We start from the raw sequence: 115,343 nt of genomic DNA, 5'->3' as shown, positions 1-115,343 counted from the left end.
AAGGTGCGTTCCCGATTCGTTGTGCGTGCTGGCGTATTGCAGCGCGCTGCTTCCGTCAGCACAGCAGTCGGCAATTCCGGCCAGGCATCCGAGCGCGTCGCTTGCACGGCGAAACACCCGGAGCGTTGACCGTTCGCGACGATGCGCGCGCGCCAGCCGGCGGCGTCGAACTGGTGCATCACGGCGGCGGGCGACAGCCCGGCCTGCGTTGGTTCATTGGTTTCGATGCCCGACCACAAGTGCTCGGCCGCCTGTACGTCTGCATGGACGAGCCGCAGCGGTATGCCCTCGATCGAGGCGCCGATGGCGGGATACTGCAGGGCTTCTTCGATAAGTGCTTGGGCGGCATCGCCGTCACCGGCTGCATCCGCATGAAAGACTTGCGCGTCGTGCAGCAGCGATTCGTCGCGCGCGGTGAGTATTACGTCATAGCGAAAGCGCGTCATTTCCGTAGGTGCCTGGGTGCATTTGGGCAGGATCAGCGCGCGCATCGCCCCGCCCCGCTGCTGCGCCCAGCGCAGGAAAAACGTCGGCGCGGCGAGCAGTTCATTTTCGCGTGCCAACGCGGTTTCAGCTGCGCTGCGACGTTCGGCAGCTGTGCTGCCGGGCTTGGACGCAGCCGTCGCGACGGCTGCATGGAAAGCCCGTGCCAGGGTCAGGTCGCGCACATCGCCGATGAATAAATGGCCGTCCGCTTGCAGATGATCAGCCAAGTGCGTCAGCACAGACGCGAAGTACCCCTCATCGGGAAAATACTGGCTGACGGAGTTCATCACGACCGTATCCCACGGGCCGTTGACACCGAGCGGCGCGGCGTCGGCCGCGGCCCGGGTCAGCGAGACCTTGCCTTCCGCGTCAGCGCCGAGTTCATTGCGAATACCGGTGATGGCCTGTTGCGCGATATCGCAACCGTCGTAGCGCGCAACAGCCGGCAACAGCCGATGCAGCAGAATGCCGGTGCCGACGCCAACTTCATACACTCGGCGCGGATCGAGCGCCGCGATGCGCGCCGTCGTCTCGCTGGCCCATTCCTCCATATGCGAAGCTGCAATCGGTCTGCCGTCGAAGCTGCTGAGCCAACCAACGAAATTGGCGCCCTTGACCGCTTCAGTCGAACGCGAATAGGTTGCGTCATAGAGAGCCGACCAGTCGGCAACGAAGGCGCCGTCTGTCGTGGTGCCTTCGCGCATGACGCAATAGGCCGACAGACAGTCGTCACGGCTTTCGTGCTTGACCACCGCGACCGCCTCGACGTCCGGATGCGCTGCAATGCGGCGTTCAATCTCGACCGGTTCGATGCGGATGCCGCGAATCTTCACCTGCGCATCCGTGCGCGCAACGAAGCGCAGCTGGCCGTCGGCGCGGACCTGTACCAGATCGCCAGAACGGTAGCGCCGCGCGCCTGGCCCGGCTGCAGGATCGGGAACAAAAGCCAGCGCGGTTTCGCGAGGGTTATTCAGATAGCCGCGTGCAAGGCAAGCACCGCCCAGATACAGCTCGCCGACCGTGCCCGGCGGAACCGGATCACCGCGCGAATCGGCGACGGTCGTGGTGACCGGACCAATGGCCATTCCGATGGCCGGACTCTCCTCGCCGGGCGCCACCGGGCTGCTCGTGGAGACCACAGTGACTTCACTGGGCCCATAGTGGTTGTACAGCCGGAATGGCGCGGATTCGTCCGGACCGGACCGAAGTACGTCGCCACCGGTAAGCAATACTTTCAGCGAACGCCCCCAGGACGGCCCGGACTGCAGCACGGCCTCGGCCAGTGGCGTGGGCAGGAAACAATGTGTGATCTGCTCGCGATCCATCCACTGCCCTAGCGCACGCGGATCGAGCCTTGCGTTCTCGTCTGGTATGTGGACGCTGGCGCCGGTACACAGGTATGGAAACAGCTCCCAGATGTGGGCGTCGAACGCGATGCCGGCCAGATGCGATGCACGCACGTCGGAAGCATCGACAAGGTATTCCCCGCAATGCCACGCGACCAGGGACGCCAGCGCGCGATGATCGATCATCACACCCTTGGGTGTGCCAGTGCTGCCCGATGTATATACAACATAGGCCAACTGGTTTGGCAGGATTTCCGCGGCCAGCCTCGGCGCACCGCTGCTGGTAAGGTCGTCGATCGTCAGCGCCGCTACCGGTGCATCGAGTGCCGTCATCGCGTCGAGCACCGCAGGTGCCGCGATCAGCAGCTGAATATCCCCGGCGCGGGCCAGCTGGGCCAGGCGTTCCACCGGCCACGCATCGTCCAGTGCTGCGTAGGTCGCACCGCATTTAAGAATGCCCAGCAGGCACACGATACGGTCGACGCCGCGCGGCAGGCACAGGCCGATACGCGTTTCGCGGGTCGCCCCATGCTGGGCCAGGGCGCCGGCCACGGCATCGCTGCGCTGGCCCAATTCGGCGTAACTCAGTGTTCGGCTCGCATCGGCAATGGCAATCGAATCTGGACGATCGGCAGCGACGCGGTCGATCGCAGCCACGATGTTGTCGCCGATCGTCGCGTGGCTGCGCAAGCTGGCCAGGATTTCTGCCTTGCGCGCACGCAGGCTTGCGACGTCGTCAGGCAGCAGCGTGCCGGGCGGAGCCTCGATACGCAGCTCGCCGTTGGCTTCGCTCAGGCGAATCCGGCGCAGACGCAGGCCGTGCAGGAAATCAGCGAGGGGAAGAGAAGAATGCATCACGGCTCCAACGGCAGGGCTCAGGCCCGTTCGGGTGTTCACAGGGAGATACTTTCAACGGCTTCGGGCGCCGATTCCGCGGGCAGGCACAACAGACCGACCGGCGTGTCTGCGGTTACGGCGATGCGATCGATCAGCCGGCAGAACTGCGCAACCAGGGCCGTCATGTCACGTCGGTCGTATACATCACGGTTGTAGCGCAGATACCCTTCCAGAGCACCGTCGCGCAGGTCGAGCCCGAGGTCGAGATCGTATTCCGAATGGGCGTAGTGGGGCGCCAGCGTCTGGACCTGCCAGGGCGAAGCGGGACGTGCTTTTGGCGTGTTGTGGAACACAATAAAATTTTGCACGACTGGTGCGAACGCGGCGGAAGGCTGCACGCCCAGTTGCTGCACGACATCGGCGAACGGATACTCCTGATGGTCCAATGCGGCCAGCACGGTATCCGCCGCCCGTTCGACCAGGGCACGGAATGGAGCCTGCGGATCAACGGCCAGGCGTAACGCCAGGACGTTGGAAAACTGCCCGACGATGTCCTCGGTACCCGCAAGGCGACGATTGGCAGCAGCCGTACCGATCAGCACATCGTGCCGACCGCTGCCGGCGTGGAGCAGCACGGCGTAAACCGCCGTCAGCACCGTGAACAGGCTGGTGGTCTGTTCGTTGGCCAGTTTCTGCAAGGCGCGCGTCGCACGCGCGTCCAGCGCCACGTCGATCGCCTCGCCGCGGAACTGCCGGCGCGCCGGCCGCGGCCGTGCCGACACCAGCTCGAGCAGCGGCGGACTGCCCTGCAGAGTGTCACGCCAGAACTGCGCCTGCCGGGTGAACCATGGCGCCGTTCGTTCATCGTGCAGCAGCGCCGCATAGTCGATATAGCTCGCCCTGGCACTGAGCGTATCGGCCGCCTCGGGACGCGCCGGCGCGTCGGCGGCGAGGTAATGGGCCTGCAGCCGGTCCAGCACGATGCGCCAGGACCATTCATCCGCGATCAGATGGTGCAGCACGAGGCTCAGCACGTGCACATCGGTCGCGCGCCGGATCAGCCCGAATCGGCAATAGCCGGGATACGCAAGATCGAAGCGTTGCGCGCGCCATTCGCGCAACAGCGCAGTTTCATCCACGGGCGCCGCGGTTGCATCGACGTCGATCAGCTCCAGGCGTACCTCGGCCGAGGCGTACTGCAGCAGCCCACCCTGCTCTTCCGCAATGACACACCGCAGTTGGTCCTGCTCATTGCACAGCGCAGTCAGGGCGCTGCGCAGGCGTTGCCTGTCGAGCGGCCCGTGCAGCACCACGGTTGTGGAAATGTGGTAAGTAGATCCCATGTCGCCGCGCCGTTGACCCGCCCAGATACCTGCCTGGTACGGCGACAGCGGGCCGCGGTCACGCCGGGACGGTACAAGTACGGGCAAAGCAACAGCCGGCACACCGGCGCGCTGCAGCCGCCAGGCGATGCCGCGCACGGTGGCATCGCGGAAAATCTCGCGCAGCGGCAGTGTCACTCCGGTGCGCTGACCGAGCTGGGCTACGAGACGCGCTGCCAGCAGCGATGTGCCGCCGAGCGCGAAGAAATCGTCATCGCTGCTTGCCGGCTGCTGACCGAGCAGCGCGGCAAACGCCTCGGCTACCTGTGCCTGGACTGGCGTCAATGGCGTGCTGCAAGGCGGATCGTCCTGCCTCGACACTGGTTGCGGCAGGCGTCGGCGGTCCAGTTTTCCCGAGGACGACGTCGGCAATGCATCGATGCTGTTGATCTGCGAGGGGACCATGTATGCAGGCAACCGCGTCGCAAGCGTGGCTCGTAGCTGATCACCCCATTGCGGCATGTCGCATGCAGCGCCAGCGGAGGGCACGACCGCGGCGAACAGGCGATCGTCGATGACGTACGCCGCAGCGGCGGCGACGCCGTCCGCGGCGCGCAGCCCAGCTTCGATTTCAGCGAATTCGATGCGATAGCCGCGCAATTTCACCATGCCGTCGCGACGTCCGAGGAAACGCATTCGTCCGTCCGCCAGGCGCACGACGCGATCGCCGCTCAGGAACTGACGACTGCCGGCTTCGTCCGGAACGAAACGCTCCGCCGTCATTCGTGGCAAGCCGTGGTATCCCGCTCCGATCAACGAGCCGGCGAGCACAAGTTCGCCGGGCATTCCGACCGGACAAGGCTGTCCATCGTCGTCGCGCACCGACCAGCGCGTTCCCGGCAAAGGCGCAGCAATATCCACGGTGCCACCAGCGCCACGGGGCGCAGTTGCGCTGACAACGGCCGCCGCGACCCATATCGTAGCTTCGGTCGGTCCGTACATGTTCCACACCGCATCGGCGCTGGCGTAGAGCGCTGTTGCCAGATCACGCGGGACTGCTTCGCCGCCGACCAGGGCCATGCGCAGCGTGATGCGGTCCAGATACCCAAGCAGCATCTGCCAGGCGGACGGCGTTGCCTGCATCACAGTCGCATCGGTGAGTGCCGCAACGAGATAGTCCGGGTCTTGCCATGGATTGGCGCGTGCAATGTGGACAATACCGCCGCAGGCCAGCGGCAGCACCAGTTCCAGCAGCGAGATATCGAAGCTGATGCTCGATGTTGCGAACAGCGTATCAGCCGGGGTCAGCGCCAGCCGCGTCGACATTTCTGCAACGAATGCCTCAAACGCGGACCACGGCACCGCCACGCCCTTGGGACGTCCCGTGCTTCCCGAGGTATAGATCAGATAGGCCGGCTGCAGTGGTGAGGGTTGCGGCCACGCGAAAACCGGCGCTGTTTCGCCAGCGTTCTCCAACTGGCGGACCATGGCGCACGGCACGCCGGCAAATGCTGTGTCCGCGATGGCGCCAGCGTCTGCGTCCACGAACAGTAGCGAGGGCCGCGCGTCGATGATGATCGCTTCCTGCCGGGACTGCGGCAACGACGGATCGACCGGCACATACACCATTCCTGCGCGCCACACGGCCAACAGGGCCACTACCAGATCTACGCCACGCGACAGGCGTACCGCAATGGAATCGCCTGTTCCATATCTCGTAAGCAGGGCGGCGGCGAGCCGATCCACGCGCTGGGCCAACGCCCGCCGTGTCAACGCGTCTGTTTCGGCACGCAGAGCCGGGGCGTGCGGATCGTCCGCAACCCAGGCAGCCAGCTGTTCGAACAGCGTGGGGTGCGCATTGCTCTTCGCCAACGTCACCGCAGCCGGCAGCGTTCCGAGGATCTGCGAACGAAGCGGTGTCGCGGGATGCTTCGCCATCTCGGTCAGCAGGGCAATCAGCCATTCGATCAGCCGGGATGCCGCCGCCGCGCTCACACGGTCGCGCCGGTACTCCAGTACGCAGACGGCCTTTGTGGCGCTAGTCTCGACGGCGCAGAACACATCGTAGTGGCCAACGCTGTGCTGCGGACGCTCGATGCGTGCTTCGAGTTTTGCCGTCCCCGACGTCGCTGCATGATCGAGCGCAGCCTCGCGCTGGGTGAAGACCACGTTGAACCACGGCTGCAGGCGATCGTCGCTGCGAGGATTCGCAAGCGCCAGTACATCGAACGGAACGTCGCGCATCGACCAGAGGCGGGCCAGCTCGCCGTGGACCTGGCGCCACAGGTCCGCCACCGACGCGTCGGCGTGCAGTTGTAGACGCATCGGCAGCACCTGGAAGAACAACCCGATCAGGCCTTCGAGTTCGGGTGCCGGCCGGTCGGCGATCGGCGTGCCGACGACCAGGTCGCTGTCACCCGTCAGCTTCCGCAGCACGGCGCAGAAGCCGCCCATCAGCACGGCGAAGAGACTGACGCCGGCGACCGCGGCCTGTGATCGCAGCGCGTCGAGAACGTCCGCCGGCAATTCCCCACGCACGACGGCGCTGCCGTGAACCGCCGCAGCGGTTTCAAAAGTCGGATCGAGTGTTATCCGCGGCGAACTATCGGCCAGATAGTGTTGCCAGCGGTCTCGAAGCGCCGCGCCCTGCGCGCCCGCCAGCAGGCTTCGTTGCCAGGCCGTGAAGTCGGCGTACTGCACCGACAAGGCATCGAGACGGGCGCCGTCGAGCAACGCCACGAACTCCCTCAGGAACAGCTCCAGCGACCACGCATCGACGGCAATGTGGTGGAACGACAGCAGCAGCTGCCAGTGCCCCTCTCCCTGCGCGATCAGGCGTGCGCGCAGCGGCGCTTCGGTCGCCAGATCGAATGCGCGCGTCAGGAATTCGCTGTCCGAACCATCGGAACTCTGGTCGGAACGTTCAACAACCTGCGCTGGCAGCGCCACCGTTCGCGCCAGTGGCACGCCATCGCGATTGACTATACGTGTCTGCAGGATTTCATGCCGCTGCATGACCGCCCGCAATGCGGCATCGATGGCGGTTGGATCAACGGCGCCGGCAAGGTGTATGCGCAGCGGAATCGTCAAGGCACCCGGCTCCAGCAACTGGGCTGCGATCCACAGCTGTTCCTGCGCCGGCGACAGTGGCATCCATTCGGTTCGTTCGACGCGCACGATCGGTGGCGCGGAAGGCGTCCACTGTTCAATCGCCTCGGCAAGACCCGCGCAGGTCGGGTGCTCGAAGATCGCCTCGGCCCGCAGGCGGCAGCCAAACTCGCGATTGAGCGCGCCGATGGCACGGATCGCCAGTATCGAATTGCCGCCGACCGCAAAAAAGTCTTCCTGCGGCCCCACTGCACTTCGGCCCAGCACCGCGGCGAGTACCCCGCCGACGCGACGTTGCATGAGACTCCAACCATAATCCGGCTCGACCATCGCGACCTGAGCTGCGCGCGATTCCAGTCCGCTGCGATCGAGCTTCGCGTTGGTCAGTCGCGGCAACTGCGCCAGCGCTTCGACAGTCGCCGGTATCATTGCCGCCGGCAGCAGGGATTTGCAGTGGGCCAGCAACTGCTCACTATCGACCACTGAGGGCGCCACGAATCCATGCAGGCGAATGACCGAACCCTGCAGGCTGCGCACTGCGACGACGCAAGCGTCCTGCACAGCGGGATGGCTGCGCAGACACTGTTCGATTTCTGCCAGCTCGATGCGAAAGCCGTTGAACTTGATCTGCCGGTCGATGCGCCCAAGGAATTCCAGACGTCCGTCCGGCAGCCATCGACCCAGGTCGCCGGTGCGATAGCAACGTGCACCCGGCACATCGCTCCAGGCATCCGGTACGAAACTCAGCGCGGTTTTCGCAGGTGCATTGCGGTAGCCGTCGGCGATGCTGAGACCATGGACTACGATCTCGCCCGACTGGCCAATACCCATCATCCGGTCGCGCGCGTCAACCACGCGGATGCCCGCGTGCGGCAACGGTCGGCCGATCACGGATGCACCGACACCGCGCCGCCGTGGATCAGCAGCCGCAGAATTGATGACGACGCCGATCGTCGTCTCGGTCGGGCCGTAGTGATTGATGACGTGGCAGGCCGGTGCTACGGATACGATGGCATCAGTCAGTCCCGGCGGTAGCGCTTCACCGCCCATCAGAAGATGCCGGCGGGGCAGGAAGCGTCCGCTCGGCTCCAGTTCGAGCAGGCTGGCGATCAGGCTAGGCACGGTCTTGAGCACATCGGGCGGACGTGATACCAGCGACTCCAGCAGGCGCTGCGTGTCACGGAGCAGCGCCTGATCGATCAGGCGCAGTTCGCCGCCGGTCGCGAGCGCGCCGAACAGTGCGGTGTAGGTCAGGTCCGCGGCAAACGTGCCGATCCCGACCCACACCAGCGGGCCATTCGCGGCCAGCGCCGACGAGATGCTGGCAACGTATCGCGCCAGCTGGCCACGGCCAACCATGACCCCCTTTGGCGTGCCGGTCGAGCCGGATGTGTAAACGAGATAGGCCGGCAGGTGCGCGGCGTTTTCGGCAGCAATGCGTTCAACGGCGTCGGCATGCGCGTCTGGCGCAATGGCTTCGTCGATGCAGACGCCGACCTCGGCGTCGCTGAGCAGCGCATCCACACGCGGCGTGGGCCACGCCGGGTCGATCGGCACAAACGCGGCCCCGCATTCGAACGCAGCGAGCATGGCGACGACCTGCACCATCGGGTCGGTCGCGCGAATCGCGATCCTGCAACCGCGACGAATGCCCTGCGCCGACAGGTATTGCGCCATCTGGCGGACGTGCTGCGCGAGCTCCACGTAACTGAGTGACCGCGTCGCGTCACTTAAGGCCGTGCGCTCGGGACAGGCCGTGACCGTGCGCTGAAAGAGCGCCAGCACATCAGTCACATCAGCGGCGCTCCTTGACGGTCGCACCCACTGGGCGAGCCGCGCGAGTTCCTCGCTGCCCAATGCATCGGCTAGCGCATCACACTGCTGCGGAAGCGCAGCGGCCATGACCCGCGCAACAAAGCGATCGACCAGCACGGCGACCGCATCGGCGTCGAAGCGCGCAGCGTCGAAGCGCCACTCGAAGGCGATTTCACCATCAGGCTGCGCGTTGGCGTGCAGGTGCAGCACGCCATCGAGCGATTCATCGGCGCAAGAATGTGCATGTACTGATGTTTCTTCTGCGACGTTCTGCACCGCCAGTGTGAAAGGGGGCGGTCGCGCCCCGCCTTCGGTCAGGCGTAGCGGCAGATCGAAACGCAAGGCCCATTCCGCGGCCTGGCCGAGCTGACGATCCATCGCAACGATCTGTTGCCGCAGGGTAGGCTGGTGTTCCGCAGACAGCCAGACGGGGTACGTCCAGGCGAATCGTCCGGGACAGGCGTTCAGATCGGCCAGCGGACGGCCGTCCAGGATCACGCCCAGATGCACGCTGCCATCAGTGGAAAAGTCCCGCAGTACCGTTATCCATAGTGCAGCAATAACCGCGCAGAGGCTGCTCTGCGTCGCCTGTGCCGTACGACGGACTGCCAGGCCCAGGCCGGTGCGCTGTACCGTTGCGCGCCAGCCAGGCGATGAGGCATCGGCAATCATCACGATATCCAGTGACTCGCCACGACCTTGCGCAGCCATCGGCAGTGCTATCGAGAGCGGTTCTGCCGCCGCATCGGTCATCCAGGCGGCGACGTCCGCATAGTGCATGGGCGAATCGGCCGGCGCACCATCCAGCGAACGGGCCAGCGCGTCGGCCAGGATCGCCATGCTAGGCGCATCGAACGATGCCGCAGTCACGGCAATGAGCAGCAGGTGGCCGCCGTTCCACGGCATCAGCCCGGCACGCACGCCGGCCGTGCAGTCCGTCAGCTGCGACCAGACGCACTCCATCTCGGCGAGCGCGGCCATCGCCGGCAGCAGGGCCGGTGGGATGGCAGCGGCGTCTGCCACGGTCTGGAACGTCTGGCCGAACTGTTCGACATAACACGTGCGCAGCACTTCCCAGTCGGCGATGACCTGTGCGAACGCCGCGCGAATCCCCGCGGCCGTATGACGTGCATCGATCCGCAGGATGCCGCGCACGCGCCGTTCCATGGCGCCGGCCGCTACAAGCGCCTTCTGCAAGGGCGACAGCTCGCACAGCGGCGAACCAGCGCTATCGGAGGGAATTTCGTGCAGCGATGCGTTCATGCGGGAATCGTCATTCAATCGTGGGGCCGCCGGATCAGTCCGACTCTGACCAGCACGCGCCACGCATAGACGCCCACCCGCGCAACGCGAATGCTGCGCAGGTGCCGGCGGGCTTCTTGCTGCCAATGCAGTCGGGCCGGTTCGACGAGTTGGGACTCGACGCGCTGCCACAGCGACGACTGGAGCGTCTGCACGGCGCGGCCGACCCACCAGCGGGACGGAAACTGATCCAACGTGTTGGCCAGAATGAGATGCAGCAGATTGCGGTAGTCGCGCTCGTCGAGAGTCTCCGCAGTAACACCGTGGAACTCGATGGCTGCGCGGCCCTGCGCGTCAAACAGCGAGCGATGGCGGACGCGGCAGAACAGATACACCAGCCGTTCCGCTTCCGCGCCGACGGCGGCGCGTACCCGGCAACGATCCACCTCTTTGGCAGGACCGGCGAACGTCGCAGTGCCATAGATGTTGTGACACAGCGCCGCAGCGCACACCGTCTCTTCGAGCCCCCATGCGACCAACAGGTTTCGCGTTCCGATCACGTGATCGCGCACGGTGCGATCCGAATGCGCCTCGTCGGCGTCGCCGAGATCGCACATGAGCGCGAGTGCCGATTCCTCCAGCGGCGTCATGCCACCTCCTGTGCCGGACCCGTCATGCCGACCAGCACCCGCCGTTCGCCGACGTAGCTGCGTCGCCCGTGGCTGTACAAGGCGTTGTCGAGCACCAACAGATCGTTGTACCGCCAGGGAAACACGATGGCATGAGCGGCGTAGGCGTCGCGGATCGCTGCCAGATCGACGGTTCCGATCGGGCTGCCGTCGCCGAAACAGGCGTTGCGCGGCAGCGACTGCTCGTCGAACAGGCCGCGCAGGTCGCGTTCCATGGCAGCGCCCATCGACGACACATGGAAAAGGTGCGCCTGGTTGAACCACACTTCCGCGCCGGTAGGCGCGTGGGTGCGCACGGCCGGCAAGACCTGCCAGGTGCGCAACACGTCGCCCGGCAGCCATCGCCACTGCATACCGTGGGTGAGGCAGTAGGACTCGACTTCATCGCGCGAGGCAGTCTGGAATGTTTCCTGCCACGACAAGCCGATACCGCGGTGGTAGTTGCGCAGATACATCACGCCGCGTGAGGCAAACCGATCGCGTGTGGCGGCGGGAATCGCCGCGAGAACGCGCCGGTTGTCCGCCACAGGCGTCTCACCGCCGCGCTCAGCCACCTGGCGTGACCAGAACATGATGCGTGCCGGCCATCGGGCGGAATAGGCATTCTCGCTGTGCAGCGGAATCTCCGCGTCAGCCGCGTATTCGGTCGACGTATAGACGTGGTTGTGCACTCGCGTGCGCGGCGTCGACCGGTTTTCATAGGCGATCATCGCCCCCTGCCCCAGCAAGCCGACACAGGCTTCAAACCCTTCGATCGACATGTCCGCGAAATCGCGGAACAGCACGGCTCCCTGCTCCGCCAGCAAGTGCTGTATCGCCGGGCCCTGCGCGCTTAGCCATTGTGGCAAGGCAGTGGCCGTTGAAGCCTGCACCAGATGGATGCCGGCCAGTGCCGCCGGCCGACTCTGCGCCACCTCACCGATTGCGCTCGCGCTGCGGCGCCCAGCGCCACGTAGCCGCCCCGCCAGTGACAGCGCACGTTCCTCAAGCGCAGTCTGACGTTTGCCGTCGAAGTCGTGACAAACGCCGGCCGCCTGCCGGGTCGCATCCTGGGCGATGGCCGCAAGCATGGCGTAACACAGCTGTGCCCATCGCCCGACGGCACTTTCATCGTAGATACCGATATCGGCATCCAGGTGAACGGTAAGCCCGTCCCCCCCCGCCTGCGCAGCGATCAGTAGCGGAAACTTCGCACCTGCCCGCTCAACCGGTACATATTCCACCGTGCAGCTGTCGAATTCAGGCAGGCGAACTGCTTCGCTGTAGACGAACCGCACGTGTGCGTGGGCGCCGCTCGCCATCGGCGCATTGCCGGAAACAACCTGCTCATACGGCAGATCCTTGTTCTCCAGCACGCCGATTGCGCGAAAGCCCGTCGCCTTGATGGCATCGGCCAGCGAACTCACCGCGTCGACGGGAACGGAATACAGCACGCTATTGAGGAAATAGCCGCAAACACCATGCAGGGTTTCGTCATCGCGCACAGCCATGGGCACAGCGATCCGCACCACAGGCAGGTCAGCCGCCTGCCCAAGGGCAAGGCCCACGGCCGTCAATACCAGTGTGTGCATCGATACCTGCTGCGCTGCGGCCACTGCACGCAGCGACGCCGTCTGCGCCGAATCGAGCGTGGCGCTGCGCCGGAGTACGCGCGTTGCGCCACGCTGGGCGCGGCCCGGCAGCTCCGGAAGTCCAGCGGCATCGGCGAGCGCGTTGGCCCAGTAGCTCTGCTGCGATGCCAGCCGTTCCGTTGTGGCCGCGTGCTGACGCCGGCTGAATGCCGCATAGGCATCGCGCGGCGGGGCGGCGGGCAACGCCTCGATGCCGTTGTAGGCCCGCGAAAGCTCGTCAATCAGCTGCGCGGTAGACCACTCGTCAATGAACAGGTGGTGCAAGCGGAGCAGCACGACTGTCTCGTCCGTACCAGCCGGCAGAACATGAACGGCGGCGACCGGCCCCGTCTCCAGGTCGAGCGGCGATGTCGCCAGTAGCCGAAGCCGCAATGCAATGTCGGCTGGTGCTTCGACCTGCCATTCCCACAACGGTGTTTCGCCGATCCGCTGCCGCGCTGACTCGCCGTTCCACGTAATCCGCGTATAGAAGACGCCGTGTCGCGCAATGACACGCCCAAAAGCGTTGCGCAAGCGCGCCAGGTCGAGCGCGCCATGCACGCGCAACGCCACGGGCACCAGGTAGGGATCCGGCAGACCGCGGCGACGCGCATCGAGCGCCGCAACCCATAGCGGCTGCTGGAACAGTGACAAGGGCGCATCAGCGCTATCGCCCGACGGCGGCGATGCCGGTACGGTCGCGGCTGCCGACGTAGCCAAGCCATTGCCGGCTGCTGCGTCGATCGCGCCGGCAATGCGTCGCGGCGTCGACAGAGTGACCAGCACAGCCAGGGGCACGGACACGCCAAACTGCTTGCGTATCTGGCCGCGCAGACGAATCGCCAGCAGCGAATGCCCGCCGACGGCATGGAAATCATCATCCGGCCCGAACGCCTCGTGCTGCAGCAGATCGGACCACAGTGCCATCACCGTTGCCGTCGTCGCGTCGTGCGCCTCGAGGACGGGCGGTGTCTCGCCGACCATGGTCGGCAGCGCCGACTTGTCGAGCTTGCCGTTCTCCGTCAGCGGCATCTGTGCAACGCTGTACCAGTGCGAAGGCCACAGGAATTCCGGCAGTGCCTGTTGCGCCGCGGTGCGGACGATGGCCAGCGTCGTGGCAGATTTCAGCCGGACGTAGGCACGCAGTTCGCGGTCACCATCGGGCAGCGAGGATGCTTCAATAGCTACCTCGGCGACGCCGGGCAACGCCTGCAAGCGTTCGCGCACCTCGCCCAGCTCCACGCGATGACCACGGATCTTGACCTGCTCGTCGCGCCGTCCGGTGTATCGCAGGTGTCCGTCGGCGTCGATATAGCCGAAGTCGCCGCTGCGGTACGCACGCGCGCCTGAAAAGCCACCGGCCGGGTCGGGAACAAAGGCCTCGGCCGTCAGGCGGGCCAGGCCGCGATAGCCGCGTGCCACGCCGGCGCCACCAATGAGGATTTCACCGGTCTCCCCGTGCGGCACCGGACGAAGCGCAGCATCGACGACACGGATCGACGTCGCGTCGATCGGTGCGCCGATCGGCAGCGAGCCGTCGTCGTACAATCGCGCCGCCGTATAGATGGTGCAGCCGACAACAGTTTCGGTTGGGCCGTATTCGTTGTGGATCGTGTAGCCGGGAAACAGGGCTGCGGCGGCACACTGGGTGGCGCCATGAAGCGCCTCCCCACCGAAAATCAGTTCGCCGGCGGAGGCGAATCCGCCCGCGCCATCACGCTCGATCGTCATCGGCGTGATCTGACTCGGCGTCAACTTCACCAGCCAACGCCCCTGCAACCGGTCCAGGGATTCGATCAGGCCAGTGATCTCGCGCCCCTGCGGCACGATATGCACGCAGCGGCCGCACACGATGGGCAGCAGCAGTTGCGTGATCGCCGCATCGAAGGCAGGATTCAGGTGCGCGACCGCGCCGCGCAGCGCATCCATGCCATAGTGCCGCGCTGCCCAAGCCAGGTAATTCGACAGCCCGCTGCGACGCAGCTCGACCGCTTTGGGCGCTCCTGTCGAGCCGGACGTGTAGAGCAGATAAGCGAGGTCCGCATCGTCATCCGCAACCGGCCGGCAGCCAGCGAGCGTTGTGTCCAGTGACTCGACAACCAGCGCCATCGACGCAGGCTCTGCGGCGGCACGCACGATAGCCTTCGCGCCGATCGCCCGTGCGCGCCGCAGGGCCTGTGCGCCAGTCACGATCACGAACGTGCGTCCGGCGTGCAGGCATGCGCACAGCGCCAGCACCAGTTCCAGACTGCGAACGATGTCCAGTGCAATGATCGCTTCGACTGAATAGCCGCTACGCAGCTCCGCAGCCAGGCGATTCATCCGCTCGGCAAATGTGGCGTAGTCCATTTGTCGCTCGCACTCCTCGACGGCGATTGCCGTGCCGAAGGAAGCGAGCTGCGCCAGCGCCTGCGTAAGATGCCAGTCGGCACGCGGGCCACCGTTCAATTCAGAAACACGATTCATCGCCTTGCCTCACTACGCATTGCGTAGGAACCCATGGCCACGTGCAGTTCGCGCGGGCCTGCATATGGGTTGCGTCCATGCGCGAGCAATACATTATCGACGACCAGCACGTCGCCCGCCTCCAGCGCAACACTCCATTCCAGCCACTCGTATACCGCTTTGATATGCGCCATTGCCGCGTCATCAATGCGGCTGCCATCGCCGAAACAGCAATCGCGCGGCAAGGATTCGGCGCCGAAGGCATCTACGAGTTCCTGCCGCACGTCTTCGCCGAGAAACCAGGGATGCCAGTGTTGCGCCTGGTTGAACCAGCAGTCCTCACCGGTGACGGCGTGCTTCTCCACTGCCGGACGCGTGCAACGGGTCTGCAGCGTGTCCTCGTCAATCCAGCGCCACGCCATGCCGTGCGACTGGCAATGGTTTTCGGCCTGTTGCCGCGTGTGTACGCGCAATACCTGCCGCCAGTCCAACCCCACGCCGAGGCCCATGGTCCGCACATAGCACACGCCTTTTGCACGGAACTCTGCTACCAATGTCGCATCAAGCTCAGCAATGACCTCGCGACTGTCGGCCAGCAGCGTCTCGCCACCGCGAGTGGCAGGACGTACGCTGCGGAACGCGATGATGTCCGGCCAGTCGGCGTTGAATGAGTTTTCGTTGTGCCAGATCAGCTTCTGTTCCGGTGCGTGCAATACCGGCGTGTAGACATGCTGGTCGGCCGTTCCCAGCGCAACATGCTCGCCATTTTCCTGCATGAGCGAAGGAGCGAAATGACGCACGAGCTGCGCGAACGCTTCGGGCGTATCGCACCCTGCAGACTGGAACAGCAGCGCGCCGCTGCGATGCAATTGCTGGCGCAACCGTGTCGCGTTTTCCGCCAGATAGGCGGGCAGCGCATCCGTCGGACGCGTAATGACGGTATGTCGAAGCATCAGCCGGTCACCTCTGCCTGCCGGCATGGGGATGCCGCTTGCGGGCTTTCGAGACAGGCATTGCGCCAGCGCGCAGCCAGTACGGTTGCCAGCGCGCGGCTGGTTCTCGCCGGGGTGAACTGGAGCGTTCCGGAGAGTGCGTCTCCGTCCACGGCAAGCTGGAGGTTGATCGCGCACTTGGCGTCGACGGACTGGGCGCGCATCCGCGTCACCGTGAGATCGCCCCAGTCGCCCGCGTCGATGCCAAATCCGACATACGTGAAATTGATGGCGACTGCCGCATCGGTGCCCTGCCGGGCCAACAGTCGCCGCACGCGACTGTAAGGGACGTCCTGGCGTGTCAGCGCGCCACGTAGACGTTCACGCGTCACCGTCAGCGTCGCGGAAGGCTGGTCTGCACGGCACGCCGAGACGCGGATCGGCAACATGTTCACGAAATAGCCGACGGTGGCGGCATATTCTGGCCGCGTGCGACCGCTGCAGGTCGTCGTGATGACCAGATCATCAGCACCTAGCACAGCGCCGCAGGCGCGGAACCATGTGGCCAGCAGCCACTCGAAGCGACTGCATGCCTGTAGCGTGCAGACCTCGTCGATACGCGCGAGCTCATCTGCTGCGTAGCTCACGGCGACGCCTGCCAGCGACGCGCCTGCAGACGAATCATCTGGCGTGCCCAGATTCATCACGTTTGCATAGGAGTGAAGTTCTTCGCGCCACGCCGCCAGGGACGCGGCAAAGTCGTCGCTCTCAGCAAAGGCACTCTGAAGCTGGGCGTAAACGAAATACGCGCTGTCGGGAACCACCGGCGGCAGTTCGTTGCCACTGCGGATTGCAAGGTAGTCTCGCCGCAGATCGTCCATGAGCACCGGCAGCGACAGCGCGTCGCAGGCGATATGGTGGACCACGAGCTGGACGATGTGCCCGTCGCCGTATTGGAGTACCCGCACCCGTAACGGACTTTCGTTTTCGAGGTCGAAAGGCCGGCTCGTTCCCTGCCGTTCCCACACATCGCGCGTCCTATCGGCGCGCGCTGCGTCGAAAGTCACAGGCACTGCTACGGCACCGGGCCGCTGAGTGAAAACGCCGTCTTCCTCGGCATAGGTGCAACGCAGCGCCAAATGCTTTTCCGCCAGGCGTTGACAGGCAGCGTGGAGCGCATTGCGCTGCAGTGGGCCATCGACGTCCGCAATCAGACTGATGTTGTAGGCGCTGCTGTCTGGCGCGAGCAGCGCTTCGTAGAACAGATCCTGCTGTAGCGGCGACATCGGCCATGCGCCGTGCACACAGGGTGCCGGTGGCGGCGTTTCTGGCGCTTTCGGCGACATCGGCAGTGGCGACTGGACGATGCGTGCCGTCGCCGCCACGGTCGGCTCCGCGAAGAAGGCTTTCAGCGACAGCTGTACACCGCAGCGCGACTGGATCGCATGCCAGACCGCCATGGCACGCAGGGAATCGCCGCCGGCAACGAAGAAGTCGCTGTCCGGCGAATCCGCGTGCACACTGGCCACCTCACGCCATAGCACAGCGATGTCGCGCTCCGCCGCCGTCCACGCGCGCGTATCGGCAACAGTGACAGGGGCCTGCGCCGGGTCCGGCAGCAGGCTCACATCGACCTTGCCGTTCCGATTGAGCGGCAGCTCCGCGACGATCCACAGGTGATGCGGCCGCATATAGGACGGCAGCTTCGCGGCAGCCTGCGCACGCAGGACAGCGCTGTCCGACGTCGCTGCTGGCACTTGCACCACATAGCAGCAAATACATTTGTTGCCGGCCGCATCGGCGCGCACGGCAATGTGACACTGGGCCACCTCGTCGCATGCCGCCATTGCCGCGGCAATCTCCTCCAGCTCGATGCGATAGCCGTTGACCTTGACCTGCGCGTCGCGCCGGCCGACGAACTCCATCACCTCGCCGTCGAGCCGGCGCACGATGTCCCCTGTGCGATACAGACGCGCACCGGACGGTCCGTCGGAATCTGGCACGAAGGCGGCCGCGGTTCGCGCGCCACCGCCGAGATAGCCCAGGGCCAGGCCCGCTCCGCCGAGATGGAGCTCGCCGGTCGCGCCGATCGGCACCGGGTTGCCATGCACGTCGAGGATTCGGCCGATATCGCAGCGCATGACGCGTCCGATCGGGATGGGACGCACTGCGCTCGCCTCCGTGAGTTGTACCGGATACCCGCTACTGAAAGTGGTGTTCTCCGTCGGTCCGTAGACATGGACGAACTGCGTCGTCGGACATGCCTGCAGCGCCGCTGCGACCGTGGTATTGGTCACCGCTTCACCGCCGAACAGGACAGTGCGCATGCCGGCGAAGAGCGTGGGAGAAGTCACGGCGAGCCGATTGAACAGCGCCGTGGTAAAGAAGGCCGCCTGTATCCGCTCGCTTCGCACCAGCCCGGCGAGTGCGTCGGGCGACAAGAGCAGGTCGCGATCCGCCACGACCACGCAGGCACCCTGCAGCCAGGCGCTCCACAACTCGTAGGTCGCCGCGTCGAACGCCAGCGTAGCCGATTGCAGACACGACTGGCCCGGCTCGAAACGCAGCCATGGCTCAGCCGCGGCCAGGCGGGCGACACTGGCATGACTGACGACGACGCCCTTGGGCTGTCCCGTCGACCCCGACGTGAAGATTGCGTAGGCCGGATGAAGATGTGGCGCGATGTCCACTGCGGCAAACGGAGCAGCGTAGCTCGCCACATGCGCGCCGCGCACTGCGTCTTCGGTCGCGACGACTGGCATCGTCGTGTTGCGCAGCGCCAACAGCAGTGCTTCGTCGGCCAGCACGAGTCTGGGGCCGGCATCGTGCAACATGCTGGCCATCCGATCCGCAGGAATGGCCGGATCCAGCGGCACGTAAGCAGCCCCCGCCAGTATCACCGCCAGCAGGCAGACATAGTTGTCCACGATGGGCGTTGTGGAAATGCCGACGAAGCATCCGGGCCCGACACCCTTGGTTTGCAACCATCGCGCGAGCACCGCTGCGCGCTGTTCGAGTTGCGCAAAACTCAAGCGAAGATCGCCAACCACGAGCGCCGGCAACGCCGGATGTTCCGCAGCAACGGCGGCGAATCGCAGGCCGAGCGACCTGCAATCCGCGCTCGCAACCGCTGCGTCGGGCAGATCGGAAGAGCGCGTGCCCCACACCTCGGCCAGCGCACGCGTCGGCGCCACGATCACCGCCGCGAGCACTGCGTCGAACTGCTCCGCGAGACGCTCCACCGTCTGTCGTTCAAACAGGCCGCCATCGAACTCCCAGCGCAGGCGCGACACCTCGGTGCCGCGCGTGATGTCCAGCCCCAGGTCGAACTGCGATGCAGCGCGATCCAGCTCCCACAACCGGCCGCTCGCGTTGCCGAGCGTCAACCGGGTGGCGTCCGGCTGGAGCCCCAAGGTCAACTGGAACAGCGGATGATGGCTGGCATTGCGCGCGACGCCAAGCCGTTCAATCAGCCACTCCAACGGCGTGGCCTGATACTCATGCACGGCGCGGTTGAACTGCCGCACCTTGTCCAGCACGCTGCGGAAAGTATCGGAGTGAACAACGTCCACGCGCAGCGGCAGTACATTGACGAAAGTTCCGACAATCCGCTCGCTGCAGGCCACCGTGCGATTGGCGAACGGCACGCCGATCACGACGGCGTCGTCGTCCGCGTAGCGCCGCAGCAGCGCGCAGTAAACGGCGTGCAAGGCCATGAAGAGGGTAGCGCCACATTGGCCCGCAAGACGCTCGAGCGCGGCCACCTGCGCTTCGGGCAGGTACCGGATGACGCGGCCTGACTGCTGGCTGCGCGTCGCTCCGCGTGTGCGGTCGGTCGGCAAGGTGTTCAACGGTGGGATCGCACCGAGCAATTCGACGTAGGCATCGACGTCGCGCCGATTCTTCGGGGCCGTGCGTTGGCGCTGCTGCCAGACCGCGAAATCGGCATAGTCGACGCAATCGTCCCGTTCGGCGTCATCCCTACCGTCGTAGGCTGCGGCCAGGTCGTCGAGCAGGACACCGACAGCCACCGCGTCAGCCGCCGTGTGATGCACAACCACGCAGAGCACGGCATCGACATCTCCCAGCACCAGTCGGGCCCGCAGCGGCGGCTTGACGAGCAGATCGAATGGCTCATCGACGAAGGCGCGCAGCGCCTGCGCCAGTGCCGCATCATCGCGCGTGAGCACGCCGCCGCGACGGACACAGTGCAGCGAAAACGCCTCTGCGGGCAGCGATTGCCGCATCCAGCCCGACGCCGACTCGACGAAGACGGAACGCAATTCCGCGTGCCGCTGCACGACGTGGTGCATCGCCGCTTCCAGTCGCGCGACATCGGGCGCGCGATCGAAGTGGACCAGCAGAGGCAGGTGCAGCGCGCGGCAGCCGTTCTGCGCGCGCTCGGCAACCCAGAGTGTTTCCTGCTGCCAGGTCAGCGGGCGCGGCGCGTGGCGATCGATGCGCACGGCGAGGACGTCGGGAGCGTCTGCAGCGACGCTCTCGGCAAGCAGTGACAGAAGCGCCGGTTTGTGGGCCTTGAGCGCGGTCAGGAGATTGGCGTCGACCACCCCCGGCGGCGCTTCGTAGCGCAGCTTGTCGCCATCGGCGATCAACCGCACGCGACGGTTTCCCAACTCGCTCAGTAGCGCATTCACGTCCATCAGAGTTCTCCGTGCTCCATCGCCATCGCCTCGGAAGCGTCGACTGCATCCGACGGGTTCTGCACGGATCTGAGCAACCACCTGCGCTCTACGAGCGCGCTCAGATCGGCCAGATGTTCATGCCGGTAGAACTCACCGATGCTGAGCGCGATGCCGTAGTGCTGATTGATGCGGTTGAGCACCGACATGGCCGACAGCGAGCTTCCCCCACCGAGGAAAAAGCCGAGCCGAGGGGTCAGCATCGCCGTGTCCGGAAGCACTTCTTTCCACATTGCCGCAATTTCACGGACGAACGGATTGGCGTCGGACAGTGCCGCCCCGCCGTCGCCCTGCTGCGGCACCTGTGTGCCCGGAGCCAGCAGCACCAGCCGCCCGCGGTCGATCTTGCCGTTGGCCGACAACGGCAATGCCCCTATCACGAAGACTTCGCGCGGCACCATGTACGCAGGAAGATGTTCGGCCAGCACGTCGCGCAGTGCGCGGATGTCTTCACCTTGCAACGGCCGCGGTGGCGTGTCGTGCGGCGTCGCCTCATCGACGACGAAGGCGCAAATATGGCGCGCACCGCCCTCACCGCGTACGACGGCGACGGCCGACTCGAAACCGCCGAAACGGCGCAGCGTGGATTCGATCTCGCCCAGTTCGATGCGATGACCGGCGATCTTTACCTGGTGGTCCCGGCGGCCGACGAGTTCCACGCGCCCTTGCGCATCGATGCGTCCGAGATCGCCGGTGCGATAGCGCCGCTGCGAGGTGCCCGGATACACGACAAAACTCTGCGCGGTCCGTGCGGGGTCGCCGCAATATTCCCGAGCGAGCCCGGCGCCTCCGATATGGATTTCCCCCAGCACCAGCGGCGGACAGGGCGAGCCGTCGTCGCGCAGGACCTCGATGGTCTGGTTCGGCAGCGGCAGGCCATAGGGAATGCTGCGCCACCGTGGATCGACCTGGTCGATGCGATGGTAGATCGACCAGATGGCCGCCTCGGTCGCGCCGCCGAGGCTTACGGCCAGCACCCCCGGTTGCGCGACCAGGCGTTGCGCCAGCGGCAACGCAATCCAGTCGCCCGACAGCATCACGAGGCGCAACGCCGCCGTCCCCTCGCCGGATGCGTCGCACAGACCCTCGATCAGGATCTGATACAAGGCCGGCACCGAATTCCACACACTGACAGCGTGCGTCCGCACCAGCGCCGGCCAGACACCCGGACGCTGCACTTCATCCTGCGTCGGCAATACCAGCGTTGCGCCGGCTGCCAGCGTGCCGAAGATATCGTAGACGGACAGGTCGAATCCCAGCGCCGAAATACCGAACACGCGATCATCCTGGGTGACGGCGAAAAGGTCGTTGATCGCAACCAGCGTATTGGAAACGGCCGAATGCACCATGACGACGCCTTTGGGTGTGCCGGTCGAACCCGACGTGAAAATGACGTAGGCGGGATCGGACGCATCCGTCGCGAAGGCCGTCTGCGGCAGTGCCACGGAATCCGCGAAGTCGGCAACGCGTACGTGCTGCACGCCGTCGGGCAGCGGCGGCGCGCTCGTCGATGTCACGGCGATGCGCACCGCCGCTTGTTCGAGCATCGACGCAATTCGCGCGGCCGGCAATCCAGGATCCACCGGTACATAGGTGCCGCCGGCAAGCAGGACGCCGATTGTTGCAACGATCTGATCGCTGCATTTGGGCAGGAGAATCGCCACGGGTTCTCCGCGCGCGAGTGCGGCGTCGCGCAGACCTCGGGCCATGCGGGCGCTGCGCCACAAAAGGTCACCGTAGCTGATGCGCTCGTCGCCGCAGACCAGCGCGAGACGCTGCGGCTGCGCAAGCGCGCGGCGCACGAAGGCTGCCTCGATACGCTGCGTCGGCGCCCATGCCGGCACGGCGGGCGTTTCCACAGGCGCGATTCCGAAGCGCTTCTGCCAGGACTGCTTTGGTTCGAGCAGTTGCGCAACCAGCGCCGAGTAGGCATCGAACATCGTTTCCACCAATCCGGGCGCGAATGCTCCGTCGACGCTGTTCCAGTGCAGCTGCACGCCATCCTGGCTACGCGAGGTTGTGTGATCGATGAATACCTGCGACGTCTGCGAGTGACGGAATCGTTCATGCAGCACCGCATCGTCGGAGGCCGATTCGTGATCGAGCGTGTCGGTGAAGACGAACGGCACGAACACCGGCGCGCCGCCGCCGCGCCGCCGCCCCATCTCGCGCAGCAGCGACACCGCGCCATAGGCACGGTGTTGCAGGTCAGACGCAAGACGGCGCTGCACGTAGCGAACGCGGTCAGCGAAGCTCGCCGCAGGCAGTTCCAGCTCCAGCAGCAGCAGCGACGTGAAATCACCGACGGTACGTGCGGCGTCCGGTGGCAATTCGGACCGGTCGTACAACGTCACCACGATGGAAAAGCGCGGCTCCTCCGCCCAGTGCGCCAGCGTCTGGGCGTAGATCGTCAACAACACGGCGGCTTTGGTGACTCCCAGCGCGCGAGCCCGTTCCTCCAGCCGCGTCCACGCTTCGTGACCCAGTGCCAGCGTTCGCCGACGGTACTGCGGCGAGCGCGGCGCTGCTGCTGCCGCCGGCAGTACCGGCCCCAGGCGCAAGTCATCGGCGCGTTCATGCCAGTACGCCTGCGCTGCCTGGTGGGCCGGGCTGGCGCGGCGTTCGCGCAGAAACTTCACATAGTGCGCAAAATGGAATCCAGAGGGCGCAGTCAGTGCTTGACCCAGCAGCAGGCTGCGAAACTCTTGCGCGAGGATACGACCGCTCCAGAAATCGACAATCAGCATGTCGACCGCAATATGTACCGTCGCACCCTGGGACCGGCGCGACAGACGGACGTTGAACAGCGGCCAGCACTCCGGATCGAAGGTGTGCGAACACATCTGCTGGCGCCAGTGGTCGATGTGCTGATCGCAGACAGCCGCGTCGGCGCCGCGCAGATCGCATTCGACGACGGAATAGCCCGGCGTCGCCGGCAATATCCGCTGCCGGCCGTCGGGCTCCACGACGGCGCGCAGCATCGGATGGCGCGCAATCAGCGTCGCTACTGCCGATGCCACGCGATCGGCCGCCTCGCTGGCGATATCCAGTTCGACATAGGCCGCGGTCGCGAGCCCGCCGCCGGTCAGGCTCGCGGAGCGCCCGATCCAGTACGCCTGCTGCACTTCGGTCAATCCGAACGCGGCATCGGGATCGACTGGCGATAGCGCGGTCAGCGCCGGCGCGGCCGACACCGCGTTTTCCGTCACGACGCCACGGCTGCGCAGGCGTGCGGCGCAACCGCGAAGCGACGGGTCGTCGAACAGTTCCAGCACCGGGCACGGGACGCTGAAGACATGGCTCATCCGCTCGCAGAGGCGTAGCGCCGACAGGGACGATCCGCCGAGCGCAAAAAAGGTCTGGTTCGGATCGTTCACCGCCACACCGAGTACATCGGACCACAGCGCGGCGACCGCGGCATCAAGCGGTAGCAGCGTGCCCGCAGGTTCCGCAATTGCCTGTGGTCGAACCAGGCGGCTCGCGTCAATCTTTCCGGCAGCATTCAGCGGCATTTCCGGCAAACGCACGAGCTGCGCCGGAACCATCGCAGCCGGCAGCGATTGCGTCAGGCGGCGGCGCAATTCGCTGGACTGCAGCACCGTGTCGGATCCCGCGAGGAACGTTGCCGTCCAGAACAGGGTCAGTTCGGTTTCGCCGGCCGTATTGGTACCAACCGCGCAACGGCATTGCGCGACATCAGGCCAGCGCGCGACACAGGCTTCGATCTCGGCCGGTGCAAACCGCATAGCACCGATATTGACCTGCTGATCCGCGCGACCGAGATACTCGATGCTGCCGTCGGGCAGATACCGCCCGCGATCACCGCTGCGGACTGCGCGCCGCCCGTCCTCTGCGGGCAGGAAGCGCGCCGCCGACGATGCTGCCGCACCCAGGTAGCCCAAGGCCAGATCCTTGCTTTCGATAAAAATCTCGCCCGCTTCCGCATACCCGCTACGCTCGCCGCCGGCATTGCGCACCACTACCGCCGTACCGGCGCCGGATGTTCCGAGCGGAACGACGCCTTCGCTTCGCACGGTCCAGGGCGCGCCAGCTTCGACGCACACGTACTCGCTCAGCGCCCGCTGGGATTCGGTCATGCCGTACAGGTTGACGACGCCGCAGCGCGGTGCCAGCGCTCGCAACGTTGTGACGTCGCTCCAGCGCAGCAGGTCGCCGCACAGGAATGCCCAGCGCAGCGTCGGTATCGACAGTCCGGATGGATTGTCCGTTGCCGCAAAGCGCGACATGCCTGGCGTCAGATTGACAATGGTGACTTCCTGCGCAGCCAGCCAGGGGCCAAGACGCCCCGGTGCCAGCACCGCGTCGCCGGGAATCACGAGGCAGGCGCCGATGCACAGCGGCGTAAAGACATCGCGCTGTAGCGGATCGGACATAAGGCCACCGAGCATCGCGAAACGGTCGGCTGCGTCGATGCCGAATCGCGCCGCGAGGTGCGGCAGATGCGAGGTCAGCGACGCGTGTCGACCGAGCACGCCGCGCGGACGCCCACTGCTTCCCGAGGTGAAGGTCAGACAGGCGGGCTGGTCATGCTGCAACGGCGGCCATGCGCAAGCCGGCGCATTCGACGTTGTACCTGCCACGAGGCAGGGAATCGTCGAAGCCTCCGGCAGCTGGCTGCACAGCGACTGCTCCGTGCAGATCCAGGCAGCGAGCGGCAGGTCTGCAACGCGCCGGAACCCGCGACCCGAGGCCTCCTCGGCATCGACTACCGTGTAAACAAGGCCACTTTGCAGACAGGCCAGCATCACCGCCGGCAGATGCTGGTCACGTCGCGCGAGAATGGCGACGATGGCAGACGGCGCAGCGCGCAGCGCCAGCAACTGTGCGGCGAGCGCGTCGACCCTGGCTTGCAGTTCGGCGTAGCTGACCGGGCCGTCCGCCGCGAGCAGCGCCGTGGCCGCAGGCTGGCGTGCCGCAACCGCGCGGAACAGCTCGGGTATGCAAGCCGGCACTGCACTTGCCGGCAGGCCGGCCAACGGCTCGGCAGGAGGCAGCGCCAGGGTGGCGATGGAGCGGAAAGGATCCGCGCAGGCGGCGCCGAGCACGGCCAGGAAATTGGCATGCACGCAGGCCACGGCCGGCCTGCTGAAACGATCGCTGCGCGCGTGATAGCGGATCGCAAGCCCGGCCGGTTCGCGCTCAATGTAAACATTCAGTGCATATTTCGCATCGAGCGGCCCGACGGGTATATCGCTGACCGCGAGCCCTGGCAGGAGCAAAGGTTCCTGGGCAAAATCGATGAAGTTCAGCGCAACCTGCTGCAGCGGATGCACCGTTCCCTGGGCCGGGAACGGGGCTGCGTCAAGGATCTGCGCGAGGGAAAAGCCGGCATGCGTGGAAGTGGCGACGACGTCGTCGGCCACGCGTCGGCACAGCTGCGCAAAATCCGGCACATCGGCAGTACGCACGCGCAGCGGCAGAGCGTCCAGAAACAGGCCGACCATGGCCTCGTCGCCAACCTGCACGCGATTGTTCTGGGGGCGGCAGATGATGCTGTCGCCCTGAGCGTTGAAACGAAAAAGCACGCAGCCCAATGCTGCCAGCATCAACTGGTAGACGCTGACCCCCAAACCGCCCGCACAGGTGCTGACGGCGGCTTCGAGCGTCGCCGTCAGATCAAATAGGGACTCGTGAACAACAGCTACGCCCGGATCTGGCGCGTAAGCGATCGGTACAGGCGTGAACCCGTCGAAATAGCGCGCCCAGAAAGCCGCGTCGGCGGTTTCGTGGTGCTGGCGTTGCCGCTCGACCCGCAGTGCCACATCGATGAATCGCGATACGGGCGGTGACGCAGGCATGCCGTGCGCCAGGCGCGCGCCGTAAGCGCTCGCCAGGTCGCGCTTGAGGATCTGCGCCGACCATCCGTCCGCAGCAATGTGGTGGACGACGCAGACCAGCACATGATCGTCCGGTGCACTGCGCAGCAGCCGCGCGTGGAAAACATCGCCGGCTTGCAGGTTGAAAGGCTCGGCAACGACGCGCGCGATGGCCTGGTCGATTGCTTGTGCATCCGCTGATCCGATCACTTCGATCGCCAGTACTGCGCAGTCACCTTGCCGTTCCCACTGCGCAAACTGGTCATCGCGCATGCCGTAACACGTGCGCAGCGTTTCGTGGCGCCTTATCAGATCCGCTATCGATTCACGCAGCGCCGCGATGCGCAGTTCGCCGCGCAAACGCACGGCTAAAGGCATGTGATAGGCCGTAGATCCCGGCGTCGCCAGTTCACTGCGCAAGATGCCCGCCTGATTGGGCGTGAGCGGAGCGTAGACCGGACGCGCCTCGTCTTCGTCCGGGGCCGGCGCACGCACGCCGAGCATCGCGATAAGCTCTGGTTTGTGCGCGAGCAGCGCTTCACGCAAGGGCGCATCAATGCAAGCGGTGTCGCCCAGCACGCGCAGCCGACCATTGCCATGATCCAGCCGCAGGTTGCGTTCGGCAAGTGCGTGCAGCAGTTCATCCAAAGTCATAGCTCAAGCATTCCTTGCGGGGCCACGTCCGTGGCCTTGCCTCTCAACCGCTCTACGGCGAGAAACCGATCGATCGCTCCCGCCTGCGCGGCCAGCGTCCTTGCGCTGAACAGACGCGCGATGTCCAGCTGCACGCCGCATTCCCGGCCGATAGCGCGCGCAAGCTCCAGCACAAGCAGCGAATGGCCGCCGACGGCGAAGAATTCGGACGCCGTATCGAAATCACGATGACCAAGCAGTTGTTCCCATAGCCCGGCAACCAGCCGCTCGGTAGGCGACAGCGTATCGTCCGCCGCCGGCTTAGGGCCGTGCACCTGCAGGGCGGCCAGTGCATTCCGGTCGACCTTGCCGTTGGGACCCAGCGGCAAAAGCGCAAGGACCGTGATCGTCTGCGGCACCATGTGGCCGGGCAGCGACAGCGCCAGCTGGCGCCGCAAGTCAGACCCGCAGACGACTTGCGACTGTACAAATGCGGCAATATGCGCAGTGCTGCCGCCATCGCCGAGGTGGTGGATGACAGCGGCTGCCTCCACCCCCGCCAGACGCTGCAGCGCGCTGACGATCTCGCCGAGCTCGATGCGGAAACCACGCAGCTTGATCTGCTGGTCGTTGCGGCCACGCAGGTCGAGGCGTCCGTCGGGCAGCAGGCGCGCAAGATCACCAGTGCGATAGAGCCGCTCGCCGCTTTGCCTGGCGAACGGATGCGGCAGGAATCGCTCCGCGGTGCGGGCGGGCGCCGCGAGATAGCCGCGTGCCAGTCCGCAGCCCGCAAGGTACAACTCACCGCTGCCGCCGACGGGAACCGGGCGCAGCGAGGTATCCAGAATCCAGGCTTCGCTGCCGGGGAGTACATGGCCGATGGTCGGCGCGCCGGCAGCGCCGTCGATGCGGGCAACGGTCGAATACGTCGTATCTTCCGTGGGGCCGTAGAGGTTGAACAACTGCGTGGTGGGATGCGAGGCGCGCAGCATCGGTGCCAGCTGCTCCGGGAGCGGCTCTCCGGCCACGTTCACCACTTCAACGCTGGCAGGCAGGTTTCCGGACAGCAGTAGCTCGCGCAGAGCCGAAGGCACTGTATTGATGAACCGCAGGTGCGACGCATCCGACGCGATAGTCAACGCGTTCACGTGCAGGTGCAGGCTGCCGCCACAGAACAGTGTGCCGAAAATTTCAAAGATGGATAAATCAAAACAAATCGACGTGGTGGCGGCCAGACCTTGCCACAGGTGCGGCGCATAGAACTCGCGCGCCCATTGCAGCAGTGCCTCGACTGCGCCGTGCCGGATGCACACACCCTTGGGAACCCCGGTGGAACCCGAGGTATAGATGACATACGCGACCTGCTCTGCCGCAACAGGCCCAGGTGCAACCAGGGCTGGCGATACTGCCGCGTCTGCGTCAATGGCGCAGCTCGGCAATGACCGCAAGACCTGTGGCAGCTCCGTATCGGCATCGGTCAGGACCAGCACGGGCCGCGCGTCGGCGACGACTTGCGCGATGTACTCCGCCGGGTAGGACGGATCGATCGGGACGTAGGCCGCGTCGGCCAGCAGCACCGCGAGCAGTCCTGCCACCAGCGCCGGCGAACGTCGCATCATCACGCCGACGCGCTGTTCGCGCCTGACGCCGCAGCGTTTCAACTGGGTGGCAATCGACATCGCCCAGCCGTAGAGCGTCGCGTAGTCGATGCTCACGCCATCGCAGACGAGTGCCGTCGCCGTGGGCTGCCGTTCGACCTGCCGCCACAGCGCCCCTATCCAGCCGACGCCGTCCCGCGCGGCAACGGGCGGACCCGGCCGCTGCACGCTCCACATCTGCTCGGGAACGACCACGTCGTCGCGAACATCGGCGGCATCGGCGGACGGATTGGCCAACAGTTCGCAGAGGCTGTCGGTCATCGCCCGCGCTATCGCTTCAGACATGACGTCTGCGCGGTAGTCAACCGCCATCGTCAGGCTGTCACCGGATGTCATCATGGTGACCGCGTAATGGTGGCGGCGCTGGGCGAACGCGGGTTCACGGACCCTGACGGTCCAGGGCTGCATCTGGTAGGTATCGCGTCCGAGACTGACGATTCCAGTGGGCAGCGACGGCAGGAAATTGACCAGGATCTGCAGCGGATCTGCCGCAGCGGAAATCCGCGGCGACGCGGCAGCGTAACTGTGCACCAGCGCGCTGGCGCATTGGGCGCGCACGTCGGCGACGAGCACGTCGAACGACACGCAGCGCGACACGTCGACAATGACGGGTACCGGTTCGACGCAATACCCCTGGGTGCCGGCAAAACGCGCAGGACGGCCCGCCAACGGCACGCAGATCGCCACACGCGGCTGACCCGTCCAGCGGCACACAACTGCACCCACCGCCGCAACGAGGACGGCCAGCGCCGCATCGGCGTGGCGCAAGCGATGCGCCAGCCGGCGGATCGCCGCTACCCCGTGCACCGACGGCGCCAGGCGCCGCGCAGTTCCCGCAGCGGCGGCCGGATGCGCGGCACCGGGCCATTCCACGCGCGCCGGAAAGTCGGCGAGGCGGTCGCGCCAGTAGCGCTGCGCCTTCTCGCCCTCGTGCGATGCCAGCCGATCGCTTTGCCAGGTTTCATAGTTGGCGAACGATGCGCTGGCCGGCACATCACGTGCTGCATAGCGCAGCATCAGTTCGCGCACCGCATGGATCAGCGACGTCGCATCGGCGACCAGGTGGTGCGCCTGCACGATTACATGGTCGCCGCCGTCGTCGGCAAGATAGTGCAGCCGGAACAGCGCATCAGCGGACGGGTCCAGCGCCGCATTGGCCAGACTCGATATCAGCGAGCAGGCATCAACACCGGTGTGAACGAAAAACGCCGGCGCCGGTTGCGGCGGCAGCTGCCACTCGGGGCGGCCGGTTGCGGCAGGTATCGTCATCCGAAGCAAGGGATGGGCCTTGAGGAAGGCTGCAAACGCCTGCTCGATCCGTTCGCAGGAAAGCGAGCCCGCCCATTGCAGTGGAAGGCACAGAGTCGACTCGGCCGATTGCGGCCGTTGCAGGTGATCGAGCCACAGCGCGCGCTGATTGGCAGACATCGCGCAGGCGACGAACGGCGTGACGCGCGCATCAGCGGCGGCCTCGAACGGCATCACATTGGCCGCCGCCTCCGCCAACGTGGCCGCACTGATGAGCACTGCCGCATCCAGGCACAGCCCGCGCCGCTCCAGCAGCCAGGACTGCACGCGATGGACGCCCAGCGAATCCAATCCACATTCTGCAGCAGATGCCGCAAAATCCACTATCTCATGAGGCACGCCCTGCGCTTCGATGGCGGCGGCCAGTGCGTTTTCCGACGACGTTTGCGGCATCTGGCGCTGCCGGGCGGGCAAGTGCCGCACGTTATCGCCTGTCCACTCAACGGCAATCTGTCCCCGCTGCAGCTTGCCGCTGGTGGTGCGCGGCAGGCTACCGGGTCGGACCAGCCGCACAATGGGCACCGCGACGTCGAAAGCCGCGCCGATTGCCGCGCGAATCGCCTGCGTCGCCTGGACCTCGTCCCGCTCTGCGCCGCGCTTCCATTCGGCGACGAGCCCGATGCATTCCTGGCCGTCGCGATGGGCAGCGACGGCGGCGCACGCCGTCGGTTCCAGTGCCGGGACAGCCAGGCAACTCAGCTGTTCAATATCGTGTGGATAGAAATTGCGGCCGCGCACGATCACGAGTTCCTTGCGCCGGCCGCAGACGAACAGTTCGCCGTGCTCGTCGAGGTAGCCCAGGTCGCCCGTCGCCAACCAATCGCCGCGGCCATCGGCGGTGGTCCGTCCGAAGCCGGTATCGCCGGCAGGCTGTCCGACGTAGCCGGCGGCGACGGAAGGGCCGCGTACCCATATCTCGCCAACCCGGCGCGCGCCCAGCGGCACACCGCTCGCGGCCTCCACAATGGCGACAGCATCGTCGCCGACGACATGGCCGCATCCGACGAGAGCAGTCCCCTGCCCCGCTTCCACTTTTTGCGCACGGCCCTGCGCGAGCGCGTCAGTATCGACCGATTCCAGCGTAAACCTGCGGCGCGGCGGGCCCCCGCTGACGAACAGTGTTGCTTCGGCCAGACCGTAGCAGGGAACGAATGCTTCGGCTGACAGGCCATTGTCCGCAAATCGCTCGACGAACGCCTGCGCGACACTGGCGTCGATGCGTTCGGCGCCGCAGAAGGCGACAGACCATGTGGATAAATCCAATTCACTGCATCGATCGAATCGTTCCACGCACAGCCGATACGCAAAGCTGGGCGCCCCACTGACCGTCGCGCGGAATCGTGCTATCGCTCTCAGCCAGCATTCCGGCTGGCGCAGAAACGCCGCCGGGGCCAGCAAGGCCATGTGGAAGCCGGCGTAGATCGGATTGAGCACCGTGCCGATCAGGCCCATGTCATGGAACATCGGCAGCCAACTCACGCCGACACTGTGCGCATGCGTGGCGAAGGCTGCCGTTATCCGGCGCTGGTTGGCCAGGATATTCGCGTGGCTGACCCGCACGCCGCGCGGTTGGGCCGTAGAGCCCGACGTGTACTGGAGGAACGCCAGCGCATCGGCGCCCGGCAATGGCCAGTCGATCTGGGTGTCATCTTGCGCGGGCAGGATCAGGTCTACGTCGAACAGCGGCAACTCCGCCAGCGGCGAGTGCAAAAAAGCGGCGCGGTCGCGGCCGGCCACAAGTACCGCATCAAGTCGCCCGCTGGTCTGCATGGCGGCGAGCCGCTGCCACTGTGCCGGCTTGCGCGGCACCGGCATCGGCACGGCGACCGCTCCGGCCATGAGACAGCCGACGAACGCGACGATGAACTCCAGTCCTGCCGGGAACGCAAGAAGCACGTTGGTATCGGCGAAACCCTGCGCACGCAAGAGGCGCGCCAACGCTGCGCTGCAATCCCACAGGTTGCGCCAGGAGAGCACGGCATCCACTTCCAGACCGTCGCGCAGAAACGTGAACGCAGGGCCGTCCGGGGAGCGCCGCACGTGCTCGCGCAGGCGATCGATGAGGGTGGCGCCAAGCGATGCCGCCGCAGCGGTGACCTCAGTCATGCAAGCAGATCAACCCTTCTTGTCCGGCACGGCCCACATTGATCACACCGTCCGTGAGCGCGCGTGGCTTCATGCGCACTGTGCCGCCGGCGGGCGTTCCGCCGACGATGAACGCGCCCCACACGACGTCGTGCTCGGAAAAGCCGGTCTGCGGATGGTGGAACACATAGGGCTTTGACGATGCACATTGCTGCAACAGCCATTTGTGATCACCCAGGGTCGCGTCGATATGCGCCTGCCAGCTGGCGGCATCCGAATAGCGTCCCAGCACCACGCCACGGCCGCCGTAGTCACGTGCCGGCTTGAGCACGAAGCGCTCGCGCTCGCGCAGCGCGAGTTCGCGCAGATCGTGCTCCTGCCCTTCGAAGCGAACAGGGCCCGGAAGCATCAGACTGGTCCAGGGAACCAACGCATCGGCCGCGACGATCTCGTCAGCGGTGAACCAGGCATCGTCACGCAGGGATGTCAGCAGCGCGAAGGCGCGTTTGTCGCCCGAGAAGAAGCTGGTCGGTCCGTCGAAAGCGACCAAGTGTCCAGCGGCACAGGCCGCGAACGCCTTCTGCGACACGCCATGTCCATCATTGCGGACGAGTACGTGTATCGGCACACCGTTGCAGCTCACGCCGTCTGGTTCGTAGCTCAGTTCGGACTCGTCCACAATCGTGCAGGTCACGCCGTCGATGCCCAGTGCCTGCGCCGCTTCGGCAAACCAGCGAGCGACATAAGTATCGGCAAACTCCCGATACTGCCGATTGACCAGCATGGCCAGGCCCGCACGGCCGCCGCCAGCCACTTCGTGCTGGCGCAGACAGATACGCGCGACATGATCGAACAGGTAACGCACGGTGTCCTTGCAGCGCAGCGTCAAGCCATTGCGCTGGATGAATTCTGCCGTCACTGGCGTGTTGAGGTAGATCGGCAGCCATGCCTGTGCATAGAAACCGCTGGCACCGGCGCCCATGTTCGCCTCCAGCACCTTGAAACCGTCGTCGCCGTACATGAGATCCAGGCGATAGACCTCGTCCTCATAGCGCGCCGGCACGTCCAGCACTTTCATGGCCGTCGCGACATCGGTCAGTCCCCAGAACTTCACCGCCAGCTCCGGCGACGCACGCACCAGGCGCAGCGGCATCTCGATGATCAGGCGGCCGGCAATGCGCGTGGCCTCTTCCAGGCGGTCCAGAAAGGGCGTGCCGACCAGCAGGGGGACCGGCTGATCCACCTTCCAGTCATGCAGATGCGGCATGGTTCGACCGGGCACCAGCGGACCTGGGGTGAACGGCTGCTCACGCAGGAAACGCGCGAAATCCTCCGACTCGCGCGACAGTTCGCGGTGGCTGTCGAAAGCAATGGTCATGGCGAAGTTCCTGTCGATCGGCGGAAACCCGTCGCGACCGAGTCGACGAGCAGTACACGATCAGGCAAATGGGACGAAACGAAACCGCGCGGTCGAGACGCTGGGTCGTCGGTCAGTGACTCGACGGTGACAAACACGTCTTCCGGCAGAGCGGCGGCACCAGCGAATTCGAGCGTCATGGCGCGACGCATATCGAGACCGTCGCGGAGCACGAACAGCTGATAGGCGCCAGCCTTCAGCAATGCGCCAGCGTCCAGACGCTGGCCATCGTCGAGCACGATGGCACGAAGTTGGGCCAGGACCGGTACGGCGACGGTCACGGAATGGGTTCCGGTGTGCGCGTCCAGCGTAAGCCGCATCGTCCTGCCGCTGATGTCGACCTGGCCCAGCGGCTGCGCCGCTGCGCAACACGCCTCGCCACGAACGATCTGCGGTGCTTCGGCCGCCCAGGGAAACAGCGCTGCGGCCCGCCTTTCGAATCCGGCCGGAATCGGCAGGTCATCGCCACGCAGTGTTACGAAAGCCTTCTGGATGTCGTGGCGCAGAATGCGATCGCTATTGAACGCACGTGTTCCGTCGACGTCCAGCTGCCTCACGGACGAAAGTTGTATGGCTACCGCGAGGATCAGGGCCAGGGCGAGTGCAAAGCGTCTGACCAGCGGTGAAACCAGACCCGCCAGCCCGACCCACGGCAGCCAGATCAAAATCCATAATGCGGCGCCCAGACCCGGAGCCGGCAGGCGCGAGACGCCACTCGCCAACGCGATGGCATCGTGCAGCAACAGCCAGCTCGCGACGAATGCCACTACCGGCGCCAGCAGCGGATACTGCGGCCGCAAGCACCAGGCGGCCGCAAAGGCCACCGCTGCGGCTACGAATGGCAATGCCAGGCCCGGTGCAATCCACAACAGCAGCCCAGCACACACGCACAGCGCAATCGCGACACCCGGCACCGTATACGAGGTATGTGGGCCAAAGCCGCCGAAACAGAGCAAGACCAAGGCAGGCACCACCGGCCAGAGCGCACGCGTGCCGACCTCCCCAACACCGGCCAGGCTCGCGCAAAACTCCACGGCCGCGCCCGCTGACAGCGCAACCAGGACGGCGCCAAGGACCCAGGCTGCACGAAGGCCGAGTGCGGCCAGTTGGCCCGGTTGCCAGCGACGAACTGTCGCAGCGATCAGACCGATTGCCAGCACCGCGAGGGTCCACGCAAGCCACGCTGGAATACTGAAGTCCCAGCGGCCGATACGCGTACCGATGATCGTCCTGGACGGAGTAGTCGCCGGCGAGTTCCACCAGGTCTGCGCGGCGTGGCGCAGCACGCTGACGACACGGTCGAACTGGGCCTGGGTCAGTCGTTCCACGCGATCGCCGGGGCGGTGATACCCCCCGTCACTCACCACGTGCCCCAGCGACACGCCCGCAATGCCAGCCCTGGAAAAGACCGACAGGTCCGTGGTGTTCGGCATCCACTGATATAGCGCTGCGATAGCACCGCTGTAGGAGAGGCCAGGTGACGATTGCAGCACGACGTCGAAAGTCGTTCCCGGCGAGCTGCCAAAATCGTAGGCGACCAGAGGACCGGCCGCGCCCAGCGAATCCAGGTTGACGACATAGCCGACGCGGCTGGACAGCGCATGCCCGTCGATGAAGACCTTCGCGCCGCGCGCGCCGTGCTCCTCGGCGTCGGTGAGCAGCAGGATCAGATTCCCGGACGTGTTGTCACGGATGAAGTCTGACTGCGCAAAGGCCATTACCGCTGCCACGCCAAGCCCGTTGTCGGCGGCGCCGGGACTGGCCGGCGCCGAGTCGTAATGCGCGCTGATGACCAGGGCCGGAAGCGTCGGATCCGGCAGGCGGCTGGCGACGATATTGCGCAGTGAAACGCACTTGCGCCTGTCACAGTCGGTAGCCCACTGGCTTTCTGTAGCAAATCCCGCCTGACGCAGATCGCGCTCCAGCCACTCGGCGAGCGCGATATTGCGTGGACTGCCGGTGGGATGCGGAGCCTGGTCGCCGAGCCACGCCGTCAGATACTTTTGCGCCGCGCCGCCCACTTGTGTGGCCGTGTCGTCGACCGACTCGGGCACAACACGGGACACCAGCAAAACTGCCGCGACGACGGCCGACGCCAGGGCCATGGCGACCTTGCCGGGTCGCGCGAGCCCATGCGGCGTTGGCGGCGCCGACCAATCGGCCGATACGGCCCCCGCCTGCACGCGCACAGCCGGATCGATGGCCAACGCTGCCGGAATGCGCCAGCGGTCCGCCTCGGCGATTGCGACCTGCGCTTCTTCGCCCGAGCGGCGGAAGCACCCATCCGACAGCACATACAGATGATCGGCGGTCGCGAAGAATCCTTCGTCGTGGCTGACGACGATGACCGCCTTGTTGTCGTGCTTGAGCGCCGGAATGACCTGGGTGTACAGAAAGCGGCGGAAATGCGGATCCTGATCGGCCGCCGGCTCATCGAACAGGTAGATGTCCTTGTCTTCGGCCAGGGTCGAAATCAGCGCGAGGCGTCGCCGCTGACCGGTCGACAGACGCGTCTGGCTCCAGCGGTTGCCTACCAGTGCCGTCTTGCCATCCAGGCCAAAATCCACCAACAGCGACTCAATCGCAGCGCGGCGCGGCGGCGTCAGATGCTCAAGAGACAGCGGCAGCGTCGGGAACGGGAAGTAGTCGAAGAACAGTGCCGCAAACCGGTCACGCAGATGGTGCGGCGATACGACCCGTTTTCCATCGACGAGCAGCTGGCCCGATTCCGGCGCATAGAGCCCGCAGATCAGCTTGCAGAGCGTCGATTTCCCGCTGCCGTTGCCGCCGGTAATGAAAGTGACCTCGCCACGCCGCACCAGCAGATCAATCGGCCCCACTGAAAACAGCGGCTTGCCCTGTTCGTCGCGATAGCTGAATCCGACACCGCGGAGCGCAATGCTGTCGAAAACCGGCACGGTCTCCTGGCGGCATGTGTCATCGTCGAGAACCAGTTCGTCGAGGCGGCGCAGCGCCACGCGCGCATAGGCGAAACGCTGCATGACATTGATCAGGCTACCGACTGGCCCCCGCAGATAGAACGTCACCAGCAGTGTCTGCGCGACGATGGCCCGGTCGAGCCCCAGCAGCGCCGACGGTGCATTGACCATCATCAACAGCAGCAACAGCAGGAAAATTTCCGTCCACTGCCCGGAGACTTCCCAGTGCAGGTCCGAACGCACGACTGCCCGGCGGATGGTTTCGAGCAGCCCCTGCACGTCAACTTGCAGATAGCGTGCACGACGCCGCTCACTCAGCATGAATTCCTTCTTGCCGTAGGCGAGCGCTTCGTATGCCTCGATCAGACCGTCCTGCGTGTGTCGCTCATCATTGAGGATACGTGCTGCACGACGCTGGAAGACGATGGAGACGGCTACGCCCGCGCCCGTGACAACCAGCACGAACAACACGAGCTTCCACGACAGGAACGCGACGTAGCCGATACCGCACAGCAGGAGCAGCGCACTGAACAGGGCGATGGGAACACTTGCCAGCGCCTGGGCAACCTGGAAGGCATCGACCGTCAATGCCGAATACACGCGCGGCGGACCGATTTCCTCGATACGACGCACCGACGCGTCCATGAAACGCGTGATCAGGTCACGGCGGATGCGCAGCGTCGCATCCTGCGCCAACGTGCTGAGCAGGTAGCGTGCCGAGGTATTGAGCACCAGCAGCACCAACAGCAGCAACGCGGCCGCCCAGAACCCCAGCCGCGGCGCGGACGCAGTGATGGAGCGGCCAATCTCGGCAATGACATAGATGCCGACGGCCGCCGCGACCGCGCTGAGCAGTGAGGCGACGATCATCGTCGGCAACATGTCGCGCAGCGCGAGCCAGTGGGCACTGCTTGCGCGCACTGGCTCCGACACTACCGTCTTCGAGCCAGCATCGGCCTCACGCGATTGCCGCAGGTCGGCCTCGTTCTCCCCCCCGAGAGACACGCTTAGGTTTCGCCGAGCGCTTTTCGCAAGCTCAGCGGACGCATGTCCGTCCAAGTCTTCTCGATGAAATCCAGGCACGCCTGGCGCGACTGCGCTTCACCAACTGCGCTCCAGCCGGATGGCAGCTCACGGTCTGCCGGCCAGATGGAGTACTGCTCCTCATGATTGATGACAGCGAAGTACAGAAGATCCGTATTGGTATCCATTATTCCACTCCAGAATGATTGCTGACTTGCAACCGCAAACGCTCAGCTATCCTTGAGATAGCGCACCGGGCTCGCCGTCGCCACGCGCGCCGTGAACACCAGCAGCAATGCAAATACACAGACGAGGCTCAACGCCGCGCCGCCAGCGAACCAGGACCAGGACACTGGCACGCGCAAGTCGAAATTCTGCAACCAACGCACGATCATCCAATACGCCAGCGGCAGGCTCAGCAGCACAGCCACGAGGATGTGACGCATTTGCTGCATCGAAACCAACTGCGCGATTTGCAGCGGTGATGCGCCGACGACGCGTCGCACAGCGAGTTCCCGTGCACGCCGACGCATGACAAACGCCGCAAGGCCCAGCACACCCAGAACCGAGATCAGCAGCGCCGCCGCCGTAAACAACAGCACCAGACGGAACTGCTGTTCCTCGCCGCGCAGCTGCCCGGTCAGGCGCGTCATCATCGGCGTGACGTCGCTGACGAAGCCGGGAACCAGCCGTATCCACAGCTGGCGCACGCTTTCCTGCAATTGCGGATTACCCGGATCGGTCGAGGACACCAGGAAATAGCGCGGCTCATGCCGATTGATGTTCCAGTCGACGCGCGCGCGATACAGCATCGGTTGCACGGCTTCCTTGGGGTTGCCGTAGCGGATGTCTTCCACGACGCCGACGATGCGCAGTGCGAGTGCCGCCTGCGCCTTGTCCGCGTAGCGGACTATCTGGTTCAGCGCGGCGTCGGCCGATGCAAAGCCCAGCTCGCCCGCGGCCGCCCGGTTGACGACCACATTGACTTCGCGCTCTTCGTTCGCCGGGGCAGTGCCGGCGGCGTCCGCAGTACGATAGCTGTCGGAACCGAAGTTCGGATCGAACAGCCGGCCGGCGACAGGATCGACGCCGAGCGCGCCGAAGAAACCGAAGTCGACGTCGTTGATTACCACCGAGCGGGACTCTGTCGCCGCGGCCCCCTGGCGCAGCAGCTTTTGCGGCGATGGTGTCGCTGTCGTCGGCAACGCGTTGGCGATCGAAACGCGCGTCGCCGTCGGCATGGTGGCCAACTGCGCGCTGATCTCGCCGAACGCATCGTGGCTGCCCTCGCCATTGATGACCAGTTTGTCATCGATGCTGAAACCGCGCGGCAGATCACGCACATACGCGATCTGGGAATAGATCGCCAGGGAACCGATGATCAGCGCCGTGGAAACCAACACCTGCACCATCACCATGATCTGGCGAACACTCCCGCCCGACAAAAGGCGGCCGTCCGACGCGGCGCTCTCGCGCAGCAGCGCAACAGGCTCTGCGCGCGACAACAGCAGCGCGGGAATGCTGCCGGCGACGGCAGTGGCAATCACAGCTGCGAGCAAGACCTGGCCGACCACGGCCGGCAAGAAGATCGACGTAATCGGCACAGGACGCGCAACGAAGGCCGCGAACGAAGGAACCAGCAGTGCCGCAATACCGAAGCTGACGAGCAGTGCCACGGCAGCGAATGCCAGCGCCTCACCGATCAGCTGGCCGTTGACCGCCGCAGGACTGGCGCCGAGGATGCGGCGCATGCCGATCTCCTTGGCACGCCGGGTCGCCTCGGCCACGCTCAGGTTGGCGAAGTTGACGCCGGAAATCAGCAGCAACACGAACGCGATCGCAACGAACACCAGCAATTGAATACGGTCGCCCTTCTTCGCGTGGTCGAGATAGGTGCGGTACTTGTTCGAATCGAGGTAGGCATCTGTCACGTGCTGCAGCAACAGCGGCAGACGGTCCGCATACTCTTCGCCCTGATGGCGCACCAGCGTGCTGCGCAGCGCTGCATCTGCCGCTTCGAAACGATCCGGCCTGTCGAACAGCAAATACGTCGGGTAGCACTGGCAATTGTCCCAACCGGTGATCCGCTGGCGATCGACGTTGCCGTTTTCCTTGGCCATCTGGAAGAACGATTCCAGCGGCAGCAGCACATCAGGCGACAGATGAGAGTCGGCGCGCCAGTCCGGCATTACCGCCGTCACGGTCACTTCCTGCTTGCCGCCCAGCAGAAGGCGACTGCCAACCACATCGGTGCGGCCGAAGTACTTGGACGCCGCACGGCGCGAGATCACCGCGGAAAAGGGCTTCTCCAGTGGATTGCTGCCGCCGGAGTCCAGCGTCACGTCGAACAGTTGCAGGAACGAAGGATCGACAAACAGCGCCACTTCGTTGAAACGCGTCTGTCCCTGCTGGAGCATGATGCGCAACGGCTGCATGCGTGCCGTTGCCACGACACCGGGGATATCGCTACGTGCCGCATCCGCAAACGGGTACGGCGGACTGACCGAACGCGTGCCGGTTTTCACGTCGCGAATCTGGATGACGCGTGCGATGCGATCGCCCTGGCTCAACCAGGTGTCGTAGTGCGATTCGTAGTTTACGAACGCGAGGATCAGGATGCATCCGACGAAACCGATCACGAAGCCGATGAGCTTGAGTATCGCCGTCCAAGGCTGCTGCAGCGACGCGCGAAGCGCCATCAGGACCGGTGTGAATAGCGCGGACATGCAAGCTCCTCAGGAAGTGGTGCTTAGTTGTCCATCACGCAGACGAACGATGCGCCCTGCCCTGCTGGCGTCGTCGTCCGAGTGCGTGACCATGACGATCGTCGAGCCTTGCGCATTGAGCGTGCCGAGGATCTCGAGCACTTCTTCACGGTTGCGCGAATCGAGGTTGCCGGTGGGTTCGTCCGCCAGCAGCAGCTTCGGACGGTTGACGATGGCACGTGCAATGGCCGCGCGCTGTTGCTGACCGCCGGAGAGCTGCGAAGGCATGTGATCGCCACGGGCACCCAGACCGAGCTTTTCCAGCGCTTCGTCCGCCATGCGTGATGCTTCCTTGCCGCGGATGCCGTGGTAGTAGACGCCCAGTTCCACGTTGGCGCGCACGGTCAGCTCGTCGATCAGATTGAAACTCTGAAAAATAAAACCAATATACTTTTTTCGAAGGCTGGTGCGGTGTTCTTCGCTGCCGCCCACCGTTTCGGTGCCCTCCAGCTTGTAGCTTCCGCTGTCGGCACGATCAAGCAACCCCAGAACGTTGAGCAGGGTCGATTTGCCGCAGCCGGATGGCCCCATGACGGCGACAAACTCGCCCTGCGCGATGTCAAAGGAAATGCCTTCGAGCGCAGTCGTTTCGAGCCGCTCAGTACGGTAGCGCTTGTGCAGCGACGTGACGCGAATGATGGGATCGGACATGTACGGATTCGCTGTAGGTGAATGAGGTCAATTGAGCACGCGGATTTCCGCGGCGTCACCGAAAGTTTCGTACGACGAGGTGATGACGTACTCACCGGCCTTCAGCCCGGAGATCACCTCGATCGCCGAATCGCTTTGCCGGCCTAGCTTCAGATCGCGACGCCGCGCGGTTCCGCGGCCTTCGTCATAGACATACACGTAGCGCCCTCCGGTCTGCGCGACGTAGGGCCCAGACGCGACCTGCAACGCCATCGAACCATTGGAGAGCTGCAATTGCAGCGACAGACTCTGGCCCATACGAAGGTCTTCCGGTTTCTCATCGGCGAAGTCGAGATCGACACGGAACTGACCGTTGGACACCTGCGGGTAGATGCGCTTGACTGCAAGCGGGAACATCTTGCCGCCGTAAGATACCGTCGCCTTCTGACCCACCTGCAGCCGAGGAATGTAGAACTCGTCGACATTGGCCTGGATCTTCAGTTGCGACTCGTCATCGATCTGGCCGATCACATCGCCCTCGCGCAGAGTCGAACCTACTTCGGCCTTGAGCGAGGTCAGACGGCCGTCGATCGGCGAGCGCACGGCCAGCCGATCAAGCACCTGCTGGGCGAGGTCGATATTCTTGTGCAACATGGAGACGGTCGACTGGAGTTCCTTTTCCTGGCGCGACCGCAGCGCTGAGTTCTCGGCGAGCGAATGTTCGATGAGTTTCTTGACCTGTACCTGTTCCTCAACATTGCGCCGCGCGTCCTCGAGCAGTTCATTCGAAACAGCACCGGTCTCGTGCAGCGCTTCGAGCCGCTTCAACTGGCGGCGGTACTTGTCCATCTGCGTTTCTGCCGAGACCAGGTCACGCCCGAGCTCCAGGCGCCGCTGTTCCGACGAGATCTGATTGCCCAGCAGAAGATTGGTCTGCTCGGCCAGATCGGCCTGGCCACGCACAACCGCCAATTGCAGCGACGTATTGCTGATTTCGAGCAGCAGATCACCATTCTTGACCGCAGCACCTTCCTTGACGTGGATCTTTTCCACGCGCCCACCTTCGCTGGCGCCCAGGATGACCGAGATTTCCGGCATCACGCTGCCGCGCAGGTTCACCGCATCCTCGAAATTCGCTTCGCGCACCTGTGCGACGCTGATGGAGTCCTTTCGCACAGCGGGCAGACTGCGGCTGAGGATTTCCCGTACCGCCAGAATGGCAATCAGCACGCCGGCTGCAACAAGCGCGAGCCGGCGCCAGCGGCGCATCGGGTTGACTTCAATCGCTCTATCCATGGCGGTAGCCGTCACTGGCGGTCATACAAAATACAACTCCCTGTGTCCCGGCGTCAGTTCAGCCGATGACGGTCTGTACTCCGCTGCGTAATGAGCGACCCACCGCAAGAGTTCATCGCGATGGGTGTTGAGGAAGAAATGCCCGCCGTCAAAAATGTGCTGCTGGAAAGAAGCGGACGTCAGTTCGGACCACCGCGCGACACCGGCCTCGGGAAAATCGCTGTCGTGCCGTCCGGCAAACGCGACGATCGGCAGCGGCAGGGGCGGCTCCAGCGTGTGCTCGTAGGTATCGTTGATCATCAGGTCGGCCCGTAGCGTCGGCTCGACGAATTCCAGCAGCTCCGGCACCGCCAGCATTTCCTCGGGCATTCCGCCCATTTCGACGAGGCGCGCGAAGAACGCGTCGCGCGGCATGGCGAAAAAGGGTTCGCGGTCCATCGGCAGATGCGCCGCACTGCGCGCGGAGGCCATCAGCAGATAGGGTAGCGGCGCGCCGCGCCGGCGCTGTTCGCGCGCCGTTTCGAACGCCATCAACGCGCCGAGGCTGTGGCCGAAATACGCTACCGGACGCTTATCCGCCGACGCCAAGGTATCGGCGATGTGGGCAGACGCCTGGCGCGCATCGCACAGCGGTTCACTGTCGATCAGCGATTCGCGCCCTGGCAGGCGCACAATGCTGAGTTCAATGTCCGCAGGCAACCGGTCCAGCCAGCTATAGTAGACCGCGGCACCTCCTCCCGCATAGGGAAAGACCACCAGACGGCTCTTGGCCGCTGGATTGGGGCGCGGGTTGACCAGGTAGTGCGACGCCGGCGTCATCGGACCAGGGCTTGCTGTTGCTGCGCGCGCTTGGCATAGGAGGCGCGCAGCACCCGCTTGGCGATCTTTCCACCGTGGCGGCGGTACAGCCGGTGAGTCAGCCAGGCGACCCATCCCGGCACCGGGCGGTAAAAATCAACAATGAGCACAATGCGTTCGGCATTGGCCTCCTTGGTGACCTCGTGCTCATAGGTGGCATCCATCACGAATGCCTCACCTACGCGCCAATGCGCGGTAGCATCACCGACATTGATGAAGCACGCGCCGTGTTCCGGAACGACCAGCCCCAGATGTATGCGCAGCGTACCGTTCTCGGCATCACGGTGACGAGGGATCTGGTGCCGCTCCGGCGGCAAGCGCGAGAACATGATGCTGCACATGCCCGGCACGATCGATTCGGCCAACTTGACCGTTTCCGGAAAATGCTCGGCGACGTCCGGCATGCGTTCGCCATAGACAAGCAGGTGCAGCAGCTCCCAGCGATCCGTGCCGTATCGTGAGGTGCGACCCGGGTCGAGATCTTCCTTGTCCGGCATGCTCATGCCGCTTTGCACATAGCGCCGGAATTCCGCGTTCACCTGTTCATGCGCCGCCTCGAGCTGCGCCAGCCAAGGCAGTGCTTCGCTACGCCACAACGGACCGCGTCCGATCAGGGAAAATCGCTTGAGCAGCGGATCGACGTGCCGGAAATAGTTTTGCCACAGACGAGTCGTCACGCGTTGCATCCTGTTGTCGATGGGGACGTCATGCCTTCGGCACCTCGCTCAGGCGCGCGTAGGCCGATTGCAACATGGCCTTCGCCTGAAGACCGACATGCGCAGAATAAAAAAGCCGTTGTAGCCACGCTGCCCAGAACGGCAGCGGGTGTAGAAAGTCGGCGATCAGGATTATCCGTTCTTCATCCGCGTCCTTGCGCACCTCGTGCTCGTTGGCACCGACGTCCATCACGAATGCCTCGCCGACGCTCCACGCAAGCGGCTGGCCAGCGATCTCGATCTGACACACGCCCTGGCTGGGAACTTTTAGTCCCAGATGCAGGCGCAACGTGCCGGATTCGCCGTCACGATGGCGGGGAATATGTTTGCGTTCGGGTGGGAGGCGGGAAAACATCACGGTGCGGATATCAGGTATTTCCGAAAGAGCAGCCATTGTCTTCGGAAAATGGGGTGCAACCTGATCAATGCGTTCACCGCACAGCAGCAAATGCAGGAGTTCCCAGCGCTCAGGACCGTAGTGAGAGGTCGTGCCCGGCGCCAGATCTTCCTTGTCCGGAACGCGATGGCCGTCGCAAATCCAGTGATTGAATTCATCGCTGATATCCGCGTGGGCGCGTTCGACGACAGCAAGCCACGGCAGAGAGTCGCTGCGCCAGACCGGACCTGTGCCGATCGGCGACAACCGTTTCAACCGGGGGCTGACGTAGCTGAAATAAAGTGACGCTATGCGCTGCAGCATCAACTACGTTTCCGTCTTTCGCCGATCATTCTTCGACTCGGCTGCGCTGCGCGCGAGCCAACGCGGCATATTACACGACTTCGTAAACATAGTGCAGGTTGGCTGCTGCTACAGTCCGGACTGATGTTCAGGCCAGACAGCCGCGCCGCGCCACAGTCGTGGGTCGTCACGCCGTCTGCCCTGCCACGAATACCGCCGACGGCATATCGCCCCTCTCCGGCAATCGCGAGCGCACATGCGCCGCTATCGGCGCAATGTGATCCATGTCGAACAATTGGTGATGTTCACCGGTTATCCAGCGGACATCGACCGTACGGGTAAAAAATGCCTGCCATCCGAGATGCGGGACAGCGTTGCTGTCGCGATGAAAACCGGCATCGTCGATCCGCAGCAGATCGATGTCGCAGTGCAGCGTGGCCTGCGGGCGATAGGCGTTCTTCGCGACGTTGGTCAGGATGACCTCCAGCACCGCGCGACGAATCATCGCTTCGGCGCCCGGTGCCGCGCGCGACCAGTCGATACGCTCACCCACGGCCACAGCCTGTTCCTCGGGGCTAAGCAGGGCGATGTTCCGCGCCCAGTCCTCCCCGACGGACTGCATCGTTACCATCGCGGCCTGAGTCTCGATGAAATGACGCTGGTCGAGGAACCCGTCATCCACGCCGGGCGGATGACCGTCCACGATGATCAGGCGTGCCACGCATCGGCCGGCCGCTTCCAACTGCGCGGCGACCTCAAAGGCGATCATTCCACCGAAGCAGTAGCCCAACAGAATCAGCGGAGTTCCATCATCCACCGACTCGATCGCCGCACGGTACTCCGCTGCCATGGCTTCCACGGACCGGTGCGGAGGCAAGTCGTCGGGGCCAAAACGGCGCGACTGCAGAGCATGGATGGTCCCGCCCCCACCCAGCGCGTCGGCCAGCATCCGATAGCACTGAATACCGCCGCCGCCCGGATGGACGCACACCAGGGTCGACTGATCCCCTCCTCGTGCCAGCGTCACCAACGGTGACCACGCTGCCGTGCGTGCGTCCACGAGCTCGACCAGGTTCGCCACCGTCGGCGCGCGAACGAACTCGGCCAGGCTGACATGGCGTCCGAACCGCGCCCGTACGAGACTGACCAGTTGTACGGCCTGCAGCGAATCGCCACCGAGCACGCGAAAATCCGAGTCCGGCTCCACGGGCACGTTGCGGCCAAGCAGTTCTTTCCACAAAGCAATAACACGCTGCAGCGTCGACGCATCGTTCGAGGCCGCCTCGATGCGCGCACCGGCTGCACCTTGAGGATCGGGCGCGTCAGCGCCGCGCAACCATTGGCCCAGTCGCTCACCCAGCGAATGCCGCGAGATCAACCATTGTCCCGCGCCGCGACGAAGTGCAGCACGCAGTGCACGGACCGCCTCGTCGCCACTCAATCCGTGACGCGCAACGGATGCGCCGAAGGATTTTTCGGAATCGCCCCATGCGTCCCAGTTGAGTGCGAGCCAGCGCGTTCGCCCCTGCAACGGTCGGTTGCGGCACCAGGCGTCCTGGACGGCGTTAGCCGCTGCGTACCCGTAATGGCCGATGCCGCCGAGAACCGACGACATGGACGACATTACTGCCACGAACGACGGCGTCAACCGTGCGCACAGCGGATCCAGGTTCGCCAGCCCGTCGACTTTGGTCGCCAGCTCGCTGCGAATGTGCCGTTGATCGATCTCGTCGATCAGCCCCATGGCCCGCATGCCGGTCGTCGCCGCATAGACCACGCCATCCAGGGCGCCGAACCGGGATATGAGTGATTCCTGTAGGCGCTGCATGTCGCCAGGTTCGCCAGCGTCGCCGCGATAGCACACAACGCTGCAGCCCGCCTCCACCAACCGCCGCACCTGCGCATCGCGGTGCACAGCAGCCTCCTTCGCCAGCAATGTGCCCTCACACCGGGCCAGATCGGGCGCGGCGGCCAGCACCAGTCCGTCCATCGCCCCTTCCCGCGCCACCACGCGCGATAGCGCAAATCCGGCGTCCTGGAAGACGCGCAGCCATTGCTGGGCGCCCAGCAAAGGACCGTCGCCGCGTACATCGACGTCCTCGTAGCGCCACCAGTCGTTGGTAAGACCCCAGACCAGTTCAGTCCATGGCGTCCATTGAAGGGTTTCGACGAGCGCGAAAACGCCGCCGGGCGACAGCAGTGTCGACAGGCTCGCAATCGTGCGATCCAGGCGCGCTGCAATGTGCAGCACGTTGAAACCGAGGATGACGTCGAACTCGCCCACAGCAAAACCCTGCGCGCCGAGGTCGCTTTCGATATCCAGTACACGCGCGCAAATCCAGTCGTAGCCGTTTTCCGCCGCGAGCCGGCGCGCACCCTGGACGAAGCTCGGACCGATGTCGGTGAAGCAATAACTGACATCCAGTGTCTGCAGCGTCGGTGCCAGCTGGCGCGTGAGCGAGCCGTTGCCGCCGCCGATTTCGAGAATGCGCAGCGTTCTGCCGCCTGTTGCTGCGGCGAGCGTCGACAGTCCGTCGCGCAGCCGCTCGACGGCGTCGCGGAAATCGCCGTGCGCCGAGGGTCCGGGTGCCGTTTCGCGCAGAAACTGCGCCGATCCTTCCGGATACAGCACTGAGACACCGTTGCGCCGACCGGCAAGCACGTCGTCGAAATGCGCCGCGCAATGCACCAGCCGCGCGGCGGCACCGGCAAAATCCGCATGGGACGACACCAGTTCCATTTCGATCTGCGCAGGCACACCGGTGCTCAGTGCGGCGACGACGACGGTCTCCGCCTCCCGCACGACGACACCGCCCTCGTCCAGCACGCGCAGCATCGTGCCTGCTATCCGCCGCAAAGCGGGGGCTTCGCACAGCGCAGCGAGAAAATCGGCCAGCGGATACCGGCATCCCGGCTCGAAATTCTCGAGACGCTGCATCGCGTATGCCTGCACGAGCGCGACAGAAAGGCGGCTCAGCAGCGACTGCGCGGCGATGATTCCTGCGTGATGGGGTGAAGGCGCGGCGGCTTGTTCGCCGATCGCCGCTAGCCACGCGCTGGCGGCGACACGAGGACGTCGCAGATCGATCCGCTCCGCGCCGCAATCGGCCGCGACGGGATAGCGTCCCAGCAGAGCCAATTGCATCGGCATTTGCGCGCTGAGCGCGCTGGTTACGATCTGCCCGACCTTGCCGAGTCCGCCGATGACCAGGTAGCAGCCATCGGGACGAAAATCCGGCGCGACGACGGATTCGGGCGCGTAAGTCCGCACGTAGTCGCGCTGCATCCACTGCGTGGACAGCCACAGCTCGCGAAATGCCTCCGCGCCGTCGAGCGCCGCGGGAACGCGCTGCAAATCCGCGTCCTGGTCGACAATGACAAAACGCGCCTTCACGCCGGAAGCTTCCTGCGCAATCACCCGCAGTGCGCCGGATAGCGCCGCACGCGCGACACTCACTGCACCGTCTGCGCCGATGGACGGCGCCAGTACCGCCAATGCGTCGCTCGCGCCCCGAACCAGGTATCGCGTGAGCACCAGCAGAAACTCGAGGTCGTCCGCCCGTCCAGCGTCTGCCCTTAGCTGCCAGCCGTAGAGAATCCGGTGCGGTGCCACATTCTGCGCGGCCAATTGCGTTGCGAGCCGAATGACGTCATGGGCCGTGGCGCGCATGCGGACATCCGGCGCCGTCACGGCGAAGCCATCGTCACGCAGCACGCGGATGACCTCGTCGCCCTGACTGCGAAGCGCATCGCACAGGCTGCACAGACCTTCGTTGCTGCCGTCATCGAATACCAACCACAAGCTCGGTCCAGCTGGTCGCTCCGATGCAACCTCGCAGGGCTGCCACAGCGGCTGATAGATCCAGCCGGCGCACGCGTCCGACTGCGGCGCGTGATTCGGCACAGCACGGTCTATCCAGTATCGATGACGGTCAAAGACATATGCCGGCAGCCGCACACGCTGACGCCGCTCGGCAGCATGGAAGGCCGCCCAGTCCACGCTAGCACCTGCACACCAGGCAGCTGCAAGCCGCTGATAGGCGAACGACGCGACGCCCTGTGCGGGATCAGCAACATCCAGCACGCGCAGCGGCAAAGCATTCGCGCTGGCGTGCGCAAGGACGAGCCGGCTGAGGGTGCGTCCCGGACCGATCTCGATCACGGTTCGGACGCCGCGCGCAGACAGTGTCTCCAGTGAGCCTGCGAACAGTACCGGCTGTCGCGCATGTGCCAGCCAGTAATCGGCGACGGCAAGATCGCGCCCGGACTTCCAGGCGCGATCGACATTGCCGATCAGTGGCAGCTTCAGCGCGCCGAAGTGCACTGAAGCCAATGCCATACGCAGAGGTTCCAACGCCGGCTCGATCAGCGGCGAATGGAATGCACGGCTGACGCGCAGCCGGCGCGCCTGCCAACCTTCGTCCAGGGCGAGCCGCTCCGCGTTCGCGATGTTTGCCGGCGCACCAGCCAGTACCTGGTGCGAAGCACCGTTGCAGGCAGCGACGCTCGCACCGCAGCGTTGCGCCAATGCGTATGCCGCGTCCTCGGGACAGAACACCGCGAGCATCGCACCGGGCGGCGTTGCCTGCATCGCCACACCACGCGCGTGCACCACGCGCAGGGCGTCATCGAGCGTGAACACCCCGGCAATGCAGGAGGCGACGATCTCGCCAAGACTGTGCCCCATCACGCAGGAGGGGCGAATTCCCCAGGCTCCAAACAGGCGTATCTGCGCATAGGCAAAGACGAACAGCAGCGACTGCTGGTAATCCGTTTCTTCGAATCGCGGACGCAACGGTTCCGCAGTCCGCAACACGTCGCGCCAGAAGCCGGCGTAGTGCGTCGCATCGATGCTTTCCAGCACCTCGCGGCAGGCGTCGATCGCATCGCGATACACGCGTTCCCAGCTGTAGAGGGCGCGCAAGGCATCGACGCTGTTCTCGCCCTCTCCGGCGATGACGAAAGCGATTTCAGGCGCTCCGTCGACGGGAGCGGCCTCCTGGACCGCGCGCTGCAGTTGCAGCGTGACGGCCGCTGTCGCTGCGCCGACAGCAGCACAACGCAAGGCGTGCGCACTGCGGCCAACTGCGAGCGTATAGGCAATATCGGCCAGCGGGTCGGATGTCTCGCCCAGTACTGCAGCGAGGCGATCGACACCTGCCGCCAGCGACGTTGGCGATCGCGCGGAAATCAGGAGCACCGACGGACGCGCGCTCGGACCCGACGGCGTACGTGCGGGTGCTTCCTCGAGCACGACGTGGGCGTTGGTGCCGCCAATGCCGAACGCGCTTACGCCGGCCAGCCGTACGCCGCCGTCCGACGGCCACGGCAGAGTCGACCGCGGCGCGCGCAACGGGCCGTGAAGCAGATCAGTCTGCGCGGGAGAGCGTGCGAAATTGGCCAATGGTGGCAAGCACCGATGCGAGAGCACCAGCACCGACTTGATCAGGGCGGTAACGCCCGCAGCGGCGTTGAGATGGCCCGTGCTGGCCTTGAGCGCGCCGAGCGACAGCGGGCGATCGGCACGCCGCATGCCGAACACGGCTTGCAACGCATCCAGTTCCAGCGCGTCGCCCAATGCCGTACCCGTACCGTGTGTTTCCAGAAAACCGATCTGTTCGGGCTCCACGCCGGCGACAGCCAGCGCTTCGCTGATGACATCGACCTGACCATTGCGACTCGGTGCGGTGAATCCGACCTTCGCCGCGCCATCGTTGTTGACGGCCGTGCCGCGAATCACCGCGTGAATTGCGTCGCTGTCACGCAGCGCGTCGTCCAGTCGCTTGAGGATCACCGCCGCGGCGCCGCTGCCGGGAATCGTCCCGTCAGCGTCGGCGTCGAAGGGCCGGCAGCGTCCACTGCGGGAGTTGATGCCCCCCGCTTTGTGCACATAGCCAAATCGCTGCGCCAGTACCAGGGACGCGCCGCCGGCGACGGCAAGGTCGCATTCGCGGGCGAGCAGCGCGTTGACGGCTGAATGAACAGCCACCAGCGATCCAGAGCAGGCCGTGTTGATATTCAGCGCCGGGCCGCGCAGGTCGAACTTGTAGGCCAGATGCGTTGCGGGGAAGTCCTGCCCGTTCAATGTGCCCAGCAGCATGCCGCCGAGCACGTCGAAAAGTTCGGGCCGCGAGGCCAGATTGAGCAGGAAGTACTCGCTCTGATTGACCGCAAGATAGGTTCCCGTGCGCGCCGCCCCTGGCAACAGGCCGGCATCGTCGAAGGCGGACCACACTGTTTCGAACAACATCCGCCGCTGTGGGTCCATCACTTCGGCTTCGCGTTCGCTGAACCCGAAAAAATCCGCATCGAAGCAGTCGAAATCCGCGACCGGATTGACCAGCGGAACGAAGTCCTCGCGTGCAGCCAGCGCAGCCGGAACGTACGGACTGCGCGGCTTTTCCAGACGCGCCGACTGGCGCCCGTCGAGGATCAGTTGCCAGAACTGGTCGATGTCCGCAGCTCCGCTGCAGCGCACGGCCATGCCGACAATTGCGATGCGATCAGCACTCATGCGCGTCCTCCCCTGCCCTGCACGCGCGACTGCCGGCGTTGCGCTGCGCGATCACGGGCTGCATCCGGAACGACAGCGCCAGCCACTGTCCGCGGCGGAGCATCCAGCGCGGCAAGATGAGCGGCCAGCGCACGTACCGTGGGAAAGCGGAAAAGATCGACGACTTCCAGCACGCGGCCGCAGCGCTCTTCCAGTCGCGATTTGACCTGCATAAGGCGAAGCGAGCTTCCACCCGACTCGAAAAAGTTACGATTAAGGTCCTGCAGCGGCATGCCGATGACGTCCTGCCAGATCTCCTGCAGCATCTGCTGATAGACCGCCTGCTGCGGGCCGTTCACGTCAGTTGCGATCGCCTGGACGAACTCGACGGCGACGGCGTAGCGATTTCCGAACCGGTCGCTTCGAAGAACCGGCGGCATGGCGTCCTGAGGTTGCGCAGTGGTCACTTCCGCACTGACCTGCGGGTCGTGCAACGGCCCGACCAGATTTCGAAGAACGCGCAGATGCGCGCCATCCAGCCCGATCAGCAGCGACGCACGGCTACTCGACAACGCCCGATGCAGGGCGTGCAACGCGACTTCGGCATCCATCGCCAGGAAGCCACGGTGAGCACTCAGTGCCGATAGCGCGTTGCGACGGCTGAGACCAAGATCCTTCCATTGCGACCAGCCCAGATAGCGCACATCCAGCCGCGGGTCGCCGGCCAGGCAGTCAGCGATGCAGGATTGAGCAGCGCAGGCTGCCGCGTAAGCCGCGGCGCCGGTAGCTCCGAAATGGCTGTTGACCGATCCGAACAGGATCAGCGCACTGCGCCGATCCTCGCGACCATGACTGCGCAGCCACTGCGCCAACTGCACGGTGCCCTCGCGCTTGGCCCGTGTCAGCTGCTGGTAGCTCCGGTCATCGACCTCCGCGAGGGCCGCGCTCTCGAATTCGCCGGCAAGATGGAAGACGCCGTCGATAGGAGTGCGATCTGTCGCTACCGCGGCCAGCGCGGTGCGAAATCCTGCGGCGTCAGCGACATCGGCTACGACGAACTGGCACTGATCGCTGGCCGGCCACGCAGCCGGAATGGAACGGCCCACGCCGACGACACAGGCATTCCACTCCGACTGCAGCCATTGGCAGACCAATCGGCCCAGTGCACCGGCTGCACCGGTGACCACATACCGTCCGCCGTCGCGCAACGGCGATGCGGCATCGGTCGTGGCAAAGGTTTCGGCCGCAAGCCGCTGTACCTCGCGACGTCCGGCGCGAAAGCGCACAACCGGTTCGTCCGCACGGCTGGACCATTCGTCGAAGACCATCGTCAGCTGGCGCTCCAGCCCAGTGTCAGGCTCCGCGTCGACCCAGCAGGTCGAAGCCTGCGGCCGTTCCTGACGTACCGAACGCAGCATACCGGCGAGTGCACCGCAGATTGAAGCGCTCTCGACCCCAGCGTCTGCGGCGCGCCACAAACCGTGGCTGGTGACCAGCAATGCGGCGTTCGAATCCGGACCGAGCTGGCGCAGCACGGAAAGCACGTGGTGGTCCGCGGCAATCCCTGCATCCGTCGCCTCGGGCAGGATGACCAGCGCACCTGCTTGGGATGCGTCCATGACGTCCGATGATTCCACTGCGTCGGACGATCCCGCGCCACGGGCGGTCCAGCCTACGTCTCCACGGGCGGCGAGCCACAGGCAGGCACGTTCGGCCAGCGCAGCACTGCCCGCGTATACACGCCAGTGCCGAGGCGCTACCGGCAAGGCCGGCCGACCGGTCTGCACCACCCAGTGCGGAGCAAAGAACCAGGCGGGCAGCGCGCGAATTCCACTTTGCCCGCTGTTCGCATAGGCTATTTCAGCGGCGAACTGGCCGTCCGCCAGCCGCTTCTGCAGCAGTCCGCGCTGCGCCTTGCCGATCTGCGTTCGCGGAATGTCCTGTGCGCGGACCGGCACCACCAGCACATCGATCTGCAGCGCATCGCGCACGCGCTCGCGCACGCAGCGGAATGCGGTATCGGTTGCCATTGCGCCGGTCGGTACGACGAACACCGCCACCTGGTCTGAAACGGCGCCCGGCGGGCGGTAAGTCGTGACTGTAGTCTGCGCTGATTCGATACCGTCCACCTCGCCTACGGCGTGCTCGACGGCCTGGCAGGAAATGTTGCGCCCGTTGACGATCACAACGTCCTTGTCGCGGCCGACGATGCTCAACCCGCGCGAGTCCCAGCGCGCAAGGTCGCCGGTGCGGAACCAGCCGTCGGCGGTGAAGGATTCGTTCGTCGCCTCACCGAGGTAGCCTCGCAATACGTAGATTCCGCGAACTTGCAGTGCGCCAGCGCGGCCGAAAGGAACCGGAATGTCATCCCCATCCACGATGCGCGCGCGCAAGCCAGGAATCAGAGCGCCGACCGGCGCCGTCGCCGAACCACGGAAACCACCGGCACGCACATTGCGATCGATGACGGTCAATGAACAGGTCTCTGACATGCCCCAGGCCGGCTTGATCGCATCGGCTGCCATGCCGAACGGTGCGCAAAGCGCCAGCAGCCGTTCGGCCACCTCTGGCATGACTGCTTCGCCGGCGTTGATGACGAACCGCAGCGAAGACAGATCCCAGTGCCGGTCTGCGCAGGACGCAAGACGGGCGTTGAGCAGGGCAAAGGCGAAGTTCGGTGCCCAGCTCACACTGACGCGGTGTTGCTGGACCAGATCCAGCCAGCGCAGCGGTTCGGAAAGAATGTACTCTTTCGCAACGTGCACTTGCCGGCATGTCAGCTGCATGTCGCGCAGATGGAACATGACCAGCGCGCCAACATGATCCAGCGGCATCCAGTTGAGGCTGACGTCCGACGGCGACAAACCAAGCCCGCTACCTGATGCGTGGCCGTGGCTAATCAGCGCACGATGGGTTTGCGGCACCAGCTTAGGTAGGCGCGTGCTGCCCGACGTGAGCATGACCAGCGCGATCGCATCCGCGTCCACTGGGCCTTCGATATCCGACAGGCTGGTGGGCGTGGCATGGGCGTCGTGCATCAGGTCGACCACCACCGCGGCGTCGATCCGAATCGGATTACGCGGCGACGCAATCGTCAGCACCGCTCGCGCGTCGAGTCGCTGCACCAGTCCGGCAACGCGCGCGTGTTCGGCCGCGTCGGCGAGATCCTGCTGGGCGGCTCCCATGCACGGAACCGCGCGCGCGTAGACGCACGCCCAGAAGGCCTGGATGATGTCGAGCGGCTCGCGCCTGTGCACGATGACGCGATCACCGGCCAACACCCCTGCTTCGCGCAGCCATGCCGCATCACGGCAGGCGTGGGCATGCAGTGCGGCGTAACTGAGTTCGATGTTCCCGATCGTGCCGATGCATAGCAGCCCGCGTTCCGGAGCTTGCCGTGCGGCGCGCTGAAGCAATGCCCGCAAATCCAGCGGCACGCTATCCGGGACGACCAGCTCGCCACCATCGACCAGGGACGGCGCTGCATCAAGGTCCGGCGGCCCGACCCCCGATGGTGCCACGGAAGGTGGCGGCGCCAACATCACGGGCCGGCTCGACGCCGGAGCGGGACGAACACTGAGCGTAACGGTATCGACCCCGGCGCGATGCCGGAGCAAGCTGCCGGCCTGCGCCAGCTCATCATCATCAAGTACCGGACAGGACATCAGCCGATCGAGATCGAGATCGCCAGCAGCGTCGCGCGGCAGCCGCGGCAAAGGAACCAGGGACAACTTCAACCCGATCGCTTCACCACACTGCATCATGGCCGACAGCGCAGCCGCCATGTCGACACCTTCGCCCACAGCGTAGAAGACGCACACGCGGGAATTGCCTTCCTCGTCGGGCCGTGCGACGACCTGCAGCTCATGGACGAACGCGGCCAACGCCAGACTCCGCTGCAGCGCCGTCAGATCGACCCGTACGCCGTCGATGCAGGCGATACCGCCGTGGCGTGCCGCGATGGTGATGCGGCCGTCCGGCAGGCGACGCGCCCGGATCGGCAAGGAGCCGGCACCCGTGGCGATCCAACCGGCAGTACCCGCCGTCACGGCATTGCCCACGCTGTCCACGACGGTGCAGGGCTGCAGTTCGCGGTAGGCAGTAACGGCGGGGTCATTGCCCCGCTGCTGGACGGCAAACAGATCGATGGCGTCAGCGTCACATTCTTCGATGAACCAGAGCGTTCGCGTGTCGCCGTCAGCCGGTGCATGCCGGCCACTCGCGCCGAACATCAGCACAATCTGGTTTTGTGAAGCAACCGCGTCCAGCGCCATGCACAACTGCACGTCGGCCTGTGCGGCATCCTCCACGAAGCAGCCGGCGCTCAACAGGCTCAGCGCCACCGCCACATCGCTAAGGGATGACGCCGCTGGAGCAACACCGATACGCCGTCCGGGCCGGACCCCGATCAATGCCAGCAAGGCGCGCGCGCGCGGCAACGTGCGTTCCAGGCGCTGCCGTGTGAGGTGCAACGGCGCGAACCCGCAAGCGGTCTGCGACGCTGCCGGCAGATCCGCATAGCGCAGCGTCCCGTCACGTCCCGACCAGGCAATCAAGGCCGGCACAGCCTGCGCCAAGGCAGCGACGAGCCGCTCCACATCGTTCGTGCCATCGGCCGTGGCCGACAGGACGGCATTCTGCAGCCGCGCACGCTCGATCAGGTCGGCCCTGGCGGACGTCTCATGGGTTGTCATGCTGACGCTTCCTCCTGACCATCGAGCAATTTCTGCAGCTCCTCCAAGGTGAGAAAGTCCAGATCCGCAGCCAGGTCGTTGCTGCTGGCAACAGGCTGCGGGACTATCTGGGCCAACGCGATCTCGCCGACGCACAGGTCGCTCGCGTCACACAATTGACCGACCACGCAAGCAAGGCTGTCGGCGAGATGCTGCACCGAGGCCACGGCCAGGCGACGCCGATCAAATTCAATTTCCCCGCGATACCCGTCATCTGTCTCGCGTAGCGAGACGGTCAGGTCGAATTTGGGCGCAGAGCGGGGTCCCTCGCGCTTTTCGACGGCGATGCCCGGCAACTCGATGCGCTGCGCCGACATGTTCTGCAAGGTCAGCATTGTCTGGAACAGCGGGGCACGTCCGGGTTGGCGCTCGATATCCAGCGATTCGATGATGTCGGCTAGCGGCGTCCGGGAATGGTCGAGCGCGGCGAGCATGGTTTCGCGCAGGCGCTCCAGCAGCGCACCGCTGTGCTCCGTCGCATCCAGGCATACTCGGACAGGTAGGGTCTGCGCAAAAAAACCGATCAGCGGCTCTATGTCCGGGTGCGGTCGCTGGGCCACGGCTGAGCCGATGATGACATCGGCATCACCGCTGAACCGCTGCAGGACCAACGCATATGCTGCAAGCACGACCACGAACGGAGTAATCGCGCGAGCACGGCAGACCTGTGCGATCGCTGCGGTCAATTCCACCGGCCAGTGCACAGCGACGACGCCTGCCGTATTGGCTGCCGGCAACGCCGGTTCGCCATCGGTCCTGAGCGACAGCACGCCACGATGGCCGTGCAGTATTTCGCGCCAATAGCTAAGATCACGGCTCCTGCCGGCGCGCTGTGCCGGCGAATCCATCCAGGCCGCTACATCGGCGATCTGTACCGGCAAGATGGGCAGTCTCGCGGCGTCGCGCCGCAGCTGTGCGCGGTAGTGCGCGGCAATTTCCTGGATCAGCAGATTTATCGACCAGGCATCACTGGCGACATGGTGGATGTCGACATCCAGTTCGTGGGTTTCGCTGTCCCGCGTACTCAGACAGGCACGAAACGGAGGCTCGCTGTGCAGATCGAACGCCTGCTTCACGCATGCCACGTCGCCAGCAGCCCGGTGGACGACCTGAGCATCCAGGCGGTCCACGAGCACCTGCCTGGGCTGGCCGTCGACGAGGCGAAAGACACTGCGCAGCGATTCGTGCCGGTCGATCGTCGCACGCAGTGCCTGCAGCAACGCGTCCACAACCAGCGGACCTCGCAGCAGCAGCGAGAAATGGGTGCCGTAGGCGCGGTTCTGCTCCGGGTCCTGGCACAGATACCACAGACGCAGCTGATTCGGGGTCAGTACCACGCCCACGCGGCGCTGTGCTTCAGAAAGCGCCGGTATCGCGCCCTCCGCAGCGACCGTGCTCAGCGCGCGCACCGCCGCGGCCTGCCCGGCAGCGCTGCATTTTTTGTACAACGTCGCAAAAGACAGCTCGGCACCGAACGTTTGCCGCAAGCGAGTCGCCACCTGTCCCAGTTTCAGCGAATGTCCGCCCAGCGCGAAGAAATCGGCGTCGGGATCGGCGACGTCGCGTCCGAGCACATCGGACCAGATCGCCAGGATATCCCGTTCCAACGCGTCGGCGGCGCGAACAGGCGTTGACGACGGCTCGCTGTCGATTGCCGGCAATGCCGCAACGTCGAGCTTTCCATTGTGATTGCGCGGAAAATCCGCGACGAAACCGATCGCCGACGGCACCATGTGGTCCGGCAACCGCTGCGCAAGCCGATGACGGATCTCCTGCGCTAGCGCCTGGCCGGCCACATTGCCCGGCGCAGCGATCGCATAGGCGACGATGCGACGGTCCTCGCCGGTGCCGAGCATCAGTACGACCGCCTTCTCGATCAGGTCCAGCGCACCTAGCTGCGCCTCGATTTCGCCAAGTTCGATACGGAATCCACGCAGCTTGACCTGGCGATCGTTGCGACCGAGGCACTCCAGTTCGCCGTCATCGCGGTAGCGGCCGAGATCGCCGCTGCGGTAGTAGCGCAGTGACCTGTCGTCCCAGATCCGGGTGACGAAACGCTGCGCGGTCAGCTCCGGCCGATTGTGATATCCGATCGCGACGCCTTCGCCAGCGACCCAGATCTCGCCGGGTACGCCGACCGGTACGTCGCGGCCCTGCGCGTCGAGGATCCGAACCTGCAGATCGCCGATCGCACGACCGACCCGGCGGCACTCCGGCCGAATATCTTCGGCGACGATACGATAGAACGTCGTATGCACGGTCGTCTCGGTGATGCCGTAGAGGTTCCACAGCTGCGGCGCGGCCAGGCCGTGTCGCCCGGTCCAGGTCGACAGCGCCGCGAAATCCAGCGCTTCACCGGCGAAGATGATGTGCCGCAGGGCGAACTTCGCGACATCGCCGCGCTGCGCTTCGGCGCGCATCAGCGCCTCGAACGCCGTAGGCGTCTGATTGAGCACCGTTGCTCCGGTGGACTGCAGCACATCGATGCACGCCATTGGATCGCGGGTCATGGTCGCCGGCACCATCACCAGACAACCGCCGTGCAGCCAGGCGCCCCACATCTCCCACACCGACACGTCAAATGCATAGGAGTGGAACAGTGGCCATACGTCCTTTTCATCGAAGCCGAAAGCGTCACGGGTCGCGGCGAAAAGGCGCAGCACCGAGCGGTGCGACACCACGACGCCCTTGGGAATGCCCGTGGTTCCGGACGTGTAGATCACGTACGCCGCCTCGGCGCGATCGGCGGCGGGCACGGGTGCGCTCGCTTCCACCGGCGGTCCGGAATCATCCATCAGCACCAGCGAGCACGGTTCCTCCAGTCCTTGCGCATAGGCCGCCTCGGTGATCACGCACTGGCAGGCCGCATCGGCAACGATGAACCGGCGCCGCTCCAGCGGTGTCGCCGGATCCAGCGGTACGTATGTGGCACCGGCTCTCAAAGTGGCGAGCAGCGCGACGGCAAGCGAAACATCGCGATCGAGACAAATGCCGACCGGCTGTCCGGCGACGCCGAGCGCGCGCAGGCGGCGGGCCAACGCGTCCACCCTGGCATCGATCTGCGCATAGGAGTAGACCGCATCGGCGCAGCGGACGGCCGGGCGATCCGCATGCCGGGCGACCGTCGCGGCAAACGCGTCGGCAAGGTTCGACAGGTCAAGCGCGACCGGCGAGAACGCCAGCCGCCGCTGCAGCACCGCCTGTTCCTCAACGGTCAACAGACCGATCTCCGACTGACGTGACTGCATTGATGACGCGATGTTTTCGACGATCTGGCGCCAGTGCGCCGCGATGCGTTCGACGTCGCTGCGAAGGAAACGGTCGTCGCGTCCACGCACGCGCAGGCGCAGGCGCGGCCCGGGAATGGCCAGCGCCGTGAGGGGATAGTGCGTCCCTTCGTCGCTGATCACCTCTTCCACGGTCCAGCCTGCGTCCGACGGGGCACTGACGCCGTCGACGCGGTAGTTCTCGAACACCACGACCGAATCGAACAACGGCACGCCGGTGCCGAACGGGCTTTCCGCCTGGATCTGCGCCAGGGGCACGTAGGCGTGCTCCACGCTTCGCGCCTGCTGCGCGAACAGGTCCGTCACCAGCTGGGACACCGGCGCATCGTGCCTCACGCGGGCGCGCACCGGGATCGTGTTTATGAACAGGCCGACCATGCGATCGCTGCCCGGCAATTCCGGCGGCCGTCCCGCATGCGTCGCGCCGAACACCACCTCGTCGTTGCCGGTATAGCGATGCAGCAGGTAGGCCCAGGCCGCCTGCACGATCGCATTGACCGTGGTCTGCGACGTGCTGGCCGCGGCTTTCAGTACCGCCGTCATGGTTTCGTCCAGCACGACGGTAGCCGTGGAAACTGCGTCCGCCGGTACGACCGGAGCAGGCAGCGGCAGCCGCGTCGGCTCGTCGAGTCCCTGCAGCAGCGAACGCCAGTAGGCGTGCGACAGTTCATGCTCACGCGAGGCGAGCCAGTGCGCATAGTCCGCAAACTGCGGCGCGGGCGCCGCTACGAGCTGCGATCCGGCGTAGCACTGCAGCACATCGCCGAGCACGATCGGCAGGCTCCAGCCATCCAGCAGGACGTGGTGATAAGTCCATATCAGTTCTATCGCCTGCGCCGGCAACTGCGCGATCACGATTCGCATCAGCGGCGGCGCGGTCAGATCGAACCCGGTGGAACGCTGCGAAGTCCGCAGCGCTGCCAGGCATTGCGTCAGATCGGCCGGCGGATGGGCACGAAGGTCGACGCAGTCCCATGGCAGGTCGACCGCGTTCTGCGCCATGCAGCGCGGAACGCCGCTGTCTAGCGCGGAAAACGCCGCGCGCAGCGCATCGTGCCGCTGCAGGGTTTGCAGCCAGGCGGTGCGCAGCGCGCCCAGATCGATGTCGCCCGCCAGCCGCACCGACAACTGGTTGATGTAGACGCCGCGATGAGATTCGAGCTGGCTGTGCAGGACCATGCCGCGCTGCGTCGGCGTCGCCGGCCACTGGGCTACGCCGCCGGCGCCGGCCCGATATTCGATCGACGCCAGCAACGACTCCAACGCATCGGTGACGGCGTCGAGCAGTGCGGCAGCCGCGCGTTGGTCCATGCAGGTGCTCGCGTAGTCGAGCCCCAGCTGCAGTCCGTCGCGTCCGCCTGCGGCACTGATCAACAGGTCGCAGTCCCGCGGAGAGTCCGGATCGACCTTGACCCCGCTGGACCCGGCGCAGACACGCAACAGGCCAGGAACCGCTTCCTGCCGGCCGAACTCGCCGAAATAATTCAACCCGACGCGCGGCTCCGCGAATTCACGCAATTCGGGGCACTGTGCCAGGTAGCGCAACACACCGTAGCCGACGCCGCCGTTGGGAACGGCGCGCCACTGCGCGGCGATGCTCTCCGCGACCCCGATCGGATTGTCGCCACCTGCCGCCAGCCGCAATGGAAACAGCGCAGTGAGCCAACCCGGCGCCGATGCCAGATCCAGTGTGTCGTCATCGCGTCCATGCGTTTCCATGCGAATCGTGACGTCACTGCAGCCGGTCTGCGCGCGCAGCGCGATGTAGACCGCCGCCAGCAGAATTTCATGACGGCTCAGGCCGGCGACGAGGAATGCTGCATCAGCCACACGCGACCAGCGTGCGCAGGTGGCCGTGTGATGCTTCGACTCGCGGCGCGGGCAGGCCTGGAAGTCCGCTACCGGCTGCACCGCGGACAGCTGTTCACGCCAGTAACCCAGTTCCGGCAGATAGCTACCCTGCTCCGCCGCGGCCTGCAGCTGCCGCGCCCTCGCATTGACGATGCCCGGCGATCCACCGACCTGAGTTCCCAGGCCCGATTGAACGGCCCTGTAGGCCGCCTCGAGATCGCGCAGCAGGCCATCCCACGACACCGCGTCGATCACCAGATGATGCGCGACCAGCAGCACGCGGCCCGGCGCAGCGCCGCAGTCGAGGTAGGCTGATCGGAACGTCACGCCGCGGCGGATATCCAATGATCGCTGCAGGCTTTCGGCGAGATCCGCCAGAACCTCGTCCCGGCCGCTCTCGTCGCTGACCCGTGCCAACAGCACGCGGTCTGCCGCGTCGACGGGCGAATCGGCATAGGACGCCGTTCGGGTTGCATCGCGTGGATCAAAGCGCAGGCGGAATACGTCGTGCGCGGAAAGCACGGCCACGACAGCGTCCTGCCACGTGGAGCCCTGGAATTGCGCCGGAACCTCCAGCAACAGCGACTGGTTGAAATGGTCGCGGTTATGTACCGCCTGTTCGAACCACCATGCCTGTGCCGGTAGCCAGGGCTGGCTGCCCTCCGCGCGCTGCAGCACCATCGCATTGCCGCCGTGTTGCGCCATCGCGGCGATCGTCGGATCGCGATAGAAATCCCGCAGCGATATCGGATATCCCGCCTGGGCACTCAGCGCGATCACACGCAGCGCAAGGATCGAATCGCCGCCGAGTTCAAAGAAATTGTCGTTGACGCCTATACCGCTGCGACGCAGTGCGACTTCCCAGGCACGCACGATGGCATGTTCGGCTTCGGAACCCGGTTCCACATAGCTCGTCCGCGCGAAATCGCCGTCGCCAGGTTCAGGAAGCCGCGACCGATCCAGTTTGCTGTTGGAACCCGTAGGCATGCGCTCCAGGCGCACATAGGCGTGCGGAACCATGTAGCCGGGCACCAACGCACTGACGTGGCGGCGCAATGCGGCAGGCGATAGGTGCGGCGCGTGCGCATCATTGACGAAATAGGCGACGAGACGGGGTTCAGCGCCGCCCGGCGTTGCGCGCAGTACGACGACGACGTCGGAAATACCGCCGTGTGCGGCGATCGCGGCTTCGATATCACCGAGTTCCACGCGATAACCGCGAATCTTCACCTGGTTGTCGATGCGCCCGAGTATCTCTATCGTGCCGTCGGGCAGGAATCGCGCCGCATCGCCGGTTCGGTAAAGGCGTTCATTCAGCAATGCATGGAGAAAGAACTGCTTTTCAGTCCGCTCGGGATCACCCCGATAACCGCGCGAAAGGCCAATGCCGCCAATATGCAGCTGCCCGGTGACGCCGGGCGCCGCCAACCGATCCGACGCATCGAGCACGTACATCGTCTGATTGGCCATCGGGCGGCCGTAGGGCACGCTGCGCCAGCCGGTGGTGTCCACGCTGATCGGATGTATCACCGACCAGATCGCCGCCTCGGTCGCGCCGCCCAGACTGGTGACTTCGGCGCCGAACTGCGCTTTCAGCCGCGCAGGCAACGCCGGCGGAATACGGTCCCCCGACAGCAGGAAATGTCGCAGCGACGACGGTTCGCTCACTGCGCTGCCGGCGGCGTCAAGCAGGATCTGCGCCGCCATAGGCACGCCGTTCCACACCGTGACCGAATGCGCGCGCACGCAGTCCAGCCAGTGCGTTGGATCGTTCGATTGCCGATCGGACAGCATGACGACACAGGCGCCGGCCGCCAGCGCGCCGAATACGTCATAGACGGACAGATCGAACGTCAGCGACGACACGGAAAGTATGCGATCGCGCGGGGACAGGCCGATCCGGGTGTTGATGTCCATCAAGGTGTTGACGACCGCCGCATGGGTCATCTCCACGCCTTTCGGGCGTCCGGTCGAGCCGGATGTGTAGATCACATAGGCCAGCTGATCCGGTTGCTGGCGGCGTGGCGGTACGTGTATCTGCGACGTTGCTGCGGACGGCGGCCCGTCGAAAACGTGTGCAACGTCCGCCATCAGCGCACGATCGGCGATCGCGTAGCGGATTTGCGCTTCGGCAATGACCGCATCGCGCCGTGCCTGCGGCCATGACGGCTCGATCGGCACGTACGCGCCGCCCGCCAGCAGAACGCCCAGCGTGGCGACGACCTGGCCGCGACCACGCGGCAGCGCCACGGCGACGAGAACTTCGGGCCCTACACCGGCTGCAACAAGCGCGTGCGCGAGCACGCACGACTGCGCCAGGAGTTCGCCGTAAGTCAGCATCCCCGCATCGTCGATGACCGCGGGCGCTGCCGGCGATAGCTTCACCTGGTGCAGGAACATCTCGTGCATGCAGCGATCGAGATCCCAGGAACGCGCGGTGGCATTCCATTCGTCCACGATGCGGGTACGCAGCGCGTCGCGAACCAGATCGATCGGCGCGTCGACGCCGAGCATGCCGCGCAGTGCGTTTTGCATCAGCTCACTGAACGATTCGGCCTGCTCATGTTCGAAACGCGACGGATCGAAGGCGAGATGCAGGGTCGCCCCCTTGCCACGGCGATCCATCAGTACGTTGACCGTCAGCGCGAATTCGTTGAGGTTGTACAGTGCGGATTCGCTGCTCGGCATCACGTCATCGGCAACGCCGACCACGTCGGTGAAGTCGTTGAAATTGAAATAATGTTCAAACAGCGCCGCACCGCCAACGAGGCGCTGGACCTCAATCAGTGGTGTGTGCCGGTGCGGCCACAATGCGACCTCGACCGCATGCGCCGCATCGATCAGCCCTCCCCAGCTAGCCGCGTCCGTGTCTATCCGCACCGGCAACGTGGTGACGTACAACCCCAACGCCTGGGCCGAGACCGCGTGCATGTCGCGTCGATGCGTGCAGTAACCTGTATAGAGGATTGATCGACCGCAAAGTCTGGCTACTGCGACCGCGTAGGCGGCAAACATGACGGCCTTCACCGCCACGCGTCGCGTGCTTGCCACTGCGCGCAAGGCCTCGACCAGATCGGCTTCGAGGTCCACACGCATCATCGGTAGCTGCGGCGTTGTTTCGCCAGCACGGACGCCGCTGCCAGGCAACGTCGGCAGCTGGCACGCGACGAAATCAGCAGCAAACGTCGACCAGTAGGCGCGCGTCGCGACATTCTCAAGCGCGGCACGTTCCGACGCCACCAATGCGGCCATGTTCGGCGTCGGTGCCGACGGCACGGCAACGCTGCCTGCAGCCGCGCGCGGTCCCGCTTGAGCGAACAGGGCGGCGACGCTCCAGCCGTCCAGAATGGCGTGATGGGCGGTCCAGATGATTTCCGTCAGGGCGTCTTCACAACGCACGACGTCGATGCGAAACAACGGCGCTCGGTCCAACGGCAATGATACGTTTCGCCGCGCAGACATGAGCGCGTCGCGCTGGCGCGATCGTTCTGCTGGTGTCGACGCGCGCAAATCCAGGCATTCGATGGAAATGTCGACCTGTGAATGCACGAGTTGATGTTTCGCCCAGTGTCCGTCCCAATGCAGGCTGGTGCGCAGCACCGGATGCGCCGCGACGACACGGGCCACGTCCTCGCGCAAGCGAACCTCGTCAAAATCCCCATGTATGCGTCGGGAACGAACGATCAGGTAGCGCGGCGCGGCCGCGTCCAGCAATGTGCTGGTGATCATCGCCTCCTGCATCGCCGTCAGCGGATAGACATCCTCCACACCGGCGGGCCAACCGTCCGGGGCGGCAACTGTCGCCAGCGCAAAGGGAGCTGGATTGGCATGCGACTCTTCATGGGTCTGCGTGCCGGTATCGATGATCGCAGCCAGATCTGCCAGTCGTGGCGTCTGCAGCATTTGCGCAGGACTCACGATCACACCCTGGCGCGCCGCCGCTGTCGCGACGAAGATCGTACGAAGCGAGTTGCCGCCGAGGGAGAAGAAATCCGCATCGCGGCCAATCGGATCGACGCCGAGCACACTGCTCCAGATCGCGGCAAGCGCCGATTCTGTCGCCGTGCGCGGCGGATCATAGCTGAGGCCAGCACTGCTGTCCGGCCACGGCAACGCATCGCGATCAATCTTGCCGTTGGGCTTCAATGCTATCGAATCGACCCGCAGTGCACGAAACGGAACCATGTGCTCGGGCAATTGCTGCCGAAGCGCACCCAGGATGGAGGCTTCGTCGAAGCGCTCGGCGGGCATGACGACATAGGCGCACAGCAACGTGTTTCCCGGCTCGCCGGACAGTGCGCGAACGGCGGCATGGCTCACCGAAGGAGTGCAACGCAGCGCCGCTTCGACCTCACCCAACTCGACACGATAGCCACGTATCTTGACCTGGTCATCGGCACGGCCGAGAAACTCGTAGGCGCCATCGGCACGCCGTCGTACCCGATCGCCGGTGCGGTAATTGCGTTCGCTGCCGCCGACGTAGCCACCGTCGCCGACATCTCCGCAATACCCTTGCCCGACGGTCGGACCGCGGATGACCAGCTCACCGACGGCGCCCGTGGACTGTTCGGCACCGCCACGGCCCATCACGCGCAGGGCGACGCCGGGCAAGGGCCTGCCGATCGGCACGCGTGCCCCGGCAGGAACGGCGTCAAGCTCGTGAACACAGGCCGAAACGCTGCATTCGCTGGGCCCATAGGAATTGACGATGCGGCATTTGCCAAGATGGTCGGCCAGCGCGCTGATCGTCGACGGCACCAGCGGTTCGCCGGCCAGGATCAGTATCTGGCGCGGCTGCGGCGTGCCAAACGTGTCGCGCTGGTACAACGAGAGATAGTGGCTCGGCGTGAATTTCGCCACGTCGATGGGGTTTTTCTGCAGATAGCGCGCGTACTTCGCCGCGTCGCGACTGGTTTCACTGTCGATCAGGTGCAGCGTCCCGCCCGTAGCGAGCGCCAGAAACACGTTGCCCAGGCCGATATCCGTGGACGGGTGCGTGGAGATACCGAACGTCCAGCCCGCAACGAACGTGAATCGCCGTGTCATTGCTTCGACGAAATGCGCCAGGTTGGCGTGACTGATCATCACGCCCTTTGGCGTACCGGTAGAACCGGACGTATGCACGATGTAGGCGGTGCTGCAGCGGGCTGGTGCAACCAACGCCTGCGCCGGAGACGCTACCGCAAGGACCACGGTTTCAAGATCGAGCACAATGCAGCCCGCAGGGGCATCAACTGACGCGTGCGCGCCGGACGTCACCAAGCAGTGCGCGCCGCTGCCACGAATCATTTGCTGCAGCCGCGATGCAGGTATTGCCGGATCGACGGGCACGAACGCAGCCCCTAATCGGAACACCGCCAGCAACGCTGCAACGAGGGACGCCGTGCTGGGCAGCGCGACCACGACGCGGCAGCCGGCCGTGACTCCCAGCCCCGCCAAAGCCTGCGACAATGCCTCGGCCTGGGTATTGAGTTCCGCGTAGTTCCAGCGCGTGGTGCTGTCCACCACGGCAAGTCTTTCGGGGTTCGCCGCCAACTGCGCCGCAAACAGCTCAGGCAGCAATGCAGGTGATTCGGCAGATCCCGCATCGCTGGCCGCCGAATCCTGCAGTGGGATGGCAATGGCCGCCGCCGGATGATCGGGGCAATCCCGCGCCGCCGCAGCCAGGACCATGAACGCGTCAGCGAGCGCCTGGATGGTTTGCGCATCGAAAAGACGTGCGTCGAAGTCCCAGCACAGTTCTACGCCGACTTCATCACGACGCGCGACGAGCGAGATGTCGAACTTTGGCGCGCGGAGCGGGAGAAGATCGGCGGGCAGCGGCGTAAGTCGCGTGTTTTCCAGCTGCAGTACGCGAGTGCCGCCTTCCTGGTACGAGAAGAACAGCTGAAACAGCGGGTGGACCTGGGGGTCCCGGGCAATGCCGAGATGATCGACGATCACATCCAGCGGCAGATTCTGATTGGCCATCGCGGCCAGGACCACCGCGCGGACCTGTGCAATCACGTCGCGCAGCGAAGCGTCCGCAGAGAACGCAATGCGTGCCGGCAACGCCGTAACCAGATAGCCGATCAACCCCTGCAGCTCGGGTCGCTGTCGATTGGCGCTGGCAAAACCGACGATCACCTCTTCGGTATCCGCAAAGCGCGACAGCGCCATGGCGTAGAGCGCCAGCAGCGCGTGGAACGGCGTCGCAGCGGCGGTGCGAGCCAGCCGCTGCAGCGCAAGGAACATGTCGGCGTCCATGCGCTGGGTGACACGACCGCCGGTGGCTGCGACTCCCGCCTGCCTCGGCCGATCGGTCGGCAGTCCGTGCAGGGCGGGAATACCGATCAGCGTCTTACGCCAGGCTGCCTTGAGGCGATCGCCCTCGGCTCCCTGGATAAGGGCCCGTTGCCAGCGGGAAAAATCCGCATACTGGACAGGAAGGAGCGGCAGTGAGGTTGCATCGCCGCGTACCGCACGCCCATAGGCCTCGCCGAGCTCCGCTGCGACGATGTTCTGCGACCAGGCGTCGCCGATCGCGTGATGCATGATCGCCAGCGCAACATAGGTATCGTGGCCGAGCTTCACCAGCAACGCCCGCGCCAGAGGTGCTACAGACAGGTCGAACGTGCGATTGCATTCGTCGGCTACGAGATGGCGCAGATCCCGCTCGACATCCTCGGCATGCGTCAGGTCGACAATCGCGAGCGGCAGGTCGGCCGCGGGAAGTATCTGCTGCACCAGCTCGCCATCGAAGTGGATCAACTGGGTGCGCAACACCTCGTGGCGATCCGTGAGCAGCGACAAAGCCGCACGAAAGGCGGGCAACGAAAAGTCGCCCTGGATACGGAATCCCGCCGCGATATTGTAGGCCGGAGAGCGCGCAACAGTCTGCGCGAACCACAGGGCACGCTGACCTTCCGACGCCGGACAGCGGCTGACAGGGTCGCGTACGAGCGGCACGCCGGCTTCATTGGCAACAGCGCGTTGACGCAGCAACGCCTGGATCTTCTGCTTGGTCTCAGTCGTCACGGCATCCAATCACTTGTTCGTCCGGATCACGGTTTGACAGCCAAACTGCGATCAGAAATCAAGTGAGTATAGTACCAGTGCCCGCGTCCTCATCAACCGACACAAGCCAAACCCTTACACCATTCCCTCGAAGCGAGTTTCTACAAAGTGGCGGCTTCGTGATGCGTGTGATTCGTGATGCAGGGTGGATAGACTGCAGCAACCAACGCTCCGACAGCAGGCATGTGAGGGCCTGCAGTCGAATCCTTCGTCGCGCCGTCCGGGCGCGGCGCTGGCTTGCCGGATCGTGTTGTTCGATCCTTCGCCGTATCCGAGCAGAAACTTGATCGCTGGGCAGAAGCGGGCGGCGCTGCGATGCAGTGGCGCCCGATCCTGTCGGCGAACGTTTCAAACGACTGGAGTCGCTGTCAGCGAAGCGAGGAGCGCCGAACGCGAACCGAAGGACAAGCACACTGCCTCTCGGAAACCTCCAATACGGCCGGAAAAATTTACCGATCGGCTGATACGCGTTTTGAATGTGCTGACTCAAGCCCCTGCGGCGCTCCAGGGCTGGCCGCCACGGCGGCGAATCCGGCATCATCCTGCCGGCACACGATTCCAGCGGCAGGCCATGGCCAAGCAGACGTTTCTCTGGCACGACTACGAAACCACGGGTGCGGATCCGCGCCGCGACCGTCCCTGCCAATTTGCGGCGCAGCGCACGACGGCCGAACTGGAGCCTGTCGGCGAACCCATCGAGATCTTCTGCACCTCGGCGCCCGACGTGCTGCCGCATCCGCAGGCCGCGCTGATTACCGGCATCACGCCACAGCAGCTGGCGCGTGACGGCGTCAACGAGGCCGCGTTCGCCGCGCGCGTGCACGAGGAAATGGCGATGGCCGGCACCTGCACGGTCGGCTACAACTCGCTGCGCTTCGACGACGAGTTCACGCGCAACCTGCTGTACCGGAATTTCTACGAGCCGTATGCGCGCGAATGGGAAAACGGCAACTCGCGCTGGGACCTGATCGACCTGGTGCGCATGACCTACGCGCTGCGTCCGCAGGGCGTGGAATGGCCGCGGCGCGAGGACGGCACGCCGAGCTTCCGCCTGGAAGATCTCGCCCGCGCCAATCACCTCAAGCAGGAGCGCGCGCACGACGCGCTGTCGGACGTGCACGCGCTGATCGGCCTGGCGCGCCTGCTGCGCGCGCGCCAGCCGCGCCTGTTCGCGTTCTATTTCGACCTGCGCCGCAAGCAGCGCGCGTTCGAACTCCTCGACGTCGCGCACCGGACGCCGGTGCTGCACGTGTCGTCGCGCTTCCCGGCCAGCCGCGGCTGCCTCGCCCTGGTCGTGCCGCTCGCGGTCCACGCGACCCAGCCCAACGCCGTGATCGTCTATGACCTCGACGCCGATCCGGCACCGCTGCTCGAACTCGACGCCAGCGACATCGCCGACCGCGTGTTCAGCGCGCGCGCGGACTTGCCGGAGGACGTCGAACGCATCCCGCTCAAGCTCGTGCATGCGAACCGTTCGCCGGCGCTGGCGCCGCTGTCGGCGCTGGCCGGGGTCGATCTCGCGCGCATCGGCCTGGACACGCAACGCTGCATGGCACATCTGGAACGGCTGCGCGACCAGCCCGGTCTCGCGGAAAAACTGCAGCAGGTGTTCGCACGCGGCTACGGAGACGCGACGCCCGACGCCGAACTCGCGCTCTACAGCGGCTTTCTCAACGACGCCGACAAGCGCCTGCTGCGCGAGGTGCGCACCACGCCGCCCGAGGATCTCGCTGCGCGCGCGTTCGCCTTCCGCGATGCGCGCCTGACCGAACTGTTATGGCGCTATCGCGCACGCAACTGGCCGCAGCACCTGAGCCCCGACGAAACCGCGCGCTGGCAGGCGTTCTGCCGGCAGCGGCTCGAACAAAAGACCGAATTGACCACGCTGACGTTCGACGACTACTTCGCGCTGATCGATACGCTGCGCCAGGATCCCGCCCACGCCGCACAGGCCGCGCTGTTCGACGCGCTGCAGGCCTATGGCCTGGAACGCCGCCGCGCGCTGGCCTGAGCACCGCTTCTCCACAAGGACGCCATGAGTACGTATTTCACGCCCGCGAGCTTCAAATTCCTCAACGACCTCGCGCGCAACAACAGCCGCGAGTGGTTCCTCGCCAACAAGGCGCGCTTCGAGGAACAACTGCGCACGCCGTTCCTGACCCTGCTCGGCGACCTGCAGGCGCCACTGGCGAAGATCAGCCCGCACTATCGCGCCGACACGCGCAGCCAGGGCGGCTCGCTGTTCCGCCAGCATCGCGACACGCGCTTCGCCCACGACAAGACGCCGTACAAGACCTGGGCCGGCGCGCGCCTGTTCCACGAGCGCAGCAAGGGCATCGAGGCGCCGGTATTCTATCTGCACATCCAGCCTGGCGGCTGCTTTGCCGGCGGCGGGCTGTGGCATCCGCAGCCCGACGCGTTGAAAAAGGTCCGGGATTTTCTGGCCGACAACCCGGCCGCCTGGAAGAAGGCGACCCAGGGAAAGGCCTTCCGCGAACGCCTGACACAGGGCGGCGACGCGTTGACACGCCCGCCGCGCGGCTTCGATCCGACGCACGAGCTGATCGACGACATCAAGCGCAAGGATTTCGTCGCCTCGGCCACGTTCGACGAGAAACTGGCCACGTCCGCCGAGTTCAAGCCGTATCTCGTCGACACCTTCAAGCGGGTCGCGCCGATGATCGACTATCTGTGCGCGTCGCTAGACCTGGAGTTCTAAAGCGCGAAGGCTGACCGCGCCTTCGCGTTCCCAGTCGCGCAGCATGGGGCCGAAGCTCGCGTGATTGCGCATCCAGGCATGCAGCCGTTCCGAGCCGCGCGCCGCGGCGAACGCCGCGAGCAGGACAAACGGCACCGTGGGCAGCACCGGCAGGAAGAAGCCGGCCACACCGAGCGCCAGCGCGACGACGGCCAGCGCCAGCCAGAGCGCATGCCCCAGACGATGGGAAGCCAGCGTGGGACGATCCGCCTGTGACAGAAACGACCTCGAAAACGCTGCGCCGGGGGCGAACTATAGCCCGAAGCGCTGTCGATGCCGCGGCAATGCCGCGAGACGGCCGTCCCCGCGCCGCGTGGCCCGCGGCCAGCCGGCATGCCGCAGCCGATATTGTGCAATTGAGGAACAGCGCATGAGTTGCCTTGCATTGATTGTGCGCTTGTAGAACCCGAGCAGACCCGCTGCCCGGCGCGGGCCGGGCCTGGCTCCATCCGTATCAACATGGGCCTGGCTGCCGCGCCGCGTGCGCGACATCGGCCTCGGTCTGTCCATCTCAGGAGGAATCATGGCTCAGCAACTGGACCCCAACTGCGGCGAACACTTCGCTGTCTGGGGCGGCAATGTCTATTTTGAGGCAGGCAGCAAAGGGCTTTACCGGGTGCCCTGCGACGGCAGCGCGCCGGCGCAGCCGCTGGACGATCATGCGGGCTATCTGGTCGTGCCCGGTGACAGCTATGTGTACTTCCAGGCGGGCAGCAAAGGGCTCTATCGCGTGCCCTGCGACGGCAGCGCGCCGGCCCGGCAGCTGGACGATCATGCGGGCAACCTTGTCGTGCCGGGCGACGGCTACGTGTATTTCCAGGCCGGCAGCAAGGGCCTGTACCGGGTACCCCAGGATGGCAGTGCGCCGGCCGTGCAGCTTGACCCCAACTGCGGAGAGAACCTGGCCGTCTGGAACGGCAATGTCTACTTCCAGGCGGGCGGCAAGGGACTCTACCGCGTGCCCTGCGACGGCAGCAGCAACGCCGTGCAGCTGGATCCGAATTGCGAGCGGCTCGTCGTGCCGGGTGATGGCTTCGTCTACTTCCAGGCCGGCGACAAGGGCCTCTATCGCGTCCCCTGCAATGGCTCCGCAGCCGCCAAGCCGCTGGATCCCAATGCCGGTCATCTCGTCGTGCCCGGCGACGGCTACGTGTATTTCCAGGCCGGCAGCAAAGGCCTTTACCGCGTGCCGGAAGACGGCAGCAGCTCGGCCCAGCCGCTGGACGAGCATGCGGGCAACCTGGTGGTGTTCGGCGACGGCTATGTCTACTTCCAAGCCGGCGACAAGGGGCTCTACCGGGTGATCCGGAACGGCAGCACACCGGCGGTGCAGCTGGATCCCAACTGCGGCAACCTGGTCGCATCCGAGGGCTATATCTATTTTCAGGGCGGGCCGGGTGACGACAGCCTGTATCGCGTCGGCGTCGCCATTCCTTCGGCACCGCCGGGCCTGCATCTGCGCATCCAGGACGAATTCGTCGTGGACACCGTGCTGGATGCTTCCATCGACCACAAGTTCGGCGCGATCAAGACGCTGCTGGATGAAGCCCACGCGGACGCTTCCGCTACCTGGTATCTCAATTTCACCAGCGGCGCCTCCACCGGTGCCTATCCCAATGCGGTGGCCGGGCGGATTAACGGCCGCGTGGCCAGTTATCTCGCCACGCTGGCAGCAAACCCGCAGCAGCGGCTGGGCACCTTGGTCATGGATTTCCCGGATGACGGCGGGCATACGGATCTCATCGACACCGTCTTCAATTTCAACGCGGCCTCGCCACTGGCGCCGATGGACTGGATGGGAAGCCTGGCCGACGCGACGAAGATTTCCGCGCTGACCGTTCCCGGCACGCACGACTCCTGCACCTACAATGCCTCGCCCATCAGCAAATGCCAGAACCTCACCCTGAAGCAGCAGCTGGAAGCCGGCATCCGCTTCATCGACATCCGCTGCCGCCAGTTCAACGACACGTTTGAACTGCACCATGGCGCGGAATACCTGCACCTGAACTTCAGCGACGTGCTGACTGCCTGCCAGGACTTCCTCACTACCCACCCGCGCGAATGCATCATCATGTCGGTGAAGGAAGAGCATGACGCCGCCGGCAACAAGAAAACCTTCGAGCAGGTGTTTGTCGACTACGTACAGGGCAACCCGGATCTATGGCATCTGGGCAATACCATCCCGCAGTTCTCCGACGGGATCCGCGGCAAGATCGTGCTGCTGCGCCGCTTCTATATCGCGCCGGACAGCGATGCCAGCCAGCGTGGCATCGACATCACCGCATGGCTGGATAACCAGACCTTCAGCTGGCCGTCCTGAAGCCTGCCCGGCCGGTAACTCAGTGTCGGCCCTGACGATGGGACAGGTTGCGGCGGCGGCCGCAGGCTCGCGCGGTGTGGCGTTGCCGCGCTAGTCTGCCTAGATCTTCTAACAGAATGACCTGACAGCCGATGCCTTCGCTTTTCTCCTTCCCCTTGAAGGACGGATTAAAGCTCATGACTCAGAAGCATTCTGACATTTTGATAGACACTCTAAGCCCTGTCCTTGAAGCGGAAGGCTCTTCACTTTATTGTTGGTTGACTTCGCGTTTTGTTACACGCTCTAAGGGCGTCGACCACAAAGCCAGCCTGGCGCGAAGCCTAGAAGCCCTCCCCTTTGCGGGGAGGGCTTACCGGAAAACACTGGCTCAACTCACTTGATCGAGTTGTACAACCCACCCTCCACATTCAACGCCGCGCCGTTCGTTGCCGACGACAGGGGGCTGGCCAGATACGCGACGAGGCTCGCGATTTCCTGCGGCTCGATCAGGCGTTGCAGCAGCGACGAGGCGCGATGCCTGGCGAAGAACTCCGCTTCCAGTTCGGGCGGCGCGGCAGCCGGATCGCTGGCCACGCTGCGCAGGAAATCGATGATGCCTTCCGAACGCGTCGGACCCGGCAGCACAGAATTCACCGTGACGCCGGTACCGCGCGTGAGGCCGGCAAGGCCGCGCGAAAGCGACAGCTGAGCGGTCTTGGTCATGCCGTAGTGGATCATGTCGGGCGGAATCATCAGCGCCGACTCGCTCGACACGAAGATGACGCGGCCCCAGTCGCGGGCGAGCATGCCGGGAAAATACGCGCGCGACAGACGCACGCCGCTCATGACGTTGACCTCGAACAGATGGCGCCAGTCCTCGTCGGCGATATCGGTGAACGCCTTGCTCTCGTAGATGCCGAGGTTGTTGACGAGAATGTCGGTGGCGGGTACGGCGTCAACGAGGGCGCGCGCGCCTTCGGCGGTCGCCGCATCGGCGAGCACGCCGCGCACCTGCGAGCCGCCGGACGCGCGGATCGACGATACCGCTTCGTCGAGCTTGGCCTGGTTGCGCCCACTCACGACGACGTGGGCGCCTTCCTTCGCCAGCGTGCGCGCGATCTCGAGACCGATGCCGGCGGTCGCGCCGGTCACGAGTGCGGTCTTGCCGTTCAATTGCAGATCCATGAAAGGCTCCGATTCAAAGAGAGAGAGACAGCCAGCATAGCGACGGCGCGCGCCACGACAACCCGTGCCGGCGCAAGAGTCTTATGAGCAGCGCACAACAATGCACCGCCGCGCAGCGCGGCCGGAGTGTCCTGGCAACGCTACACTCGGCATCCGCCTGCCCGGAGCCGCCATGAGCACCCTGCCCGAATTCCGTCTGGAAACCTATTTCACCGCCTGGGAATTCACGGCGCGGCATCACCTGTGCGCCAGCGATGCGCAGACGCTGCGCATGAGCGAGCTGCTTGCGCTGGCCGGCGAGGCCGAACGCGAACGCTGGGACGCGCTGAGCCTCGGCTACGTCGAAACCTGGGGCACGCCACCGCTGCGCGAGGCCATTGCGGCGACGTATGACGGGTTGAGCGCCGCCGACGTGCTTACCTTCGCCGGCGCGGAAGAAGGCATCTACTGCGCGATGCGCGCGCTGCTGGAAGAAGACGATCACGCCATCGTCAGTGTGCCGAACTACCAGTCGATGGAGACACTCGCGATCGAGTTTGCGGGTTCCGTCACCGGCATAGCGCTGCACGCCGAGAACGGCTGGCAGCCCGACCTCGACGAGATCCGCGCCGCGCTCAGGCCGAACACCCGCGTGATCGCGCTGAATTTCCCGAACAACCCGACCGGCGTCATCGCGCGTCGTGAAATATTCCACAGCATCGTCGATCTGTGCCGGGAACGCGATATCTACCTGTTCAGCGACGAGGTCTACCGCGGCCTCGAACGCGATCCGGCGCTGCGCCTGCCGCAGGCGGCCGACCTGTACGACAAGGCGCTGTCGCTCAACGTGATGTCCAAGGCCTATGGCCTGCCCGGCCTGCGCATCGGCTGGATCGCCAGCCGCGACCACGCGCTGCTGTCACGCATGGAGCGGATCAAGCACTACCTGTCGATCTGCAATTCCGCGCCGTCTGAAGTGCTCGCGACGATCGCGCTCAAGGCGCGCGAATCCATCCTCGCGCGCAACGTCGCGCTGTGCCGCGACAACCTGTCAATGCTCACTGCGTTCTTTGCCGAGCATGCGCAGCACTACGAATGGACCGCGCCGGACGGCGGCTGCGTGGGATTCGCGCGCTATCTCGGTGCCGACGGCGTCGAGGCGCATTGTGGACGCCTCGTGGAAGAAGCCAGCGTTTTGCTGCTGCCGTCGAGCGTGTTCGCCTCCGCGCTGCTGCCTGCGCCCACGGATCGCTTCCGCGTCGGCTGCGGCCGCAGTGGCATGGCCGAAGGTCTGGCGGCGTGGCGGGAATTTCTGGCGCGCTGAACGAACCGGGCGTTCTGCGCGGCGCGATTTCGTGAGCCGCTCTGCGAGGCGGCGACAGGCAACAAGAGAGCGGGCCGCGCGACGCGACCCGCTTTTTTACTTTTTCTATTTTTCCGGAGCGACCGGGGCTGGAGCAGCCGGCGCGGCGGCGTCGGTCTTCGGCGCCTTGAGATCGAGAATCACCGCTTCACCGCGCATCTTCTGCATCCACTGTTCGCCCTGGCGCGCGATCATGCGCTTCTGCAGTTCGACGCGGATCGAGTCGAACGCCGGCGGCGTCACCGGCCTGGTCGCCGTCAGGTGCATCAGGTGCCAGCCGTACTGCGACTTGACCGGCACGCGGGTCGATTCGCCGGGCTTGAGCGCCTTGAGCGCCTCGACGAGTTCCGCCGCGGGCAGTTGCACGAGGCGAACGTCGGTAAAATCGCGCGCCTGCTTGGCCTTGTCCTTCCACTGTTCATACATCGCCGCCCAGTCCTTGCCGCCGAGCATTTCTTCGCTGGCCTTGAGCGCTTCGTTCTCGTTGTCGAACAGCAGCTGGCTGAAGTCGTAGGACGCGCTGCCGGACTTGGCGACCTGCGCGTCGTATTCGGCCTTGAGCGCCTCCTCGGTGATCGGATGCGTGCGCGCGTAGAACTCCATGGTCGCATTGGCCACGCCCTGCAGGCGCTGCGCCTCGACCGTCGCGCCGAATGCGCCGTCGTTCTCCATCGCCTGCTTGCGGGCGAACGCGGCGAGCAGCACGTAGTCAGACAGTTCCTTGATCGCACGCTGGCGCTGTTCCGGATTGTTGAGGTCCAGGCCGCGGCCACGCGCGACTTCGTCGAGCAGGGCCGAGGACACCGGCAGATCGTTCACGCGCAACACGGGTTCGCCGGCCGAAAACTGCACCACTGGCGGCTTGCCGCCGTTGCCGCCGGAACAGCCGGCCAGGGCCGCGAGCATCAGCAGGGGGATGGTTTTACGCATGAAAGACTCCTCAAGATTCGAGCGGCGCCCGCGCGTCGATCGCGAGTGCGTGGATATCGGTTTGCATCAGATCGCCCAGTGCCGCGTAGATCAGGCGATGGCGAGCGAGCGCGGCGCGGCCGGCGAACTGGGCGCTGACGATGCGCACGCGGTAATGGCCGCGGCCATCGCGCGCGCCTTCGTGACCGGCGTGCTTGTGGCTTTCGTCGATGAGGTCCAGCTCGGCCGGCTCGAGCTGTTGCAGCGCGGTGCGGATACGCTCGGCGCGTTCGCTCACGGCAACACCTTCTTGAACGGGCGCACCTGGACGTGCGCGTAGACACCGGCCTCGACATACGGATCGGCATCGGCCCAGGCCTGTGCCGCGGCGAGATCGTCGAACTCCGCGACGATCAGGCTGCCGCTGAAGCCGGCTTCGCCGGGATCCGCTGCATCGATCGCCGGGAACGGGCCGGCCAGCAGCAGTCGGCCGGTGTCCTTGAGCGCGTTCAGCCGCGCCAGATGCGCCGGCCTCGCATCCAACCGGCGCGCCAGCGAGCCCGGCACATCCGTTCCTTCGATCACGTACCACATCGTGCGTGTCCTTCTGCAATTCGCCGCGACGCGGGCGAGGCTGAACGGGAACCGGCGCTACGCGCCAAGGCGAACGCGAACGCAGGGAATCCGCATTCTAGCGGATTGCCCCGGTTCTGCCGTGTAGCGCCAGCGCGGACCGCGCGCGCTCAGCCGGCTGGTTCGAAGTCGTGCGCGAACAGCGACGGCTCATAGTCGAGATGGCTGCGATTGTTGCCGGGCGCGATGTCGGTCTCGCCCATGGCCGGATTCAGGCGCGCCTCGGCATCCAGCGCTACGACCGGGAGCGCCCTGCTCACGCGCAGGTCGGCGAAGAAGGTCACGCTGCTTCCGCCCGGCAGCACAGTAGGCGTCGCCTCGTAGCTGTTGCCGGAGGCAACAGCCGTCGCGCACAGCGTCGGCTGCGTCGCTTCGCAGGACCACTGCGGCGACTGCGCCGCATTGACGCTGGCCCGCAGCAGGGGCAGGCGGGCGCCGTGCGAAACGACACTGGAGAAACGGATGCTGCAGCGGACCGTGCCGCGCGCGGCATCAGCGACGCGCGCGCACGCGATGTCGGTGCGCAGGTCCAGCGGCACATAGACGGGTATCTTGATGAGCGCGATCTCGTCGCCGGGCTGGGCCTCGATGTCGTCGGAAGCGACGCTCGCGGAAAACTGCACGTGGTTGCGTGCATAGTCTGGCACTCGCATGGTCAACTGATAGCCGAACACGCCGATCCCCAGGCTGTCGGCCAGTGCGCATTGCGGATAGCGCGGACCATCGCAGCCAATACCGCCGACATAGCTCAGCTGCTGCGCGGCGGCGACCGTGCGCACGCGATGCGCGATACCCGGCCCCTGGTTGTGCACGAGGACGGCCAGCTCGAACTCCTGACCCGGCTCTACGATGCCCGGAGCGTCGAGCACGATGCCAAGGTCCACGTTGCTGTAGTAGCCCTGTGCCTTGAGCACCGAACTCCAGTCCGGTGACAGCACCGCCGCGGCGCCCGTGAGGGCCAGGCCGCCGGCGAACAGAAGACGGCGCAGGCCGCCGTGGGTTGCAGTGGATTTCATCGATGTCCCTGATCAGTGAAAGAAACGGTGGATTGCCGTTCGAGCAGGCCCATGAGCAATGTCCCCAGGGTCCATACCCACAAACGCAAAAAACTGGACTCCGTGATCGCCAGCAGCGCGAACACGAGCAGTGCCGCCGCGTTCGCGCAGGCCCATGGCTGCCGCGTGCCGCACAGCGACGCGGCGCGACGACGCAACGTCGCGGCCACGGCGATCAACGCGAGCAGGCCCGGCGCGCCGAACTCCGCCAGCACTTCCAGCGGAAGGCTGTGCGGCCACGGCGTAACGCGCGGATCGACCAGCGTTTCGACTGGCACAGCCAACGAGTCCCGATAGGCAAGGACGAAATTGTGCGCGCCTACCCCCAACGGATGATCGGCGAAGACCTGCAGCGCGGCCGTCCACAATTGCAGCCGCGCGAGCATCGACGGCGACGCAAGCGCGGCGATCAGCAGTGCGCCCAGCAGCACGACTGCCGCCGGCACCAGCCAGCGCAGCGCAAACAGACGCAGGCCGCGACGCAGCAGCGCATGGACCAGCACGGCGAACAGCGTGGCGCCGAGCAGGGTCAGCGCGTGCAGCCACAGCGCCAGCGACACGAGTGCGATCGCCGCACCCCACTCCAGCCAGCGCCCCGCGCTGATGCGAAGGAATGGCAGCAGACAGGCGATCCAGGCCAGATCGTTGGGCACGACCAGCCACGATGCGCCGCTGAGCCGCATCCAGGCCGAGGCATCGGCGCCGGGTTCACGCCAGGCCGCCATCAGCACAAGAGCCAGTTGCACCAGCGCCGCCGCGCCCAGGGCCGGTGCGACCCAGCGCAGCAGCGCCGAACCGGCATCGCTGCGCACGAGCAGGAACCACAGCGGCACGGCTGCGAGCAAGGGCACGCTGAGGGTGAGCGAACGTCGCGGGTCCAGGCCCCGCAGCGACGCCAGCACGGCGACGAGCAGCAGCGCGAGCAGTGCCCATTCCAGCGCATCGGGCGCCCGGGTCAGGTCGATCGCGTCGCGCCATAGCGCCGCGGCGGCGGCGATGATCAGGCAGGCCCAGGCCAGTCCGAGGCTCGCGTCGGCGCCCTGCAGCGCGAGAAAGCCGACCAGGCCGGCGACCGTCGCGGCTTCGCCTCCCCGCCGCGCCGTCGCAGCGCTCAGGCCTCGGGCCGCATGTACGGGAACAGCAGCACGTCGCGGATCGAAGCCGCGTCGGCCAGCAGCATCACCAGGCGGTCGATGCCCACGCCGAGTCCGCCGGTCGGCGGCAGGCCGTATTCCAGCGCGCGGATGTAGTCGTGGTCGAAGTGCATGGCCTCGTCGTCACCCGAGTCCTTGGCCGCGACCTGCGCGTGGAAGCGCGCGGCCTGGTCTTCCGGATCGTTGAGCTCGGAAAAGCCGTTCGCAAGTTCCTTGCCGCCGACGAACAGCTCGAAGCGGTCGGTGATGCCCGGATCGCTGTCGTTTTCGCGCGCGAGCGGCGAGACTTCGGTCGGATACTGGGTGATGAAGGTCGGCTGCACGAGCGTGCCTTCGACGGTGGCCTCGAACAGTTCGAGCAGCAGCTTGCCCCAGCCATAGGACGGCTTGACGTGGATGCCCTTGCGCGCGCAATGCGCGGCCAGCGCGTCGCGGTCGCGCAATTCGTGCGCGCCGATCTCGGGATTGTGCTCGCGCACGGCCTGTTCCATCGGCCAGCGCCTGAACGCGGGGCCGACGTCGATGCTGCGGCCTTCCCAGGTCAGCGCCGTCGTGCCGAGCGTGGCCTGCGCGGTGTCGCGGATCATCGCCTCGGTGAGATCCATGATCTCGTTGTAGGTCGCGTAAGCCTGGTACAGCTCGAGCATCGTGAATTCCGGGTTGTGCCGCGTCGACACACCCTCGTTGCGGAAGTTGCGGTTGATCTCGTAGACGCGTTCGAAGCCGCCGACGACGAGGCGCTTGAGATACAGCTCGGGCGCCACGCGCAGGTACAGCTGCAGATCCAGCGCGTTGTGGTGCGTGACGAAAGGCCTTGCCGTGGCGCCGCCCGGGATGATGTGCATCATCGGCGTCTCCACTTCCATGAAGCGGCGCGCCGGCGCCTCCAGCCACTGGCGGATATGCCCGATCACGGCCGAGCGCAGCTTGAACACGCGGCGCGCTTCCTCGGTGACGACGAGATCGACGTAGCGCTGGCGATAGCGCTGCTCGACGTCGGCGAGCCCGTGCCACTTGTCCGGCAGCGGACGCAGCGACTTGGTCAGCAGGCGAAACTTATCCACTTTTACCGAAAGCTCGCCGGTGCGCGTGCGCGTGAGCACGCCTTCGGCGCCGACGATGTCGCCGACGTCCCAGCCCTTGAACGCGGCATAGGTCTCTTCGCCCAGCGCGGCCTGCTGCAGGAACAGCTGCAGGCGCGCCGACATGTCCTGGATCTGCGCGAAGCTCGCCTTGCCCATCTGGCGCTTGGCGAGCAGGCGACCGGCGACGCGCACGCGGCGGCCGAGCGACTCCAGCGCTTCGGACGTCCACTGTTCCTTGTCGGCGAATTCCGCCTGCAGGTCGCCGGCGAAGGCATCCGGCGCGAAATCGTTCGGGAACGCGATACCGGCAGCACGCAGGGCCTTGAGTTTCTCGCGGCGCTCGGCGATCAGCTTGTTCTCGTCCACCGGCGCCGGCGTCTCGCCCGTATCCCTGGTCTCGTCGTTCATCGCAGTCTTCCCATCGAATCAGAATTCCGGGCGCATCGCCCACTTACCTGGCACGCACTTCCCTGACGCCGGTCTACTTGGCGCTCGCGCGCTTGACCAGCGCGAGCATGCGGTCGTTGCCAGCGCCCATTTCCGTAAGCTTGGCGGCGCCTTCGGCCGACAGCCGTGCACCGGCGTCGATCAGTGCCTCGGCGTTTTCCAGCTTGCCCACGATCAGCGCCATCGACAGCGGCGTATAGCCCTGCGGCGTGCGCTGGTCGAGTTTCGCGCCGCCGGCAATGAGCTGTTTGACGATGCCCGGTGTGCATTGCTGCGCAGCGAGGATCAGCGTACCCATCATGCCGGTATCGTTCGGCCGCGCACCTTCGCGCAGCAGCACCGCGAGGGTGCGCTGGATGTCCGCTTCGGCCAGGCGCGTATCGCTGCAGGCGGACAGCGCGAATTCCAGCGTGGTCTGCGGCGTCTGCTCGAGCTTGCCGTTCGGATCGACGCCCAGCACGATCATCGCCTCGACGATGTCGGCCTTGGCGTTGAACAGATTGACCGGCAGGTTTTCCTGCATCACCGACGTGCCGTCCTCCTCCATCAGCTGCTCGGCCTGTTCGCGCGTCATGCGCACCGTGGAGTCCGCCGCCGCGGCAAGCAGGCTCGCGCCGCCGAGGATCGCGGCCATGAGGATTTTTTCGATACGCATCTGAAATTTCTCCGACTGTGGAAACGCATTCCGTTGCGGCGACGCGGCGGACGCTCTATTTCGCCGGCTTGATCGCCTTGGCAAGGATCGCCGCCTGGCGCGGGTCGGTCGGTTTCTCGAAGAACAACTGCCCGGCCTCCTTCGCGGTGATCCGCGCACCCTTGCCGACGAGGTATTCGGCGATGTCCCAGTGGCCGCTGACGAAGGCCATCTTGAGCGGGGTGAACTGCTGCGCGTTGACCGGATCGGGCGCTGCGCCGGCGCTGACGAGCTTCTCGATGATCGGCAGCGGGCAGGACTGCACGGCGCCCATGAGCACGGTATTGCCCTGGGCATCCGTATGCTTGACGTCCGCACCATGCGCGAGCAGCAGGTCGATGACCGCGAGCTGGCGTTCCAGCGGATTCTTCTGCGCGCACGAGACCATGGTCGCCGAGGCCAGCGGCGTCATGCCGGCCGGACCCGCCGTGGTCGCGTCGACACCGGCGTCGATCAACGCCTGCACGACCTCGACCTCGGCGTCGATCAGCGCCCGGTTCATCGCGTCGCCCGAGGCACCGATATTGCGCGCGCGCAGGAATTCCAGCGCGCGCTGCTCCTTCGCCGCGTCCACGGGCTTGGCGATGCCGGGCTTCGCGCCGTGGTTGCCGCGGTTGTCCTTCCAGTCCTGCAGCAGTTCGCCACGGCTCTGGATGAAGCCTGCGCCGTCGCCCTGCGCGGCCTTGGCCAGCGCGATCGCCTCGTCGAAGGCCGCGTCCGAGGCATCCAGGCTGCGCAGCGTCATCAGCGCATCGCCTCGCACGCTCCAGCTGGCATTGCCGCGCGCCACGTCGAGCAGCACGGGCGGCGCATGGGCGACGAGCCAGGCCTTGACCGCGGCCGGACTGCTGCCGCGCGCGTCGCCGAGTTCCTCGATCGCGTCGATGTAGGTCGCCTTGGCCGAGTCGTCCTTGGCCGCGCGCAGGCCGTCGAGCAGCGGCGCGAGATCGCGTGCCGGGTCGACGCTGCCCTGCTCCACGCGCGCTTCGATCTGCGCGACCACGTCCGACGCCGACGGCGCGCGTTTCGCCGCTGCGGCCAGGCTCAGGCACGACAGCGCCGTCGCCAGCAGGATTTGTCTCATCGTTGCTTTCTCCCCAATGTCCACATCAGGCATCGATACGCTTCGAACCGGCTTCCAGGCCGAGCTTGAGGCTGGCCTCGATGTATTCGTCCAGATCGCCGTCGAGCACCTTCTGCGTGTCGGTGCGTTCCACGCCGGTACGCAGGTCCTTGATGCGCGACTGGTCGAGCACGTACGAGCGGATCTGGCTGCCCCAGCCGATGTCGGCCTTGGTTGCTTCGAGCGCATCTTTCTCGGCGTTGCGCTTCTGGACCTCCAGCTCGTAGAGCTTGGCCTTGAGCATCTTCATCGCGCGGTCGCGGTTGGCATGCTGCGAGCGTTCGGTCTGGCAGGCCACGACCACGTTGGTGGGTACGTGCGTGATGCGCACGGCCGATTCGGTCTTGTTGACGTGCTGGCCGCCGGCGCCGGACGAACGATAGACGTCGGTGCGCAGGTCGGCCGGATTGATCTCGATATCGATGTCGTCGTCCACTTCGGGCGCGACGAAGATCGACGAGAACGAGGTATGGCGGCGGTTGTCGGAATCGAACGGCGACTTGCGCACGAGGCGGTGCACGCCGATCTCGGTCTTGAGCCAGCCGTAGGCGTAGTCGCCTTCGACGCGGAACGAGGCGCTCTTGATGCCGGCGACGTCGCCGGCCGAGACTTCCATGAGTTCCGTCTTCCAGCCTTTGTTTTCGCACCAGCGCAGGTACATGCGCAGCAGCATCTCGGCCCAGTCCTGCGCCTCGGTGCCGCCGGCGCCGGCCTGCACGTCGACGAACGCGTTGGACGCATCCATCTTGCCGGAGAACATGCGCTGGAATTCGAGCTTGTCGACCTTCTCGGCGAGGCGCTCGACATCCTCGGACACCGCGATCGCCGTGCCCTCGTCGGCTTCGGCAATGGCCATTTCCAGCAGTTCGGCGGCGCCGTCGAAGCCCTCGATGAGGCTCTTGATGCCGTGCACGATCTTTTCGAGCTGGGCGCGTTCCTTGCCCAGGTCCTGGGCCCGTTGCGGGTTTTCCCAGATGGTCGGACTTTCCAGTTCGCGACTTACTTCTTCGAGGCGCTCGGACTTGATTTCGTAGTCAAAGATACCCCCTAAGCGACAGCACCCGACCCTTGAGGTCGTCGATGCGCGCGGAGATCGGATTGGTTTCGATCATGGCTGCGGCCGGCTATGGACAAAAGAGGCGCAGGATAGCAGGCGCGCCGGGGGTCGTGAATGCGAGCGCCTATAACGCTTCGATATGCCTGACCAGCAGGCGCAGTCGCTCGCGTCCGTTCCATTCGTCGATGCTGAGCTGGAACGCCGCGCGCAGCCTCGGCGGCGGTGGCGATCCGGTATAGCCGCCGAACATCACGGCTTCCAGCGGATCGCGCCGGTCCGCGTGTTGCAAGGTCAGGCGCAGGTGGGTCTGGCCCATGAGCTTCCAGTTGACGAGGCGGAATTCGTCGTCGAACAGCGGCTCGGGAAACGCCTGGCCCCAGGGGCCGGCGAAGCGCAGCTGGCGCGCGAGTTCCAGATCGTAGTCATGCGCGGCGAGGCAGCCATCGGTATGCAGCACCGGTTCGAGCAGGCTTGCATCCAGGCGCCGCCGCGCGACCGCGTCGAACTCGGCGGCAAACTCGGCCAGCCGGCCGGCGGAAAGACTCAGTCCCGCGGCCATCGCATGGCCGCCGAAGCGCGTGAGCAGGCCCGGGTTCCTCGCATCGACCTCGGCCAGCGCATCGCGCAGGTGGAAGCCGGCGATGGAACGTCCGGAGGCCTTGATCTCCTCGCCGCCCTCGTCGGCCGGTGCGCAGGCGATCACGGGACGATGCAGGCGCTCCTTGAGTTTGGAGGCGACCAGGCCGATCACACCGACATGCCAGTCGGGCTCGAACAGCACGACGCCGACCGGCAACGTTGCCGCGCCGTAGCGCGCGAGGTACTGCGCGACCGTGGCCTCGCCCTGCTCCACCATCTGCGCCTGCAACTCGCGCCGCTCGGTGTTGATCGCGGACAGGCGCTCGGCCAGTTCGCGCGCACGCCCGGGCTCATCGCAGAGCAGGCACTCGATGCCCAGGCGCATGTCGTCCATGCGCCCGGCGGCGTTGATGCGCGGACCGAGCGCGAAACCCAGGTCGCTCGCGCACAGCGTTTCCGGCGTGCGCTTGCTCGCCTCGATCAGCGCAAGCATGCCGGCGCAGGCCTGGCGCGCGCGGATGCGGCGCAGGCCGGCCTCCACCAGTACGCGGTTGTTGTAGTCCAGCGGCACGAGGTCGGCGACGGTGCCGAGTGCGACCAGATCGAGCAGCGTCGACAGGTCGGGTTCGGCACGCTGCACGAACCAGCCGTGGTCGCGCAGGCGCGCGCGCAGCGCGAGCAACACGTAGAACATGACGCCGACGCCGGCCAGCGCCTTGCTCGGGAACGCGTCGCCGTCGTGATTCGGATTGACCAGCGCCGCGGCCGCCGGCAGCGAATCGCCGGGCAGATGGTGGTCGGTCACGATGACGGCGATGCCGTGCGCGTTGGCCGCATCCACACCCGCATGCGCGGCAACGCCGTTGTCGACCGTGACGATGAGGTCCGGTCGCTGTGGCAGCAATTCTTCGACCAGCGCAGGGCTGAGTCCGTATCCGTGCGTGAAGCGGTTCGGCACGCGGTAGTCGACATGCAGCGCGCCGAGCAGGCGCAGGCCGCGCACGGCGACGGCCGTGCCGGTCGCGCCGTCGGCATCGAAGTCGCCGACGATGACGATGCGGCGCTGTTCGCGCAGCGCATGTTCCAGCAGCTCGCAGGCGCGCTCCATGCCGCCCAGCTGCTGCGGCGACAGCAGGCGGGCGAGCCGGTGCTCGACGTCCTGCGCGCAGGTGATGCCGCGCGCAGCGAAGATGCGCTGCAGCACCGGATGGATCGCGGCCGACCAGTCGCCCGGCGGCGCGCTCGGCGGGCGGCGCTCGATGCGCCAGCTTCGCATCACGGAGGGCTCAGGCACGCAGCGGTCGCGCGCTACGCCAGAAGCGCCAGCGATGGCCATGCCGATAGATAGCGCGTTCGCCGCTGGCCAGCTGCAGGCGCAGCTCGGACAGCTTGCCGCCGGCCAGCGCGCGTTCCAGCGCCGGCAGCCACTGCGCCGCGAGTGCCGCCAGCGAGGCCGCATCGTCGAGATCGACCAGCGTGTGGCCGTCGAAGCCGGCCAGCGCATCGGGCTGCGGCGCCACCACGGCGCATCCGGCCTGCCGCGCGAGTGCGGCCAGCACCGCATCGCGCGTGAGCACGCGGGCGAGCGGCGTCTTGATCCACTGCGGCAGGCTGCCGGCGCCCCAGAACCACAGGCTGTTGACCGGCAACTGGCCGCGCGCGGCGCGTTGCTGGTTCAGCGGATGGTTGTGCAGCACGATCTGCGCCTCGTTGAGCAGGCTGCGCCAGCGCTTGCCCTCGTTGCCGTCGGGCAGGTGCAGGCGCAGATCGTCGCCGAGGGCCTGGTCCGGCGGCACGAACACCGGCAGCTGCGCGCCGGCCGGTGCGCGCAGATACCAGCGCGACGGAACCGGCGCATCGATCGGAAAGCCGCTGTCGCCGAACAGCGGCTTCAGCGGACGCAGCAGTTCCTGGCAGTCCTCGGCGCTGAGACCGAGTTCGCCGCAGGCGAGCATCCGTGCGGTGGCCATGTCGGCGCGCACGTGCGCCGGGTCGGCGCGCAGCCAGACGTTGTCGCCTGCGTCGCCGCAATCGGCTTGGCGTGTCAATGCAGCGACGGGAATGGTTTTTCCGGCAAACTGGAAAAGTTCACGAATGGCGATGTCGCGTCCGGCGGTGGCAGATGGTGCGGTGTCGCCGCGGGAGAGCCAGCGTGCGATCGGGCCGGCGGCGAGCTGTGCATCGGCAGCCAGCACGCGGCGCGGAGGCAGCAACAGGGTGAGCGTACTCATGCAACTGTCCCGATAGTCGCATGAGCGGACTCGAGTCGGATGTTCCTACCGATTTTCCCGCCGCTCTTTCGGTATGGAAGACCACCATCCCCACCCAACCCTCCCCTTGAAGGGGAGGGCTTGTCATCGCGACACCTGGAATGACGGCTCGCTTTACTCACGATTTTCGCCGATTCGATGTGCCCTCTCCCCTTCAAGGGGGTGAAGGACGATGGTTCAGAGCCGAAGGCTTTCATCGTTCTTCGCGCCCCACGGGCCGGAGAGCTGGGTTGGGGATGGTGTTGCAGTTCTCGCGTCAATCGTACCGAACCGCCATGACCTCGTAGCGCTTCACGCCGTTGGGTGCCTGGAACTCGAACGAATCGCCCTGGCTCTTGCCGATCAGCGCGCGCGCGATCGGTGAGCTGACCGCGATCAGGCGCTGTTTGATGTCGGCTTCGATGTCGCCGACGATCTGGTAGGTGACCTTGTCGCCGGACTCCTCGTCCTCGAGGTCGACGATGGCACCGAACACGATGCGCGTGCCGGCCTGAAGCTTCGACACATCGATGACTTCGGCATAGCTCAGGGTCGCTTCCATTTCCTGGATGCGGCCTTCGACGAAGCCCTGCTGTTCGCGCGCCGCGTGGTACTCGGCGTTCTCCTTGAGATCGCCGTGGGCGCGCGCTTCGGCGATCGCTTCGATGATGCGCGGGCGGTCCACGGTCTTGAGCTTTTCCAGCTCGTCACGCAGACGCTCGGCGCCTTTGAGGGTCAAGGGCGGACGCTTCATGCTTTCAATTCCTTATGCAGCTCTTGCAGGCTGTTGACGCTGCCGTCTCCGCGATAATCCAGCGAATGCAGCAGCGCGCGGGCGCCGGCAATGGTAGTCGAATAGGTGATGCGCTGCTGCAGGGCTTCGCGCCGGATCGAGAACGAATCGGCGATGGCCTGCTTGCCTTCGGTGGTGTTGACGATGAAGACGATCTCGCCGTTCTTGATCAGGTCGACGACGTGGGGACGGCCTTCGATGACCTTGTTGACGCGCCCGCAGTCCACGCCCTGCGCCTTGAGCCAGTCGCTCGTGCCGCTCGTGGCGACCAGCGAATAGCCGCGACGCAGCAGGTCCTGCGCGACCGGCAGCAGGCGCGGCTTGTCCGGATCGCGTACCGACACGAACACCTTGCCCTTGGGCGGCGCGCTGATGTTGGCGGCTTCATGCGCGCGCGCGAACGCCGCGCCGAAGCTGCGGCCCACACCCATGACTTCGCCGGTGGAGCGCATTTCCGGACCGAGGATGGGATCGACGTTCTGGAACTTCAGAAACGGGAAGATCGCTTCCTTCACGGAGTAGTACTCCGGGATCACTTCGCGCGTCGCGTTCTGCGAAATCAGGCTCTGCCCGACCATGCAGCGCGCCGCGATCTTGGCCAGCGCCACGCCGGTGGCCTTGGACACGAACGGCACCGTGCGCGAGGCGCGCGGGTTCACTTCGAGGATGAACACCTTGTCGTCCTGGATCGCGAACTGCGTGTTCATCAGGCCGATGACCTTCAGCTCACGCGCCATCGCGCGCACCTGGTCGCGCATCTGGTCCTGGATTTCCGGCGACAGCGAATACGGTGGCAGCGAGCACGACGAGTCGCCCGAGTGCACGCCGGCTTCCTCGATGTGTTCCATGATGCCGCCGATCAGCACGTTGCCGTCGCTGTCGGCCACGATATCGACGTCGACTTCGACCGCGTTGTCGAGGAAGCGGTCGAGCAGCACCGGCGAATCGTCGGACACGCGCACGGCTTCGGTGATGTATCGCTTGAGATCGGCGTCGGAATGCACGACTTCCATCGCGCGGCCGCCGAGCACATAGCTCGGACGCACGACCATCGGATAGCCGATCTCGCGCGCGAGCGCCATCGCCTGGTCGGCGGTGCGCGCGGTGCGGTTCGGCGGCTGCGCCAGGCCGAGCTTCTGCACCATCTGCTGGAAGCGCTCGCGGTCCTCGGCCAGGTCGATCGAGTCCGGCGAGGTGCCGATGACCGGCGCGCCGTTGGCCTCGAGCGCGCGCGCGAGCTTCAGCGGCGTCTGCCCGCCGTACTGCACGATCACGCCCTTGGGCTTTTCCTTGTCGATGATCTCGAGCACGTCCTCGAGCGTCAGCGGCTCGAAATACAGGCGGTCGGACGTGTCGTAGTCGGTCGAGACGGTTTCCGGATTGCAGTTGACCATGATGGTTTCGTAACCATCCTCGCGCAGCGCGAGCGCGGCATGCACGCAGCAATAGTCGAACTCGATACCCTGGCCGATGCGGTTGGGACCGCCGCCGAGCACCATGATCTTGTCGCGCGTGCTCGGCTGCGCCTCGCATTCTTCCTCGTAGGTCGAATACAGGTACGCCGTCGATGTCGCGAACTCCGCCGCGCAGGAATCGACGCGCTTGTAGACCGGGCGCACGTTGAACGCACGGCGCAGGTGGCGCACGGCGTTCTCGTCGGTGCCGACCAGCGTGGCCAGGCGCGAATCGGAAAAGCCCTTGCGCTTGAGCTGGCGCATGCGGGCCGCGTCGATCGCCGCGAGACCGCGTGATTTCACGTCGGCCTCGGTGCGGATCAGGTCCTCGATCTGGGCGAGGAACCAGCGGTCGATGCGCGTGAGCACATAGATCTCTTCGAGGGAGAGGCCGGCGCGGAAACCGTCGGCGACGTAGAACACGCGCTCGGGGCCGGGCTCCTTCAGCTCGCGCTTCAGACGCGCGACGCTCTCGTCGCTGTCCAGGTCGACGCGGATCGGGGTCAGTCCGTCCTTGCCGGTCTCCAGGCCACGCAGCGCCTTCTGCAGCGACTCCTGGAAGCTGCGGCCGATCGCCATGACTTCGCCGACCGACTTCATCTGCGTGGTCAGGCGCGCGTCGGCGGCGGGGAATTTCTCGAACGCGAAACGCGGGATCTTGGTGACCACGTAGTCGATCGACGGTTCGAACGAGGCCGGGGTCAGGCCGCCGGTGATCTCGTTGCGCAGTTCGTCGAGCGTATAGCCGACAGCGAGCTTGGCGGCGACCTTGGCGATCGGGAAGCCCGTCGCCTTGGACGCGAGCGCAGAGGAACGCGACACGCGCGGATTCATCTCGATGACGACGACGCGGCCGTCTTCGGAATTGACACCGAACTGCACATTGGAACCGCCGGTGTCGACGCCGATCTTGCGCAGCACCGCGATCGACGCGTCGCGCAGGCGCTGGTATTCCTTGTCGGTCAGGGTCTGCGCCGGCGCGACCGTGATCGAGTCGCCGGTGTGCACGCCCATCGGATCGAGGTTCTCGATCGAGCAGACGATGATGCAGTTGTCCGCGGTGTCGCGGACCACTTCCATCTCGAATTCCTTCCAGCCCAGCACCGATTCCTCGACCAGCACTTCGCCGACCGGCGACAGTTCGAGGCCGCGGCTGACGATCTCGACGAATTCCTCGCGGTTGTAGGCGATGCCGCCGCCGGAACCGCCGAGCGTGAACGACGGACGGATGATGGTCGGGAAACCGACCTTGGCCTGCCCTTCCAGCGCCTGTTCCAGCGTGCGTGCGATTTCCGCGCGCGGGCAGTCCAGGCCGATGTCTTTCATCGCGTGGCGGAACAGCTCGCGGTCTTCAGCCATGCGGATGGCTTCGCGCGAGGCGCCAATCAGTTCCACATTGTACTTTTCCAGAATGCCGCGGTCGGCCAGGTCCAGCGCACAGTTCAGCGCGGTCTGTCCGCCCATGGTCGGCAGCAGCGCGTCGGGCTTTTCCTTGGCGATGATGCGCTCGACGGTGTCGGCGTTGATCGGCTCGATGTAGACCGCGTCAGCCGTTTCCGGGTCGGTCATGATCGTCGCCGGATTCGAGTTCACGAGCACGACGCGGAAGCCTTCCTGCTTGAGCGCCTTGCACGCCTGCGCGCCGGAATAGTCGAACTCGCAGGCCTGGCCGATGACGATGGGGCCGGCGCCGATGATCAGGATGGTCTTGAGATCAGTTCTTTTGGGCACTGTCGACTCCGGGTGTCGTGTCGGTCTCGGTGGCGACTTCGATATCGCGCACCGAACTGGAAGGAATGTCGAGCTCGACGCCGCCGTCGCGCGCGCCGAGCCTCAGGCGCAGCGCCGTGCGCGTATAGCGCACCAGCGTGCCGGTACGGCGCGAGCCGAGCTTGGTGCGCACGACGACTTCTTTGCCGACGTGTGCGCCGAGCTGCTCGTAGGAAATGATGTCGATGATGCGCACGCGGCCCTGCGCCGCGACGCCGCCACCGGCCGCGAACAGGCTGGCGCAGCCGAGCAGCGCCAGCGCCGCGCAGCGGCGCACCGAGAAAACGGAGGTCATGCCGCGCAACTCAGGCCGCCGCGCGCTGGCGCGACTGCATCATCTGGATGAACGGGTCGAACAGGCCGGCGACGTCCTGCGGTCCGGGGCTGGCTTCGGGATGTCCCTGGAAGCTGTAGGCCGGCGCATCCGTCAGCGCGATGCCCTGCAGCGAGCCGTCGAACAGCGACCGGTGCGTGGCCTGCACATTGGCCGGCAGCGTGGCCTCGTCGACGGCGAAGCCGTGGTTCTGGCTCGAGATCATCACGCGTCCGGTCGCGATGTCGATGACCGGATGGTTGGCGCCGTGATGACCGAACTTCATCTTCAGCGTGCGTGCGCCGGTGGCCAGGCCCAGCAGTTGGTGGCCGAGACAGATGCCGAATACCGGCAGGCGCGCGGCGATGAAATCGCGGATCGCCGCGATCGCGTAGCCGCAGGGCTCCGGATCACCCGGGCCGTTGGACAGGAACACGCCGTCGGGCTTGAGCGCGAACGCCTCGAGCGCGCTGGTCTGCGCCGGCACCACGGTGATGTCGCAGCCGCGGTCGGCGAGCATGCGCAGGATGTTGTACTTGATGCCGAAATCGTAGGCGACGACGCGGAAGCGGGCCGGCGTACGCGTGAACTGCGTGGTGTCGAGGTCGTAGCTGCCTTCGTTCCAGGCATAGCTCGTCGTGGTGCTGACGACCTTGGCGAGATCCATGCCCTTGAGGCCCGGGAACGCGCGGGCCGCGGCGAGTGCGGCGTCGGCGTCGATGTTCGCGCCAGTGACGATGGCGCCGTTCTGCGCGCCCGTGTCGCGCAGGATGCGGGTCAGGCGGCGCGTGTCGATGTCGCTGATCGCGACGATGCCGTTGCGCCGCAGATAGTCCTGCAGGGTTTCGGTGGAACGCCAGTTGCTCGCGAGCAGCGGCAGGTCGCGGATCACCAGGCCGGCGGCGGCGACGCCGGCGGACTCGACGTCGACGGGATTGCAGCCGGTATTGCCGATGTGCGGATAGGTCAGCGTGACGATCTGCCGCGAATACGAGGGATCGGTCAGGATTTCCTGGTAGCCCGTGAGCGCGGTGTTGAACACCACCTCGCCGGTCGTCGTGCCCTCGACGCCGATGCCGGTGCCGTGGAACAGGCTGCCGTCGGCTAGGGCAAGGAGTGCTGGCAATGTCATGCGGTCGCCTTTTCGGTAGTGGCCCGGCACCGGGGTCTGATTCAGGTGCACGAAAACCCGCGGGCTGGTGTAACCAGTCCGTGGATTGGGCATGAAGGGGTATCGAGGCGAGGCGCGATTTTAGGGCGCGATCCGGGGTGTGTCCACCGCTGCGACGCACAATCCTGCGACGTGCTTCAGGAAACGCGGGCGGTGGCGCACCCCGCGACCGTTTGCCGCGCCGCGCCAGCGCGCGTCGTCCGGCCTACTCGCCGAGGATGTCGTCCATGCCGTAACAGCCGGGCTCGGCGCGCGCGAGTCGCTGCGCCGCGCGCAGCGCGCCGCGCGCGAACAGGTCACGATGGGCCGCGCGGTGCGTGAACTCGATGCGCTCGTCGTCACTGGCGAAAATCACCGTGTGCTCGCCGACCACGTCGCCGCCGCGCAAGGCGTGGAAGCCGATCTCGCCGGGCGGCCGCGCGCCGGCCTGGCCGCTGCGGCCGTGCGCGGCGACCTCGGCCAGGCTCTGGCCGCGGCCTTCCGCGACCGCGTGGCCCAGGCTCAGCGCCGTACCGGACGGCGCGTCGACCTTGCGCCGGTGATGCATCTCGACGATCTCGCAGTCCCACCCCGGCAGCACGCGCGCGGCGAAGCGCGAGAACCGCGTCATCAGCGCGATGCCGAGACTGAAGTTCGACGCCCACAGCACCGGGATATGTGCGGCGGCGCGGCGCAGCGCGGCGTGCTGGGCGTCAGTCAGGCCGGTCGTGCCGCTGATGAACGCGGCCCGGCGCTCCAGCGCCAGCGCCAGCGCGCCCTCGAACGCGTGCGGACCACTGAAGTCGATCAACGCTTCGACACCCACCTCAGGATCCAGCGCCGCGCGGAATTCCAGCTCGCCGGCCTGCGCGCCGAGGATCTGCCGCAGCGGCACATCGACGAGTCCCGAACCCGGCCGCACCAGCGCGGCGGTCAACTCGACGCCGGCCTGCCCCGGCACGGCACGCAGCAGCGCCTGCCCCATGCGGCCGGAGGCCCCATGCACTGCGAGGCGGATCGGGGCGGTGTCGGTCGTCATGTCGTCGGAAGGCCACGGCGGAAAAGCCCGATTCTCGGCCGCGGCGGGGGTTGGCACAACGGGATAAGCGGTGGTGCATGCAGCGGCCACGAGGGCGGGCGACTGCTTGATTGGGCCTTAGGCGCCGTTTGATGCCCCGATGGAAATCTGGAGTTCCCTATCGCGGCCCTCCCTCCGAGCCTTTTGTCGGGGGGAGCGGTGTGCAGCCGAAGCACGAGATGCATCAGGATCGACAGTCGAGAATGCAAAACCGGACTTTGGCATGGGCTTTCGCTGGCTTGTTCAGATCTTGCCCTGCCCCGGATTGCGATACTGAGTTGCTTATCCAGGTACCCGAAAAGCAGAGGGATGATCATTTTTCAGCCTTCTGAGGTAGAACTCAAAAGACAAACGGTCGAACTCGGGAGACGAAATATCTTCATGGTCGGCAAGTATCTGCTCGATCAGCACTGCAGCATATCCAGCCAACCTATCGGCCGTCGATGGGTTGGCATCTCTCTCCCTAAGCCATTTGGCGATAGCATGCTCGATTCTAACGACATAGGGTGCGTCGGGCAACGACGGCTCAAGCGCAGCTAGTGATTGATCCACCTCATCGCCACTAAAGCTAGAACTATAAATTTCACCGCTAAGCAAGAGTGTGCTTAAGAGATAGTGCGACACAATATTGGAATGAAGCTGGCGGGAAACGAGACGTCGGATTTGTTCGTAGTGGGCCACCATACTCGTCGCGCCGGGCGCTGGTCCGGGTACAAGTAACTTTCGCGCTCTGCGAAGATCGTTTGCAGCGTAAGCGACTATATCCGATAGATTTACCATGTAGTCATGCCAGACCACAGATGTCGACCGAACACAGAGTATCGCCGCTGCAACGCCGAGCGCACCACGTTCCGTATAAACGCGGCCGGATTTCAAGCTGCGCTCCAGTTCATCGTGCGCGATAAGATCATCGAGAAGTAAGCCAAGCTCCGCACGTGAGCTTTCGAATCGCTGAGGCGTAGTCAGATCAAACCGGTCTAGCTTCGCCTTAAAAAAACGAGCCTCATGTAGATCGGACGCGGCCATTTCATCTTCGCTTCGAGCCTTGACCCGGTTAAGAATTTCCACCGATCTTCCCGCGAGCGCTCGAGCCTCCTCTAATGCAAATATGCGAGCGGACGCGCACGCCGCAAATAGCGCAGCTTTGGCACCCTTGACGTCATTAAAGGAAAGCTGCAAAGCACCAAGACTACTCTTTACTTGGCTTAGTATATTCTCGTCTAGGAGATCCAAAAATTCAACCGCACTGTATCTACCAATTATCTCAGTGAAATCCGTAAACAAGGGACCAGTTATGCGATTGAAACGGAGGATTGGTCGACTGCCCTTTTTCTGTTTCTCTTTGTAGTTCTTGATCAGCTTGCCGACGATGTTGAATGCAAGATGTCGATTTGATAGTTCCGCGATTACGCTTTGCTGGCGCTCCAGAAAAACTTCACGCCCTTCATTAAGCAGACCAATAAGCTGTGCCGAATCGTCGCTGAGGCGCCCGTTCAGTATGGTCGCGTTAGCACTTACCGCAAGCGAGCTCAGTCTTACCCACTGTCCACTGAATTTTTTCACCCATTCTGCATTTGGGTCGCTCTCACTAGCAGCCTTTTCAATCGCCTGCATGACCGCTTTGTCTTCATAGTTTCTTATTACTGCATCATCAATGTCGGGCATTAAGTCAGGATACGGGCGCTTGCTCCTTGCCTCGATCAAAGGCAGCGCGTCAATCGCCTGACTAATTTCATGGAAGATCGAGCGAGCAGTCTCTGAGTCTGCCCCCCCCTTTAGCTTGCTAAGCTCTGAAGCATTGAGGATTGGGAGATAGTGGGTCGGATGCCTCAGTAAATACAAGGTTCGCTTTGCAGATTCGATGTACCAACTACTATAGGCTCGGTGCATCCGATGACTTCCGGTGATGAGAACGTACGCCCGAGTATCGTCGCTCTCACTATTAAGGGCTATAAGTTGAGCAAGCGCGCGGGCGTCATGCTCAATCAGTTCTAGCTTGTGAGGATCGCGAAGTTCGGCAGGATCACCGGAGCTATGAAGCCTTTTTATCCAGTCGTTTACGACACTTTGCGGTGGCATCAACACATTTTCCGTCATCTCGTGCAATGACTCCGCTCGCGCAATTCTGTCGTTTGAAAACAGTCGGTTGAAGGCGACCACCTGTGCCAAAGCACCCCTTTGCGCTTCCGAAAGCTTCTGAGCGAACCCCTTGGCAATCTCGTCCGCGACAAGAGCGAGCCCGCCTTGTTCTTTGGCCTGCTGTAGCTTTCGCGTCAGTTGATCTTCTCGATGATCTTCTTCGGGAAAGGAGCTAGCACCACGAATAACTGCCCGCAACACGCTATCGATCTCATCACCATGATCAGGTAAAAGGTAAAGCGGCGCGCCCGGAACTTGTCGAGAAAGTTTGCCGCTGCACATCAACTCTGCGGTCAACGTTGCCGTAGACGTGGTGAGGTCTTTATCGGATTTCTGCTCAGGAAACAGCATGACGTACTTGGCCATGCGCTCAGGATTGCTGTAGAGGATGACAACATCTGTGTCGACGAAGTACGTTAAGCTAGGCGGCGGTGGGCTGGTGTCTTTTTGATTGAGCTCAATGATCGCTTTCAGCCGCGAGATACCGAAAAGATAGGATTTCAGGACAGCCCGACTTTCTTGGGAATTGCCTTTTATCATGATCTACTCCGCGCATTTAGCTTCGCAATCCAATCTACACATATCACTACATTATTCCCGGCGCTAGAATAGCTTTCTGACGGACTCGGCTCCGACCTCTTGAACTTAAAACGAATTTTTGGCCATGATTCATTAACAGTCATGGGCCAACCAATAGGCCCCATTTCGACAAAGTCCTGTTCGCTCCGGCACTTCGCGACCAATACATCGATACCTGGTACATTTTCTATCATCCTAGTAGTCAGAATAAGCGGTGCCTCGTCTCCTTCAAAGAGATATGGAAGCATCCAATCCTCCGGGTGCGCCCATGCCTTAAGCCCGTCCTTCAAATCTTTAAGTGGCACGATCTGACAGAAATCAATCAGTAAATCACGCAAGCTAAAACTATTAGGAAACTGTTGGCGAAGGTGCGTGAAGTCGCGCTCAAGGTTGCGCAAATGCTCCACCCAGCGTGGACCAGCTGCCGGTAACGCGAAAACTAGCATTGCCGACGCGAATGACGGACGCCAATCTGGCGACGACCTGAGCTCAATAAAGAACTCCAACAATCTGGGATCGGCCTCATAACAACAGAGATAGTCGACAAAAGCTGAAACTTCGGCCGACCTTTGGTCACTAGAATGAAGCGAGTCGTGGGTACGCGTCCGCCACCATCGCTCAACAAGCTCTCGTAGTCCGGACGGTTTGTAGCGCTTTGCGAGCTTTAAGAGAGCCCGGCGCGCGGTTGGCGAGTCAACGCCGACCCCGCTTTCGAGCCCAAGACGGATGCCCTCACGAAAATTCAGCTTCTCGATAGGCCCGAGCGAATCGTAAAGCGAGTGGAGCGATGCCAGCACACCAAGCTTAGGATCGAGAGATAAGCTCGGGAAGCTATTTAGACCATCGCCAGGAAACTCCAATTGTGCGAAACCAACGCGAAACCACTCTGCAGCTTCATTTTCGTTCATGAACCGGGATCGGACAGGATCGGTCATCTGGCGTCCTTAGGAGAGCCGGCTTGCAAGATTTGCGATGACTAGTTCAATTGTGCGCCCACGCAGGATTGCCACCAAAAACTGTTCATCCGTACAATTTGTATCTTCGCTTGTAGTCTCTGCAAATCTACAGCTCTGTAGACAATCGGCTAAGGACAAGCATGGACTGATCACCTCAGCGGCGCCATCAAAGTTGCTGTCGCCAGCCCGCACTTTCTTCAGGTCCGCTGTGACACCGAATTCCGTGCAATTCCGTGCCGCTTGCGACAACCATCGGGTGTTGCCAAGTGCTTCAAGAAAAGTCGGCGCGCAAACCTGTACCGCCGTACTCGGCAGGTTGAATCGAAACTCGATGAGGGACGAATTTTTTCGTACGGTGCCGAGTCCTAGATAGTCCCGCTTCCGCGAAGCGACGCAATGCCCGAGCTGCAGACATTCGATCTCAAGTGTTTCCCAAGCATTGTCATCAAGTGTTGCCCAGAATATATCGAACTGCTTTCCAAGCGCCGCTCCTTCCCTGAGTCCCTCGCGTGTTTCTATTAGGCGCGCAAGGCGATCATAGTAATGGGTCGGCGCAACAGCGCCGTTTGCTCCAGTCCGCAAACCCAAGAGACCGGCACTCTCGAGGGATTCAGAACTTAGAAGACCGTCATGCCCCTCGTCACAAACGCGCGCTGCAGTCAGTATCGTGAGGAAAGTACGACCGGCGACATTTGGACGAGGAAGGCGGCGGAAGAAGCTGTCCGGCTTCTTCTGAATGATGGCACCCAGAGTTGCGGTGTAGGCGTCTTGATGAGCCGGACTCCAATTGGCCTGAGCGAGAAGGAAGACGTCCCTCACCGTTTTGGGGTCGACGCGACCGCTTTCCGCCATCAGGTCGTCAAGGACATTGACGGCGAGGATTTGCCCAGCACTCGTTTCACAAAGCGCTTCAATAAATGCTTGCAATCGTCGCCTCCTCTGCAATAGCACTGGACCTTGGTCGTTAATCGGTAACGGAACAAGCTGGTGCCAGCCAGGTCCGTTCGTTCGGGAGACTCGTGCCGCTCAGTCGCCGATGACGGACCGCAACCTACGTCACGGCGCTATGTCGCTTCCACCGCCCAACCAAACGTCGCACACAGCGCTTAGAAGTAAGTGCTTCCTACTGCTCCCCGCTCCACCTGTCGCGACGGGGCGCTACCTCTCACTTGATCAACCTGATTGCCGCGATGGAAATCCTGCTACCAAAGCGTGGAAGCGCGATCAGAATCGGAATCCGCGCGCTCGGTCCTGGCGATACCCGATAGTAGAACCGAGCGGCCGCCATACCCAGCGCCGGCTCAAGTAGTGTTGCCGCCGTGGCTGGCGCCGCCGCTTGGGCGGCCCTGCAGTCTCCGTCGCAATCCGTTCCTCCAGGTCCTGTACAAACGCCGGTCGAACCTCCCCAGTCAGCGCCTGATCCGGCTATGCCACTGGATCGCTACACGGCAATCACGGACCAAGCCACATTCCGGGTGATCGAGGACATGAGCCAGCCTTGCAGCGACTTCCCTGTCGGGTGTCGCGTAGTTAATGAACACATCAGCCATTGCTACCCCTTGGCGGCGCGGCGGCCCCAACCATGCCTGTGCCACGATGGCATCAGACCTCCCACGAGTAGCTGGTCACCTCCTGCACAACTTCGCCGCGCTGGGCCTGACGCGGTTACCGGCCGGCACCACGAACGTACCAACCTGTTGCCTGCTCCTGCTGTGCTGTCGCCCGCCCCTCGCCGGTCGGTATCCTGAAACCCCAGCACGGCAAAGCGCGAGGCGCGACATGTGCTACAGCGCCATGGTCTGGCAGGACTACCACGCGTTCACGCGGCGCTTTGGCGCGCGGCTGAGCATCATCGACTTCGTCCGCCTGTTCGAAGTGCGCCAGAACGGCGGCAAGGTCAGGATTCCCAAGGGAATGGAAGCCGCGTTCTCGGATGCCGGCGAGGAAGGCGAACAACGGATCCATGATCTGGTCCGGCGCTACCGCGACCAGCAAGCCAGCACGCACATGGCCGAGCTGATCAAGCAGCGCGAGCGACTGCGTCTCGCGCAGGAAGCACTGGCGCGCAAGCCAACCAAGAAAGCGACCGACGAGATCCGCATCGCTGGCAACAAGGTTGCTGCGGCGCAGCGCAAGATCGCCGACCTCGACCGCACCGACGAGGAGCCGCGCGATTCGCGCATCTACCCCGGCGACTACGCGCCGGTGATGATCATGCAGGGCGGCGAACGCCTGGTCGTGCCGATGCGCTATCAATGCCGCATTGCGGGCAAGCCGGCCAGCTATGACGACCGCTTTCCCGGCACCTACAACGCGCGGCGCGACAATCTGGAAGGATTCTGGCGCGACCTGTTCGGCCGCAGCCACGGCGTGGCCGTCGTGCAGCGGTTCTACGAATACGTCGAACGCATCGGCCCGGACGGCAAACCCTACAACCAGGTCATCGAATTCACGCCCGCCGACGGGCAGGAACTCCTGATCGCCTGCCTGTGGTCCCGCTGGACTGGTCCGGACGGCGAGGAACTGCTGTCCTTCGCCGCGATCACCGACGATCCGCCGCCCGAAGTGATCGCCGCGGGCCACGACCGCTGCATCGTCCCGATCAAGGCCGAGCACCTGGATACCTGGCTATCGCCCGACGCGCACGACCTCGATGTGCTGCACGCCATCCTCGACGACCGCGTGCGGCCGTACTACCAGCATCGCGACGCCGAGTAGCCGTCGCAGCGCATGAGACGCACCTGCGCACAATCCCCCGCACTCACCCGGAGGCGCCATGGAACCGACCCCTGAAGGCAAGCGGCGTTACGCCGACGATGCCGGGCACTATCGCCCGGCGCGTATACCGGAGACCCGCCTCGCCTGCCGCTGCACCGAATCCTGCGCACATCCGTGCCTCGGCCGCTGCGGCTGCGCCGCCTGCCTGGCCGCGTTCGAGGACTGGGATAGTTTTGGACTCCTGCATTCGCAGGACACTGCGTAACCCGGCACCCGGTCAGGCGCGCCGGCTTCACCGAGGCATGATCGCCGTGGCGCACTGACGCGTGTGCCCGAGCGGCTGCTCACCTCGACCCGACCCCGCCGCAGACGCCGCACGTCTTGTCCCGCCCGCGACGCTTCTTGTCCCGCGTACCGCACGAAAAGTCCGGCGCGCGGGGCTTTTTGCGTCAACGGTGAGACTTTTTGAGCGAAGCTCCGCCCTTTTTGCGCGGCGCGTGACGCCTTTTCCGCCTCGGGCCACCCGAAAACCGCAGCGCGTGGCGCAAAAAGCGCCAACGCCGGCACTTTTTGTCCCGCGCGCGGGACATTTTTCGCGACGGCCGGGACATTTATCGCCAAGCGCGGGACATTTCGTGTGGCGCTTGCGGCTTTTTCTGCCGGTGTCGGCGCGATTGGTCACGAGGCCGGCCGAGGCGTCTTGAAGTGCCAGGGCTGAGGTCCCGTCCGCGTCGTCGCGCGCCGAACCCGGCGCGCCAGCGGCGCAGCCGGCGCAGGCGACCGATCGCCGCGAACGTCAATAGCGCCGACGCGCGGGTGGATTGCGCTCGAACCGATGATCTGCGCCGCGCCAGCCATGGGTCGCGGATAGCGATGGCGACCCACTTCGCTCACGACCGGCGCGGGCCAACACCGGCAACGCCAAGATAGCGATGACGCAAGCTGGCGCTACCACGCGAACGACACATCACGCTCCCAGCTCACCTCATCGGCCGAGGTGTTCATACGCCGCAGCTCGATAGTGACCGGCGCATTTTTCGGCAGATCTACCGCACTGTCGATGGACAAGGTCTGATGGTTCCTGATGCCCCAGTTCGGCCCGTTCTTGCGGACAGGTGCCTGCCCCGTGACGCGCAGTTCCAGGTTCTGATCCGCGTTGGCTTCACCGGGACGCACGCAGGTATAGCGTGCGGTCACGCGGAGCTTGCCCTTGCCCGGCGAGACGTATGCATACGTCTCGATCGCCCATACGCCTTCTGTTGTTTGGCCGAGCAACGCAATGTGTTCCTCTTGCATGGCGATTCCCCGTGAGCACCGGTTGTGTGCCCTGCATCAGTGCGCCGAGCAAGACCAACCTCGCACCGGAGTCACCCAGGCCGCCGCCAGCACCCGAACCGGCGGCCACGCAGGAAGTCCACGAAACGCCGGAGCGGCACAGCGCCGCTCCGGCAAACGCGCGAACCTTACGGTCCCTTGCTCTCCCGCGCTTCCAGCAACCCGCGCACATCGCGCGAGAGGATGGCCACGGCTTCGAAGATCCCGCTGGGCGAGTGCGAATGCGGCGCCTCGAACTCGGCGTCCGCGATGGTTTCGCTAAGCTCCTGGATCGCCGCGAGCCGCGTCATGATCTCCACATCCAGCGCCTCACGGTGCTCACGCGAGTCGAGGACGTACGCGAACATCACCGGGTGATCCCCGCGCGCGTCGAGGCGCATCGGATGAAACGAGCCGGTATAAGTAGTCATGGCGCGCGCCTCCCATTCCCGGGAACAACGCGACCGATACCGACGATGCAACCCGGCGAACGCCGATTGCCAAAGCACACAGACCGAATATCCATGGACAACTCCCTTTGCGTGGAGTCGCCACCCCGAATAGTGGAAAAAGGGTGGCGAACGGTGTGCGGGTTGGCAGACCGGCTCAAGGACCGGCGAGCCTTGCGGCTCCCCGCGCACCGTCCGCCAGAAATCGGCAGACGACGCCGCACGAATTTCGGGCGTAAAAAAACGCCGGTATTCGATACGGCGCTGTGTGCGCCTTGAGATAGGGCTGCCAAGCCCGGTTGCCGAATTGGCGGCAACGCTCGGATTGTCTACCTCGTTGCGGGCGGCGTCAAGGGTGTGGATTTGTCCCATGTGCACGCGCCAGGCGTCCTCCCGCGCGCCCTGCTGAGCCTGGATGACCGACTTCCTTTCCATTGGATGTCGCTCGCTATATCAACCGCAATTAGCAAATTGCCGGCCAACGCAGGCTCGGCGAGAGGTCACTTGCTAAGCACTAAGCACTAAGCACTAAGCACTAAGCACTGAGCACTGAGCACTAAGATCTACGTACCCAAGTGCCGGCACAAGCGAGTCAGAATCGAGATCATGTCCAGTCTGGCGGCAACGGTCGCCACGCGCTCTGCAGCTTATCCATTAGGTGCTGCAACGCTACCCGAGCGGCCTTGATATCCCCTCGTTCAAGAGCCGCGCGCAAGCGCGCGTACTTGTCCTGGGCTTGCCTATCGCCGGCATGGAATGCCACTAAGCTCGCCAATGGGATGTCCACATGCACCACGTCGTCCACATCGCGCTCTATCAGCCGGCACAGATCCCGCTTCCATCGCTCTGTGTGCGGGGCCCAGGCACGGCAATCCGAGTAGTGGCCGTTGTTCGCAATGGCGATTATGGCGTGGAGCTGAAAGCCTACAGACTGAATAAGGTGATCGTAGGACGATGTATCTGGGTTCCAAGAGGGACAAAGCACAACATCGACACGCCCAAGCAGATCAGCAACGCGGCGCGCCTCAATCATCTCACTGCAAATAAGTACCGAAAACGCGCCCCACGCGGAATGTATAACCGTCCGAATTTTTGACCGATTCGAAAAAGGCATGAACTGCACTGCGGGCTTAAGCTTCGAGAGCTGCGCCCCTTCCTCCCGAGCCGGCAGTCTCTTCGTCCACGGCCAAGCCGCAACCGACATGCAAGGCCCTGGAAGAACGGCGAAGACCTGGTTAGCGACGTAAGGCTGAGTCTTGTGGTGGATATACTCAAGCCCGGCCACTAAACCATATCGGCCAGACCTTACGACATGATTTGCTACCGTTCTGAACCAATGACGCGGCAGCGACAATTCGGGCAGTACTAGGACTTCCGAACCTCCTCCCCGCGACAGGCATGATGCCTTCTCAAGAACCTCAGCTAATCCTTGAAGGCGCTTCTTCGTTAACAGCGGTGAGCCGAATGGAGCACCGGGCACACGCTTCGCTGCAGCCGTCCACGCGGCTTCTTCAACAACGAGGTTCCCAAGGATAATACGCGGGCCTTTTTGCTCCAATATCCCTGGAACATACTTCTCGACAGCAAGAGGCTCGATTGAGATCGTGGCAGCATCGAGAACTCTGCCGATGGGATCGCGATACTCCGTGCCACGTACGGCATTTACGATGCTGAGAAGTTCGTCGAACGCCGTTTCGTCGAATCCGTTCTGTTCAACCCTATATAGCCAGCGTCGTGAAATATCAAAGTAAGACGGAGGGCGCGTACACAAAAAGAGCCGCGCGGCTGGCATCGCCCATGCAAGATCTCCGAGTTCATCACAGCGTTGCACGAATTTTGAGACTTCAGACAGTCGCTCGGAAAGCTCGTCGTTCCGACGCAACTCGGCAAGCAGCCATTTGCGGTCTTTGTCAGATCCACTGGGTCGCGGATGCGCGTCGTCTTCGCGATCACGTGAGCGCAAGTCGGCACAAGCAAGCTGCTCGGCACGACGCCGGAGCACAGTAGCCTTCACCTCACTAGTTCTCAGCCGAATTCGCCCGGAAAAACGGCTCGCAATCTGTTTCGCATCCATGCCGATTGGCAGACATGAGCTGATCGCCTCCAATCGCCGCTCATGAAGATAGTTGCGAAGCCAAATCCACGGACTGACTCTTTCGGCGGATATCTCACGACCGCGGTAGTAGAGATTACTCGCGGTCTTCCGCAGCGATTGAACTGTGCCCCACGTCCTATCCATGCGCCGGATCAGTTCCTTAGCCGACGTCCAGTCTCCAGAGCAAATCGCCAGTTTGAGAAAGCGAAACGATACGTCGAGGTCCTCTACCCAGTTGTCTCCAGCATCAACGACGCGGCCGACTCGCTCCAAGCAATGCCTCACGATGTCGCGTGCCTCGTTTCGATTGATGAGGCTCGAGACGCGCTCAAGAGATCGTAGGCTTGTGGACAGCGCAAAGCGCTCCAACCTTGCACGATCAGCATCGCGCAGCACTCGAAGTGGAGATCCTTCGGCATTTCCTGCACGTATCAGGTGACTCACACCATCGCCGACGAATGTAGATGAATCGACAAAAGCACGGCGCTCGCTTACTGCCTTAGAAAAGTCGGACGCAACCGCATCCACGAAGTCTCCACCAGGAACCCCAGCCAAGCGATGGACACGCACCTTTCTTGTCTGCAGTTCAAATTCAGACCCGAAACGATCAAGAGCCGTGACATCCAGTCGCAAGAGCTGATCGTCGGCTTCCAGAAGTGGCACGAAACGCCGTATCGTTTCAATACAGTCGTCTTCGCCGCATGGCTCCGCCACGATAACCACGTCGTCGACATACCGTCGGTAGCAAAGGACGCCGGGACGCGAAACGACGTGCCGATCTAGCGGCGCTAGTGATAGGTTTGCGACGACCCGACTGGTCAGAGCTCCTATAGGAACGCCGGTCACGATCGGCGTTGCAGCACGGCGTGATGCCAGCTTACGGAAGCGCCCATACGAGCGAAGCAGCGATGCTGTAGCGTGTTTGTACTCGGTGACATCATCCGGCTTCGCGCCCGCCTCCTGCAACTCGGCCACGAAAGACTCGCTGAGCATAAACGACGGAGCAATGGTGTCGTAAAAGCTTGCGAGATCCGCACTGATGATCAGCGCTTGCTGATCCCGTTCAAGCGCACTCTTCGCGGCGTTTAGAGGTGCTGTACGAAACTGCTGATAGCGCTTAGGCCAATACTCGAACAGCCATCGCCGGTGCCGAACAATCTGCTGGTTCCGAAGATCAAGCCGATAGCCCAAAACCTCCCTCGAGAGCAGTGCGTCGAGCAGCGCGCCAAAGCGCCAGAGGTAGAGCACTTCCGCAACCGCAAACTCAGGGTGCGGACTCAGTCGAAGCTGAATATCAATGGGGCAGGGGATAGGCTTTGATCGAGCAGCGCCGATCCTAACAACATGATCGCGCCCTCCTTCGGAAGCGTGGAGTCGCTTCGGGACGACCCACGTCTCGCCTAACTGGACATTGTCGAACCAGCCTCCACTGGCGAGCTTGGAGCGAAGTACTCTCAAGTTTCTCGGCAGTTCCTGCTCGTACGCAGCTAGTTCGAGAAGTCCGACGCCACGCCTCTCGAAAAACAGTGCGGATTTCGCCTGCCGGAACGCGAGATACAGGTCGGCAATAGTCGGAGTGAGTGAGCGCTTTTGCAAGACATTGGTTCCAGCAAGTAGGGAAGATTCCCGCTAGTCAATCGTTGTCGGGGAAAGCGGCGGGATAAATTGTCTTTGCCTTTCGACAAAAATGATCGCTCTTCCGCGCGAGCAGCCGCAATGCCTCACAAGTAATTTCGCGTGCCCCAGCGACGTACGGCTCCCGCGCTGAAGGCGGGAGACGTGTCAGGGCGTATACCGACTTCGCAACTCCTTCATTGCAGAGTGGTTCGAGATAATCGGCCAAGTCTTCGGCCTTGCTCCGAGAGATAGCCAGGATAAGCCTCTCTGGAAGATAGAAAGCAGGACTTCCCAAGGCAAATGCATCAACTAAAGAAAGCACCGGAAGCTCACGGTCAAGCGCTTCTCTAGCCAAATCAACCAGCTCCGGATCAGCATCACCCCATATGTTTAGCTCTCGGTCGCTAAGATCATCCTTCCTATCATGGATCCTCGACTCAACCCAATTTCGAAGCAACAAACTTGCCAGATCCGACCGCCCGAGATCTCGCAACGTCCGAGCAACTGAACTTGCGCTCGAGGATGTCATCCCCTTAAACGGTTGCTTGGCGATTCTTTCAAATCTAACTAGCAGATCCGCGCTGTTGTCATTGAAGGACGACCTCCACATCGCCCATGTGTCATTGTAAAACTGAGACTCGTCTATAACCGAATCGTTGCTAGCGAGTTCGCGAAACGCCACCACAAGACTGTCTTGATGTATAACGCCACTCCTAACAAAATCTATAATTTTCTTATCAATTTCGGTATTGAAATAGTGCCTGAAATTTGCAAGCGTGTTCCACACCGCGCGCAGCTCTGGATTAGCCGCAACTCCCGTATAACCTTCTGCACTATGCTTGACAACTAGATCCAGCGGCGGAGCCCCATCCCCAGATCCGTTGTAGCAGTACGACGCCAGAGCGAGGGAACGCGCTATGTACGTTATAGATCGCTCCGACAGAGTGCTCGCCTCGATCGCGCCTCTAATTGGCGCCAATAGCGATGAAGTTCGTTGCACAATGCGCAAGTTCTTAACGTTGAGCTCAATGAGCGCATCCCTTACAGAATCGCGAAAAATTTCGCCGCTCGGCGGCATAATAGCCGACACACATTCCTCGACGGATGGGTCGAAGGTGTACTCTTGGCGGAACACCTTTTCCCGGTGCATGTTCCATTCATCAATCGGGAATTCTTGTGATTCTGTATTTGCAATCACAACAACATTACAGTTTCGCTCTTCACTCAAAAGAGAAACCAGACCTAGAAAGTCTAGCAACCTAAGACTAGCTCCGCGACGTTCCACATCGTCGAAGCAAACCAACATGTTCCTGAGAGAGTTTTCTGCAATGACTTCGTAGGCTGCAAGTAAAGGACTGACCTTCTTGGCTTCCGGATCTGCACCTAGTCGCTTAAGTAGGGGCAACTTATTTATCGCACCTGCTTTGGTTTTCCGCCATCTTTGCGCCAGCCAGCCACGACCAACATTCGATGCTGCGACAGGTGCCGTAGCCACTTCATCATGCGTCTGGAACACCTCTCGCTTGAGTTCCTTTATGCTACCTATTCCAAATAAAGAGACGTAGGCATAACGCCTCTGACTTAAGCCTAGCTCCAGTTGTTCCGCACAATATTCTTTCCATAAGTACTTCCATAGATGAGTTTTTCCGCGCCCCCATTTTCCCTGAAGAACAATCGCTCCGCGGCCTGACTCGCGGATAAAACCTTTCAGGATTTCTGCTAGGTCCATTTGAGCACCTGTCGTCATGCAGTTGTGAGAGCGGAGAAACGAGGTCAGGTTAACTTGCGGAACCCACTTTTTTCTAGCGGATTTAGCAACTATTTTGGGACTGTCAGCGACGACGCCTTGTACCCGCTCGATGCAGCGATCGCCAACCACTCCTCACAAAACCGCCACCCGCTCCCCCTCCGCCACAAACAGCTTCGCCTCAGGCCCCACCCCAAACGCCTCCTACCAAGCCTGCAGATTGCGCACCACGCCATTGACGCGATACCTCGCCGGCGAGTGATTGCCGGAATCGATCTCAGCGCGCAGGGCCGCTTCGGTGGCCTGCGTTCGCAAGAGTTGTGCCCAGCCGAGGAACAATCGCTGTTCGCCGCTGAAACCGTCGCGCTTGGCCTTTGTGTCTATCCCGTTCGCTGCGGCGTGCAGGCGGTAGGCATCCAGCGCGATCGTCACGCCGACGAGATCAGACAGGTTTTCGCCAAGGCTGCGGCGGCCGTCGAGGCGCCCCGGGCAGTGGGGCGGAGCCGGTGCATCGGGAGCGTCGCTGAGCCGGCCTGGACGCCGGGTCGCGACCGGACCGACGCATTCGCCCCGCAGCCTCTCGGATCGTCGTTCGCCGTGTGATCATGTTCGCGTCGAAGTCTCGTATTGCCTGGTAGCCACACGACGAGACCCGTCTCCACGACCGCACACTGTTTTCCGAGGAATCCATGCTGCCACCGAACTCGACCCCACGTCCCAGGATGCCTTCCGTTGCCCGATTCCACTGGTGCGCGTGCGCGCTGCTGGGGCTCGCCCTGGCGGGCAGTGGCAGCCGCGACGCGCAGGCCCAACCCCTGCGCGGGCCGCAGGACCGCTGCGCCGAAGTCGTCGCGAGCGGACCTATCCCGTATCGCGGCACAACCTTGCTCGAAACGGCGGACATCAAGACCCCGGAAATCCGTCGGATCAACGCGCTGATATCCGCACGCTGCTACGACGAAGCCGCCGCCGCCATCTCCGACTATCAGTCGAAAGCGCCGCAGGATTACCAGATCGAGTTTGTCGTCAATCGGCTGATCTGGTTGACGCAAGGCGCAGAGGCCGCGCAGGAAGCCGTGACCGGATCGCTGGCCACGCACCCGGACTTCGCCTCGGTGAAGGTGCTGCAAGCCTCCCTCTATCTCGAACAGGAACGCTACGACGACGCACGCGGACTGCTCGACGACATCGCGAAGGCGATCCCGAACGATCTTTGGCTGATGATCGACCGCATGAAAATCGAACTCCACGATGGCCCGAAGCCGGATATGGCCGCACGTCTGAAGGACATGTTGAAGAACGCACAGTTTCCGCCCTCGGCTCGCGAACTGGCGGGGCGTTCCCTCGAACGGCTGACCGGGTCGGAGAGCGAGATAAGGAAGTCCATCTACCGGGACATGCTGACGTTCGAGTCCGCAACACCGTTCAGCATGAAAGCCGTGAATCTGGCGCGCGAACTCGTGATCCGCAGCAATAACCCTGACGAGTCGATCGCGTTCCTCGAACCGACGATGGCCGATCCCCGCGCCGCGGCCCGCAAGGAAGAACTCAACCAACTGCTGGCCGTCGCCTATCTGCAAAAAGCCGCCACGATCAACGCGGCGCCCACAAGCGGCAGCGCTGCGCTGATCGCGCGCAGCGTCGGCCTCGTGGAACCGTTGACGATGTACAGGGCCCTCGCACACGTCCCCAACGGTCTGAAGCTGCGCGCCCTCATCATCGACAGGATCGACCCGAAGCAACTCCCGCGCGGGATCTGAAGCGCCGCAACGCAGGCCGTGGAACCGAAGGCGGCACGGGCGTCGGCTCGAGCCGCATCACGCATGTGGCCTTTGTCGGTGAAGCCGTGCCTCACCTCATAGCCGCGAGAACGGGGGTGAACTTGCCCCCGAATCACGGACACTCGTTCAAGCGACCAGAGACAGCTCGAACTCTTCCAGGCTGAGTTCGGGTTGATTTCCGTAGCCACCTCTTGTTTCAGCAGCACCTGGCGACAACGGTGCAACCGCCAGCGACAACGCCTGACTACCCGAGCGATGCGGGGATCGACGATCCGAGTATCACCACACCGACGCCCGCTCCCCCGCCGCCACAAACAACTTCGCCTCAGCCCCCAGACCAAAAGCCTCATACCAAGCCTGCAGATTCCGCACCACGCCGTTGACGCGATACCTTGCCGGCGAGTGATAGCCCGAGTCGATCTCGGCGCGTAGCGCGCTTTCCGTGGCCTGCGTGCGCCACAGTTGCGCCCAGCCGAGGAAGAAGCGCTGTTCGCCGCTGAAGCCGTCGCGCTTGGCCTTGGTGTCTATACCGTTCGCTGCGGCGTGCAGGCGGTAAGCGTCCAACGCGATCGTCACGCCGACGAGGTCGGACAGGTTTTCGCCGAGGCTGCGGCGGCCGTCGAGGTGCGCGCCGGGTAGTGGCTCGAAGCCGGAGTACTGCGCCACCAGCACCTCGGCCTTGGCATCGAACGCCGCGCGCGCGGTGGTTGACCACCAGTCGCGCAGGTTGCCCTTGTCGTCGAAGCGCGAGCCCTGGTCGTCGAAGCCGTGCGCCATCTCGTGGCCGAGCACCGCGCCGATCGCACCGAAGTTCACCGCGCTGTCGGCGGTGGCGCTGAACGCGGGCGCCTGCAGCAGGCCGGCCGGAAAGGTCACAGCGTTGAGCTGCGGACTGAAGCTGCCGTCGACGGATTGCGGCGGCAGGTGCCAGCGATACGGCCGGCCGGGATGCTCGAGGTATTCCGCGTCGCGCTTCACCTGCGCAGCCTTCAGGCGATGCAGGTTGCCGATCGGATCGGCGGGCCGGATGTCGACCTCGGCGTAGTCGCGCAGATCGTCCGGATAGCCCAGGCGCAGTTGCATCGCGTCGACCTTCGCCAGCGCCGTGGTGCGCGTGGCCTCATCCAGCCATTCGGCCTTGGCGATGCGGTTGCGCAGCGCCTGCTTGAGGAATGGCGCCATCGCGTCGATCGCATCGCGGTCGGCGCGCGTGAAGAAGCGCGCGACGTAGCGTGCGCCGACCAGCTCGGGCAGGTTCTGGCTGACGAACTGGATGCCGCGGTCTTCGCGCGAGCGGCGCGAGGTCTGGCCGTTCAGCGTCGTGCCGTAGAAGGCGAAGTACGCGTCCTGGTACGCGCGCGGCAGCAGGGTCGCGTGGTTGTCCAGCCAATGGAAGGCCAGGTAGTCGCGCCAGGTTTCCACCGGCGTCACGGCGAACAGCGCGGCGCTGTCGCGGATCGCCGTGTCGGTGTTCAGCACGACGGCGTCGACGGCCGGATAGCCGCTGGCGGCGATGAACGCGCGCCACGGAAAGCCCGGCGCGTAGCGCAGCAGTTCGTCGAAGGAGATCGGGTGATAGTTCAACCGGCGATCGCGCAATTGCGGCGGTTTCCACTGCGCTGCCGCCAGCTTCCCTTCCAGCGCTACGATGGCGGCGGCACGCGCGGCGCCGTCGGCGATGCCGGCGCGGGCCAGGGTCTGCGCAATGTAGGTCGCATAGGCGGTCCGCTGAGGCGCGTAGTGCGCGCTGGCCGTGTCGTAGTAGCGCGAATCCGGCAGGCCGACGATGCGCTTGCCGGCGGCCTGCTGGTCCAGATGCAGGCGGCTGCGGCGCGTGTCGCCGGCGTCGAGGAATACGTAGCAGGCGGCGATGGTGTTGGAGAGCGGATGCGCCATCCGCTGCGCGACCTGGACATGCGTCGTGATCGCAAGAATCGCATCGAGGTCGCCGCGGACCGGCGCGAGGCCGGCCTTGTCGATGGCATCCAGATCGACGTAGCTGCGATAGAGATCGGACAGCTTGCTGTTGCCGCCGCCCTGCCCCGCCGCATCCTGCACGATCGCGCGGATGCGCGCTTCGGTGCGCAGGAACATGGCGTTGATTTCGCCGTATTGCGCATAGCCCGCCGGTCGCACGGTATCGCGCAGCCAGCCCGCGTTGACGTATTCGTAGAAGTCATCGCCGGGCTTGACCGTGGCACTGAGGTGCGACAGGTCGGCGCCCCAGCCGCCCGCCGCTGGTTTCTCCAGCGCCAGCGCGCGACGCGTGGCAACGGCCAGCGGCAACAGCGCGAGGCTTGCGCACAGGCGGCGCCGGGCAAGGTTGCAGTCCGGCGTTTCGGGAACGGTCATGGGCACACTCCTGCGGATGGCCTTGGCCACCGCTCGCGCGCACACCGTGGCCGGTGAAATGCGAACGGACACGCGGCGGCGTCGGTGGACGGGTCGAGTAGAGCCGGGATGCCGTTTGGCGGCGAAGGGTCGCGCGAAACGGGGTCAAGCTAACTTCCAGAACACTCTTTTCAGCGGTACTCCCCGCCGATCGCGACCGTGGCGACGTCAATGGCCGCCGGTTCGTATCTGCTAGGCGTGACGCGCGTTCTTCCGACTCGGGCGCAACCGTAACGGAGTCGCCAACTTCCTGAGCAGGCCAATTAGCTCGCCTGACCGCGCTTCCCGCCGCTTGCGAACCGGATGAGCCAGCGGCATTCACGCTTGTCCACCGATGCGCTCGTGAGCCTTCCTGGCTGCTGCACAGTAACGCCGCGACCGCTTCGCTTCGCGCCAGATGCGCCAGCGTAGGCCGCGAGATCATCGGCCATCGGTCTACTATGCGATCCTGTTTCGCGGCATGGAACGACAGAACGCAACGGACCGTCGTTCGCACCAGCAACGAAGGTATTTGACGATGCGCAAAATGAAAGCTCGACTCCGGCAATGGGCGCTGCTCCCGTTCGCGCTCGCTGGCGCGGCGGGCGCTGGCGCAGGCTGGCAGCACGACTGGAACGAAACTGGCCCGGCTTTCAGCCTGAACGTCGTTGATCGCCTCGAGATCGCGGGCACCGCGAACGGTTCGGCGCTGATCGGATCGTTGGAAGGATACGACTACCGCCTGTCGCACGTTCGCGGCGATGGCAGTATCGCCTGGCACGCCGCCGTGACGTCGTCGGAATGGATACCATCGCGTGTTTCGCCTGAGCCCGATGGCGCGGCCGTCCTGCTGTTGACGGGGCCGACCTACGCCAGCATCGCCCGCTTCGACGCGTCCGGCGTGCTGCAGTGGAGTTCAGCACTGCAAGGCACGCACTTTGCGGTCGGCGCGGACCGGATTGCCACCCTGTCGGTAGCAAGCCTCCAACCTGCCCTCGTCACGGCGATCGACCGGTACAGCGGGCAATGGCGCTGGCAAAGCACCATTCCCGGGCTTTACGGCAGCGGATTCGCGGAATCGCCGCTGGCCGTCGACAGTGACGGCAGCACCTATGTCAGTGGTCGCGGTAGCAGCGGCGAATCGCTGCTCGCCAAGCTGGATCCGCAAGGCACCTTGCGATGGCTCAGGCGCGTCGCGGCCTCCCAGGTGGTGACCGTGCGCGACGGCCGCGTCTACGTGGCGGATTCTTCCGCGCTGCAGGCGCTGAATCCAGCCGATGGTCAGACGTTGTGGCACAACGACGCGTGCGGGGCCTACCAGGGCGAACTGTCGTTCGTTGCGGGCGATCCGCTGTGCGCTTCTGCCACGACGCTCAGCCGGCGTTCGGCAGCCAGCGGCGGCGAGGTCTGGCACCGTGACATCGCCGGCGGCGTACTTGGTGTATTCGGCGACGATGTATACATTGGCTCGGATCCGGTCTCGTTCCCGGCTGCCGACGGCCTGCTGCAGCGTCTGGCCGGCAGCGATGGCGCACTGCAATGGCAGCAGGCGATGCCGTTCCCGTTGCGTGGCCGCATCTGGCAGGTATCGGACGATCTGATCGGCATCGCCTGCGCGACGCTGACAACGGACGCCGTTGCGCTGCACCGCTACCGCATGCTGGACGGCAGTCTGTCCGACATCCGCAGGGTTGACGATGTGCCGCGCGGTGTCAGGGATGCAGGCGAGACGTATGGCGGCGCCGATCTCTTTGTGCTCGGCCAGGCACCGTGGAAAGCACAGCCGGCGCTCGTGCGGCGCCTGGCAACCGACAGCGGCAGCGTGTTGTGGGAAAACGCCACGACGCAGCGCAGCACCTTCCCGGGCCTTGCGCTGACGCCGAACCGGCTGCTGCTGGCTGAGATGAACGAACTGAGCCAAGCGGTCGTTCGTAGTCTCGATCGGGCAAGCGGGGCGTTGCGTTGGGAGCGCCGCATCACCGAAGGCCGTACGTACAGCTCGAGCAGCAAGCCGCCGCGCATTGTTGGCCTTGGCGGCGACGACGCACTCGTCAGCTACGGTTACGTTGATCTGAACGGCCCGTCGGTCTTGCGCCGCGTGCAGGAGCTGCAACGGCTCGATGAGGCCGCCGGTGATGTCGTATGGAAAAAGCAGGTCACCGAGTGGGTCTATCCGTCCGTGTCCATGCCATGGACGGAACCTGCGCTGTTCGGCATCGGAGAGGACGTACTGCTCTGGGCTGCTGCTGGCGCGTCCGCCCCGCCGGCCATGGGTTTGCAGCGGCGTTTCGGCAGTGACGGCGCGCCGGATTTCGTCGTAGCCGCAGCACCGATTTCCGAAATGGCGCGCCTGTCCGTCGCCGCGGACGCCGTATTCGCCATGACACGGCCCGACGGGGACACGCTGCGCCTGGTGAAGTACAGCGCATCATCCGGCGCGCTACTGTGGCAGTTCGACTATCCCAGGGCACCGTGGCCCGAGGTGCTGATCCTTGACCTGCTGCCGCTGGCCGACGGAGACGTCCTGGTGTTGCTGCACCTGTACCACCCGACGTCGACCGGAGCACGCGCGACGCACCTGCTGCGCGTCAACGGCGACGGCAGCGGACTGCGCTATGTCTACCGCACGCGCATGCAGGGAAAGACGCGTGACCTGATGACCCGTGTCGTCCTCGCCGCCAACGGCGAAGCACTGTTGGGGCGGCAGCTCTACTACGACCGCCGCGGCATTGATTTCCTGCAGCGTTTCGATCTGGAACAGGGCAGCGTGATCGGCTCGCAAGCGATCGGCCTGCGCGGCGTCGATCCGTTCGCGCAGCGCTCGGCCTGGGGCAGCACCTTCATCCCTCACGGCGACGGTGTGCTGATTTCCGGCACGGCGCTGCGCTCACCGCTGCCACCCACCCGGCGCACCGCGCTGCTCGACCTGGGTATCGAACAGCGCGGCGACCTGGCACTGCAGGTGCGGGCTTTTCCCGTCGGTATTGCCCCGGGGGACAGCGTGCCGTTTGCGGTGGGCGTCCGCTATACCGGCGATACCGCAGTCACAGACGCTACGCTGATTGTGGAATTGCCCTGGCAAAGCGGCGTCAGTGGCTTGAGCTGCAATGGCGCCGGCGTCGACCGCTGCGAGCTGCAGGTTCGCCACGGCCAGATCGTCGCGCGCTTCGACGCAGCACCCGGCGCGCAGCTCGAACTGGACGGCACGGTGCGCATGCTGGCCGTGCCCACGCTGGACAAAAGCGTGCTGCGCGCCGTCGTGCATGGGCCGACCGGGTTACTGGAAAGCGACGTGCACAACAACTTCCGCAGCGTACCCGTGGAAGGGCCGATCTTTGCCGATGGCTTCGACGGATAGAAGAAAACCGGACCCGATTCGAGTGGCGCTTCCTTCAGGCGCTTCTAGTCCACGTACTTGCTGACCATTTCCCCGGACAGGGCCGCAGCTGCATACGCAGTTTGTTGGGTTTCGTTCGTCGCTTCTCAGCGCATGGCGCTATGCGGCCGGGTTGTTTTCCCACGCGTCGCAAACAGCTCATCGCCTACCGTCACGTCGCCGGGGGCGAGGAGGCGGTGCCAACTCAACTTCCACAACGTTTTTTTCTGCGGCACTTGCCGACAATCTGGCGACTGCCGGCGACGATTCATCGCCACTCTTCTCGCCGCTGCACAGCGAACCTGCCCCCATGCGGCAGCGAACCGCATGTTCCGCCGCCGCTTGCAGTAACCTCGCAGCCCTGCACGGAACAGCCTCCGTGATCAAAGGTCGCCTGATGAGATCGCTGATTGTTTCGTTGTTGCTGTTCATCGCCGTACCGATGTTCTCGCCGCCGGCCCGCGCGGAACCGGATACCGGATCCGTACGCAACATCGGCAAGAGCGATCCGCTGCGCAAGCCGCTGCTCGATGCGTTGCGCGGACCGGTGGAGAAAGACCTGGGTCAACCGGTGCAGTTCGTCGTCAGCCTCTTGCGCGTGCAAGACACGTGGGCATTCGTCATCGCGACGCCGCAAACCAAGACCGGCCAGCCGATCGACTATGCCCGTACGCACTACGCGCAGGCGATCGCCGACGGCGTGTTCGATGGCGGCACCGTGTTCGCGTTGCTGCAGTCGGAAGCAGGCGCCTGGTCGGTCAAGGAGTTCGTCATCGGACCGACCGATGTCGCCTTCCTCGCCTGGCCCGAGCAACACGGCGCACCGGCGTCACTGTTCGAGCTTCCATTCGATTGACGAGCGATTCGGCGTGCAGCGCTGAGTTGGCGCGCTGCGTTTTCTGATTTGCCGGTCACCGTGGGACTTCCGTGGTCGCGACATGCCCTTCCCCGCCGGTCGCGACTGAGGCGCCGTCGATCGCCACCGGATCGTTTCCGCTCGGCGTGGCGTGCGTTCCGACTCAGGCCGTCGCGCGCTGCGCCGTGCGCGTTCCAGACAGTTCCTCGACGAGGTCGCGGTGTGCGGGCAGGTCCTTGATCGCGTGCTGGCTCACGGCGCGCAGCATGGCGAATTCGCGTCGCGCTTCTTCGGCGCGCGGATAGCGCCCGCGCTGGTCGCGCAGGTCGGTCTGGAATTCCATGCCGTAGAGGATGAACTGCCAGCTGGCCGGCATGAACATTTCCAGGTCGGTGACGAAGTCGAGACGATGCGGCGCGCGCA

58 protein-coding genes (2 of these 58 running past the window's edge) are annotated in these 115,343 nt (G+C 64.6%); 10 read left to right on the top strand and 48 right to left on the bottom strand.

The window, feature by feature from the left end; genetic code table 11:
* The 18 genes from RUU78_RS18360 to RUU78_RS18275 form a co-directional block, all read right to left on the bottom strand.
* On the bottom strand, positions 1-2,687 hold the 5' portion of the coding sequence (locus RUU78_RS18360) for an amino acid adenylation domain-containing protein (protein ID WP_313918942.1). 463 nt of this gene lie to the left of the window's left edge; the window shows 2,687 of its 3,150 coding nt (coding positions 1-2,687); the start codon lies at positions 2,685-2,687; its stop codon lies off the left edge, out of view.
* A 38-nt stretch (positions 2,688-2,725) separates the two neighbouring features.
* On the bottom strand, positions 2,726-10,177 hold the full coding sequence (locus RUU78_RS18355; protein WP_313918941.1) for a non-ribosomal peptide synthetase: 7,452 nt from the start codon (positions 10,175-10,177) through the stop codon (positions 2,726-2,728).
* Between the two features lie 14 nt (positions 10,178-10,191).
* Positions 10,192-10,806: a DUF6817 domain-containing protein gene (locus RUU78_RS18350; protein WP_313918940.1), complete on the bottom strand. Its 615-nt coding sequence runs from the start codon at positions 10,804-10,806 to the stop codon at positions 10,192-10,194.
* A complete protein-coding gene (locus RUU78_RS18345) occupies positions 10,803-14,921 on the bottom strand; it encodes an AMP-binding protein (RefSeq protein WP_313918939.1) in 4,119 nt (1,372 codons plus the stop codon). Before RUU78_RS18345 ends, RUU78_RS18350 begins: the two co-directional genes overlap by 4 nt.
* Entirely contained in the window at positions 14,918-15,853 is a 936-nt protein-coding gene (locus RUU78_RS18340) for a TauD/TfdA family dioxygenase (RefSeq protein WP_313918938.1), read from the bottom strand. The genes RUU78_RS18345 and RUU78_RS18340 overlap by 4 nt, the downstream gene beginning before the upstream one ends.
* Entirely contained in the window at positions 15,853-20,493 is a 4,641-nt protein-coding gene (locus RUU78_RS18335) for a non-ribosomal peptide synthetase (RefSeq protein WP_313918936.1), read from the bottom strand. Before RUU78_RS18335 ends, RUU78_RS18340 begins: the two co-directional genes overlap by 1 nt.
* Positions 20,493-27,023 (bottom strand): non-ribosomal peptide synthetase, encoded by a 6,531-nt coding sequence (locus tag RUU78_RS18330; RefSeq protein WP_313918935.1) that lies wholly within the window; start codon positions 27,021-27,023, stop codon positions 20,493-20,495. The genes RUU78_RS18335 and RUU78_RS18330 overlap by 1 nt, the downstream gene beginning before the upstream one ends.
* Complete coding sequence (locus tag RUU78_RS18325) at positions 27,020-32,074, bottom strand: non-ribosomal peptide synthetase (RefSeq protein WP_313918934.1); 5,055 nt, start codon at positions 32,072-32,074, stop codon at positions 27,020-27,022. The genes RUU78_RS18330 and RUU78_RS18325 overlap by 4 nt, the downstream gene beginning before the upstream one ends.
* A complete protein-coding gene (locus tag RUU78_RS18320; protein WP_313918932.1) occupies positions 32,067-33,431 on the bottom strand; it encodes a hypothetical protein in 1,365 nt (454 codons plus the stop codon). The genes RUU78_RS18325 and RUU78_RS18320 overlap by 8 nt, the downstream gene beginning before the upstream one ends.
* On the bottom strand, positions 33,428-37,330 hold the full coding sequence (locus RUU78_RS18315; protein ID WP_313918930.1) for a cyclic peptide export ABC transporter: 3,903 nt from the start codon (positions 37,328-37,330) through the stop codon (positions 33,428-33,430). Before RUU78_RS18315 ends, RUU78_RS18320 begins: the two co-directional genes overlap by 4 nt.
* Positions 37,331-37,416: 86 nt before the next feature.
* A complete protein-coding gene (locus tag RUU78_RS18310; RefSeq protein WP_313918928.1) occupies positions 37,417-37,620 on the bottom strand; it encodes an MbtH family NRPS accessory protein in 204 nt (67 codons plus the stop codon).
* A gap of 42 nt (positions 37,621-37,662) precedes the next feature.
* Positions 37,663-40,158, bottom strand: a complete 2,496-nt coding sequence (locus tag RUU78_RS18305; RefSeq protein WP_313918926.1) for an FtsX-like permease family protein — start codon at positions 40,156-40,158, stop codon at positions 37,663-37,665.
* 9 nt (positions 40,159-40,167) lie between these two features.
* Complete coding sequence (locus RUU78_RS18300; protein ID WP_313918924.1) at positions 40,168-40,848, bottom strand: ABC transporter ATP-binding protein; 681 nt, start codon at positions 40,846-40,848, stop codon at positions 40,168-40,170.
* Between the two features lie 27 nt (positions 40,849-40,875).
* Positions 40,876-42,123, bottom strand: a complete 1,248-nt coding sequence (locus tag RUU78_RS18295) for an efflux RND transporter periplasmic adaptor subunit (protein ID WP_313918923.1) — start codon at positions 42,121-42,123, stop codon at positions 40,876-40,878.
* Between the two features lie 21 nt (positions 42,124-42,144).
* Positions 42,145-42,942 (bottom strand): alpha/beta fold hydrolase, encoded by a 798-nt coding sequence (locus RUU78_RS18290; RefSeq protein ID WP_313918920.1) that lies wholly within the window; start codon positions 42,940-42,942, stop codon positions 42,145-42,147.
* Complete coding sequence (locus tag RUU78_RS18285; protein WP_313918918.1) at positions 42,939-43,667, bottom strand: aspartyl/asparaginyl beta-hydroxylase domain-containing protein; 729 nt, start codon at positions 43,665-43,667, stop codon at positions 42,939-42,941. The genes RUU78_RS18290 and RUU78_RS18285 overlap by 4 nt, the downstream gene beginning before the upstream one ends.
* 19 nt (positions 43,668-43,686) lie before the next feature.
* A complete protein-coding gene (locus RUU78_RS18280; protein ID WP_313918916.1) occupies positions 43,687-44,397 on the bottom strand; it encodes an aspartyl/asparaginyl beta-hydroxylase domain-containing protein in 711 nt (236 codons plus the stop codon).
* A 166-nt stretch (positions 44,398-44,563) separates the two neighbouring features.
* Entirely contained in the window at positions 44,564-48,472 is a 3,909-nt protein-coding gene (locus tag RUU78_RS18275; protein ID WP_313918914.1) for a thioesterase domain-containing protein, read from the bottom strand.
* Positions 48,473-48,751: 279 nt separating this feature from the next.
* On the opposite strand from RUU78_RS18275, the gene RUU78_RS18270 reads away from it, so the two are divergent.
* On the top strand, positions 48,752-50,353 hold the full coding sequence (locus tag RUU78_RS18270) for a hypothetical protein (protein WP_313918913.1): 1,602 nt from the start codon (positions 48,752-48,754) through the stop codon (positions 50,351-50,353).
* Positions 50,354-50,886: 533 nt separating this feature from the next.
* Here the strand turns inward: RUU78_RS18270 and RUU78_RS18265 are convergent.
* Both RUU78_RS18265 and RUU78_RS18260 read right to left on the bottom strand, forming a co-directional pair.
* The gene (locus RUU78_RS18265; RefSeq protein ID WP_313918911.1) at positions 50,887-55,563 is read right to left on the bottom strand and encodes an SDR family NAD(P)-dependent oxidoreductase; all 4,677 of its coding nucleotides are present in this window, start codon (positions 55,561-55,563) and stop codon (positions 50,887-50,889) included.
* Positions 55,560-67,757, bottom strand: coding sequence for a non-ribosomal peptide synthetase (locus RUU78_RS18260; RefSeq protein ID WP_313918910.1), 12,198 nt, complete (start codon positions 67,755-67,757; stop codon positions 55,560-55,562). Before RUU78_RS18260 ends, RUU78_RS18265 begins: the two co-directional genes overlap by 4 nt.
* Positions 67,758-68,367: 610 nt before the next feature.
* On the opposite strand from RUU78_RS18260, the gene sbcB reads away from it, so the two are divergent.
* Complete coding sequence (gene sbcB / locus RUU78_RS18255; protein ID WP_313918908.1) at positions 68,368-69,807, top strand: exodeoxyribonuclease I; 1,440 nt, start codon at positions 68,368-68,370, stop codon at positions 69,805-69,807.
* A 24-nt stretch (positions 69,808-69,831) separates the two neighbouring features.
* Positions 69,832-70,515, top strand: coding sequence for a DUF2461 domain-containing protein (locus RUU78_RS18250; protein ID WP_313918906.1), 684 nt, complete (start codon positions 69,832-69,834; stop codon positions 70,513-70,515).
* Here the strand turns inward: RUU78_RS18250 and RUU78_RS18245 are convergent.
* A complete protein-coding gene (locus RUU78_RS18245) occupies positions 70,498-70,716 on the bottom strand; it encodes a YbaN family protein (protein WP_313918950.1) in 219 nt (72 codons plus the stop codon). The two genes, RUU78_RS18250 and RUU78_RS18245, sit on opposite strands and share 18 nt — an antisense overlap.
* Before the next feature lie 361 nt (positions 70,717-71,077).
* Between RUU78_RS18245 and RUU78_RS18240 the strand changes: the two genes are divergently transcribed.
* Complete coding sequence (locus RUU78_RS18240; RefSeq protein WP_313918905.1) at positions 71,078-72,874, top strand: phosphatidylinositol-specific phospholipase C domain-containing protein; 1,797 nt, start codon at positions 71,078-71,080, stop codon at positions 72,872-72,874.
* A gap of 372 nt (positions 72,875-73,246) precedes the next feature.
* Here the strand turns inward: RUU78_RS18240 and RUU78_RS18235 are convergent, their stop codons facing one another.
* Positions 73,247-74,038 carry an SDR family oxidoreductase gene (locus RUU78_RS18235; RefSeq protein WP_313918904.1) on the bottom strand — a complete coding sequence of 264 codons (792 nt, stop codon included), beginning with the start codon at positions 74,036-74,038 and terminating at the stop codon, positions 73,247-73,249.
* 172 nt (positions 74,039-74,210) lie between these two features.
* Between RUU78_RS18235 and RUU78_RS18230 the strand changes: the two genes are divergently transcribed.
* Positions 74,211-75,341 (top strand): aminotransferase class I/II-fold pyridoxal phosphate-dependent enzyme, encoded by a 1,131-nt coding sequence (locus RUU78_RS18230; protein ID WP_313918903.1) that lies wholly within the window; start codon positions 74,211-74,213, stop codon positions 75,339-75,341.
* 105 nt (positions 75,342-75,446) lie between these two features.
* Here RUU78_RS18230 and RUU78_RS18225 read toward each other — a convergent pair whose 3' ends face one another.
* From RUU78_RS18225 to RUU78_RS18135, 19 genes are all read right to left on the bottom strand, one after another.
* Positions 75,447-76,310, bottom strand: coding sequence for a peptidyl-prolyl cis-trans isomerase (locus tag RUU78_RS18225; RefSeq protein WP_313918902.1), 864 nt, complete (start codon positions 76,308-76,310; stop codon positions 75,447-75,449).
* 10 nt (positions 76,311-76,320) lie between these two features.
* Positions 76,321-76,587: a BolA family protein gene (locus RUU78_RS18220; protein ID WP_313918901.1), complete on the bottom strand. Its 267-nt coding sequence runs from the start codon at positions 76,585-76,587 to the stop codon at positions 76,321-76,323.
* Positions 76,584-76,883: a YciI family protein gene (locus RUU78_RS18215; protein ID WP_313918899.1), complete on the bottom strand. Its 300-nt coding sequence runs from the start codon at positions 76,881-76,883 to the stop codon at positions 76,584-76,586. Before RUU78_RS18215 ends, RUU78_RS18220 begins: the two co-directional genes overlap by 4 nt.
* 149 nt (positions 76,884-77,032) lie before the next feature.
* A complete protein-coding gene (locus tag RUU78_RS18210; RefSeq protein WP_313918897.1) occupies positions 77,033-77,938 on the bottom strand; it encodes a hypothetical protein in 906 nt (301 codons plus the stop codon).
* The gene (locus RUU78_RS18205) at positions 77,935-78,879 is read right to left on the bottom strand and encodes an O-antigen ligase family protein (protein ID WP_313918896.1); all 945 of its coding nucleotides are present in this window, start codon (positions 78,877-78,879) and stop codon (positions 77,935-77,937) included. Before RUU78_RS18205 ends, RUU78_RS18210 begins: the two co-directional genes overlap by 4 nt.
* 209 nt (positions 78,880-79,088) lie before the next feature.
* Positions 79,089-80,624: a lysine--tRNA ligase gene (gene lysS / locus RUU78_RS18200; RefSeq protein WP_313918895.1), complete on the bottom strand. Its 1,536-nt coding sequence runs from the start codon at positions 80,622-80,624 to the stop codon at positions 79,089-79,091.
* Positions 80,625-80,697: 73 nt separating this feature from the next.
* Positions 80,698-81,318: an ankyrin repeat domain-containing protein gene (locus tag RUU78_RS18195; RefSeq protein ID WP_313918893.1), complete on the bottom strand. Its 621-nt coding sequence runs from the start codon at positions 81,316-81,318 to the stop codon at positions 80,698-80,700.
* 55 nt (positions 81,319-81,373) lie between these two features.
* Positions 81,374-82,441: an ankyrin repeat domain-containing protein gene (locus RUU78_RS18190; protein WP_313918892.1), complete on the bottom strand. Its 1,068-nt coding sequence runs from the start codon at positions 82,439-82,441 to the stop codon at positions 81,374-81,376.
* A 25-nt stretch (positions 82,442-82,466) separates the two neighbouring features.
* A protein-coding gene (prfB, locus tag RUU78_RS18185; protein WP_313918891.1) for a peptide chain release factor 2 occupies positions 82,467-83,592 on the bottom strand; the annotation gives its coding sequence in 2 pieces (ribosomal slippage) (positions 82,467-83,516 and positions 83,518-83,592; 1,125 coding nt in all).
* Between the two features lie 69 nt (positions 83,593-83,661).
* Positions 83,662-85,392, bottom strand: coding sequence for a single-stranded-DNA-specific exonuclease RecJ (recJ, locus tag RUU78_RS18180; RefSeq protein ID WP_313918949.1), 1,731 nt, complete (start codon positions 85,390-85,392; stop codon positions 83,662-83,664).
* Positions 85,393-85,402: 10 nt separating this feature from the next.
* Positions 85,403-86,347 carry a phosphoglycerate mutase gene (locus RUU78_RS18175; protein WP_313918890.1) on the bottom strand — a complete coding sequence of 315 codons (945 nt, stop codon included), beginning with the start codon at positions 86,345-86,347 and terminating at the stop codon, positions 85,403-85,405.
* Positions 86,348-86,642: 295 nt separating this feature from the next.
* Positions 86,643-87,119 (bottom strand): transcription elongation factor GreA, encoded by a 477-nt coding sequence (gene greA, locus RUU78_RS18170; protein WP_313918889.1) that lies wholly within the window; start codon positions 87,117-87,119, stop codon positions 86,643-86,645.
* Positions 87,116-90,343 carry a carbamoyl-phosphate synthase large subunit gene (gene carB, locus RUU78_RS18165; protein WP_313918888.1) on the bottom strand — a complete coding sequence of 1,076 codons (3,228 nt, stop codon included), beginning with the start codon at positions 90,341-90,343 and terminating at the stop codon, positions 87,116-87,118. Before carB ends, greA begins: the two co-directional genes overlap by 4 nt.
* A complete protein-coding gene (locus RUU78_RS18160) occupies positions 90,327-90,677 on the bottom strand; it encodes a hypothetical protein (RefSeq protein WP_313918886.1) in 351 nt (116 codons plus the stop codon). The genes carB and RUU78_RS18160 overlap by 17 nt, the downstream gene beginning before the upstream one ends.
* Positions 90,678-90,687: 10 nt before the next feature.
* Positions 90,688-91,827, bottom strand: a complete 1,140-nt coding sequence (gene carA, locus RUU78_RS18155) for a glutamine-hydrolyzing carbamoyl-phosphate synthase small subunit (RefSeq protein WP_313918885.1) — start codon at positions 91,825-91,827, stop codon at positions 90,688-90,690.
* 244 nt (positions 91,828-92,071) lie between these two features.
* Complete coding sequence (dapB, locus tag RUU78_RS18150) at positions 92,072-92,884, bottom strand: 4-hydroxy-tetrahydrodipicolinate reductase (RefSeq protein WP_313918884.1); 813 nt, start codon at positions 92,882-92,884, stop codon at positions 92,072-92,074.
* A 321-nt stretch (positions 92,885-93,205) separates the two neighbouring features.
* Positions 93,206-95,602 carry a hypothetical protein gene (locus RUU78_RS18145; RefSeq protein ID WP_313918883.1) on the bottom strand — a complete coding sequence of 799 codons (2,397 nt, stop codon included), beginning with the start codon at positions 95,600-95,602 and terminating at the stop codon, positions 93,206-93,208.
* Positions 95,599-96,549, bottom strand: a complete 951-nt coding sequence (locus RUU78_RS18140; RefSeq protein WP_313918881.1) for a hypothetical protein — start codon at positions 96,547-96,549, stop codon at positions 95,599-95,601. Before RUU78_RS18140 ends, RUU78_RS18145 begins: the two co-directional genes overlap by 4 nt.
* Positions 96,550-96,585: 36 nt before the next feature.
* The gene (locus RUU78_RS18135) at positions 96,586-97,524 is read right to left on the bottom strand and encodes a hypothetical protein (protein WP_313918879.1); all 939 of its coding nucleotides are present in this window, start codon (positions 97,522-97,524) and stop codon (positions 96,586-96,588) included.
* Positions 97,525-98,376: 852 nt separating this feature from the next.
* On the opposite strand from RUU78_RS18135, the gene RUU78_RS18130 reads away from it, so the two are divergent.
* Both RUU78_RS18130 and RUU78_RS18125 read left to right on the top strand, forming a co-directional pair.
* Positions 98,377-99,315, top strand: coding sequence for an SOS response-associated peptidase family protein (locus RUU78_RS18130; protein ID WP_313918877.1), 939 nt, complete (start codon positions 98,377-98,379; stop codon positions 99,313-99,315).
* Between the two features lie 58 nt (positions 99,316-99,373).
* The gene (locus tag RUU78_RS18125) at positions 99,374-99,580 is read left to right on the top strand and encodes a hypothetical protein (protein WP_313918876.1); all 207 of its coding nucleotides are present in this window, start codon (positions 99,374-99,376) and stop codon (positions 99,578-99,580) included.
* A 683-nt stretch (positions 99,581-100,263) separates the two neighbouring features.
* On the opposite strand, the gene RUU78_RS18120 is transcribed toward RUU78_RS18125, so the two are convergent.
* From RUU78_RS18120 to RUU78_RS18100, 5 genes are all read right to left on the bottom strand, one after another.
* The gene (locus tag RUU78_RS18120; protein ID WP_313918874.1) at positions 100,264-100,611 is read right to left on the bottom strand and encodes a hypothetical protein; all 348 of its coding nucleotides are present in this window, start codon (positions 100,609-100,611) and stop codon (positions 100,264-100,266) included.
* Positions 100,612-100,778: 167 nt separating this feature from the next.
* Positions 100,779-101,513 carry a hypothetical protein gene (locus RUU78_RS18115; RefSeq protein WP_313918872.1) on the bottom strand — a complete coding sequence of 245 codons (735 nt, stop codon included), beginning with the start codon at positions 101,511-101,513 and terminating at the stop codon, positions 100,779-100,781.
* 169 nt (positions 101,514-101,682) lie between these two features.
* Positions 101,683-104,769: an RNA-directed DNA polymerase gene (locus tag RUU78_RS18110; protein WP_313918870.1), complete on the bottom strand. Its 3,087-nt coding sequence runs from the start codon at positions 104,767-104,769 to the stop codon at positions 101,683-101,685.
* A gap of 37 nt (positions 104,770-104,806) precedes the next feature.
* Positions 104,807-106,519, bottom strand: a complete 1,713-nt coding sequence (locus RUU78_RS18105; RefSeq protein ID WP_313918869.1) for a hypothetical protein — start codon at positions 106,517-106,519, stop codon at positions 104,807-104,809.
* 222 nt (positions 106,520-106,741) lie between these two features.
* A complete protein-coding gene (locus RUU78_RS18100) occupies positions 106,742-107,113 on the bottom strand; it encodes a M13-type metalloendopeptidase (protein ID WP_313918948.1) in 372 nt (123 codons plus the stop codon).
* Between the two features lie 113 nt (positions 107,114-107,226).
* Here RUU78_RS18100 and RUU78_RS18095 point away from each other — a divergent pair, with 113 nt between their 5' ends.
* The gene (locus RUU78_RS18095) at positions 107,227-108,297 is read left to right on the top strand and encodes a tetratricopeptide repeat protein (protein WP_313918868.1); all 1,071 of its coding nucleotides are present in this window, start codon (positions 107,227-107,229) and stop codon (positions 108,295-108,297) included.
* Positions 108,298-108,597: 300 nt separating this feature from the next.
* Here RUU78_RS18095 and RUU78_RS18090 read toward each other — a convergent pair whose 3' ends face one another.
* Positions 108,598-110,670 (bottom strand): M13 family metallopeptidase, encoded by a 2,073-nt coding sequence (locus RUU78_RS18090; RefSeq protein WP_313918867.1) that lies wholly within the window; start codon positions 110,668-110,670, stop codon positions 108,598-108,600.
* Positions 110,671-111,235: 565 nt separating this feature from the next.
* Here RUU78_RS18090 and RUU78_RS18085 point away from each other — a divergent pair.
* On the top strand, positions 111,236-114,046 hold the full coding sequence (locus tag RUU78_RS18085; protein WP_313918866.1) for a PQQ-binding-like beta-propeller repeat protein: 2,811 nt from the start codon (positions 111,236-111,238) through the stop codon (positions 114,044-114,046).
* Positions 114,047-114,461: 415 nt separating this feature from the next.
* A complete protein-coding gene (locus RUU78_RS18080; RefSeq protein ID WP_313918865.1) occupies positions 114,462-114,920 on the top strand; it encodes a hypothetical protein in 459 nt (152 codons plus the stop codon).
* A 163-nt stretch (positions 114,921-115,083) separates the two neighbouring features.
* Here the strand turns inward: RUU78_RS18080 and RUU78_RS18075 are convergent, their stop codons facing one another.
* Positions 115,084-115,343 carry the end of a tryptophan halogenase family protein gene (locus tag RUU78_RS18075; RefSeq protein ID WP_313918864.1) on the bottom strand. 1,297 nt of this gene lie beyond the right edge of the window, so the window shows 260 of its 1,557 coding nt (coding positions 1,298-1,557); its start codon lies beyond the right edge, outside the window; the stop codon is at positions 115,084-115,086.

It is taken from the genome of Tahibacter sp. (genome assembly GCF_032229445.1).
Classification (GTDB): domain Bacteria; phylum Pseudomonadota; class Gammaproteobacteria; order Xanthomonadales; family Rhodanobacteraceae; genus Tahibacter.
Note: the sequence above shows the minus strand (reverse complement) of the source record. Positions and strands in the feature narration are given on the sequence as shown.

What these genes read in the sequence shown, in the direction of transcription:
- RUU78_RS18355 (WP_313918941.1), bottom strand. Translation starts at nt 10,177, where the DNA reads ATGAACGCATCGCTGCACGAAATTCCCTCCGATAGCGCTGGTTCGCCG.
- RUU78_RS18350 (WP_313918940.1), bottom strand. Translation starts at nt 10,806, where the DNA reads ATGACGCCGCTGGAGGAATCGGCACTCGCGCTCATGTGCGATCTCGGC.
- RUU78_RS18345 (WP_313918939.1), bottom strand. Translation starts at nt 14,921, where the DNA reads ATGAATCGTGTTTCTGAATTGAACGGTGGCCCGCGTGCCGACTGGCAT.
- RUU78_RS18340 (WP_313918938.1), bottom strand. Translation starts at nt 15,853, where the DNA reads ATGCTTCGACATACCGTCATTACGCGTCCGACGGATGCGCTGCCCGCC.
- RUU78_RS18335 (WP_313918936.1), bottom strand. Translation starts at nt 20,493, where the DNA reads ATGGACGTGAATGCGCTACTGAGCGAGTTGGGAAACCGTCGCGTGCGG.
- RUU78_RS18330 (WP_313918935.1), bottom strand. Translation starts at nt 27,023, where the DNA reads ATGACTTTGGATGAACTGCTGCACGCACTTGCCGAACGCAACCTGCGG.
- RUU78_RS18325 (WP_313918934.1), bottom strand. Translation starts at nt 32,074, where the DNA reads ATGACTGAGGTCACCGCTGCGGCGGCATCGCTTGGCGCCACCCTCATC.
- RUU78_RS18320 (WP_313918932.1), bottom strand. Translation starts at nt 33,431, where the DNA reads ATGACCATTGCTTTCGACAGCCACCGCGAACTGTCGCGCGAGTCGGAG.
- RUU78_RS18310 (WP_313918928.1), bottom strand. Translation starts at nt 37,620, where the DNA reads ATGGATACCAATACGGATCTTCTGTACTTCGCTGTCATCAATCATGAG.
- RUU78_RS18305 (WP_313918926.1), bottom strand. Translation starts at nt 40,158, where the DNA reads ATGTCCGCGCTATTCACACCGGTCCTGATGGCGCTTCGCGCGTCGCTG.
- RUU78_RS18300 (WP_313918924.1), bottom strand. Translation starts at nt 40,848, where the DNA reads ATGTCCGATCCCATCATTCGCGTCACGTCGCTGCACAAGCGCTACCGT.
- RUU78_RS18295 (WP_313918923.1), bottom strand. Translation starts at nt 42,123, where the DNA reads ATGGATAGAGCGATTGAAGTCAACCCGATGCGCCGCTGGCGCCGGCTC.
- RUU78_RS18290 (WP_313918920.1), bottom strand. Translation starts at nt 42,942, where the DNA reads ATGACGCCGGCGTCGCACTACCTGGTCAACCCGCGCCCCAATCCAGCG.
- RUU78_RS18285 (WP_313918918.1), bottom strand. Translation starts at nt 43,667, where the DNA reads ATGCAACGCGTGACGACTCGTCTGTGGCAAAACTATTTCCGGCACGTC.
- RUU78_RS18280 (WP_313918916.1), bottom strand. Translation starts at nt 44,397, where the DNA reads ATGCTGCAGCGCATAGCGTCACTTTATTTCAGCTACGTCAGCCCCCGG.
- RUU78_RS18270 (WP_313918913.1), top strand. Translation starts at nt 48,752, where the DNA reads ATGGAATGCACGGCTGACGCGCAGCCGGCGCGCCTGCCAACCTTCGTC.
- RUU78_RS18265 (WP_313918911.1), bottom strand. Translation starts at nt 55,563, where the DNA reads ATGACAACCCATGAGACGTCCGCCAGGGCCGACCTGATCGAGCGTGCG.
- sbcB (WP_313918908.1), top strand. Translation starts at nt 68,368, where the DNA reads ATGGCCAAGCAGACGTTTCTCTGGCACGACTACGAAACCACGGGTGCG.
- RUU78_RS18250 (WP_313918906.1), top strand. Translation starts at nt 69,832, where the DNA reads ATGAGTACGTATTTCACGCCCGCGAGCTTCAAATTCCTCAACGACCTC.
- RUU78_RS18240 (WP_313918905.1), top strand. Translation starts at nt 71,078, where the DNA reads ATGGCTCAGCAACTGGACCCCAACTGCGGCGAACACTTCGCTGTCTGG.
- RUU78_RS18235 (WP_313918904.1), bottom strand. Translation starts at nt 74,038, where the DNA reads ATGGATCTGCAATTGAACGGCAAGACCGCACTCGTGACCGGCGCGACC.
- RUU78_RS18230 (WP_313918903.1), top strand. Translation starts at nt 74,211, where the DNA reads ATGAGCACCCTGCCCGAATTCCGTCTGGAAACCTATTTCACCGCCTGG.
- RUU78_RS18225 (WP_313918902.1), bottom strand. Translation starts at nt 76,310, where the DNA reads ATGCGTAAAACCATCCCCCTGCTGATGCTCGCGGCCCTGGCCGGCTGT.
- RUU78_RS18215 (WP_313918899.1), bottom strand. Translation starts at nt 76,883, where the DNA reads ATGTGGTACGTGATCGAAGGAACGGATGTGCCGGGCTCGCTGGCGCGC.
- RUU78_RS18210 (WP_313918897.1), bottom strand. Translation starts at nt 77,938, where the DNA reads ATGAAATCCACTGCAACCCACGGCGGCCTGCGCCGTCTTCTGTTCGCC.
- lysS (WP_313918895.1), bottom strand. Translation starts at nt 80,624, where the DNA reads ATGAACGACGAGACCAGGGATACGGGCGAGACGCCGGCGCCGGTGGAC.
- RUU78_RS18195 (WP_313918893.1), bottom strand. Translation starts at nt 81,318, where the DNA reads ATGCGTATCGAAAAAATCCTCATGGCCGCGATCCTCGGCGGCGCGAGC.
- RUU78_RS18190 (WP_313918892.1), bottom strand. Translation starts at nt 82,441, where the DNA reads ATGAGACAAATCCTGCTGGCGACGGCGCTGTCGTGCCTGAGCCTGGCC.
- recJ (WP_313918949.1), bottom strand. Translation starts at nt 85,392, where the DNA reads ATGCGAAGCTGGCGCATCGAGCGCCGCCCGCCGAGCGCGCCGCCGGGC.
- RUU78_RS18175 (WP_313918890.1), bottom strand. Translation starts at nt 86,347, where the DNA reads ATGAGTACGCTCACCCTGTTGCTGCCTCCGCGCCGCGTGCTGGCTGCC.
- greA (WP_313918889.1), bottom strand. Translation starts at nt 87,119, where the DNA reads ATGAAGCGTCCGCCCTTGACCCTCAAAGGCGCCGAGCGTCTGCGTGAC.
- RUU78_RS18160 (WP_313918886.1), bottom strand. Translation starts at nt 90,677, where the DNA reads ATGACCTCCGTTTTCTCGGTGCGCCGCTGCGCGGCGCTGGCGCTGCTC.
- carA (WP_313918885.1), bottom strand. Translation starts at nt 91,827, where the DNA reads ATGACATTGCCAGCACTCCTTGCCCTAGCCGACGGCAGCCTGTTCCAC.
- dapB (WP_313918884.1), bottom strand. Translation starts at nt 92,884, where the DNA reads ATGACGACCGACACCGCCCCGATCCGCCTCGCAGTGCATGGGGCCTCC.
- RUU78_RS18145 (WP_313918883.1), bottom strand. Translation starts at nt 95,602, where the DNA reads ATGATAAAAGGCAATTCCCAAGAAAGTCGGGCTGTCCTGAAATCCTAT.
- RUU78_RS18140 (WP_313918881.1), bottom strand. Translation starts at nt 96,549, where the DNA reads ATGAACGAAAATGAAGCTGCAGAGTGGTTTCGCGTTGGTTTCGCACAA.
- RUU78_RS18130 (WP_313918877.1), top strand. Translation starts at nt 98,377, where the DNA reads ATGTGCTACAGCGCCATGGTCTGGCAGGACTACCACGCGTTCACGCGG.
- RUU78_RS18125 (WP_313918876.1), top strand. Translation starts at nt 99,374, where the DNA reads ATGGAACCGACCCCTGAAGGCAAGCGGCGTTACGCCGACGATGCCGGG.
- RUU78_RS18120 (WP_313918874.1), bottom strand. Translation starts at nt 100,611, where the DNA reads ATGCAAGAGGAACACATTGCGTTGCTCGGCCAAACAACAGAAGGCGTA.
- RUU78_RS18115 (WP_313918872.1), bottom strand. Translation starts at nt 101,513, where the DNA reads ATGGAAAGGAAGTCGGTCATCCAGGCTCAGCAGGGCGCGCGGGAGGAC.
- RUU78_RS18105 (WP_313918869.1), bottom strand. Translation starts at nt 106,519, where the DNA reads ATGGACCTAGCAGAAATCCTGAAAGGTTTTATCCGCGAGTCAGGCCGC.
- RUU78_RS18095 (WP_313918868.1), top strand. Translation starts at nt 107,227, where the DNA reads ATGCTGCCACCGAACTCGACCCCACGTCCCAGGATGCCTTCCGTTGCC.
- RUU78_RS18090 (WP_313918867.1), bottom strand. Translation starts at nt 110,670, where the DNA reads ATGACCGTTCCCGAAACGCCGGACTGCAACCTTGCCCGGCGCCGCCTG.
- RUU78_RS18085 (WP_313918866.1), top strand. Translation starts at nt 111,236, where the DNA reads ATGAAAGCTCGACTCCGGCAATGGGCGCTGCTCCCGTTCGCGCTCGCT.
- RUU78_RS18080 (WP_313918865.1), top strand. Translation starts at nt 114,462, where the DNA reads ATGAGATCGCTGATTGTTTCGTTGTTGCTGTTCATCGCCGTACCGATG.